General features: G+C 43.2%; 91 protein-coding genes, 1 tRNA gene, 1 pseudogene, 2 CRISPR repeat arrays and 2 riboswitches (1 of these 97 cut by a window edge). Of the genes and pseudogenes, 61 read left to right on the top strand and 32 right to left on the bottom strand.

All coding sequences use genetic code 11. The features are described 5' to 3' along the window. Together EV690_RS05920 and EV690_RS05915 are read right to left on the bottom strand one after the other, a co-directional pair. A protein-coding gene (locus EV690_RS05920; protein WP_131911985.1) for a methyl-accepting chemotaxis protein crosses the window boundary here: on the bottom strand, positions 1 to 710 show its 5' end (the start). It extends 1,279 nt beyond the left edge of the window; only the first 710 of its 1,989 coding nucleotides appear in the window; the start codon lies at positions 708 to 710; its stop codon lies off the left edge, out of view. Positions 711 to 742: 32 nt separating this feature from the next. Continuing rightward, entirely contained in the window at positions 743 to 1,693 is a 951-nt protein-coding gene (locus EV690_RS05915; RefSeq protein ID WP_131911984.1) for a substrate-binding domain-containing protein, read from the bottom strand. A gap of 533 nt (positions 1,694 to 2,226) precedes the next feature. Between EV690_RS05915 and EV690_RS05910 the strand changes: the two genes are divergently transcribed. Next, entirely contained in the window at positions 2,227 to 3,768 is a 1,542-nt protein-coding gene (locus EV690_RS05910) for a carboxylesterase/lipase family protein (protein ID WP_131911982.1), read from the top strand. 58 nt (positions 3,769 to 3,826) lie between these two features. Here the strand turns inward: EV690_RS05910 and uxuA are convergent, their stop codons facing one another. The 3 genes from uxuA to EV690_RS05895 all read right to left on the bottom strand — a co-directional run bounded on the left by uxuA (position 3,827) and on the right by EV690_RS05895 (position 6,862). Then, positions 3,827 to 5,005: a mannonate dehydratase gene (uxuA, locus tag EV690_RS05905; protein WP_131911980.1), complete on the bottom strand. Its 1,179-nt coding sequence runs from the start codon at positions 5,003 to 5,005 to the stop codon at positions 3,827 to 3,829. A gap of 26 nt (positions 5,006 to 5,031) precedes the next feature. Beyond that, entirely contained in the window at positions 5,032 to 5,799 is a 768-nt protein-coding gene (locus EV690_RS05900; RefSeq protein ID WP_131911978.1) for an FCD domain-containing protein, read from the bottom strand. Between the two features lie 79 nt (positions 5,800 to 5,878). Then, positions 5,879 to 6,862, bottom strand: coding sequence for a TRAP transporter substrate-binding protein (locus EV690_RS05895; protein WP_131911976.1), 984 nt, complete (start codon positions 6,860 to 6,862; stop codon positions 5,879 to 5,881). Between the two features lie 336 nt (positions 6,863 to 7,198). On the opposite strand from EV690_RS05895, the gene EV690_RS05890 reads away from it, so the two are divergent. From EV690_RS05890 to EV690_RS05875, 4 genes are read left to right on the top strand one after another with little or no spacing between them, the layout of a single operon-like run. After that, complete coding sequence (locus EV690_RS05890; RefSeq protein WP_131911975.1) at positions 7,199 to 7,738, top strand: TRAP transporter small permease; 540 nt, start codon at positions 7,199 to 7,201, stop codon at positions 7,736 to 7,738. An 11-nt stretch (positions 7,739 to 7,749) separates the two neighbouring features. Then, positions 7,750 to 9,051, top strand: a complete 1,302-nt coding sequence (locus tag EV690_RS05885) for a TRAP transporter large permease (RefSeq protein ID WP_131911974.1) — start codon at positions 7,750 to 7,752, stop codon at positions 9,049 to 9,051. 14 nt (positions 9,052 to 9,065) lie between these two features. Then, positions 9,066 to 11,465 (top strand): glycoside hydrolase family 31 protein, encoded by a 2,400-nt coding sequence (locus EV690_RS05880; RefSeq protein WP_131911972.1) that lies wholly within the window; start codon positions 9,066 to 9,068, stop codon positions 11,463 to 11,465. Next, complete coding sequence (locus EV690_RS05875; RefSeq protein ID WP_131911971.1) at positions 11,465 to 12,940, top strand: mannitol dehydrogenase family protein; 1,476 nt, start codon at positions 11,465 to 11,467, stop codon at positions 12,938 to 12,940. The genes EV690_RS05880 and EV690_RS05875 overlap by 1 nt, the downstream gene beginning before the upstream one ends. Before the next feature lie 76 nt (positions 12,941 to 13,016). On the opposite strand, the gene EV690_RS05870 is transcribed toward EV690_RS05875, so the two are convergent. Beyond that, on the bottom strand, positions 13,017 to 13,802 hold the full coding sequence (locus EV690_RS05870) for a MipA/OmpV family protein (RefSeq protein ID WP_165872674.1): 786 nt from the start codon (positions 13,800 to 13,802) through the stop codon (positions 13,017 to 13,019). 407 nt (positions 13,803 to 14,209) lie between these two features. On the opposite strand from EV690_RS05870, the gene EV690_RS05865 reads away from it, so the two are divergent. From EV690_RS05865 to EV690_RS05855, 3 genes are read left to right on the top strand one after another with little or no spacing between them, the layout of a single operon-like run. Continuing rightward, positions 14,210 to 15,502, top strand: a complete 1,293-nt coding sequence (locus tag EV690_RS05865) for a PqiA/YebS family transporter subunit (RefSeq protein ID WP_131911969.1) — start codon at positions 14,210 to 14,212, stop codon at positions 15,500 to 15,502. Next, the gene (pqiB, locus tag EV690_RS05860; protein WP_131911968.1) at positions 15,495 to 17,159 is read left to right on the top strand and encodes an intermembrane transport protein PqiB; all 1,665 of its coding nucleotides are present in this window, start codon (positions 15,495 to 15,497) and stop codon (positions 17,157 to 17,159) included. The genes EV690_RS05865 and pqiB overlap by 8 nt, the downstream gene beginning before the upstream one ends. Next, entirely contained in the window at positions 17,156 to 17,731 is a 576-nt protein-coding gene (locus EV690_RS05855) for a PqiC family protein (RefSeq protein ID WP_131911967.1), read from the top strand. Before pqiB ends, EV690_RS05855 begins: the two co-directional genes overlap by 4 nt. Here the strand turns inward: EV690_RS05855 and EV690_RS05850 are convergent. Next, complete coding sequence (locus EV690_RS05850; RefSeq protein ID WP_131911966.1) at positions 17,709 to 18,938, bottom strand: XylR family transcriptional regulator; 1,230 nt, start codon at positions 18,936 to 18,938, stop codon at positions 17,709 to 17,711. The two genes, EV690_RS05855 and EV690_RS05850, sit on opposite strands and share 23 nt — an antisense overlap. 188 nt (positions 18,939 to 19,126) lie before the next feature. On the opposite strand from EV690_RS05850, the gene xylB reads away from it, so the two are divergent. From xylB to EV690_RS18205, 14 genes are all read left to right on the top strand, one after another. After that, positions 19,127 to 20,578 carry a xylulokinase gene (gene xylB / locus EV690_RS05845; RefSeq protein ID WP_131911965.1) on the top strand — a complete coding sequence of 484 codons (1,452 nt, stop codon included), beginning with the start codon at positions 19,127 to 19,129 and terminating at the stop codon, positions 20,576 to 20,578. A gap of 200 nt (positions 20,579 to 20,778) precedes the next feature. After that, entirely contained in the window at positions 20,779 to 22,197 is a 1,419-nt protein-coding gene (locus EV690_RS05840; protein WP_396022803.1) for a sugar porter family MFS transporter, read from the top strand. 135 nt (positions 22,198 to 22,332) lie between these two features. Beyond that, positions 22,333 to 23,649 (top strand): xylose isomerase, encoded by a 1,317-nt coding sequence (gene xylA, locus EV690_RS05835; protein ID WP_131911963.1) that lies wholly within the window; start codon positions 22,333 to 22,335, stop codon positions 23,647 to 23,649. Between the two features lie 411 nt (positions 23,650 to 24,060). Then, positions 24,061 to 24,300, top strand: coding sequence for a hypothetical protein (locus EV690_RS05830; protein ID WP_131911962.1), 240 nt, complete (start codon positions 24,061 to 24,063; stop codon positions 24,298 to 24,300). Positions 24,301 to 24,359: 59 nt separating this feature from the next. Then, positions 24,360 to 24,998, top strand: a complete 639-nt coding sequence (locus EV690_RS05825) for a DUF968 domain-containing protein (RefSeq protein ID WP_165872673.1) — start codon at positions 24,360 to 24,362, stop codon at positions 24,996 to 24,998. A 200-nt stretch (positions 24,999 to 25,198) separates the two neighbouring features. Further along, on the top strand, positions 25,199 to 26,185 hold the full coding sequence (locus EV690_RS05820; protein WP_131911960.1) for an AAA family ATPase: 987 nt from the start codon (positions 25,199 to 25,201) through the stop codon (positions 26,183 to 26,185). Positions 26,186 to 26,206: 21 nt separating this feature from the next. Further along, complete coding sequence (locus EV690_RS05815) at positions 26,207 to 28,711, top strand: S8 family peptidase (RefSeq protein WP_224054906.1); 2,505 nt, start codon at positions 26,207 to 26,209, stop codon at positions 28,709 to 28,711. Positions 28,712 to 28,807: 96 nt separating this feature from the next. Continuing rightward, positions 28,808 to 29,083: a hypothetical protein gene (locus EV690_RS05810; protein WP_131911959.1), complete on the top strand. Its 276-nt coding sequence runs from the start codon at positions 28,808 to 28,810 to the stop codon at positions 29,081 to 29,083. Positions 29,084 to 29,104: 21 nt separating this feature from the next. After that, positions 29,105 to 29,350 (top strand): hypothetical protein, encoded by a 246-nt coding sequence (locus EV690_RS05805; protein ID WP_131911958.1) that lies wholly within the window; start codon positions 29,105 to 29,107, stop codon positions 29,348 to 29,350. 325 nt (positions 29,351 to 29,675) lie between these two features. Further along, positions 29,676 to 30,017: a hypothetical protein gene (locus EV690_RS18210; RefSeq protein ID WP_165872672.1), complete on the top strand. Its 342-nt coding sequence runs from the start codon at positions 29,676 to 29,678 to the stop codon at positions 30,015 to 30,017. Beyond that, positions 29,965 to 30,888 carry a transglycosylase SLT domain-containing protein gene (locus EV690_RS05800; RefSeq protein ID WP_224054905.1) on the top strand — a complete coding sequence of 308 codons (924 nt, stop codon included), beginning with the start codon at positions 29,965 to 29,967 and terminating at the stop codon, positions 30,886 to 30,888. The genes EV690_RS18210 and EV690_RS05800 overlap by 53 nt, the downstream gene beginning before the upstream one ends. Next, complete coding sequence (gene lysC, locus EV690_RS18790) at positions 30,785 to 31,060, top strand: Rz1-like lysis system protein LysC (RefSeq protein WP_449727714.1); 276 nt, start codon at positions 30,785 to 30,787, stop codon at positions 31,058 to 31,060. Before EV690_RS05800 ends, lysC begins: the two co-directional genes overlap by 104 nt. Next, complete coding sequence (locus EV690_RS05795) at positions 31,036 to 31,266, top strand: hypothetical protein (RefSeq protein WP_131911956.1); 231 nt, start codon at positions 31,036 to 31,038, stop codon at positions 31,264 to 31,266. Before lysC ends, EV690_RS05795 begins: the two co-directional genes overlap by 25 nt. 109 nt (positions 31,267 to 31,375) lie before the next feature. Beyond that, positions 31,376 to 31,546, top strand: coding sequence for a hypothetical protein (locus tag EV690_RS18205; RefSeq protein WP_165872671.1), 171 nt, complete (start codon positions 31,376 to 31,378; stop codon positions 31,544 to 31,546). Positions 31,547 to 31,680: 134 nt separating this feature from the next. Here the strand turns inward: EV690_RS18205 and EV690_RS05790 are convergent. The 3 genes from EV690_RS05790 to EV690_RS05780 all read right to left on the bottom strand — a co-directional run bounded on the left by EV690_RS05790 (position 31,681) and on the right by EV690_RS05780 (position 35,026). Next, positions 31,681 to 31,770 (bottom strand) — tRNA-Ser (locus tag EV690_RS05790). Between the two features lie 136 nt (positions 31,771 to 31,906). Further along, positions 31,907 to 33,298, bottom strand: a complete 1,392-nt coding sequence (locus tag EV690_RS05785; RefSeq protein WP_131911955.1) for an NAD-dependent succinate-semialdehyde dehydrogenase — start codon at positions 33,296 to 33,298, stop codon at positions 31,907 to 31,909. A gap of 411 nt (positions 33,299 to 33,709) precedes the next feature. Further along, a complete protein-coding gene (locus EV690_RS05780; protein ID WP_131912160.1) occupies positions 33,710 to 35,026 on the bottom strand; it encodes a PTS sugar transporter subunit IIC in 1,317 nt (438 codons plus the stop codon). Between the two features lie 234 nt (positions 35,027 to 35,260). Here EV690_RS05780 and EV690_RS05775 point away from each other — a divergent pair, with 234 nt between their 5' ends. The 5 genes from EV690_RS05775 to EV690_RS05755 all read left to right on the top strand — a co-directional run bounded on the left by EV690_RS05775 (position 35,261) and on the right by EV690_RS05755 (position 39,712). After that, on the top strand, positions 35,261 to 35,575 hold the full coding sequence (locus EV690_RS05775) for a PTS sugar transporter subunit IIB (protein WP_131911954.1): 315 nt from the start codon (positions 35,261 to 35,263) through the stop codon (positions 35,573 to 35,575). 16 nt (positions 35,576 to 35,591) lie between these two features. After that, positions 35,592 to 36,944, top strand: coding sequence for a PTS sugar transporter subunit IIC (locus EV690_RS05770; protein ID WP_131911953.1), 1,353 nt, complete (start codon positions 35,592 to 35,594; stop codon positions 36,942 to 36,944). A 14-nt stretch (positions 36,945 to 36,958) separates the two neighbouring features. Further along, the gene (locus EV690_RS05765) at positions 36,959 to 38,356 is read left to right on the top strand and encodes a glycoside hydrolase family 1 protein (RefSeq protein WP_131911952.1); all 1,398 of its coding nucleotides are present in this window, start codon (positions 36,959 to 36,961) and stop codon (positions 38,354 to 38,356) included. Beyond that, positions 38,356 to 38,667: a PTS lactose/cellobiose transporter subunit IIA gene (locus EV690_RS05760; protein WP_131911951.1), complete on the top strand. Its 312-nt coding sequence runs from the start codon at positions 38,356 to 38,358 to the stop codon at positions 38,665 to 38,667. Before EV690_RS05765 ends, EV690_RS05760 begins: the two co-directional genes overlap by 1 nt. Before the next feature lie 94 nt (positions 38,668 to 38,761). Further along, the gene (locus tag EV690_RS05755) at positions 38,762 to 39,712 is read left to right on the top strand and encodes a LacI family DNA-binding transcriptional regulator (RefSeq protein ID WP_165872670.1); all 951 of its coding nucleotides are present in this window, start codon (positions 38,762 to 38,764) and stop codon (positions 39,710 to 39,712) included. Here EV690_RS05755 and EV690_RS05750 read toward each other — a convergent pair. Beyond that, positions 39,705 to 40,343 carry a hypothetical protein gene (locus tag EV690_RS05750; protein ID WP_131911949.1) on the bottom strand — a complete coding sequence of 213 codons (639 nt, stop codon included), beginning with the start codon at positions 40,341 to 40,343 and terminating at the stop codon, positions 39,705 to 39,707. The two genes, EV690_RS05755 and EV690_RS05750, sit on opposite strands and share 8 nt — an antisense overlap. A 1,289-nt stretch (positions 40,344 to 41,632) precedes the next feature. Here EV690_RS05750 and tssB point away from each other — a divergent pair. The 15 genes from tssB (at position 41,633) to EV690_RS05675 (ending at position 62,273) form a co-directional block, all read left to right on the top strand. Then, entirely contained in the window at positions 41,633 to 42,142 is a 510-nt protein-coding gene (gene tssB, locus EV690_RS05745; protein ID WP_131911948.1) for a type VI secretion system contractile sheath small subunit, read from the top strand. A 38-nt stretch (positions 42,143 to 42,180) separates the two neighbouring features. After that, positions 42,181 to 43,662 (top strand): type VI secretion system contractile sheath large subunit, encoded by a 1,482-nt coding sequence (gene tssC, locus EV690_RS05740; protein WP_131911947.1) that lies wholly within the window; start codon positions 42,181 to 42,183, stop codon positions 43,660 to 43,662. Positions 43,663 to 43,665: 3 nt separating this feature from the next. Next, on the top strand, positions 43,666 to 44,103 hold the full coding sequence (tssE, locus tag EV690_RS05735) for a type VI secretion system baseplate subunit TssE (RefSeq protein ID WP_131911946.1): 438 nt from the start codon (positions 43,666 to 43,668) through the stop codon (positions 44,101 to 44,103). Further along, entirely contained in the window at positions 44,103 to 45,869 is a 1,767-nt protein-coding gene (gene tssF / locus EV690_RS05730) for a type VI secretion system baseplate subunit TssF (protein WP_131911945.1), read from the top strand. Before tssE ends, tssF begins: the two co-directional genes overlap by 1 nt. Further along, entirely contained in the window at positions 45,833 to 46,840 is a 1,008-nt protein-coding gene (gene tssG / locus EV690_RS05725) for a type VI secretion system baseplate subunit TssG (protein WP_131911944.1), read from the top strand. Before tssF ends, tssG begins: the two co-directional genes overlap by 37 nt. Positions 46,841 to 46,854: 14 nt before the next feature. After that, positions 46,855 to 48,360, top strand: a complete 1,506-nt coding sequence (gene tagH / locus EV690_RS05720) for a type VI secretion system-associated FHA domain protein TagH (RefSeq protein ID WP_131911943.1) — start codon at positions 46,855 to 46,857, stop codon at positions 48,358 to 48,360. Further along, positions 48,360 to 48,854 carry a type VI secretion system lipoprotein TssJ gene (tssJ, locus tag EV690_RS05715; RefSeq protein ID WP_224054904.1) on the top strand — a complete coding sequence of 165 codons (495 nt, stop codon included), beginning with the start codon at positions 48,360 to 48,362 and terminating at the stop codon, positions 48,852 to 48,854. The genes tagH and tssJ overlap by 1 nt, the downstream gene beginning before the upstream one ends. Before the next feature lie 5 nt (positions 48,855 to 48,859). Then, the gene (gene tssK, locus EV690_RS05710; protein WP_131911942.1) at positions 48,860 to 50,194 is read left to right on the top strand and encodes a type VI secretion system baseplate subunit TssK; all 1,335 of its coding nucleotides are present in this window, start codon (positions 48,860 to 48,862) and stop codon (positions 50,192 to 50,194) included. 2 nt (positions 50,195 to 50,196) lie between these two features. Next, entirely contained in the window at positions 50,197 to 50,988 is a 792-nt protein-coding gene (icmH, locus tag EV690_RS05705; RefSeq protein WP_131911941.1) for a type IVB secretion system protein IcmH/DotU, read from the top strand. Between the two features lie 10 nt (positions 50,989 to 50,998). Beyond that, positions 50,999 to 53,743, top strand: coding sequence for a type VI secretion system ATPase TssH (gene tssH / locus EV690_RS05700; RefSeq protein ID WP_131911940.1), 2,745 nt, complete (start codon positions 50,999 to 51,001; stop codon positions 53,741 to 53,743). A gap of 1 nt (position 53,744) precedes the next feature. Beyond that, positions 53,745 to 55,298 carry a sigma-54 interaction domain-containing protein gene (locus EV690_RS05695; protein ID WP_131911939.1) on the top strand — a complete coding sequence of 518 codons (1,554 nt, stop codon included), beginning with the start codon at positions 53,745 to 53,747 and terminating at the stop codon, positions 55,296 to 55,298. After that, entirely contained in the window at positions 55,298 to 55,978 is a 681-nt protein-coding gene (gene vasI, locus EV690_RS05690; protein WP_131911938.1) for a type VI secretion system-associated protein VasI, read from the top strand. Before EV690_RS05695 ends, vasI begins: the two co-directional genes overlap by 1 nt. Before the next feature lie 9 nt (positions 55,979 to 55,987). After that, on the top strand, positions 55,988 to 57,400 hold the full coding sequence (gene tssA, locus EV690_RS05685; protein ID WP_131911937.1) for a type VI secretion system protein TssA: 1,413 nt from the start codon (positions 55,988 to 55,990) through the stop codon (positions 57,398 to 57,400). Between the two features lie 18 nt (positions 57,401 to 57,418). After that, positions 57,419 to 60,976 carry a type VI secretion system membrane subunit TssM gene (tssM, locus tag EV690_RS05680; protein ID WP_131911936.1) on the top strand — a complete coding sequence of 1,186 codons (3,558 nt, stop codon included), beginning with the start codon at positions 57,419 to 57,421 and terminating at the stop codon, positions 60,974 to 60,976. A 64-nt stretch (positions 60,977 to 61,040) separates the two neighbouring features. Beyond that, positions 61,041 to 62,273, top strand: a complete 1,233-nt coding sequence (locus EV690_RS05675; protein WP_165872669.1) for a type VI secretion system ImpA family N-terminal domain-containing protein — start codon at positions 61,041 to 61,043, stop codon at positions 62,271 to 62,273. Between the two features lie 147 nt (positions 62,274 to 62,420). Here EV690_RS05675 and EV690_RS05670 read toward each other — a convergent pair whose 3' ends face one another. From EV690_RS05670 to EV690_RS05655, 4 genes are all read right to left on the bottom strand, one after another. Continuing rightward, the gene (locus EV690_RS05670; RefSeq protein ID WP_131912158.1) at positions 62,421 to 63,722 is read right to left on the bottom strand and encodes a sodium ion-translocating decarboxylase subunit beta; all 1,302 of its coding nucleotides are present in this window, start codon (positions 63,720 to 63,722) and stop codon (positions 62,421 to 62,423) included. Between the two features lie 14 nt (positions 63,723 to 63,736). Further along, a complete protein-coding gene (gene oadA / locus EV690_RS05665) occupies positions 63,737 to 65,557 on the bottom strand; it encodes a sodium-extruding oxaloacetate decarboxylase subunit alpha (protein ID WP_131911934.1) in 1,821 nt (606 codons plus the stop codon). Positions 65,558 to 65,562: 5 nt separating this feature from the next. After that, a complete protein-coding gene (locus EV690_RS05660; RefSeq protein ID WP_131911933.1) occupies positions 65,563 to 65,838 on the bottom strand; it encodes an OadG family protein in 276 nt (91 codons plus the stop codon). Positions 65,839 to 66,480: 642 nt separating this feature from the next. Continuing rightward, a complete protein-coding gene (locus EV690_RS05655; protein ID WP_131911932.1) occupies positions 66,481 to 67,677 on the bottom strand; it encodes a CobW family GTP-binding protein in 1,197 nt (398 codons plus the stop codon). Positions 67,678 to 67,819: 142 nt separating this feature from the next. Further along, positions 67,820 to 67,909, top strand: a riboswitch (TPP riboswitch). A gap of 69 nt (positions 67,910 to 67,978) precedes the next feature. Between EV690_RS05655 and EV690_RS05650 the strand changes: the two genes are divergently transcribed. Beyond that, complete coding sequence (locus tag EV690_RS05650; protein ID WP_165872668.1) at positions 67,979 to 69,046, top strand: DMT family transporter; 1,068 nt, start codon at positions 67,979 to 67,981, stop codon at positions 69,044 to 69,046. A 193-nt stretch (positions 69,047 to 69,239) separates the two neighbouring features. After that, positions 69,240 to 69,405, top strand: a riboswitch (yybP-ykoY riboswitch). A gap of 9 nt (positions 69,406 to 69,414) precedes the next feature. Beyond that, positions 69,415 to 70,005 carry a manganese efflux pump MntP gene (locus EV690_RS05645; RefSeq protein WP_131911930.1) on the top strand — a complete coding sequence of 197 codons (591 nt, stop codon included), beginning with the start codon at positions 69,415 to 69,417 and terminating at the stop codon, positions 70,003 to 70,005. Positions 70,006 to 70,098: 93 nt separating this feature from the next. Here EV690_RS05645 and EV690_RS05640 read toward each other — a convergent pair whose 3' ends face one another. The 3 genes from EV690_RS05640 to EV690_RS05630 form a co-directional block, all read right to left on the bottom strand. Then, positions 70,099 to 73,302: an HD domain-containing phosphohydrolase gene (locus EV690_RS05640; RefSeq protein ID WP_131911929.1), complete on the bottom strand. Its 3,204-nt coding sequence runs from the start codon at positions 73,300 to 73,302 to the stop codon at positions 70,099 to 70,101. Between the two features lie 237 nt (positions 73,303 to 73,539). Then, entirely contained in the window at positions 73,540 to 74,550 is a 1,011-nt protein-coding gene (locus EV690_RS05635; RefSeq protein WP_131911928.1) for a substrate-binding domain-containing protein, read from the bottom strand. 604 nt (positions 74,551 to 75,154) lie between these two features. After that, complete coding sequence (locus tag EV690_RS05630) at positions 75,155 to 76,045, bottom strand: oxidoreductase (RefSeq protein WP_131911927.1); 891 nt, start codon at positions 76,043 to 76,045, stop codon at positions 75,155 to 75,157. Between the two features lie 175 nt (positions 76,046 to 76,220). Between EV690_RS05630 and ppiC the strand changes: the two genes are divergently transcribed. Further along, the gene (ppiC, locus tag EV690_RS05625; protein ID WP_131911926.1) at positions 76,221 to 76,499 is read left to right on the top strand and encodes a peptidylprolyl isomerase PpiC; all 279 of its coding nucleotides are present in this window, start codon (positions 76,221 to 76,223) and stop codon (positions 76,497 to 76,499) included. An 84-nt stretch (positions 76,500 to 76,583) separates the two neighbouring features. On the opposite strand, the gene EV690_RS18200 is transcribed toward ppiC, so the two are convergent. Continuing rightward, positions 76,584 to 76,745, bottom strand: a complete 162-nt coding sequence (locus EV690_RS18200) for a hypothetical protein (RefSeq protein ID WP_165872667.1) — start codon at positions 76,743 to 76,745, stop codon at positions 76,584 to 76,586. 39 nt (positions 76,746 to 76,784) lie between these two features. Between EV690_RS18200 and EV690_RS05620 the strand changes: the two genes are divergently transcribed. Then, entirely contained in the window at positions 76,785 to 77,669 is an 885-nt protein-coding gene (locus EV690_RS05620) for a LysR family transcriptional regulator (RefSeq protein WP_131911925.1), read from the top strand. An 85-nt stretch (positions 77,670 to 77,754) separates the two neighbouring features. Here the strand turns inward: EV690_RS05620 and EV690_RS05615 are convergent, their stop codons facing one another. After that, a complete protein-coding gene (locus EV690_RS05615) occupies positions 77,755 to 78,042 on the bottom strand; it encodes a YciI family protein (RefSeq protein WP_131911924.1) in 288 nt (95 codons plus the stop codon). Positions 78,043 to 78,555: 513 nt separating this feature from the next. Here EV690_RS05615 and EV690_RS05610 point away from each other — a divergent pair. The 5 genes from EV690_RS05610 to gntR all read left to right on the top strand — a co-directional run bounded on the left by EV690_RS05610 (position 78,556) and on the right by gntR (position 86,170). Continuing rightward, on the top strand, positions 78,556 to 80,784 hold the full coding sequence (locus EV690_RS05610) for a methyl-accepting chemotaxis protein (protein ID WP_131911923.1): 2,229 nt from the start codon (positions 78,556 to 78,558) through the stop codon (positions 80,782 to 80,784). Between the two features lie 1,081 nt (positions 80,785 to 81,865). Further along, entirely contained in the window at positions 81,866 to 82,897 is a 1,032-nt protein-coding gene (idnD, locus tag EV690_RS05605; protein WP_131911922.1) for an L-idonate 5-dehydrogenase, read from the top strand. Between the two features lie 15 nt (positions 82,898 to 82,912). Further along, on the top strand, positions 82,913 to 83,677 hold the full coding sequence (gene idnO, locus EV690_RS05600; RefSeq protein ID WP_131911921.1) for a gluconate 5-dehydrogenase: 765 nt from the start codon (positions 82,913 to 82,915) through the stop codon (positions 83,675 to 83,677). An 85-nt stretch (positions 83,678 to 83,762) separates the two neighbouring features. After that, complete coding sequence (locus tag EV690_RS05595) at positions 83,763 to 85,082, top strand: gluconate:H+ symporter (RefSeq protein WP_131911920.1); 1,320 nt, start codon at positions 83,763 to 83,765, stop codon at positions 85,080 to 85,082. A 92-nt stretch (positions 85,083 to 85,174) separates the two neighbouring features. Next, positions 85,175 to 86,170, top strand: coding sequence for a gluconate operon transcriptional repressor GntR (gene gntR / locus EV690_RS05590; protein WP_131911919.1), 996 nt, complete (start codon positions 85,175 to 85,177; stop codon positions 86,168 to 86,170). A 240-nt stretch (positions 86,171 to 86,410) separates the two neighbouring features. On the opposite strand, the gene EV690_RS05585 is transcribed toward gntR, so the two are convergent. Next, on the bottom strand, positions 86,411 to 86,968 hold the full coding sequence (locus EV690_RS05585) for a gluconokinase (protein ID WP_131911918.1): 558 nt from the start codon (positions 86,966 to 86,968) through the stop codon (positions 86,411 to 86,413). 427 nt (positions 86,969 to 87,395) lie between these two features. Then, positions 87,396 to 87,663: direct repeats of the CRISPR family, unit length 28 nt; unit sequence GTTCACTGCCGCATAGGCAGCTTAGAAA. Between the two features lie 436 nt (positions 87,664 to 88,099). Here EV690_RS05585 and EV690_RS05580 point away from each other — a divergent pair. Then, positions 88,100 to 88,812: pseudogene (locus tag EV690_RS05580) on the top strand (IS256 family transposase); the annotation flags it as partial. 69 nt (positions 88,813 to 88,881) lie between these two features. Here EV690_RS05580 and EV690_RS05575 read toward each other — a convergent pair. From EV690_RS05575 to EV690_RS05540, 8 genes are all read right to left on the bottom strand, one after another. Further along, positions 88,882 to 91,005 carry a methyl-accepting chemotaxis protein gene (locus tag EV690_RS05575; protein ID WP_131911917.1) on the bottom strand — a complete coding sequence of 708 codons (2,124 nt, stop codon included), beginning with the start codon at positions 91,003 to 91,005 and terminating at the stop codon, positions 88,882 to 88,884. Positions 91,006 to 91,973: 968 nt separating this feature from the next. Next, positions 91,974 to 92,570: a KpsF/GutQ family sugar-phosphate isomerase gene (locus EV690_RS05570; RefSeq protein ID WP_131911916.1), complete on the bottom strand. Its 597-nt coding sequence runs from the start codon at positions 92,568 to 92,570 to the stop codon at positions 91,974 to 91,976. A 12-nt stretch (positions 92,571 to 92,582) separates the two neighbouring features. After that, on the bottom strand, positions 92,583 to 94,214 hold the full coding sequence (locus tag EV690_RS05565) for an FGGY-family carbohydrate kinase (protein ID WP_131911915.1): 1,632 nt from the start codon (positions 94,212 to 94,214) through the stop codon (positions 92,583 to 92,585). Between the two features lie 11 nt (positions 94,215 to 94,225). Then, positions 94,226 to 95,182, bottom strand: coding sequence for an ABC transporter permease (locus EV690_RS05560; protein WP_131911914.1), 957 nt, complete (start codon positions 95,180 to 95,182; stop codon positions 94,226 to 94,228). Next, complete coding sequence (locus EV690_RS05555) at positions 95,179 to 96,165, bottom strand: ABC transporter permease (RefSeq protein ID WP_131911913.1); 987 nt, start codon at positions 96,163 to 96,165, stop codon at positions 95,179 to 95,181. The genes EV690_RS05560 and EV690_RS05555 overlap by 4 nt, the downstream gene beginning before the upstream one ends. Continuing rightward, positions 96,158 to 97,642, bottom strand: a complete 1,485-nt coding sequence (locus EV690_RS05550; protein WP_131911912.1) for a sugar ABC transporter ATP-binding protein — start codon at positions 97,640 to 97,642, stop codon at positions 96,158 to 96,160. The genes EV690_RS05555 and EV690_RS05550 overlap by 8 nt, the downstream gene beginning before the upstream one ends. A gap of 42 nt (positions 97,643 to 97,684) precedes the next feature. Beyond that, complete coding sequence (locus tag EV690_RS05545) at positions 97,685 to 98,671, bottom strand: substrate-binding domain-containing protein (RefSeq protein WP_131911911.1); 987 nt, start codon at positions 98,669 to 98,671, stop codon at positions 97,685 to 97,687. A 643-nt stretch (positions 98,672 to 99,314) separates the two neighbouring features. Further along, the gene (locus tag EV690_RS05540; protein WP_131911910.1) at positions 99,315 to 99,713 is read right to left on the bottom strand and encodes a VOC family protein; all 399 of its coding nucleotides are present in this window, start codon (positions 99,711 to 99,713) and stop codon (positions 99,315 to 99,317) included. A gap of 317 nt (positions 99,714 to 100,030) precedes the next feature. Then, positions 100,031 to 100,358: a CRISPR direct-repeat array (repeat unit 28 nt; unit sequence GTTCACTGCCGCATAGGCAGCTTAGAAA). Between the two features lie 952 nt (positions 100,359 to 101,310). On the opposite strand from EV690_RS05540, the gene EV690_RS05535 reads away from it, so the two are divergent. From EV690_RS05535 to EV690_RS05505, 7 genes are read left to right on the top strand one after another with little or no spacing between them, the layout of a single operon-like run. Beyond that, complete coding sequence (locus tag EV690_RS05535; protein WP_131911909.1) at positions 101,311 to 102,885, top strand: PTS transporter subunit EIIC; 1,575 nt, start codon at positions 101,311 to 101,313, stop codon at positions 102,883 to 102,885. A 37-nt stretch (positions 102,886 to 102,922) separates the two neighbouring features. Continuing rightward, positions 102,923 to 104,692 (top strand): sulfatase, encoded by a 1,770-nt coding sequence (locus EV690_RS05530; protein ID WP_131911908.1) that lies wholly within the window; start codon positions 102,923 to 102,925, stop codon positions 104,690 to 104,692. After that, positions 104,692 to 105,534 carry an aldose epimerase family protein gene (locus tag EV690_RS05525; protein ID WP_131911907.1) on the top strand — a complete coding sequence of 281 codons (843 nt, stop codon included), beginning with the start codon at positions 104,692 to 104,694 and terminating at the stop codon, positions 105,532 to 105,534. The genes EV690_RS05530 and EV690_RS05525 overlap by 1 nt, the downstream gene beginning before the upstream one ends. A gap of 56 nt (positions 105,535 to 105,590) precedes the next feature. Then, a complete protein-coding gene (locus tag EV690_RS05520; RefSeq protein ID WP_131911906.1) occupies positions 105,591 to 106,439 on the top strand; it encodes a MurR/RpiR family transcriptional regulator in 849 nt (282 codons plus the stop codon). Between the two features lies 1 nt (position 106,440). Then, positions 106,441 to 106,785 (top strand): YidH family protein, encoded by a 345-nt coding sequence (locus EV690_RS05515; protein WP_131911905.1) that lies wholly within the window; start codon positions 106,441 to 106,443, stop codon positions 106,783 to 106,785. Between the two features lie 4 nt (positions 106,786 to 106,789). Continuing rightward, positions 106,790 to 107,116, top strand: a complete 327-nt coding sequence (locus EV690_RS05510; protein ID WP_131911904.1) for a DUF202 domain-containing protein — start codon at positions 106,790 to 106,792, stop codon at positions 107,114 to 107,116. A 14-nt stretch (positions 107,117 to 107,130) separates the two neighbouring features. Then, on the top strand, positions 107,131 to 108,444 hold the full coding sequence (locus tag EV690_RS05505; protein WP_131911903.1) for an anaerobic sulfatase maturase: 1,314 nt from the start codon (positions 107,131 to 107,133) through the stop codon (positions 108,442 to 108,444). 771 nt (positions 108,445 to 109,215) lie between these two features. On the opposite strand, the gene EV690_RS05500 is transcribed toward EV690_RS05505, so the two are convergent. Next, a complete protein-coding gene (locus tag EV690_RS05500; protein WP_396022832.1) occupies positions 109,216 to 109,650 on the bottom strand; it encodes a carboxymuconolactone decarboxylase family protein in 435 nt (144 codons plus the stop codon). Positions 109,651 to 109,787: 137 nt separating this feature from the next. On the opposite strand from EV690_RS05500, the gene EV690_RS05495 reads away from it, so the two are divergent. Beyond that, complete coding sequence (locus EV690_RS05495; RefSeq protein ID WP_165872665.1) at positions 109,788 to 110,618, top strand: helix-turn-helix domain-containing protein; 831 nt, start codon at positions 109,788 to 109,790, stop codon at positions 110,616 to 110,618. 485 nt (positions 110,619 to 111,103) lie between these two features. Here EV690_RS05495 and EV690_RS18600 read toward each other — a convergent pair whose 3' ends face one another. Beyond that, on the bottom strand, positions 111,104 to 111,397 hold the full coding sequence (locus EV690_RS18600; protein WP_317986175.1) for a TetR/AcrR family transcriptional regulator: 294 nt from the start codon (positions 111,395 to 111,397) through the stop codon (positions 111,104 to 111,106). Between the two features lie 988 nt (positions 111,398 to 112,385). On the opposite strand from EV690_RS18600, the gene EV690_RS05485 reads away from it, so the two are divergent. Beyond that, complete coding sequence (locus EV690_RS05485; protein WP_131911900.1) at positions 112,386 to 113,654, top strand: Nramp family divalent metal transporter; 1,269 nt, start codon at positions 112,386 to 112,388, stop codon at positions 113,652 to 113,654. A gap of 654 nt (positions 113,655 to 114,308) precedes the next feature. Here the strand turns inward: EV690_RS05485 and EV690_RS05480 are convergent. Continuing rightward, positions 114,309 to 115,337 carry a LacI family DNA-binding transcriptional regulator gene (locus tag EV690_RS05480; protein ID WP_131911899.1) on the bottom strand — a complete coding sequence of 343 codons (1,029 nt, stop codon included), beginning with the start codon at positions 115,335 to 115,337 and terminating at the stop codon, positions 114,309 to 114,311. Between the last annotated feature and the right edge of the window lie 6 nt (positions 115,338 to 115,343).

Genomic DNA, 115,343 nt, shown 5'->3' with positions numbered 1-115,343 from the left:
ACACTGAATACCTTGCCGCGGTCAACATCAAGTTCTTTAATGGATGCTAGCCGCCTAGGGATAATCGCATCCATTCCCGAGACTGCTTTTTGCAAATTGGCAAAGTTTTTATCGACTAAATAATTATTAAATGCATTCAGTATGACTTTTGTTTCTCTATCTAACCCTTTTATGATGCTTTGAAAGTTTGCCTTTGCATAACGCGGTTTACTATATTTAGCCAGATAGTAGTTTAAGCGTCGTTCTAAACGACTCATGTAATTTAACTGTACATTAATCGCTTCATTGTTTGTCAGCTTCTGTTTGCGAATAGCCATGAGTTGTATGCCAGCTGATGCATAATTTTTGCGAATGGATTTAATTGCAGCAACCTTTTCGGATAATGCCTTATTGGCATCAATAATGGGCTGAGGGATTTTACCTAATAGAGCACTTATCTCTTGATCGGATTGCTCAAAGTTTTTACGGAGTGGATCAATCGCGTTTGGCTTTTCGGCATGAAAGACCATCAGTAAATTTTGGTTTTGCTGTAATAAGGTGATCTTGGTATTGTTGGCAATATTAGATAGAGGGAGCGTTTTATTGGAAATTTCCTTGAAGTTTCCGGCGATTTGGTCCACCGATGTATAGTTAACGACAACCGATACTAAAAAAACTATCAGTAATAATATAAAGCCACCGACAATGCGCTGCACTAAGGTAAATGACATAATAAGGCTCCTTGTCCTTTAAAATCCTGATCTTATTTACTCAGTAACTGTTGATAGTTATTCGGAGTGATTAATTTAAATGGAACCCAGTGAGCTGGTGGTAGTTTTTGTCCCTGTAGTAGCTGATCAGTGACCTCAAGTGCCGCAGAGCCTTGTCCTTTCGCATCTTGTAATACGGTGACATCTAAATTGCCTTCTTGCATTTGTTGTAGTGCATCTGGCGTGGCGTCAATACCGCCTAAAAGGTAAGGTTTGGGGTCAATACCAGCATCTTGAAACGCTAAAATAGCGCCGATAATCATTTCATCGTTATTGGCTACCAGAATATTGAAATCGAGCTTTTCAGCCAGCCATTTTTTAGTGACACTGTACGCTTCGTTGCGTGACCAGTTCGCCACCTGGCTGGCAACCAGTGTCATGTTTGGATATTTCGCTAGAACATCTTTGACATCTTGAGTCCGCTTTTGTGCTGCTGGATGGGTTTGTTTTCCAATCAGCAGGGCAACTTTGCCTTTATAACCTGCTAAGCGTGCCAGCTCTTCCATTTCCATAGTGCCTGATTCGAGCTCATTTGAGCCGACATAAACGGCATTTTTGGGTAATTTGTTAAGATCAGTAAATGGCTCTACGTTGATAAAAACGACGGGGATATTACCAGCGAGTTTGAGAATTTCTCGGTTATGTTGTTCATCGGAAGAGGTGGGGAGAACAATCAATGCGTCTGGTTTTTGCGTCATATAAAGCTTTATTTGCTCGATTTGATAAATCGGGTCATTTTCGGCAAAGTCGATGTACGTCTCATCACCTTGTAAATCAGCTTTTTGTTCTATACTCGATAAAATTATATTCCGAAAGGTATCATTTTGGTTAGCTGTCACAGCGATAAATCTTGCCCAGCTGGCTGTTGAAACAGACCATAAGAGCACCAGGTATAAAGTGATAATCAGTTGCTTTTTTATTCCTGCTAGATAGGGTATTTGCATCGGTCTACTCCAGACTCAAGCGAAAGTTCTCGTTTTTCCATAACTTTGAGCAGTCTAGGGACTGTTGACCTTTTGTGATTAGTTTTGCAGAAATCTGAGAGGGATTTAGTCAAGGCAAACGTTGTGCCGTGTAGTTATTGGCCACAAAGAACGTTTAACGCTGGATAAATTCCTCTCAGATACTGCCCTTGGGGTTCATTTAAACGCATCCTGAACTTTGTTGCCCTGCTTGCTTAACTCATTAAGCGACGCAGGGTGCGCCGCGTTCAAAATGCGTTTCATTTGAACAAAATTCAACCACCAAAGGTCAACAGTCCCTAGTGATTAAGTTTTCTTATTATTTATCAATCAAGTAAAAATATAGCTGATATTTGTCAATCTGCTCAGTTTATTCCTTGCTGTTTTATCGGCTTTGTGATGGATGCTGGCGAATGGATATAAAGTGTCTAACTGAGTGAAAGTCAAATGGTTATCTGATTACGATACTTATAAAATATTGGTTTTGGGTCAATCATCTGTATACAGGAGTGTTTATGAAACCTTGTAAGTGGTTGCTTACATTTTTTTTAGTGGCTTTCAGCATAGGGGAAAGTGTCATTGCAGCGCCTATTGTTCAGCTGCATTCGGGCCGCGTTGAGGGCCGTTCAGTCAATGGTGTCGATGCTTTTTTAGGGATCCCTTATGCTAAACCTCCTGTTGGTAAGTTGCGTTGGCAGCGGCCATTATCTGCCACCTCATGGCAGGGAATAAAAAAAACGACAGCCTTTGGTCCGAGCTGTTTACAAACGCCTATGAAAGGGAGTTCGACACCGCTACCTGATCATTACAGCGAGAACTGTCTCACTTTGAATGTCTGGCGACCCAGTCGTGGGAATGGTCGATTGCCCGTGATGGTTTGGATCTATGGGGGGGGATTTGTCAATGGTGGAAGTGCTTCGCCGGTGTATTCAGGCAAAGCATTTGCGAAAAGCGGGGTCATTTTTGTGAGCTTTAATTATCGACTCGGCCGTCTTGGCTTTTTTGCTCATCCTGCATTATCTGGAAATCTATTTCGGGGGAACTATGGGTTAATGGACCAGATTAAAGCTTTGCGCTGGGTTCAGGATAACATTATCTCCTTTGGCGGGGATCCCAACAATGTCACGGTGGTAGGGGAGTCTGCTGGTGGTTATTCGATTCATGCACTATTGACGAGCCATTATAGTCGCAATCTGTTTAACAAGGCTATCATTGAATCAGGCGGTGGACGCTATCAGATCAACGGCCAATATCCGTGGAAAAAAGCACAGCAGACCGGCGTTCGATTTGCCAAACAGTTAGGAATCGAGTCAAGTGGTCAGCAAGCGTTGGCGAAACTGCGTTCTTTGCCAGGCAAAACGATTGCTGGTGATCTCAATATGTGGAATATGGAGGCGCAACGTCAGACTTATTCCGGCCCAATGATGGATGGTCATGTCATTAGTGAAAACCCAGAAAAAGCATATCGAGCGGGTGATTTTGCCCATGTGCCATTGCTTGTGGGAGCCAATGATGATGACTTAGGATTTGTCCGCCAACACTATCAAAATCGTGCGCAAGTGTTAGCGATGTTTGGCCAGCATCAATCTCAGGCGGCAAAAGCTTACCGTGATATTCAGGGAACTAAAGCCTTGTCTGAGTTAATTGCCCGCCAGAAGATGATGATTGAACCTGCTCGATTTGTCGCCCAAGAGTTCGCGGGCCAAAATGTCCCGGTTTGGGAGTATCGTTTTGGTTATGTCGCTAATGCTCGAGAAGGGCAATGGCAAGGCGCGAAACATGCCTCCGAGATTGCTTATGTCTTTAAAACATTGGCGGCAACCTATGGTCCAAACGTTACCGCACGCGATCAAAAAATGGCGGATTTGATCCATCAATACTGGGTGAATTTTGCTAAAACAGGTAATCCGAATGGAGCCTCTTTACCGCATTGGCCTGCTTATAGTTCTAAAACCGATCAGCTGATGTGGTTTTCACCTAAAGGGGCAACGCAAAGCCATGCGCTACGCGATCCACAACAGGCGCAGCTAAACATGGTTGAAACGTTAGCTAAGTAGAGACAATTCGGCCTACTCTAGGAGTAGGCCGAGCGTTTGTTTTGATAAATATAATGGCTTAAGCCATTAATTGCTTCAGGGCTTGTTCCATGCCGCTGAGTTCTGCCAAGCCTTTCATCCGGCCAATGCATGAATACCCCGGGTTGGTTTGTTTGTTGAGGTCATCCAGCATCTGATGTCCATGGTCTGGACGCATCGGAATTAGCCGCAGATCACCTGCATTCTCCCGCCGTTGTTCCTCTTTTAACAGCGCACTCATGACGCCGAGCATATTCACATCACCTTTTAGATGCGAGGCTTCATGGAAGCTTTTTGGATTCTCTTCACGTTCAGTTGAGCGCAAATGAATGAAGTAAATGCGGTTAGCAAAAGTGTTGATCATATTGACCAAGTCATTGTCAGCGCGAACTCCATAAGATCCAGTACACATCGTAAAGCCATTCATTAAACTGGGGACGGCCTCGCTCAGCCACTGCATATCTTCAATTGTCGAGACAATGCGGGGCAATCCCAAAATAGGACGAGGTGGATCGTCTGGATGTACGGCTAGTTTTAGACCATATTGTTCACACACAGGGATTAATTGCGATAAAAAGTAGCGCATGTTTTCGCGCAGAGCCTGTTTATCGATGTCTTTATAACGGTCTAGCTGTTTTTGAAACTCCGCTAACGTATAGCCTTCTTCAGCTCCAGGTAAACCCGCGATAATATTGGCAGTGAGTTTATCGATATCAGCACTGCTCATGTTTTCAAAATAGGTTTTTGCTTGGGCCTGTTCCTCGTCGCTATAGTCTGCAGCTGCACCGGGGCGTTTTAAAATATGTAGCTCAAAGGCGGCAAAAGCAATTTGATCAAAGCGCAGTGCACACGATCCATCCGGAAGACGATATGCAAGATCAGTCCGAGTCCAGTCTAGAACTGGCATAAAGTTATAACATACCGTATCGATACCACATTTAGCTAAGTTGATTAAGCTTTGTTTGTAATTATCAATCCAGGTTTGATAATTCCCCGTATGGGTTTTAATCTCTTCGTGTACCGGGACACTTTCAACCACTGACCAAGTTAAACCTGCTTGTTCAATCAAAGCCTTGCGTTTTTCAATTTCATCAACGCTCCAGATTTCACCGTTAGGGATATGGTGCAATGCATTCACGATCCCGGTTGCACCTGTCTGTTTGATATCACTTAAAGTGACCGGATCGTTGGGGCCGTACCAGCGCCATGTATGTTCCATAAAAATCTCTCTATTGTTATTTTTTCTTACTGCTGCACTTTTAAAGGGGCGGAAGCAAATAAATAACCGTCAAATTCAGGGTCGTTGACATCGGATAGTTCAAATAACCGCTGTTTAACATTTTCCAGATGCTGCCACATTGATTCTTTTGCTTCTTGTGGGTTTTTCATCTTGATAGCCGTTAAAATTTTCTGATGATCACCGAGCCACTCTTGCCGATAACTTTGGTTAATAATGTGGGTATGTAACTTTTTCCACATTGGGCTATTGGTACGGCGTTGCCATAAGGCTTCCAACATATCTTCCAAAAGGCTGTTCTGGGTCGCTTTGGCAATGGCTAGATGGAAATTTTTATCCCCATCATAGCTATTGTCGCCACTAGCAAGAGCTTGCTGCTCATTCACAAGGGCCTGATTCATCGCTTTAATATCATTTTTTGTCACTTGTAAAGCTGCCAGCTCTGCTAGCTGGCTTTCAAATAACTGGCGGGCCTGAAGATATTCAAAGGGCCCGATATCATCCGGTTTAGCGATGCTCTCTGGGGTAGCTTGTTGGCTTTGCGGCTCTGGTTGGGCAATCACATAGATGCCAGAACCTTTACGGATTTCGATTAACCCTTCCAGCTCCAGCATGATTAAGGCTTCTCGAACAACCGCCCGGTTGACGCCATATAAGAGCGCAATCTCACGTTCGGGAGGTAGGCGATCACCTACCTCATAGGTGCCTTGTGCAATTAAGCCGTGCAGTTTCAGGCCGATCGCCTGGTATTGTCGTTTTGGTTCTTTGGGTAACATATTTAACCTATCTTCTATCCTGTTGGTTTGTGCGAAACCCATACGGACAAAATGGCTGCACAACATACATGAAGGCTAATTATTGCTGCGCTTTTTCAATTTGGTCAACCAATTTATACAGTTTAGGATCATTTTGTTTGAGTTCTTGATACATCGGCTGAACTGCTTTTTTAAATGGGGCTTTATCGACTTTGATAAATTTAACCCCCATTGAGTTTTTCGCTTTGTTAATGGCTTTTTTCGCGTCTACTGCCCATAGGGTTTTCATTTTCATCATGGATTCATCGGCCGCTTTTTTCAGCGCTTTTTGATCTTTAGGAGGTAATTTGTTCCAGACTTTGGTGGAGATCACTAATACATCCGGAATCATGGCATGTTCATCCATACTATAATATTTAGCAACTTCGCCATGACGGCTGATGGTCAGCGCCGTAACATTATTTTCGGCAGCATCAACAACGCCTTGTTGCAATGCGGTGTATAGTTCACCAAAGGCGAGAGGTGTTGGGTTTCCCCCTAATAACTGGACCATTCGCACAGCCGTTGGGCTAGGCTGTACACGAATTTTCATTCCTTTTAAATCGGCTGGGCTGCGGATGGGTTTTTTCGCATAAAAGCTCCGTGATCCTGCATCGTAATAAGTCAACCCAATAAATCCTTCGGATTTGGAGGATTGTAGAATTTCCTGGCCAATTTTACTTTGTAATATTTTGTAGAATTCTTCACGATTTTTAAACAGATACGGCATGCTGAAAGCTTTGTATTCTTTATCAAATGACTCTAGCTCTGCTGCATTTGATTTAGCCATCGCTAATGCGCCATTTTGCACCAGTTCTAATGATTCTCGTTGGGTGCCCAGTTGCGCATTTGGATAAATGCGAATTTTAAGATCTCCATCTGAATATTTGGCTGCTTCTTTAGCCATATAAAGCATTGCTTTATGAACGGGATGGTTACGGCTTTGGTTATGGCTTAGCTTGAGCGTAATCGCATAACTGGAGGTTGATAATCCAACAAGCGCTGTTGCAGTGAGCAGTTTAAACATCAGTTTGTGCGTGGTCATACGGGTATCCTATCTTCTTAATTTTAAGTTTGGACATGGTCTAGGTCATGTCATCACTTGGGCTGATTAGGCGTCCTGTTTAATCAGTGAGTTGGCTATAGAGCCTCTTATGTGGACCGCAAGTTAATGCTAGGTAGGAATTGGTTAACCAGTCAACCAAATTTATTATAGAATTGGATCTTGAGCGCATTATTGATAAATCGTTAAACCAATATAAATATAATTGTGATTAGTATCACTTAAATCTGTCAAACAATTTCATACCGTCTAGCTCGAAAGAAGTCTCTGATTATTTTGATCAGGTTGGGTTAACCTTTGGGGCGAATGGGTTGAAATATGATTAAAGATAGATTGGTCAAATCTGTCGATAAGTTTTTAGCGTTTTTGACAGTACTCATTTCGTGTTTATTGGTAGTGTGTGTGTGCTGGCAGGTTTTCTCACGGTATGTTCTGGGAACGCCAAGCACGTTTACGGACGAATTAGCACGTTTTCTATTTATATGGGTGGGTTTAATTGGTGCCGCTTATACCACCGGTAAACAACGCCATCTGGCAATTGATTTGTTAACGATGAAATTGCAGGGACGGCGTAAGGCTTTTTCACAATTGGTTATCCAAATTGCCATTGCGCTTTTTTGTGGATTGGTCATGGTCTATGGGGGTGGGGGCTTAATGCTCAGAACGTTGCAGACAGGACAGGTGTCTCCAGCTCTGGGAATTCAGATGGGGTATGTGTATCTGGCTATTCCATTCAGTGGTGTCATGATGATTTTTTACAGCATCGTTTTTGGTTATGAAAAACTTCAGTTGTTATTCGCCCCGGCAAAACACCCTGAAGATGAAAAATCACACTCACAAGTTCTCAATAAAAACTAAAGGCGGCGCTCATGGACTGGCTGGTTATTTTAACGTTATTTGGTAGTTTTGCGGTGATGCTCGTGCTTGGGATCCCCGTATCTTTTGCGATTGGGTTGTCATCGCTGGCCACTATTTTATTATCACTGCCACTGGATCCGGCCATTACGGTTGTTTCCCAGAAAATGGCATCTGGATTAGATAGTTTTTCTCTGCTCGCAATTCCGTTTTTCATTCTGGCTGGCAACATTATGAACCAAGGTGGGATTGCGATACGGCTGATTAATTTTGCCAAGGTTTTAGGTGGGCGATTACCCGGCTCTTTGGCACATTGTAATGTATTAGCCAATATGATGTTTGGCTCGATTTCTGGCTCGGCGGTAGCCGCAGCTGCGGCTGTTGGTGGCACCATGGCCCCCATTCAGAAAAGAGAAGGCTACGATGAAGCATTTTCAGCGGCGGTGAACATTGCGTCGTGTCCAACTGGGCTGCTGATCCCACCGAGTAACACGTTCATTGTTTACTCATTAGTTTCGGGAGGAACTTCGATTGCAGCGCTGTTTTTAGCGGGTTACTTACCGGGGATTTTGATGGGGGGCAGCTTGATGTTAGTGGCGGGCTTTCTCGCCAAGCGCCGGGGTTATCCGGTTTCTGAACGCCCCACCATTGCAATGTTTATCCGTTGTACATTGGATGCACTGCCTTCACTGTTTTTAATCTTTATAATTATTGGTGGGATTATTGGCGGTATTTTTACCGCAACAGAAGCCTCTGCGGTGGCGGTGATATATACATTGATTTTGGCCGTAGGTTTTTACCGGGAAGTAAAAATCCGTGATTTGCCGAAAATCATTCTTGAATCGGCGATGACGACTTCCATTGTCTTACTGCTCGTTGGGACTTCCATGGGAATGTCGTGGGCGATGGCTAATGGTGACATTCCATACATGATTAGTGATGCACTCAATGCCGTTTCACAAAATCCCTTGGTGATTATGTTCATGATTAACATCATATTGTTAATTGTTGGGGTTTTTATGGACATGACTCCGGCGCTGTTAATCTTTACCCCTATATTTTTGCCTATCGCCAGTGATATCGGCATCGATCCGGTGCATTTTGGGATTATCATGACTTTTAACTTATGTATTGGGATTTGTACGCCTCCCGTGGGCAGTGCGCTGTTTATTGGGTGTTCTGTGAGTAAAGTTGCGATTGATAAAGTGATTAAACCGATGTTGCCTTTTTATGCAGTCTTGGTGGTGGCCTTGATGTTGGTGACGTTTATACCGCAAATCAGCCTGTTTTTACCGCATGAATTATTAGGCTATTAATTTCGGGGATTTTGATGAAGACAATAAAAAATTGGCAGCTGGGTCAACAACAAAATAATCATATTGAATTGGTCTGTGACGACAAACATGTGATGCACCTGTTCGTGTTAGAAGAGCATATTATTCGTGTCTGGTTGGCGAAAAATAATGAAGTTCGTATGCCTTCGACTTGGAGCATTGCCCCGAATCAAGATGTGCCATTTGCTGGGCGAGATCGCTTTGATTGTGCAGGATTCTCGTTGCCTGATTATCGCTGCCAAATGCAAGATGAGACGCTCGTCATTGAAACGAGTTGCTTGCGTTTAAGTGTCCACCAGCCACTATACCTCAGTTGGGAGGGCCAAGATGCTCATGGTCAGTGGCAACCGATATTATGCGATCGTAAAACCAGTGCTTATCAGTTGGGCGTTGACTCTCATAAAGTGGCCCATTTTGTGAGTCGTGAAAAAGATGTTCGCTATTATGGGTTAGGTGAAAAGGCCGGAGAGTTGAACCGTTGTGGTCGGCGTTTTGAAATGCGCAATCTCGATGCCATGGGCTATAGTGCTAGAAGCACGGATCCGCTCTATAAACATATCCCATTTTATCTGACTCGCACACCGGCGGGGCAGAGTTTTGGCTTGTTTTACGATAACCTCGCCAGTTGTTGGTTTGATCTAGGCAACGAAAAAGATAACTACCATGCGCAGTTTTCCGGTTATCGTGCTGAGGATGGCGAATTAGATTACTACTTTATTTATGGTCCGAGCATTGCCGAGGTGACCGAGCAATATACCCATATTACAGGGGGAACTGCATTTGGCCCTAAATGGAGTTTAGGTTATAGCGGCTCGACGATGCGTTATACCGATGCTGAGAATGCTCAGGAGCAACTCGAAGGATTTATCGACCATTGCCATGATTATCAAATTCCCTGTGACTCCTTTCAATTGTCTTCGGGTTATACCTCCATTGGTGATAAACGTTATGTCTTTCACTGGAACCATGACAAAGTGCCTGATCCAGAAGGGATGTCGGCACATTTTCACCAAGCGCATATGCAACTGGCGGCCAATATTAAACCGTGCCTGCTCCATGACCACCCGCTGTATCAGCAGGTCAAAGAGCAAGGGCTATTTATTCGTGATTCAGAAAGTGATGAGCCCGAGCAATCAGTGTTCTGGGATGCATCGGGGTCACACCTTGATTTTACCAATCCAGCGACCATTCGTTGGTGGCAGCAACAGGTGACGCAGCAACTTTTAGCCAAAGGGATTGATTCAACCTGGAATGATAATAATGAGTTTGAGATCTGGGATAGTGGTGCTCGTTGTCACGGATTCGGTAAGCCATTACCCATTGGTCTAATCCGACCTCTGCAGCCTTTATTAATGATGCGTGCTTCCTATGAAGCGCAGCAGCAGTTTCATTCTGACTTGCGTCCATATTTGATCTCGCGTTCAGGGTGCCCGGGGATGAACCGCTACGTGCAAACCTGGAGTGGTGATAACTTAACCAACTGGGAATCACTACGCTATAACATCAAAATGGGATTGGGTATGAGTTTGTCGGGGCTTTATAACATCGGCCATGATGTGGGCGGTTTTGCGGGGGATAAACCGGATCCTGAGTTATTTGCTCGGTGGGTGCAAAATGGTGTGATGCATCCTCGCTTTACCATTCACTCATGGAACGATGATGGGACGGTCAATGAGCCCTGGATGTATCCAGAGGTGACTCCAATTATTCGCCGGGCTATTGAGCTGCGTTATTGGCTCGCACCCTATTTTTACAATTTGCTTTGGCGAGCTCATCGGTTTGATGAACCTATGATCCGTCCGACCTTCTATAATTATGAGTCGGATGAACACACTTTTGCGGAAAACGACGATTTTATGCTGGGGCGCGAGCTATTAGTGGCATCTGTCGTTGAACCGAATCAGCGTCAGCGCCGTGTTTATTTGCCCGCCGAGGCACATGGTTGGTATAACTTTTATACAGGTCAATGGTACAGTGGGGGGCAAAGTATTTGTCTTGATGCTCCTCTTGAAACGTTGCCACTGTTAGTGCGAGGCGGATCAATCATCGCTCAAAGTCCACACTGCCAGCGATTTGCCAGTGTTTTGGATCGGCGGCGGGTATTGGCTATTTTTGCTCATCAAGGGTGTGGTTACAGCGAATGTGAGTTATTTGATGATGATGGGCAAAGTTTTGCTTATCAGGACGGGGATTTTCTGCAATTACAGCTCAAAATGCAAAGTAGCCTCGATAAAATTGAGTTGACGATAAAAGCCCGAGGGCAGTTCAAACCGGCTTACCAATCGATTGAACTGATGTTACCACAAAGCGAACATCGACCAATCTATGTGAACCAATCTCTTTACCATGCTGATGATGCTATTGCATTGTCAGCGATTCCACAGGAGCTCTCCTAATGCAACAAACCATTGCAAATGCGACATTACCTGATGCTGTCAAACGCCCCAGCTTCGATCGCAGTCAGTTAAAGCCAAAATGGGTTCATCTTGGCTTTGGCGCGTTTCACCGTGCTCATCAGGGGCTATTTATGAGTGATTTAGCCAATCAGCAACATACAGATTGGGGGCTATGTGAAATCAGCCTAATTGGGGGAGAAGAGCAGATTAAAAAATTGCGTGCTCAGGAACATTGCTACACAGTTGTTGAAAAAGGAGCTCATGAGACTCAAGTTCGCATTAGTGGCTCGGTGTGTGAGTCGTTGCATCCGGCCCTTGATGGGATTGAGACGATATTAAACAAACTGGCTAATCCTGAGGTGGCCATTGTATCAATGACCATCACTGAAAAAGGCTATTGTGCTGATGCCAGTGGTCATCTCGATCAGCAGAACCCTTCCATTGCCCACGATCTGGCAACTCCTGAGCAACCAAAATCGGCGATTGGTTATATTGTTCAGGCACTTAAAATGCGCAAAGATGCTGGAGTAAAACCTTTTACGGTCTTATCTTGCGATAACATTCAAGGCAACGGTGAAGTCGTCGCGCAGGTTGTATTGGACTATGCCAAAGTCCTCGATGGCGAGCTTGCTACATGGATTGAAAAAAATGTGACCTTCCCATGTACGATGGTTGATCGCATTGTACCGGCAATGACGACGGATTCTTATCAGCAAGTCACTGAGTTGTTAGGGGGAGTCACCGATCCATGTAGTATTGTTTGTGAACCATTTCGACAATGGGTCGTTGAAGATCGCTTTGTTGCTGGGCGCCCCGAGTGGGAAAAGGTTGGGGCGCAGTTAGTTGAGGATGTGGTGCCATTTGAAGAGATGAAACTACGAATGCTCAACGGGAGCCACTCATTCTTAGCTTATCTGGGCTATTTAGGGGGCTATGAAACCATTGCTCAGAGTGTTGCGAATGATGACTATCGACAGGCTGCCAAAGCCTTGATGCTTAAAGAACAGGTGCCGACGCTCAGTGTTCAAGGGGTGGATTTAAATGCTTATGCAGACTCCTTGCTAGAGCGTTTTGCCAACCCAAACCTGCATCATCGGACTTGGCAAATTGCCATGGATGGTAGTCAAAAATTACCACAACGGATGCTCAAATCGGTTCAATTCCATTTGGCTAAAGGGCAAGATTTTTCCTGTTTAGCCTTGGCTATCGCGGGGTGGATGCGTTATGTCTCTGGCGTCGACGAAAAAGATCAACCGATCGAAGTTGCCGATCCCATGGCTGCAGAATTAAGAGCAATTTGCGATAAAGCCGGATTAAATGTGGCGGTCGTGAGCCGATTGCTCGGAGTTGAGGCAATCTTTCCTAAAGAACTTGCCGCCAATAAAACATTTATTAGTGCTATTGAACTGGCGTATCAAAGTGTGCTGGAACTCGGTGCCAAAGGTGCCGTTGCACAATTAGTGAAATCGTTATAGTTTTCGAAGCGCTCAAACAAGAGAAAGGTTGATGAGTCATCATCAGCCTTTCTCTTTAAAATTTGCGCCATTACAGCTAAAACCTATAGGTCGCTAAAATCCCCGTCGTCAGATTATTGTCATCTTTAACGACGTCGCTGTCTGCCACTTTTGAGCTTAAATGGGTATAGCTTAGTAAAATATTTGCCGACAGTTGTGGGCTGAATTGTTTGGCTAATGTTAGATTAAGGGTATGGCCATAGCCGCCGCCAGCCGTATGATATCGGGCAAATCCGCTTCGCGTACTTTGGCCTGAATCTACCCCATAATAGGTTTGTGTGTAGTCATCTGTTGCCATGAGCCAGTGGGCACTGGCGTTAATGCTCCAATTATCATTGAGCGGCAAGTTACCACTGAGTGTCGGGCCATAATTAATGCCTTGATCATGATTTAAGGCGGTGGTCGCTTCAAAACTTAATGACACTCGTGGATTAAACTGCACGCCAACTTTACTGGTGGTGATCCAAGCTGAATCGATATCGCCCATCCCTTTTAGATCATCACTGCCATTGCCCCATGTTTGGTCACTGTCTTTGCGGCCACTTCGATAGCCGAGCGACTGCTCGAAATAAAACTGGTTTGGCAAATCGAGATGGATCCCAAGCCCACGGCGCATATCAAAGAAAAATTGGTTGTATTTCGCATTCACAATGGGGACAACCATAATATGGTTGTCATTTGCACCCGAATAACGGGGAGCACTCATCACGCCCAAACCGATAGCCAATCCGTTTGCAGGTGCCGCCATCACTTGCGACAGAGGAATGAAGCTGAGCACAAGAGATATCCCTAAAGATTGAAAAATTTTTCTTTTCTGTTTCATGGTCATCCTAATATTCAGTTGATTATTCACTATAGCATCGATAATTTATAATTATGTTAAGGGGCAATGAAGCACTGGCGGTTAACATCGCGCGCCAGTGCTTCATTGCCCTTGTTTAGCATATCAATAATAGTTCTATATTCTAAAGAGTTTTTATGACTAAGGACTGTTGATCTGATGAGGTTAAATTTTGTTCAAATTAAACGTATTTTGAACGAGGCGCAGTCTGTGCCACTTAATGAGTGAAGCAACAGGGTGCAATAACGTTCAGATTGCTGCGAAACTAATCACGAAAGTTCAACAGCCCTTGCATAACAATAGTGACTTGTACCTGAAGATAAAGTAAAAATGATATAACTATTTTTTACTTTGACGATAGTGATTTTTTCATTTCAAGGAAAGCCAATATGGCTGAGTCTCAGACATCGCAGCTCTGTAGTGAACACAATGGTGTTGATGAGTGTCAGCATGCAATGATCTGTCCCTGCTGTGGGTGGGTGAATCCTTTGCCCAACCTAAAATCAGAGCAATCGGCGAGTTGTGGTCAATGTGGTTATACTTTGATACAGAACCATGCGCAATGGCCACAAAGGGTATTAGCTTTATCCGTGGCTTGTCTATGCATGTTTGTCGCTTCAGTTAGTTTTTCTCTGATCGGTTTTTCTGCAAAGGGAGCGGTACAAACCATCTCTTTAACCGATCTCGTCAGCGTCTTGTTTCATCAACACTATCTAGCACTTGCTACCATTGCTCTGTTACTGCTGATTATATTGCCATTGAGTTTTTTAATCGCGTTGAGCTATTTAGCCAGTAGCTGGGTGTTGCAAAGGCGCTGGCCCTTGACGCAGTCAGCCGCTTACTGGTGCTCAGTCGTGCAGCCTTGGTTAATGGTGGATGTCTTTGTCATTGCTCTGTTGGTTTCGCTGATTAAATTGCATTCACTTGCGGCAATTGAACTTGGTTATTCATTTTGGGCTTATTGTTTTTTTGCCGTGTTGTTTGTGAAATTATTAGCGCTGTTTGATCATCACCTGCTCTGGTCATATTGTTCTGATGTGACAGGAAAATGTGTCACAGAATGTGCCAATGAACATGAGTTATCCATCAAGTCTTGTCATCTTTGCGGGCTCAGTGTTGAACAAGACTGTGGGATTTGTCCCCGTTGCCATCAACATTTTAAACCCGTTCAGCGCTCTTCTTTGAAATCCACATTGGCCTTGTTGTTGGCGGCAACATTGATGTATATCCCTGCGAACTATTTTCCAGTCATGACTACGACTTTCCTCGGTCAAGCGAAAGAATCGACGATCATGGGGGGCGTATTATTATTATGGCAAATGGGTTCGTATCCGGTGGCGTTGGTGATTCTGATCGCGAGTGTATTTGTGCCATCGGCAAAAATTTTATCACTATTATGGTTGTGTTGGCAGTGTCGCGAGAATGACTCATGTTCAGTGCAAATGCGCCAGAAACTCTATTTGTTGACTGAGTTTGTGGGGCGTTGGTCGATGATTGATGTATTTGTAGTTGCGTTGTTGTCTGCTTTGGTACAACTTGGCGCGTTGATGAATGTCACGCCGGGACCGGCGGTACTTCCATTTGCCAGTGTGGTGGTTTTAACGATGCTTGCGGCCAAAACATTTGATCCTAAATTACTATGGCGGACTGATTTAAGTAAAAAGGAGCAGGTTCTTGAGTGATTTGAAACCAAAAATTCAGACCACCAAACGGTTACACTTTAATTCGATTTGGTTGGTACCGCTGGTTGCGGTGGTTGTGGCTGGATGGATGTTGTATCAAAATTGGGCTAGTCAGGGGCCGACCATTGAAATTGTTGCACCTAATGCTGAGGGCATTACGGCTGGAAAAACGAAGGTTAAAGCACGTAATGTGGATGTCGGAGTGGTCACTGCTATCCATTTAAGTGATGACTATAATCATGCCGTGATATCAGTACTTATGAATGGTGGCACGTCTCAGATGTTGCGAGATGATACTAAATTCTGGGTGATTAAACCGCGCATTGGTCGAGAGGGGATCAGCGGTCTTGGCACTTTGTTATCAGGGGCATTCATTGAGATGGAACCGGGGCATGGTGAGCATAGTCAGGATCATTTTAAAATGCTTCCCCAGCCGCCGTTGACAACCTCAGATGATAAAGGAATTCGGTTGCGTCTGAGTAGCTCCGGACTATCGAAGATGGATGTTGGATCGCCAATACACTTCCACGGTTTTGAAGTGGGCTATATTGAAAAAGTCGGGTTTGATATTCATACCGGTGATATTACTTATCGGGTCTTTATTCGAGCACCATATGATGCATTGGTCAATAGTGCCGTTCAGTTTTGGCTAACCCCGGGGCTTACGGTTGAAAGTTCGGCTCGTGGCGTGCAAGTGAAGATGGACTCGTTAGAAACATTGATTTCCGGTGGGATCAGTTTTGGTGTGACCAAAGGCTCTGCGGGTAAACCGGTTCCCGATTTTACCCATTTTCATCTCTATGCTTCGCGGGATCAGGCCGAAAATCACCGCTATGATAAATTTATTCGTTATATCTTCTTGTTTAATTCAAATGTCAGTGGCTTAGAAAAAGGAGCTCCTGTTGAGTTTCGCGGTATTCGCATCGGTACTGTGACTCAAGTCCCTTACCATGGGAGTACAATTGGCAAGCTTGATGCGTTAAAACATCCGGCAATCCCTGTTTTGGCTCGTATTGAACCACAGCGCATTAATGCTGATTTTAATCAGGGAGATATGTCTTTAGCGAGCTGGAAAGCGTTGTTTGCCAAACACATTAAACATGGATTACGAGCATCGTTAGAGACGAGTAATTTGTTCACCGGCGCGAAAGTGATTGATCTTGATTTTGTTGCTCATCCCAACAAAGTGAAAATACAGCAGTTTGCAGGGTTTCCTTCATTTCCAACCGTGCCTGATAAATTTCAGCAGATGGAAAATAAATTAGTAACTGTGCTCAATCATTTAGCGAATGCGCCAGTAGGGGCGACATTTGTGCAGTTGCAACAAACGCTTGAACAAGCTAAGACGACGTTTGCCAGTATGAATCAAACGAGTGCCCAGTTGAAAAAACTCATTAAAAGCGCTAATTCGCAACAGCTACCGGCGAATCTTAAACAAACCCTGATGCAGATTAATAAGACATTGGCCGATTATCAGCGTCAAGGGGTCATGGGACAATCGGTTGCAAACAATTTGCAGTCGTTACAACAGACCTTAGATGAGTTACAGCCGCTGATACGTAAGCTTCGAGCTCAACCTAATTCACTGATTTTCGATCATCCTGCACCGGTTGACAAACAACCACCAGCAGGCGTCAAAACTGGAGCGTCGCAATGAATAAAAAGGTCGGATTGAGTATCATTTTTATGTTGGTCGCGCTGGTGGGCTGTAGCAGTTCAAAACAAGTCGTGATGCATCAGTACGTGTTGCCTACGCCAGCTGTGGTTGGGGCATATCCACATGTTAATAAAAAGCTGACTGTCACGCTTGAGCCTATTCGTTTACCCACTTATTTGACATCGACGCGGATGACCATGGTGGATGCTAATGGCGTTGTTTATCAGGCCAATCACCATTTGTGGGCCGAAGATCTAGGCATACAAATGCAGCGTTTAGGGCAAGCACGTCTGAAGCAGCGACTGCCGCAAATTCAGTGGGCAGAAAATGGTTATCAGCTGCTTATTCATGTGAATGCTTTTAGTGCGGATAACCAAGGGATAGCCCATATTCAAGGGGACTGGCAATTATTGAATCAACAGCAACAGCCCGTTCTAACAGGCTCATTTGCCAAACAACAGCCGCTGGCTAAATCTGGCTATTTAGCGATGACTCAGACATTAAGCGAGCTTTGGAGTAAAACTATGGATGGTATTGCTCATAAGCTTGCTAATTTCCAACCGCCATCTTAACGGGTTTAAAAGGCGGTTCTCGCTTTGAAAAAAGCGAGTGCTTATACAGGTCTCTGAACTCTTTTGGGGTCTGTTGGAAGTTCTTTTTAAACACGGCATACATATATTGCAGTGATGGATAACCGCAATATTGAGAAATTTGGGCGATGGGCAGATCTGTTGCCCGCAATAGCTCGCAAGCTTGTTCCAGTTTAAACGAGTGGATCTCTTGATGAATAGAATGGTTGCGTTCGCTCTTAAAGCGTGCCTCTAAGTTAGAGCGAGAGACCCCGACATAATCAAGCACTTGTTCGACTTTAATCCCCTGGCAAGCATGGCGACGAATAAAGTGCATGGCCTGAATCACATAAGGGTCATATAACGCGTGAAAGTCACTGCTTTGGCGCGGATGAATTTGCACCGGCGGGATCAATAGCCTAGGTGTGGCATTTGCTGGAATTTGCTCTGTAAGTAGCTGGTCGAGAATTTGAGCCGCCTTATAGCCCATTTGTTGACATCCCTGCTCAATAGAGCTGAGTGAGGTACGTGTCAGATAGCGAGCAACTTCTTCGTTATCAATCCCCACTACTGCGATGCGCTCTGGCACCATAAACTCTAACTGTTCGCAGGCTTGTAGAAGATATCTTGCCCGAGAATCAGTAACGGCAATGATTCCTACCGGTTGTGGCAAGCTTTTCAGCCATTCGCAGAGACTTTGCTGAGCCTGTTGCCAGTTTTGTGAACTCGTTAAATGGCCATGAAAAATATCGTAATCGAAACCTTCGTTATGGGTTAATTGGCGAAAGGCGATTTCACGTTGTTCTGACCAGCGATAGCGTGGGTCTCGCGGCTGTCCATAAAAGGCAAAGTGAGTTAAACCCAGTGATTTAAGATGATCGAATGCCAGTTTCATCACCTGATAATTGTCCGTTGCCACATAAGGGATCTGTGGATAGAGCGATGGGTCATTGTAAGATCCTCCTACTCCCACAACGGGAAGTTGTAATTGACTGAGTTTGTATTCAATATTGGGATCGTCTAGATCGGCGATCACTCCATCTCCATGCCACTGGCCAAGGCTGGACTGTTGGGTGCGAAAATCATCTTCGATAAAGAGGTCCCAATTACACTGTGTTGTATTTAAATAACGACCGACACCTTCAATGACTTGTCGGTCATAGGTTTTATTGGCGTTAAAAAGCAAACGAATGTAACGTCTTGGTTTCACAGTATAATCCCTTTTGCGAGCCAGTTTTTTATTGATTGTACGGAAGATTTTTCGACCGTGTTGTGAACTGTTCCACACAGAGTTCACAAAAACTAAAATTGATAATAGTGAATAAAAAAATCGTAATTGCTATCCCTCGGCTTAGTGTCCACGATCAAGTCATAACCATAGATATAAAGGAGTAACCCATGTATCTGGGGATTGATTTAGGGACGTCTGCTGTAAAAGTGATTGTTATCGATGATGAGGGGCAGTTGCTGGCACAAAAAAGTGCCTCGTTGAGTGTTCAGAATCCACATCCGTTGTTTAGTGAACAAGACCCGCATCAGTGGTGGCAAGCTACCGATCAGGCGGTTCGAGCTTTGCGTGATGACGTTGACTTAGCCGATGTGAAAGGCATTGGATTGTCAGGACAAATGCATGGTGCAACGTTATTAGATAGCGCCGGTGAAGTGTTGCGCCCAGCGATTTTATGGAATGATGGTCGCAGCGCTGAGCAATGTCGTCAGCTCGAAGCACAAGTGCCTGATAGTCGAATTCGCACTGGCAACTTAATGATGCCTGGTTTTACGGCACCGAAACTATTGTGGGTTCGCCAGCATGAACCAGAGCTTTTTAAGCAGGTGAAACATGTGTTGCTGCCTAAAGATTACCTGCGTTATAAAATGACCGGGCAATTTGCCAGCGATATGTCTGATGCTGCCGGGACGATGTGGTTAAACTTAAAAAACCGAGATTGGGATGATACCTTGTTAGCCGCAACAGGGTTAACTCGCGAGCAGATGCCTAAGCTCTATGAAGGGCCGGAAATTACAGGCACTTTGAATCCCGACATTGCTCAGGCTTGGGCCATGAAAACCGTTCCTGTGGTGGCGGGCGGCGGAGATAACGCGGCGGGGGCGTTGGGAGTTGGTATTACTAAACCGGGGCAGGCGATGTTGTCGCTTGGCACCTCGGGGGTCTATTTTGCCGTTACCGATGGCGTTTATGGTAACCCGGAAGCTGCGTTGCACAGCTTTTGTCACGCGTTACCCGATCGTTGGCATTTAATGTCGGTCATTTTAAGTGCGGCTTCATGTTTAGATTGGATTGCAAAAATTACTAACTACGCTGATGTGGCAACCATGCTCAGTGAACTTGAGCAGTCTGCGCCAGTGCAACATAACGTGATTTTTCTACCTTACTTAAGTGGTGAGCGGACCCCACATAATGATCCGAATGCAACCGGTGTCTTTTTTGGACTGACACATCAAAGCAATCGATTATCTCTGGTCCAAGCCGTACTAGAGGGAGTTTCTTTTGCGATGGCGGATGGCATTCAGGCCATGCATGAATGTGGTTATCAGAGCGATGAAATTACCTTGATCGGCGGGGGTGCCCAAAGTGCCTACTGGCGGCAGCTGCTCGCAGATGTTTTAAATCTGCCGCTGACTTATCGCTCTGGGGGCGATATCGGTCCGGCCCTTGGGGCTGCGCGTCTGGCGATGCTCGGCTGTCACCCCGATAGCTCGATTGAGTCGTGTTGTCCGAAACCTGAGTTGCTGGCAACCTATACCCCTGATCTGAGCCGTCACCAACAGCTTCATCAGCGCCGGGAAACTTTCAAAGCATTGTATCCTTGTGTGAAAGAACTATTCTAATTTGTCATTTCTATGACCCCTTTGGGCTGCTTTGCAGCCCTTTTTTTATGTTTTATTTTCAAATGGTTATATCTAAATAAGAAATAATTGGCAGTCAATGTTAGGCATTTGTCACAATTGTGAAATCTCATAATAGGCAAGTGGATTATCGTAATTTTTATTCTCTGGGGCATGACTAAGATGGAATGGATCATGATTTCATGGAGAATGAAATGAAACAAATTAACGTGCTTAGGTTGACCCTGGTTGTGGCGCTTGGCGGTTTGTTATTCGGATATGACACCGCAGTGATTTCTGGCGCAACGCAGGCATTACAAGTCTATTTTTCACTGTCTCCGGCGCAGCTTGGATTTGCTGCTGCCTCCGCTCTCATTGGTTGTGTAGTCGGGGCGGCCGTTGCCGGATTTTTAAGTAGTCGTTATGGGCGTCGAGGGGCGCTAATTATAGCGGCGGTGTTATTTTTAATTTCAGCCATTGGTTCGGCGATAGCTGGTAGTGAGGTGGTGTTTATTATCTATCGGATTATCGGCGGGGTTGGCGTTGGGATCGCTTCGATGGTCTCGCCAATGTACATTGCTGAAATATCCCCAGCTGAAAAACGTGGAGGCTTAGTTGCCTGTAACCAGTTTGCCATTATTTTTGGGATGCTGGTGGTTTATTTCGTTAACTACGGCATAGCCCTGATGGGGCCAGAAAGCTGGCTTAATCAGATCGGCTGGCGCTATATGTTTGGTTCAGAAACGATCCCGGCTGTATTGTTTTTAATCCTGTTGTTTAGTGTCCCTGAAACTCCTCGTTGGCTAGCGATGCAAGGGCGTGACGATCAGGCTCGTCAGCTCCTAAAAGGATTAAATCCAACGCTTTCAATTGAGCCTTTATGGGATGATATTAAAGCTTCTTTACACCATAAATCGGTGAGTATTAAAGAGCAGGGGCTGACTGGGTTACTCGTGATTGGGATCTTACTCAGTGTCTTTCAGCAGGTCACCGGGATTAATGTCTTTTTATATTATGCTCCGACGATTTTAAAAGGTTTTAGTAATTCATCGATTGATATTGCCTTGCTGCAGACGGTCTTAGTGGGCGTTGTTAATTTAAGTTTCACGGTACTGGCTATTCTTACGGTTGATAAATTTGGTCGTCGTCCACTAATGATGATTGGCGCGGCGATTATGTCGGTCAGTATTATCGTCATTGGTACGGCTGCCTACCTCCATGCCATTGGGGGATATTTGCTCATTTTTGTTTTAGCTTATATTGCTGCTTTTGCTTTATCACTGGGGCCAGTGACTTGGGTTTTACTTTCAGAAATATTTCCCAATAACGTGCGTTCCAAAGCCCTATCGATTGCGGTATTAGCGCAGTGGGTTGCTAACTTCTTAGTCTCTCAAACCTTCCCGATGATGAACGCTAAATCGAGTTGGATATACCAGCAGTTTAATGGGGGATTCCCATTCTGGCTCTATGGCATTTTAGGGTTTGTCACCGTGTACTTTGTTTATCGATTCGTTCCAGAAACCAAAGGCCGTTCACTTGAACAGCTTGAAGCGCTCTGGCAGCGCAAAGAGAAAAAAACCACCCCGGGGACATCCGAGCAGCACCATCCAGTTGCACATTAAGCAAACTATTTTTTACGTAAATTGTGATGGTGCGCGCGAAGACTAAATATCGCAATGGGGTTATCAAATATCGTCATTGTTGGACATAACCGTTTTTTTCACAATGGATCAATCAAGTGTTAAGAGGTAATTCAGATGAGTGATTTTTTTAAAAATATTGAAGCAATTAAATATGAAGGTGCTGACAGCCGTAATCCGTTGGCATTTCGTTACTATCAGCCAGAACGTGAAGTATTAGGCAAATCGATGCGTGACCATCTGCGCTTTGCCGTGTGTTATTGGCATACATTTGCTTGGCCAGGTACCGATATGTTTGGTGCGCCATCATTTGATCGTCCTTGGCAACAACCCGGTAATGAGCTTGAGCTAGCACAGCTTAAGGCGGATGTTGCATTTGAGTTTTTCCAAAAACTCGGTGCCCCATTCTATTGTTTCCATGATGTAGATGTTGCTCCACAAGGTGCCAATATCAAAGAATTTGATCATAATTTCCATCAGATGGTTGAAACTTTAGCGGCTAAGCAACAGCAAACCGGGGTGAAATTGTTGTGGGGGACTGCGAACGTCTTTACGAATCGGCGCTTTATGCATGGCGCTGCGTCAAACCCTGATCCACAAGTTTTTGCTTATGCTGCAATGCAGATTTTTAATGCAATGAATGCTACCCAAGAATTAGGGGGGCAAAACTATGTTTTATGGGGTGGACGAGAAGGTTATGAAACCTTACTGAATACCGACCTTAAAAAAGAACGTCAGCAGCTTGGTCGCTTGATGCAAATGGTGGTTGAACATAAACATAAAATCGGATTTAAAGGAACTATCTTAATTGAACCCAAACCTCAAGAACCCACCAAACACCAATATGATTATGATGTCGCAACTGTTTATGGCTTTTTAAAACAGTTTGGTTTGGAAAATGAAATCAAAGTGAATATTGAGGCGAACCATGCAACTTTGGCGGGTCACTCATTCCAACATGAAGTGGCCACTGCCAATGCATTGGGCATTATGGGATCGATTGATGCAAACCGGGGCGACCCACAGTCAGGCTGGGATACCGACCAGTTCCCAAATAGTGTTGAAGAAAATACCCTGATGCTTTATGAACTGCTTAAAGGTGGTGGTTTTACAACGGGTGGCTTGAACTTTGATGCAAAAGTCCGCAGACCTTCCATTGCTCCTGAAGATTTGTTCTATGGACATATTGGTGGAATGGATACCATGGCATTGGCACTTTTAAAAGCAGCTGATTTGTTAGAACAGCAAGAATTGAGTCAATGTGTTGAAAAACGCTATGTGGGGTGGAATTCTCAACTGGGCCAGAAAATTTTGGGCTCGAATAGTTCGTTAGCTGAACTGGCTGAATATGCGTTAAATAACGATATTGATCCGCAGCCAGAATCAGGACAGCAGGAATATCTAGAAAATCTGGTGAATCGTTATATTTACTAATTATTCTATCGCTCAAGCAGCAAGCCTTGTGACTTGCTGCTTTTTTAATCTACTTTCAGTTACTCGGTCGTTGTGCTGTGATTTAGTGCGGTGTGGCGAGCGTTTTGAAACTAAATTTTACAAAGACCAAAGATAGCGTTGAGTAAAACTGGCTTCTATCGGTTACGAAGCACCTTCACTTTTTTGTTAACTGTAGTGGCTGAATAAAATTGGCCACTAATTAAGACTTTCCCATATATTTTTTCATCAGAAATATGCTGAACTCAATCTAGGTCTCAGATGATTTTTGTCCATCTTTGATTTAGTCATGTTCTGGCTAAATCATTCTTGCCCAATCCTTATTTGAAGCCATGAGTTGGTTGCTCGTTCCATTTCACGCAATATTGTTTTTATTCGATTTATATCGGAGAAATGGAATTGAAATTAACAACACATGCCATTGTTAAGCCTGAACTAAAAGCCTTAATCATTCCTTTACAAGATTATTGGAGCCATATCGATCCAATCGAATTAAGTCGGGTCTGTCTGAGTCCTGCGCATAATCATCAATCTGAAGGAGTGAGCTTTGCTCAGCAGACTGCTCCCTGGTGGCATAAATATCAAAAGGAATTGACCGATTTTTTGCTAATCCTCGGGTCTTACATTTGTTAGGTGATTTTCGTAAATGGTTGTTACGCCAATTTTGTGAATTCGAGCAAGAGGGTGGCTGTGTGGGAAGTGTTGTAATACATGGCGATTATCCGTATTGCTCGCCACAATGTTGGCACCATGATTTAGATGATCGATTATCGAATGTAAATTGGTTACTTCGTTTTGGGCTACAGACCATCGCAAGCCATCGGCACAGTAAACAGATAGACATCGATCATGTTGTAAGTTGGGTTGTTATCAATCATGTTGCTGATTTGCTTTCTGAGAGGCTGGTGGCTGAGTTTAATCAAGTCCCTATGCCATCGATTCATAATCAGATGGTTCCTATGCCTGCAGATATTCTTGCTCGCCATGTAAAACCTATCAACTTAACTGTTGAGCCAGAGCCACCAGCTATGTTTATGGTGAAGCCTAAAGCACAGCGTTTTCAAAGTGAAAAGTACCTGCAGTTTGTTCGTTCGTTAGCCTGTGTGATTACAGGTAAATCTGAAGGCGTTGAAGCGCATCACCTTATTGGGCATGGTGTAAGCGCTATGGGGACAAAGACTCATGATTTATTTACATTCCCATTAAGCAATGGCGAACATATGAACTTGCATCAGATTGGGTGGCAGGCATGGGAGAAACAACATTCATCCCAGATTGAGTATGTGTTTAGAACGTTGAGTACAGCGTGTGAGTTGGGAATCTTTAATTAGCATGAATGATAAAAATGAACATAACTAGATTTATATCATAATAGGTAACAAAAAGTTACTGTGTGATACACAATAATTATGTGTGAAAAACAAATACAATCGGCCTAACATTTATCAAACATCTATTGGATGTTTTTTTGATGCTGTGTCAAACTACAAGCGATACCGTTGTACTGATATGCTACTGAAAGAAGACTCACATGGCTAGTTCTGAGCAATTAAAAGCACTTTTCCAATCGCATCTTGAGAAGGATGATGGGAGATTTATGTCTGTTGCTTTGCAAGTAGCGGCTCACGAAGCTCGTAATGGGCATGGTAAGTTAGCTCAAGAACTTCGTGATATTGTTACAATGGCGAAGAAAAATAAAATTCATTTAGAAAATACTCATCCTATTTCCATTGCTAAGGGTGTTAAGGATTCAAATGGATTACTCTTTGCTTCTCAACCTAAAAATAAACTAACTGATTTAGTCGTAAAAAATGAGTTGAAAAATCGTCTCGAACGGTTAATCAGAGAGCAGAGATTTATGACAGTGTTAAAAACTCATGGACTGTCTCCTCGGCGGAAAATTCTTCTTGTAGGTCCCCCTGGTACGGGGAAAACATTCACGGCTTCAATTTTAGCTGGAGAGTTGAATTATCCATTATTTCAAGTACGTCTTGATGCTGTGATTACTAAATTCATGGGAGAGTCATCGGCTAAATTGCGCCAAGTATTTGATGCGATTAGCGATGTGCGTGGTGTTTATTTCTTTGATGAGTTTGATGCATTGGGATCTCAGAGAGATTCAGCTAATGATGTTGGTGAGGCTCGCAGAATATTAAATAGTTTTCTACAAATGATAGAGCAAGATAATTCAAATAGCTTAATCATTTGTGCTACGAATCATATTGAAATATTAGATAGTGCTCTATTTAGAAGATTTGATGATGTAATTAGATATGAACTGCCTGAAGATGACGAAATAATTACCTTATTTAAGGACAGGCTAAAACCTTATGTTGCAAAAAGTTTCCCATGGAGAAAATTGCCAGATATTGCAAAAGAGTTAAGTAATGCAGAGATTACTCGTGCAGCGGAAGAAGCTATAAAAGAAATGATAATACATGATTCGAACCGCATCACATTAACATCAGTTAAAAATGCAATATTAGAAAGAAAAAACATGAGGAAAAGCCTATGTTAAATTTAAGTTGATGGACTCTCAATGATGGATAGAAAAAGACATTTTTTATTAGGGAAAAATGGCAGAATCGAAAAATATATATATCCTCGAAAAGTAATATCTAATGATAAAGTTAAATCAGCTGATAGAATATATCATGGAAAGATGCTTCTTAGACAGCTAGAACAAGTAAAAAGTTTTGAAAGTAAGATTGAAGATGATTTAGATGATATTGATTTAAACTGCCCTATTGGTGTCCAAGTATCATTTGAAAGTTTTCCAGGAATAGAAATTCTTTTTGAAAGATTAGCTGATGTTCGAAGTGGTATTGAACTTTTAAGTATTACTTCTGATAAAGATGTATCGATTGCAAATATATCTGTCCCAATTGGTAAATTTCCTATTTTAGAAAATAAGATAAAGCAATATTTAGATCCCAATAATGATGGGAAACTAGGACCCAAGAATGCAGCTCTTTTAAATAACATTGAGAATATTAGAAAGACTGTAATTAAGAACTTGTGGACAGATAATAGAGAGTTATATCCGAAATTAAATACAAATGTTGAATGGTTTGAAATATGGATACCAGTGTTGAATGATAGAGTTGGTAATATTGATGATTTTAAACGTTTATGCCTACTTAATCATATAGAATCATCTGATAATATATTGGAATTCCCTGAGCGAACTGTTTTATTGGTTCATACATCACTTAAAAAATTGACTAGTTCAGTTGCATTACTAAGTAAAATATCTGAAATAAGAAAGGCAAAAACGACAGCAGAATTTTTTTCATCATTAGATATCGAAGAAGAAAGAGAATGGGTAAAGGATCTACTTAATAGAGCTCAATATAATTTTAATTCACGAAAAAATACACCATATATTTCAATCCTTGATACGGGAATAAATATTGGGCATCCATTGTTAGCCAAATGTATTAGTTCGAAAGACTTATTCGTTGTTGATGATAACTGGTCTGAAGATGATGAAGAAGGGCATGGAACATCCATGGCTGGTCTTGCCATTTGGGGCGATTTAACAGATTCCCTTAGTTCTTCAACAATGATGAGTATTAATCATAAAGTTGAGTCTATAAAACTTCTTCGTCACCCTGGTGATAATCAAGGTAAACATCTTGGGAATATAACTGCTTCTGGTATTTCTTTATCTGAAATTTCTCATGCTGATAGAAAGAGAATATACACGATGGCACTATCAGCGGAAGAATCAATGGATAGAGGGACACCATCTGCTTGGTCATCCGAAATTGACTCGTTAGCTGTTGACTATATGGGGGATAATTTATATCCAAGATTGTTTTTAGTTTGTGCTGGTAATACAGGGAATGATTTAAGCAATATAGCTAATAGTTATCCACAATATAATGAACTCCAGGATATCCAAGATCCTGGTCAGTCATGGAATGCTATAACGGTAGGTGCTTTTACAGATAAAATTGAGATAACAGATTCTGGTGCCGAGAATTATTCCCCTTTAGCTCCTAATGGTGGATTAAGCCCATTTGCGACAACATCAGTTATATGGAAGCGGTCGATGCCGCTTAAACCGGAAGTCGTATTTGAAGGTGGAAATATGGGCGTTGATCAGTATTCAGCTTGTTCAATGGATAGTTTACTCCTTTTAAGTATTCACTTTAAGCCTCTAGTTAGGATGTTTTCTACATTTAATGCTACTAGTGCAGCAACGGCTCTAGCCGCTAAATTTGCATCAGAAATTTGGTCTGCTTATCCGAATTTGTGGCCTGAATCAGTTAGAGGAATTATGGTACATTCTGCAAGTTGGACAAAAGCCATGATTCGTCAATTTCGTAATCCAGGTAAGACAGAACGGCAAAATGTTCAACATCTACTCCGTTGCGTTGGATATGGTGTCCCTGATTTAACAAAAGCTCTATGGAGTGTTAATAATTCACTATCTATAATTATAGAGGACTCATTACAGCCTTTTGAAAAATTGAAGGGGAAAAGTGAACCATCTACGCGGGATATGCATATTCATGATATTCCTTGGCCTAAAGAGCAATTACTTGATCTTGGTGAAACACCGGTAACAATGACTGTTACATTGTCGTATTTTATTGAACCGAATCCATCAAGTCGGAATATTTCAAATAAATATAGATATCCTAGTCACCAATTACGATTTGATGTGAAACGTCCGACAGAGTCTCCTGAACAATTTGTTAAACGGTTGAGTCGGGCTGCTCGAGATGAAGAGGAAGGTTCGCCTAGTTCCCCGTCAGATCCAAATTGGTTAATCGGTGATTTTCGTAACAAAGGATCAATTCATAAAGATGAGTGGCATGGAACAGCAGCTGATTTGGCCGAAAGGGGATTGTTAGCTGTGTATCCTGCTATGGGATGGTGGCGGACTCGCAAAAAATTAGAAAGATATAACAAGGAAGCTCGATACTCCCTAATCATTTCTATTGAAACACCTTCATCCGATGTAGATCTCTACTCTACAATCGAGACTATTATACGAAATCAAGTTCCGATTAAAAATCAGATTAAAATATAGAATTAGTTTTAGAACGTTACTTATGGGGAATTATAGAATGGATTGAACGTTCCAACCCATTCTATATTATGCATTTATTATTCCTTGGAAAAATAAATGTTGAATAATCCTATCGATGCCTGGCATGATACTTTTTGTTCGATTCGTTCTCGCTCTGGTGATGGCAGTTCGGGTGTTACCTGGGATGTGATGCAAGGCGAGTTAGCGAAAGTTAAGCACGCTGTTTTAGCATTACCTAAAAGCCAGCTTGATATTGGCATGGTTATGTTTGCGCCCGATGATGCTCAGGGCAAATACCTGGAGCGAGCCTCTCAATTTGTTTATCGTAGTTTGTTAACACTGCATCCAGATTGGAGTAACAGTCTAAAGTAAGTTAGACGCATTTCTCTGCTGGTGGATGTTATCATTCTCAAATGTCGTCGAGAAATTAATGACACTCAGTTCATTATCTCTGACTCAGAAATTGCTCGCAGTATAGGAATAAGTGCCCCTGCATATAGTCGTGATTATCAGGACAGTGTGAGTCATGTTATTGAGGGACTCAAACAAACTGCCACGAATGCATTGCTGAATATTGAAATTGTATGTGGTGATATTCGTAAGCAATACAGGATGTCCGTCAAATCTCAGGAGTTTTAATGTCCAAAGCAAACTTGACTTTTTCTGGAGTTAAAAAAGTATCTAGATTTTTTAGATACAGTTCAGATCAAGAATGAAAAGCAGTGTATGCTAGCCTTATTGATGTTTAAATCAAATTACAGCAAGAAGTGATGGTAAAGGCCAAACGTTAAGATTCATTCTGAGGATTTTTGAAGGCAGCTATTTTTAGGCTGCTTTTTTGTTTTTAGTGTATTGCAATTTGTTAACGTTCAACGCATTGTTTCTCTAACCTGCTGATGAGTACGACCAAAAGCCTGTAGATTTCGATTTACAGGCTTTTTTATATCTGAAATTTGGTGAACCTATGAAATTGTTATCGAAGTGGGCCAAGTTCTTTGGCTCGATAGAAAAGCTGGTTTGGTTTGGAATTGGTATCGGTATTGTAGTCATTATCGTCTTTGTTTGGCTTTTTCATCAAATCCCTATCTTTACATCATTTGTAAGTTTCGTGGTGAGTCTCGTTCGTTCCTGCACTGTGGTGTTATTGGCGTGGTTTACGTTGCGATTTTTTGACCGCAGTAGCCACCTGACTTTTTACCAATGGTCGAAACGTGTTGATGATAAATACCACCAGATCGCTATGGGTCTGTATTTTGGCCTGCGCTGCCTTGCTGTGTTCATCGCCTTCGCAATCGGCATGGCGTAAAGTTTACGACTGGCGCATTAAAAAAGCCGCCCGTCATTATATTCCTTATGAGCCTTGGCTGCTCTATAAAGCACAATTAATCCAGGAATCCTCGTTGAATCCCGATGCTCAAAGCACAGTGGGGGCGAGAGGGATTGCGCAATTTATGCCGCAGACCTGGGATGAAACGGCCAAAGCGTTGGGGTTTCATGGCGAGCCTACGGATGTGCGCTTGGCTATTCCTGCCGGTGCCTATTACATGGCTAAGTTGCGTTATGTTTGGCGCTGGCCACGACCTGAAATAGACCGTTATAACCTTGCATTGGCCTGCTACAACGTGGGCTGTGGATGGATATTGAAGGCGCAAAAGGCTTGCGGTAACCCATCCTGGTATCAACCCATTATGGCGTGTCTGCCTGATGTGATGAAAGACCCCACTGAAACACTCAATTACGCGCCTAAATCCGTCAGATTTATGAGGATATATCCCGTGAGTAAACTTGCTATCTGGGCCTGCTTGGGTCTGGCGCTATTTGTTGGCTTTCAGCAATGGCGCATCGGTGGATTACATTCCGACCTGACCTCGGCCCACAAGGATATTCAAACACTCACGACGAACCACAATGAGCTGGCCGAGTCGTTATCGTCCTCAGAAGCTGATAACCACGCCCTTAAACAAGAAATTAAACGCCGCGAACAGATATTGCTCCAGAGGAACAATGAACTGGCTCTGCAGCGTACTCAATTAGCTGAGCTTTCGGACAAACTTGAAGGACTGAGAAAAACAAATGACAAAGTTAAATCGTGGTCTATTGCTCGTGTTCCCGATGCTGTTATCCGCTTGCTCGGCTCTTCCCGTTCAAAAGATAATAGTCAGAATTCAGCACGATAAAATTTTGCTGCCGCAGGAATATATCCAGCCCACCGATGAACCTAAGAAACTAACAATCCCTGCCGTGAATTATGATTTAGTGCATTACTGGATTGATTTACGTGCGGCACTTCAACGTTGTAACTCAGATAAACGGAGTTTAAGACAATGGCAAGACACACAAGCCAATTGAGCCAGACTGCTTCAAATGTATCCTCTGGGATTGCCTTATCTAAGAGTGTGCAAAACAGTGGCTTTGCAAAGTCATTGTTATCGGCCTCTTTTGATCAACTCATTCATGGCCAGTTCCATTTTCAGGCTGGCGATATTGTCACCCTGATTGTAACCTCTATTGTGATTTATAACTTTATTGTTCAAAGAATAAAAAGAAACAAGTAGTTAGTTCTTTTGTGGGAATGTTTTCCCCATTTTTTGATATTGATGCAGATAACGGATTATCGTTGTTGATTTTGCCTAGATGTAGTAAATGGGTAGAGGAGGACGATTTATGCAAAAAGAAACTACTCAAGAGAAAAAATTTGAAACAACTGCAGTTTTTAGTCGTATGAGTGAAGCTGTAGATTTGTTGTTGAAAGTGTCACCTAAATTATTTGAGCACACAGCCCCTACTCATGAAGAGTTACAAGGGCGTCGTAAAGCAAAAAATAAGGCTGCTTAAATTTTATTAATCCTCTCTATTTTGAGATTCTTAAAAGACCCGCTTTTAGCGGTTTTTTTTGTGCCTAAAAATAGTTTGGGAGTCGGCCCACTGCCGTAAGATATTGATTTTTCTATTGGTTGTAGTGTTGTGGTTGGCGGAGAGGGAGGGATTCGAACCCTCGGTGAGATTACTCCCACAACGGTTTTCGAGACCGTCCCATTCGGCCACTCTGGCACCTCTCCGTTTCGGGGGCATATTTTACGCTGATTGCTCTTTAATACAATGTGTTATCGAGGGTTTTTCAATGGGTGTCATTTAGATAAAAAAGGCGGGCATTTAGCCCGCCATAGAAAGGATAGAGATTGATGAAATGGCTCTCTAGAATGGTGCGTCAATATCAACGACATCAATTAGTTTATGGTTAACGAACTCTTTAAGCCCTAAATCAAGCAGTTCACGGCCATATCCGGAGCGACGAACGCCACCAAATGGCAGGTCGGCTTTCACCATGGTGGGATGGTTCACAAAGACCATGCCAGTTGAGATCTGTTTGGCAACTTCGAGCCCATGTGCTTCATCCTGGGTAAAGACACTACCGCCTAAACCAAATGGTGAATCGTTAGCGATAGCAATCGCTTCAGCTTCATCTTTGGCTTTGAGGATCATCGATACTGGGCCGAAAAATTCCCAATAATAAGCTGGATTGTCAGGGGTGACATTAGTCAGAATCGTTGGTTGTACAAATGCGCCTTGTTCGGGAACTTTAGGACCCACTTCAATCGCTGTAGCACCGTGGCTCACTGCTTGACGGATTTGTTCTTTCACATCATCCGCAGCACCTTGCGAGGACAGTGGGGCGAGGGTAGTTTCGCTATCCATCGGGTCGCCTGCTTTAAGTGCAGCAACCCCTTCTTGGTACTGCCGCATGAATTCATCGTAAACATCGGCTTCGATGATCATCCGTTTTGAAGAGACACAAACTTGCCCGCCGTTCCAGTGACGGCCGAAGACTGCCCACTTCACGGTTTTTTCCATATCCGCATCTTTTAGTACGACAAACGCATCGGCCCCGCCTAGTTCCATCGTTGATTTTTTAAGGGCTTTGGCTGCGGTTGCGGCAACTTGAGCACCTGCGGCTTCTGAACCGGTCAGCGCGACACCTTGGACGTGTTTGTTGTTGAGGATCATTTCAATCTGACTGCGGGTAGCATAAAGATTGGTAAAGCACCCATCAGGCAGACCTGCATCGCGCATTAGCTGCTCAAACGCGGCTGCGCATTGGGGAACATTAGAAGCGTGTTTTAGAATAACCACATTTCCGGCAGAGAGCTGTGGCGCTAAAATACGAGCGATTTGATAAAATGGGAAGTTCCAAGGTTCAATCGCCAGAATGATCCCTAAAGGATCATTGACCAATATTGCTTTGCCTTCGGCTGGATCGGTCACTTCTAAGTTGCGTGGCGCTAAGAGTCGTTCGGCATTTTGCACATAATATTCGATAATTTGAGCAGATAGTTCGACTTCACCTTTTGCTTCGCTCAATAATTTACCCATTTCTAAGGTCAGTAACTGAGCGTAGTGATCACAATTTTGGCGCAAGAGATCGGCTGCCTTTTGCAGAATTTCGCCACGCGTAGAATAAGGCGTTTCCTTCCAAGATAAAAATGCTTTGTGACCGTTTTCTAAAGTCTGTTGAACTTGCTCGTCAGTTGCATCAGCAAAAGTTTTAACGACCTCTGCTGTATATGGATTGGTTGTTGCGTAAGCCATGCTGTTCTCCTTTACTCAATAAATAGATAGATACGAGCAGTTGCTCGTTGGGCTTAACGTGTTAAAAAAACTTATTGATAACTTTTTTGTCAATATTATTCTTCAATTGCTTTGCTAACCGATCATCGAGCTTAAAGTCAAAGTAAGAAAATTCGGTAATGTAAAGCGATGAAACCTGATTACTCATGAAAAGTTAATAACATGTTGGTCAATTGTTTAAGAAAATAGATTTTTTTGAGCGTAAAGTCTTTGATCTGGCTCCCGATATTAAAATATTTAATATAAATACCCCTAAAAATATTGATGACAATGGATTTCCCTCCTTGCAGAGTATTTATCTGCTCTACCATACCTGTCTTGTGGTTTTTACAATGCGTGGAGATTTCAATATGATTTTGTGCGAGTGGGGAATTAATTGTCGCTATTATGCTGTGAGATGCTTCTTTTTTGTTCTTGTTCAAGCAATAACTTTTCGTGTGCTTTAAAGAAAGGACGATAAATGATCCAAGATAGACAAATTGCCAGAAGGCTCATACAAGCGTTGTTCAAACTGCCGTTGGCGGCCCAAGATGCTCCAATAGGGCCTGGAGTTGACCATGGCAACATGGCTACAAAACGGCTCAGCCAGTTAATTTGAGTGAGATACCATGCTATACATGCATTGATCACTGGAACTAACATAAAGGGAAGAAAAAATAGCGGGTTCATAATGATGGGAAAGCCGAACAGAATGGGTTCATTAATGTTAAATAAAGAGGGAACAACCCCTAATTTTCCTACTGAGCGGAGTTGACGAGAGCGACTGCGCATCGCCATAAATATTAGCGGTAGCGTGGAACCGACCCCGCCAATGAGTAGATAATAATCCCAGAATGCTTGTACAAATGTATGGGTTGGGACTTTCCCAGCAGCCAGTGCTAATTGGTTGGCCGTCAAATTTGTCATCCAAAATGGCGTCATAATACTACTGACCAAAATAGAGCCATGAATGCCGATAAACCACAATAAACTACAGACCAGCAGTGAGACAATAATGGCAGGGAGTGAATCAGATGCCACAACTAACGGCTGAAAAACCTGCTCAACCAGCTTCGGAAATGTTGCGCCTGTATATTGGTAAATCAATTCACTAAATATCGTCAGCGAAATCATAATCATTAATAGTGGGATGATCAGTGCAAAACCGCGTTGGGTAATTTGAGGGACTTCTTCAGGGAGCTTGATGACCCAGCCTAACCGTTGGCACAGGCGAATCATTTCAACACTATAAAAGCTGGCAAATAGCGCGGTAAACATTCCTGCTGTTCCCAGATATTGGTAGGCCTGGGATTGATCCCGCAAAAGACCAATTAGCAGTAAAAAAGCGGTGCAACTGGTGAGTCCGCACAGACGCTGAGGTAGCTGATACTGTTTGGCTAAACTCGCTGAAGCACCAAAGGCAATAGCTAAGCTAATCACCCCAAATGTGATCTGGTAAGGCGGTAACAATAATGAGTGGTAATTTTGGGAAAACTGATACCAAACATGCATCCAACCACTCGTTGAATCAGCGGTAACCGGGGGATATAAAAAAGGGATAAATAAGCTTCCCACAATAATAAATGGCATCGCTAACTGAAAGCTATCTCGCATTGCAGTGATATGTTTACTCTGAGAAAGCACTTTAGCTATAGGGGTAATATATTCTTCAACTGCGTTGGCAAACAATTGCAGCCAGGCTTCATTCATCACGTATATTTAACCACCGAAAGACTTGTCATTTTCCCGTTTTCCATAATAACGGTTGTGAGCCGGATATATTGTGGCCTTCGTGATTTATTCGCTAACCATCACATTTATTGACGTTTCTTAATTAGATCTCGTGATCCGATACACAGAACCAAAGGAAACATTTGGAAACCGGTTTCCAAATGTTTCCTTTGGTTCTATTTTGATCTGGAGATTCTATTTTGGGAGATGAAGATGTATCAAATTATGTTGTGTTGCTCTGCGGGTATGTCAACCAGTTTATTGGTGACCAAAATGCGTACAGCTGCTGAAGAGCAAGAGATTGATGTGCAAATCGATGCATATAGCGTCAGCGAGTTTGAGCAACAGGTTGGTCAGTATCAAGTGGTTTTAATTGGTCCTCAGGTGAAATATCTCAAGGATGACCTAACCCAACGAGCGCAACCTTTTGGTGTTCCAGTCGACGTGATCGGTATGAGTGATTACGGGATGCAAAATGGCAAAAATGTGCTCGCTCAGGCGATTGAATTGATTCAGAACAAAGCTTGATTGCAAGGAGACAATAATGAGCAATCTACTTGATAAAATGTCAATAGCGATTGAGCAAAAGCTCACCCCTCTTGCTGGAAAAATTGGTCAGCAAAAATATGTAACCTCCATCCGTGATGGTTTTATTGCCGCATTGCCGTTTATGATTGTCGGCTCATTTATGCTGGTATTTATTTTTCCACCATTTTCTAAAGATACAACGTGGGGATTTGCACGGGCTTGGCTTGATTTTTCAGCGGCGCATCGAGACATGTTGATGCTACCTTTTAACCTTAGTATGGGAGTGATGACACTATTTATTTCGGTGGGCGTTGCATCCAGTTTAGCGCGACATTATAAACTGGATCCAATTACGACAGGACTGCTCTCGCTCATGTCGTTTTTACTGGTTGCGGCGCCGTTCAAAGATGGGCAAATTTCAACTCAGTATTTTGCCGGTCAAGGGATCTTTACAGCACTGATTGTCGCCATCTATGCAACCGAGGTGTATGCCTTTTTAAAACGGCATAATGTGACGATTCGTCTGCCTGAACAGGTTCCAGCCGGTGTATCACGCTCGTTTGAAATTTTAATTCCAGTTTTGGCGATTATCTTTACCTTATACCCACTCAATTTACTGCTACAGCATTATACTGGCATGATTTTACCTGAGGCGATTATGTCTGCCTTAAAACCATTGGTTTCAGCATCCGATAGTTTGCCTGCGGTATTATTATCCGTATTTGTCTGTCAGATCTTATGGTTTTGTGGGGTTCACGGGTCATTAATTGTGACTGGGATTATGAACCCATTTTGGATGGCTAATTTGTCAGCCAATCAGGTTGCTTTGGCTGCTGGAGAGGCTATCCCACATATTTATACACAAGGGTTTTGGGATCACTATCTATTGATTGGTGGTGTTGGTTCGACCTTACCGCTAGCGTTCTTACTGATTCGAAGTAAAGAAGCACATTTACGAGCGATTGGTAAGTTAGGTGTGATTCCGGGGTTATTTAACATTAACGAACCGATCTTATTTGGCGCGCCAGTGATTATGAACCCCATTTTATTCCTGCCGTTTGTCTTTATTCCGATGATTAATGCCGTTATTGCTTATACCGTGACTGCTATGGGTTTTCTACCTCGAGTGGTATCGCTAACTGCATGGACCACGCCAGCTCCAATTGGTGCCTCTTGGGCTGCAAACTGGGCTATTTCTCCGGTGTTTATGTGTTTGTTCTGTATGTGCTCAGCTGCATTGATGTACTGGCCGTTTTTAAAAGCTTATGAAAAACAGCTACTCAAACAAGAACAGCAAAAAATGGCTGAACAAAAAGCACAAAAAGAAGCGGATGCTCACCATGGCCATGGCAATCCGGCAGCCGTCTAATAGAAGGAGTCAGTATGTGTTTCTATAAGTTTCCAAATGATTTTTGGTGGGGCAGTGCTTCTTCTGCTGCACAAAGTGAAGGTGCCAGCTTAGCAGATGGCAAAGCCCCAACGATTTGGGACCATTGGTTCGAGCAACAACCCGGGCGATTTTTTGATGAAGTCGGCCCCGCTCAGACATCAACTTTTTATGAAAACTATAAAAGTGATATTCAGTTGATGAAGCAACTTGGACATAACAGTTTTCGCACTTCTATTTCTTGGGCCAGATTGATTCCTGATGGCGTAGGAGCGGTCAACCCGAAAGCGGTGACGTTTTACTCAAGTATGATCCGAGAGCTCAAAGATGCTGGTATCGAACCCTTCATCTGCTTGTTTCATTTTGATATGCCATTAGTGATGCAAGAGAAAGGTGGATGGGAAAATCGGGAAGTGGTTGATGCCTATGTTGAGTATGCAAAAACTTGCTTTGAGTTGTTTGGCCAAGATGTCCGTTATTGGTTTACTTTTAATGAGCCGATTGTGCCTGTGGAACAGGGGTATTTATATGATGCGCATTATCCGAATGTGGTCGATTTTAAGCGAGCCGTTCAGGTGGCGTATAACACTATGATAGCCCACGCGAAGGCGGTCAGTGCTTATCATGACAGCGCGCAAAATGGCCAGATTGGTATTGTGTTAAATCTTACCCCTTCCTATCCGCGTTCATCTCATCCCAGTGATGAAAAAGCAGCTCGAATCGCCGATTTGCTGTTTAATCGTAGCTTTTTAGACCCAGCAGTACTTGGACAATACCCGCATGAGTTAGCTCAACTGATGGCTGATTACTCGGTAGCGCCGCAAACCCAGCCTGAGGATAAAGAGTTACTTCGCTCTGGTAAGGTAGATATGCTCGGGGTGAACTACTATCAACCACGGCGAGTTAAAGCGCGACTCAATGCCGTTAATCCTGATGGACCCATGTTACCTGAATGGTTTTTTGAACCGTATGAGATGCCAGGCAGGAAGATGAATCGGTATCGGGGCTGGGAGATCTATGCCAAGGGGGTCTATGATATTTTACTCAATCTTAAAAATAACTACGGCAATATTCCCTGTTATATCTCTGAAAATGGTATGGGAGTCGAAGATGAAGAGCGATTTTTAGTCGATGGTCAAGTACAGGATGATTATCGAATCGAATTTATCCGAGACCATTTAATCTGGATAAATAAAGCAATGTCGCAAGGAGCCAACTGTCGTGGTTATCATTTGTGGACGTTTATCGATTGTTGGTCGTGGGCGAATGCTTATAAAAATCGCTATGGCTTTGTTGCGTTAGATTTGAAAACTCAGCAGCGCACGATTAAAAAAAGTGGTCATTGGATTGCGCAAATTGTTCAGGAACATGGGTTTGAATGCGGAGAAAAGTGATGGATTTAGAACAAGTAGTCATGGGCATTATTGTCAACGCAGGCCAAGCCCGCAGCTTATATTATGAAGGTCTTAACTGTGCTAAAAGTGGTGACTTCACCAAGGCTGAGGAATGTGTCAAGCAGGCGCAGTCATTTATTAGCGAAGCGCATAAGGTTCAAACGCAACTCATCAGCGATGATCAGGGCGAGGGGAAGGTCCCGATGACACTGATTATGGTGCATGCTCAAGATCATATCATGACGGCGATGTTAGCGGGTGAATTGATCGCTGAGCTCATTGCGCTTTACCAAAAGATGGAGGAAGGTTAAAAGTAAAAACTTAGAGGGGGATTACGCTATTGATAGACCATAGTCAAAAGAACTTATGCTATTATGGCTACACCATAGAAGGAGTAAATTGACGATGGCTACAATTACCGATGTTTCTCGTTTGGCGAAAGTATCCAAAGCAACTGTCTCGCGGGTTTTAACCGGTAGTCGAGGGGTTCGAGAGGAAAGTCGAGAAGCGGTCCTAAAAGCGGTGGAATCACTCAATTATCGACCCAATATTTTTGCTCAGAGTTTGGCTCGAGAGTATTCAAATCAGGTCGCCGTACTGATTCGTGATGCCGATGCAGGGCAACTGTCTGCTTATCTGCCTCAGTTTACTCGAGCCATTCAAGCTATGGAACTAGAGCTGGTGATAGGGTTTGCCAGCCAGTCAGAGCAACTTGCAGAGCAATTGGAGCGGTTCAGTCAGCTTAATCCGGTTGCGACAATTGTTTTCGGCCCTTGCCCCGAACAGATGCTCGGGCCGCGAACCATTGTCATCGGTGCTGGTGAACAGAGTATTCGTTATGATTATACCTTTGCCTGTGAGAGTGCTCTGCGTTATTTGTTAAGTCAGGGCCATCGCCAAGTTGCTATTTGGCTAGATGATGATGAAGAGCAAGTTAGTGAAGAGCTGCTAGCCGGTTATCGTCAGGCGCTACAGAATCAATCCCTACCATTTAACCGAGAGTTGGTGATCCATGGTCAGCATGGCAGTGAACAATCTCTTTTAGAATTGTTAAATCGTTATTTGCCGTTTACTGCGTTATTAGTGCGTCGTGATGGGGATGCGGCTGTTGCCATTCGCTTGTTACGTGAGTTTAATATTGCGGTTCCCGGTGAGGTCTCATTAATGAGTTTGGAAGATTCGCCCCTAGCCGTGCAATTATCACCTCCTTTAACCTGTATCCATTATCCAATTGCTGAGTTATTTGATGCGGCATTGGATAAATTAGCTCAAGTCTTACATAAACAAGCTCATCATGACAACGCATTGTTACGGGGACGGTTAGTGATCCGGCAGTCAGTTAGTAAAGCTAATTGATATGGCGGTGAAATGTCGCCAGAGGTTGATTTTTCGCTAGAAATTCAACAAGTATATTGAATTGTGTTGTTGCGCTTTGAATTAATTGTTCTTGGCAGATCTGATGGGTATACATCCAATTCGAAAAAATTTCTCGCCAATGCCGCCATTGTCCAGTGGCGACGGTGTTTTCTACTGCATGCAAATATTCGAAGTTAAAAGCGTCACTCGTCAGTGAAGGTACTTGCTTTAATGTTGTGAGTACTTGTTTGGCATTGCTTTGCCAAAAGTGGACGACATAACTACACCCTAAATAGTCTTCAGCCGTGATAACGTTGGTTCTTTCCCGTGGCTTTTGGAACGTCAGATAGAATGATTCAAAGCGTTCGATCTCCTCCCGCAGAGCTTTCAGATGCCAGTTAATGATCGCAAAAGAAGGGATCTCGAGTTTTTTTTCGACAGCTTGATAGCGGCGACTCAAGAACTTTGAAAGATGGTAGATGTTCAGCATGAACTGCTCGTACTCGGCTCTTTGGATCCGTTCGGGACGTAAATCTTTTAGGATCGGTAAACCGTTTAGCTGTTGGTCAAGGAACCAAACCTGCTGATAGAGATGACGTTCATCTTGTGTGGTCTGAAGCGTGTTGTCCATGTCAATGTTTACTTTGTACTATAAATTTCTATGAATTTAACTTAACTTAATGATTTTTATAAATTTTATTTATAATTTTTGCAATTTAATGATGATCTTAATAGTAGTTTTGTTTTTTATTTTGTGGCTACTTTTTAATGATAGTTGCATTAGTTTTGGATAATTGTTGGTGTCTCTCATACCGTTATTACTACTCTAGAGAGTAGCTTGTCATTAGTGGTGTGGGAATGGCAAAACTGTTCCAATCATCGAAATATTGACCTATCTTACATTTTTATCTCAATGCGACCTTCGTTACGAGAGCAATGTCCTGTCATCATTCCTTTTCACTAATACTATCAGGTGATTTCATGCCTTTCTCTGGTAAACCTTCAAATGACGAAGGATAAGAAGATGAAAGTTGAAAATCTAATTAAATATATGAAAAATATAGATTATTTTTACGTGAGAGATTGTCTGGCTTATTTATAATATATTGTTATTTTTATGTTAAAAAATAATATATATTTTAATATAAAAAATATAGATATAACTATTTAAATAATTTAATTCAATCTTTTTATGAGAGCGAAAAAATATTTAATTGAAATTTAATTTATTTAGATTGATTATTAACTAGCATATTTTATTTTTTATTTTTTGTGATTTAACTATATTATTTTTTAGAATATAAACAACATCTACTATTAATATTTATATTAAAAAACAAAGTCGAGAGAATAGTTAAAAAAGTATAAAAAATAGCCATCTGTAATGCTCTATATTTATTTTTTCGAATTTTGCAATAGATGATGTCTCACAAAGTAGGTGGTTAAATTCTCCAAGAATGCCGTGATTACTGATACCTTGTCAGCATTGGATGCGTTTTAAGTTATTTTTTTAAAAAGCCTATAAAAATTAATGATTTTTTTATCATTTTTTGGTTTCTCTGATCCCTATTTCTACTTGATTATAGGTTAGTGTGACATCATATTAATGTAATCCAATATTGACATTGTTATCGTTTAGTGGATTAATTGTCCGCCTGAAATGCTAATGATATTGATGTTGAAAAGAACATAATATTTATGTCAATATCTATTTTATAAATCTTATGGGTAGTGTTTTTAGGTACAGATGGCTTGCTTAATATGGTTTTAATGGTGCTGAGGCTGAATTTTTGCATGCTTCAAAACTACTAGTACTTTTATGCTGCTCTGTTCGGAATCCAATCATAAGGTTAGATCTGATAACTATAAAACATAACATGTGGCTGGGATCCATTAGTCTATTGATATATCGGAGAAATTATGTCTAAAGAAGGAAGTGTTGCTCCCAAGGAGCGCATTAATATCAAGTACGTTCCCGCCGTTGGTGATGCACAGGCGGAAATCGAATTGCCATTTAAAACTCTGGTTGTCGGAGATTTCAAAGGGCATGCCGAAGAAACCCCGATTGAAGATCGTCAAGCAGTATCCATTGACAAAAACAATTTCGAAGCAGTGATGCGCGATAGTGAATTGGAGTTAACAACATCGGTTCCTAATCGGTTGGCGGATGAACCTGATCAGGACATGGCTGTTTCACTATCATTTAAATCTCTCGCCGATTTCTCTCCTGATTCTATTGCCAATCAAGTTCCTGAACTTAAAAAGTTAATTGAGCTACGTGAAGCACTGGTTGCTCTTAAAGGTCCGCTTGGCAATATCCCTGAGTTTCGTAAACAGTTGCAGTCGTTACTTGAGTCACAAGAATCACGCGAAAAATTATTAGCCGAATTAGAGCTAGTTTCGGGCGATGAGAACTCAGATAACGAGTGAATTAATATTTTCAAATGTTAGGGACGTAAGGACAATTTATGTCAACTCAAGAACAGACTGCCCAAGAGCAGTCGCAAAGCCAAGGCAGCGTTGGGTTACTTGATGAGGTTATGGCTCAGACCCGGATGGTTCCGAGTGATGAAGGCTATGATGTCGCTAAGAAAGGGGTTGCTGCGTTTATCAGCCAACTTTTAGAAAGTGAACAAAGCGCAGAGCCCGTCAATAAAGCGTTAGTTGATAAAATGTTGGTCGAGCTGGATAAAAAAATCAGTTCACAGATGGACGAAATTCTTCACGATGAAAAAGTTCAGCAGATGGAGTCGTCATGGCGAGGCTTAAAATTACTGGTGGATCGTACCGATTTTCGTGAAAACAACAAAATCGAAGTCTTGCATGCAACCAAAGAAGAGTTGCTCGATGATTTTGAATTTGCTCCAGAGACGGTTCAATCTGGTTTTTATAAACATGTTTACTCCTCTGGTTATGGGCAATTCGGTGGTGAACCTATCGGAGCGCTGATTGGTAATTATGCCTTTACACCATCCACCCCTGATATGAAATTACTGCAATATGTAGGGGCTATTGGGGCAATGGCGCATGCACCGTTTCTTGCCAGTGTCGGGCCAGAATTTTTTGGAATTGATTCATTCCAAGAACTGCCCAATATCAAGGATTTAAAATCAACCTTTGAAAGTCCGAAATATACGAAATGGCGTTCATTGCGAGAATCTGAAGATGCCCGCTATTTAGGATTAACAGCACCTCGCTTTTTGTTGCGTACACCGTATGACCCAGCCGAGAATCCGGTTCGTAGCTTTAACTATCAGGAAAATGTGAGTGCATCGCATGAGCATTATTTGTGGGGAAACACAGCTTTTGCTTTAGCAACCCGCATGACCGATAGTTTTGCTAAATATCGTTGGTGTCCAAATATCATCGGTCCACAAAGTGGTGGTGCCGTGGAAGATTTACCGGTTCACTTGTTTGAGTCAATGGGTGAATTACAAGCTAAGATCCCAACTGAAGTTTTAATTACTGACCGCAAAGAGTTCGAACTCGCTGAAGAAGGTTTTATTGCGCTGACCATGCGTAAAGGAAGTGATAACGCGGCATTCTTCTCGGCTAACTCGATTCAGAAACCAAAAATCTTCCCGAATACCAAAGAAGGCAAAGAAGCTGAAACGAATTATAAATTGGGAACTCAGCTGCCTTATATGATGATCATTAATCGCTTGGCTCACTACATTAAGGTGCTCCAGCGTGAACAGATCGGTTCTTGGAAAGAGCGTCAGGACCTTGAGCGTGAACTGAATACTTGGCTCAAACAGTACGTTGCCGATCAAGAAAATCCACCCGCAGATGTACGCAGTCGTCGTCCATTACGTGCAGCTAAAATCGAAGTGATGGATGTTGAAGGCGATCCAGGTTGGTATCAAGTTTCTCTGGCTGTGCGCCCCCACTTTAAATACATGGGCGCAAACTTTGAGCTGTCACTTGTTGGCCGATTAGATCAGGCGTAATTCATGGGTTATGTAGCGCTTGAAGAGAGTGCTTATGGGGTCAGCTTTTTCGAAAGATTAGAAGCTGACTCTGTGAGTCGCTCTATTACTCAAGGACCTGGTGTTCAGGATGTGCTTGAATCGATTAAACACAATGTCGCCAACATTTTAAATACGCGCATGGGTGAGTCGTTAAGCGCACCAAAGCTAGGGTTAGTTGATTTTAACGATGCGATGTTGGAAAGCACCGATTTATCGATGCACTTGCGGCTGTCGATTCGTCAGGCATTGGAGCGTTATGAGCCCCGTCTGTGTAATTTAGATGTGCAGGTTCATTCAGATCCAGATCGCCCCATTGATCTACGTTTTCATGTCACAGCCAATGTGAATCGTGGTGCTTTGCATCATAGTGTCCAGATTGAATTAGTCCTCGAAAATAGCCGAAAATATAAGGTTTTATAGTGTCTCAAGACAAATATTTCCGGGAGGAACTAGCCTTCTTAAAAGAGCAGGGCAGTGTGTTTACACAACTGCACCCGCAACTGACTAAATTTCTCAATGGTCGTAATACCGACCCAGATGTTGAGCGGTTGCTTGAAGGTTTTGCTTTTCTTACCGGTAAATTGCGTGAGAAGGTTGATGACGAGTTTCCAGAACTGACTCATTCGGTCATTAATATGCTCTGGCCGAATTATCTGCGGCCAGTTCCCAGTTTGACTATTTGTCGTTTTACACCCAATGAAAAGGCGATTAGTGCCAAACAACACATTGAGCAAGGTGTACAGATAGACTCTTTGCCAGTGCTCAATACAGTTTGTCATTTTTCGACTTGCCGGGGCGTGGATCTCTATCCGCTAGAGCGCACCGATGTCAGTGTGCATCACACTCGGGACGCCTCACAGATTGATGTCAATCTCGCTATTTTGGGCGAGCAGAGCACCTTTGATATGCATCTGGATGATCTGCGTTTTTATCTCGGGGGCGACAACTATAGTGCACAGATGCTTTATTTGTGGCTGAACCATTATCTGCAACGGATTGAAATCGTCCAAGGTGAACAGGTTTATCATATTCCATCGACGGCATTGGAAGCAGTCGGTTTCGGCAGTGATGATGGTATTTTACCCTATCCCAAAAATGTCTACGAAGGGTATCGAGTGCTACAGGAATATCTGACTTTCCCTCAGGCGTTTCTGTTTTGCGATGTCAAAGATATTAGCGACCATATTGGCGTGCCGTTAATGGGCCAATTTGTCTTGCGCTTTTGTTTTAATAAAACGATTCCAACTGATGTTCGGGTTCGCCAAGAGAGCTTTGAACTGTATTGCACGCCTGCGATTAATCTTTTTCCACATGATGCTGATCCTATTGATCTCAATGGCAAAAGAGCCGAATACCGAGTTGTTCCATCGAGTCGGTATCCTGCTCATTACGAGGTTTTTAGTATTGATCATGTTGAAGGATGGGCAGGGACAGATACCGGACGAGTACGTGGCCAGGAGCGTGTCTATACACCTTTTGAAAGCTTCCACCATGAGATTGAACGCAGTGAACATCGTCAGGCTTTGTATTATCGCCAACGGGTTAAAGAAAGTATCCGTAATGATGGTTTTGATTATTATTTATCGTTTGTCCGTGGTGATGAAACCGAATGTCGGGATTTAAGCGAAGCTATTTCATTGCAATTAACCTGTACCAATCGCCAATTACCGCTAGAGCTGGGGATTGGCGATCTATGTGTTCAGACTGATTCATCGCCATCGTTTGCAAGCTTTACCAATATTACCGAGCCTACACAACCGCTGCGTCCGGTATTAGATGGCAGTTTGTTATGGACCTTGATCTCTAATTTGTCTCTGAACTATCTGTCGCTGCTATCTAAAGATGCTCTGTGTTCTATTTTACGCGCTTATGATTTCCGCGCTTTGGTGGACCGCCAAGCAGAGCGCATTGCTCAGCAGCGGTTGCAGGGGATCGAGTCAATCGAATCTAAACCCATCGAAAAGGTGCTTCGGGGGCTCCCTATTCGCGGACTGCGTTCACAGATTGTTCTTAAGCAGGAAGCCTTTGGCAGTGAAGGCGAGCTTTATTTATTTGGCACTATTTTAAGCCAGTTTTTCTCACTTTACGCCAGCATCAACTCGTTTCATGAACTGATAGTGGTTAACGCTAATAATCGAGAAAGGTATTCATGGGGAGCTCAAACCGGTCAACAGCCGCTGATTTGAAGGTTGAAAATTCAACTGCAGAGTTAGTCAAAGATGTTGAGTCATACAATTTTTTTCAACTGGTGGAACTATTGCACCAGCTTTTTGGGGATGATCCAGAAGCACTTTGTGATGGTCAGATCAGCCCTAAGCTGTTGTTTAGTTCAAATCCAAGTTTGGGCTTTGCTGCCAGCGATATTAAGCAGTTAGTTGAGCTTGATGATGAGCACTATCAACTACAAGTTTCTTTTTTAGGATTATCCGGAGCTCAGTCTCCTTTACCGGGGTATTTTCTTGAACAGATAGCAACAGAAGGTGAGCAGGGACTACGTCAAGATTTTTTAGATTTTTTTAGCCATCGATTGATCGCTTTGGTCTATCAGATTTGGCGTAAATATCGCTATTACATTCGTTTTCGCGAAGAGGCCTCTGATGCTTTCTCCGCTCAGCTGTTTGCTTTAGTCGGGTTAGCGGATGAGAACCTGCGCAAAGAGACCCAGATCAACTGGTGCAAAATGCTCTCCTATGCGGGCACATTGGCCGGACGAAGCCGCTCACCGCAAGTCGTGTCGGGGATTATTGCGCACTATTTTGATTTACAACAGGTTGAAATTAAACAATGGCAAATTCGCCAAGTTGCGATTGCCACGGAGCAAAAATTCCGTTTAGGGCAGGCCAATATGTGTCTGGGCGAAGATACCGTGATTGGGGATTCAATTACAGACTGCATGGGGAAATTTGTCATTTGTTTTAAAAAATTAACCTTTGAGCGGTTTCAGGATTTTTTACCTACAGGCAAAGATTACGCGACATTTTGTAAGCTCATGGAGTTTATCTTGCGCGAACAGATGGCTTTCGATCTGGAACTTGAGTTGGATTGGGGGCAAGCACCTTTGCTGCAACTCAATCAAGAGCGTTGCTCTTCGCTGGGTTGGTATTCATTTATGGGCGTTAGCCAAGCGAAACGCCAAGTTTGTATTCACATACGCTAGTGAGTGATCACTTTATGATGATAAAAAGCGGGTCAAACATAACTTTAACTGTCACCAATACCGAACGCCTTGCTGCGGGGGGACGGGCGATGTATTCATTTGGCCCCCAAGGTGGATTAATTGGCAGTGCCGGTCAAAGCGACTGGGTTTTATCGGATCGCCAACGAACGGTTCAACCTGCGCATTGTCAGATCCGTTTTATTGATAACTTATTCTGTTTAACCGATCTGTGTGGTCAGACCTATGTTAATGGCGCATCGATGGCCCTAGGAAGAGGGCGTCAGGCACGTCTTAATGATAACGATCAGATTAAAATTGGTCCATTCGCCATTCGGGTTGGTATTGGTCAGAACAATGGTATGGATGTCAGTAACCGCCAACAAACGTTAGAAACCTTTTTTGAGCAGGATAATATTCTGGATTGGCCCAGTGCAGATGATGTTGAGATTGAAGACGATATTGTCACTCCCATTGTGGATGATCCCCTCAGTGCTTTAGATGATTTACAGGCTCAAGAGCAGAGTTTAGAGGATTTTTTAAAACCTCAAGATGATGAACAAGAGAAAGCCCAACAGCAATATTTGAGTGCCGAAGATCAGCTCTGGAAGGGCAAAGAGTTGACTTATCAGGCTGATAACCAGCGTAGTCAAGATGCGGCCATCGAACTTAAGTCTGCCTATACCCATTCGGTGTCAGAACCTCATCAATCCCAACCTAAACCGGCAAAACCTATTAATAGCCCACTCGAGCTATTAGCCAATAACGAAATCACAACCAAGGAGAATGTCCCCATGAACAGCAATGAGTTAGATGAGCTGGAAAAAGAAATTGAAAAAGGCATGGCTGACTTTGGAGATTCTCAATCAAGCCAAAACGATCAGTATAACCACATTTATGCGAACGCAGATGAGTCTCATGCTGATAATCGCCATGTCGTCGCCGGTCCAATGTTAAAAGGGTTAGGTGTGAGTGCCCAAGATACGGCTGATATGGGGCAGATGCACCAGCTTTCAGAAGAGATGGGCGCGGCCCTGCGCTCAGCTATTAAAGGATTATTAGACTTACATAAACAGGTTAGCGATAGCCGTTATGGGCAGTTAAATCGTAATTTACAGCCGATTGAAGATAACCCATTACGGCTGGGGTTAAGTTACGAGCAAACCGTCCAAACACTTTTTGAAAACAAACGTTCATTGGTCCATCTGTCAGCACCCAGCGCTATCGAAGAAAGTCTTAAGACCATTAAAAATCATAATGAAGCAGTGCAGCAAGCTACAACCGAAGCTCTTAATCAGATTGTCCGAGCTTTTTCTCCAGAAGTGTTATTGCGCCGTTTTCAGCATTATCGCCGTGCCAGTGAAGAGTCATTGGAGACTGATGACGCGTGGGCTTGGAAGATGTATCAGAGTTATTACCAAGAATTAACTTCGAGTCGCCAGCATGGGTTTGAAAAATTGTTCTGGGAAATTTTTGATCAGGCGTATGACCGAGTTCTACGCCAAAAACAACAGGAATTTTAATGATGAAATGGCTGATGAGTACAATTTTAGTCTTAAGTTTAAGTGCCTGCAGTGCTTTTGGCGGGAATAACGACAAAAAAGTTGATTATGCTGCCTTGCCGTCAACAATGACGCTCAGTTTAGTGGCACCTAATAATGTGAACTCTCTGGACTCGGATGGAGTTGGGGTTCCGATTAAATTTAAAGTCTTTGAGCTTGAAGATGACTCGATGCTCAAAGCGGCTGACTATGAAGAACTTTCAAAAAATTTCAAGCAAGCGTTGGGCAGTAATTATGTCAAAGATTACGACTACATCTTAACCCCTGGGCAATTCAAATTTGTTGAACCTATTCAGTTAGATGAAGACACCCGCTATATCGGGGTGGTTGCCAATTACTCCAACCCAAACAAAAGTCAGTGGAAAAAAGTCGTAAAAGTGAAGCCCATTGGGCATGAATATCATTTGATGATGCTCTTTCGTCGCAATGAAGTCATTTTGAAAGAGGTTGAATAATAGTTATGGCGTCGCGAAATCGTGTGGTCTGGAATGAAGGGTTGTTTATTAAGCCTCAGCATTTTCAGCAGCAGCAACGTTACTTTGAATATTTTGTGGATGAACGTGTTCGTTCGATCAGTCGTTCTTTATATGGCGTCAGCGAATTAAGTTTGAATCCGGAGTATCTAAGTTTTGGCTCGATAGCCATTGAACGGGCGGTTGGTATCATGCCCGATGGTTCGGTATTTAATATTCCCCAAGAAGATGTAATGCCGGAACCATTAGAAATTGCGGACGATTCATTTGCTAACCAGGTTGTCTATCTGGTGTTACCGCTTCGCTCTGATGCGATCAGTGAAGTGAGTTGGCCAGGACAGAGCAAAACCGGACGCTATCAAGCAACCAAAACACAAGTTTACGATGTCCAGTCACAAAATGGGGCTTCGGTTGGCGTCGATGTTAGCCCAGTCAAGCTTAAACTGATGTTAGAAAAAGAAGATCGCAGTGCTTATAGCTCTATCGCTATTGGTCGGATTTTAGAGAAACGTCCAGACGGCAGCTTATTACTCGATAGTAAGTTCATTCCTTGCCATCTGGATATTAATGCGGTGAGTCAAATCCACCGTTTTATCGGCGAAGTTGCCAGTTTAATGCGTGAACGAGCTAAAAATATCGCCCAGCGTCTTGGCGCCCCTAATCAGGGTGGGGTTGCCGATGTTTCTGATTTTATGTTGTTGCAGGCGTTGAACCGAATGCAGCCGCAGTTACACCATATGGCTAGCTTAGGGCGTTTGCATCCTGAGCGCGCCTACGAAGCGCTGACCATGATGTCAGCCGAGTTGGCCACTTTTACCGATGAAAGTCGGATGGCCCCAGAATTTGCCAATTATAATCATGATCTTCCCAGTGACTGTTTCCATGCCGTTATGACGCGTCTGCGTCAAGCGCTCAGCATCGTTTTGGAACCTAAAGCGGTATCACTACAGCTGCAAAAACGTAAATACGGCTTAATGGTGGCACCACTACAAGATCGCCAATTAATTGAAAATGCTGAGTTTATTGTCGCAGTCAAAGCTCGAATGCCACTTGATGAGTTGCGGCGATTATTTATTGCTCAGACCAAAGTCGCCTCCGTTGAGAGAATTCGCGATTTGATCTCATTGCAATTACCTGGTGTTCCTTTGACGGCATTGCCCGTTGCTCCTAGACAACTGCCTTATCACGCGGGTTACACCTATTACCAGCTGGATAAAACCAGTCAGGCTTGGCAAATGCTTAATAATGCCAGTGGTTTTGCGTTTCATGTTGCAGGCGATTTTCCTGATATTGAGCTGCAATTCTGGGCAATTCGGAGTTGATCATGACAGATATGATGACGACACAGCCAGGTCAGTTACAGAGTTTTGACGGGCTGTTATTTGATGAAGTAAGCAATATTGATAATGACCACGATTATTGGTTTCAACTGCGCGGGGATAATTTAAATCCGATGGTTGATGCCGCCACACCACTGCTCGGGATGGCAATTAGGATCCGGCGGTTGTCGTATTGTGATGAAGTTTCCGAGGTTTATCGTCAGGCTGTCGATGAAGTCAAAACCATTGAAGTAGAGCTGACTGAAGCAGGCTATGAACATGCCATGATCTTAGCTTATCGCTACGTCTTGTGCTCGTTTGTCGATGAAGCCGTGATGAGCACTAGCTGGGGAGCAGACAGCATCTGGGCTGAACACTCGTTGCTGACTCGCTTTCATAATGAAACGTGGGGTGGGGAGAAAGTTTTTACCATTTTATCTCGTTTGCAAAGTGAGCCGACACGTTACAAAGAGATTTTAGAATTTATCTATTTGTGCTTGTGTCTGGGGTTCGAAGGGCGTTATCGAGTGATGGAAAACGGCCACCAAGAGTACCAGAAAGTGGTCAAAAATCTCTATCAACTCCTCGCCCGGCAACAGCAGCAGCGCCCCCAAGAGTTAACCAGCGCAACCAAACATGTTGTCGCCACCAAAGAGCATTTATCCAAACAGGTGCCTGTTTGGTCGATTTTTATTGGCTTTGGTGTGGCCTGGATTGTCATTTTTCTTGGTTATTCATTGGCATTACATAGTAAGTCGATGGATGTGATCGCTCAACTGAACCAAATTCTGCACTAAGGAATCTGTTGTGATTCAAATTGAATTACCCACATTAATTAAAAAACTAAACTCGCAAACGAAGCTGGCTTTAGAACAAGCGGCTGCTCATTGCATGGCTCGGCAGAACCCAGAAGTTACCTTTGAGCATCTACTATTCACGGTGTTGGATAATCCGTTGTCAGATATTCGTGAGATCCTAAAAATCTGCGGGATTGACTGGCAAAAATTAAAAACAATTACCGGTGATGCCCAGCCACAAGAAGTCGGTCAGCAAAGCTACCCTGCGTTCTCGCCACTTTTAGTGGAACTGTTGCAAGATGCCTGGTTATTAAGTTCAGCTGAGCTGAATCAGCCACAGTTGCGCTCTGGTGCTATTTTTATTGCTGCTTTAATGCGCCCAGAACGCTATTTAAGTCGTGGGGTTAGTGAAGCGCTGGCAGGGATTAATCGTGAGACATTGCGGCGCCAATTTTCGCAACTAACGGAAAATTCAGCAGAAGCCCCCAGTAGCCCAGAGACTCAAGAGCACGTGTCAGTAAATACGACCAGCGATGCAGAAACGGCGTTAGGTAAATACTGTAGTAACTTTACCCAGATGGCCCGTGACGGCGAGCTTGACCCAGTTTTATGTCGCGATGATGAAATCAACCTGATGATCGATATTCTCTGCCGTCGTCGCAAAAACAATCCAATTGTCGTCGGGGATGCTGGAGTTGGTAAAAGTGCTGTGGTTGAAGGGTTGGCTCAGCGCATTGTGAAAGAGCAAGTTCCCACGCATCTTCAAGATATTGAATTATTATCGCTGGATTTAGGGCTTTTGCAGGCCGGCGCCTCGGTTAAAGGTGAGTTTGAGCGGCGTTTGAAAAGTATTATCGATGAGGTTAAAAATTCACCGAAGCCGATTATCTTATTCATCGATGAAGCGCATACCCTGATTGGGGCTGGTAACCAGGAAGGCGGAGGGGATGCCGCTAACCTGTTAAAACCTGCCTTGGCTCGGGGAGAATTATCGACTATCGCGGCGACTACCTGGAAAGAATATAAAAAATACTTTGAAAAAGATCCGGCCCTGACCCGTCGTTTCCAGTTGGTGAAATTAGAAGCGCCATCGGCCAAGACCAGCATTGATATTTTGCGAGGTTTACACGGTGTTTATGAAGCATCCCACCAGGTATTAATCAGTGATGATGCCCTTAAGGCGGCCGCTTTATTATCAGATCGCTATGTTTCTGGTCGCCAGTTGCCAGATAAAGCCATCGATGTATTAGATACAGCCTGTGCTCGCATTGCTATTAACCTAAGCTCGCCGCCCCGGAAACTGACGCAGATTGAAAGTCGCAGTTATCAGCGCTCTTTGGAACTGGCGATGCTGAAGCGACAAGGAAAAATTGGTGAAATCGTCGATGATGAACGTGTTGATGTGCTTGAGAAACTTGATTTAGAGGATAAACAGCTTTATCGACAGTTGGAACAATCCTGGCAGAAGCAAAAGCAACTCGTTGAAAAGATTATTGAACTTCGCGGGCAGCTATTAGCACTGGATGCTGACACCATTGAACCTGCATCTGATGACACTGTCAGTGCTCAGCATGATGACGAATCTGAATTTGAGGCCACAGTAGAAGCTGCCGAGCAAGCGGCTGAAGTCATTTTGGATCAAGAACCCGAGCATGTTCAAGATGCCGAGCCTGAACCACTTGATGAGGTGCAACTGAAAGCAAAACTTGCTGATTGCTATCAAGAGCTGGCGCAGATCCCACACAAAGAATTACTGGTTCATCCACAGGTCGACGAGGCACAAATTGCTCAGGTGATTGCCGATTGGACCGGCGTTCCTGTCGATCAAATGAATGCCGATGAGCTCTCTAAAATGACTCATTTAAGTGACATCTTAGGCCAGCAAGTGAAGGGACAGCAGTTAGCGATTGAACGAATTCACCGCCATCTATTAACGGCTCGCGCCGATCTACGTCGTCCGGGACGACCGAAAGGTGCCTTTTTGCTCGTTGGCCCCAGTGGTGTCGGTAAAACTGAGACGGTGGTCCAATTAGCTGAGCAGCTCTATGGCGGACAACAATTTTTAACCACCATTAACATGTCTGAATATCAGGAAAAACATACGGTTTCACGACTGATTGGCTCACCTCCAGGGTATGTTGGTTATGGAGAAGGCGGGGTGTTAACTGAAGCTATTCGGAAAATGCCGTATTCCATCGTACTGCTCGATGAGGTGGAAAAAGCGCATCCAGAGGTGCTGAATCTGTTTTATCAAGCGTTTGATAAAGGTGAGCTTGCCGATGGTGAAGGTCGGATCATTGACTGCCAGAATGTCGTATTTTTCCTGACCTCCAACCTGGGATATCAGACCATCGTTGACAATGCGAGTGAACCAGAGCGAATTGAAGACGCGCTCTATCAAGAACTGGCTGCCTTCTTCAAGCCCGCGTTGTTGGCTCGGATGGAAGTTATTCCCTATCTGCCGCTGGCCGATGAGGTTCTTGAAGATATCATTCGCGCCAAACTGGCGCGTCTTGAACGCTTGTTTAAAGAACGATATCAGGCACAAGTTGCGATTGATGATGAATTAGTGGCACTGATTCGACAAAGAGCAACGCGTTCTGAAAATGGTGCGCGCATGCTCGAAGCCATTATTGAAGGGCAATTATTGCCACCTGTTTCGTTGGCGTTGTTAAACAAACTTGCGGAACAATCACCTGTTCAAACTATTGAGATGGGCGTTCGCGAGGGGCAATTTTATTCTGAGGTATGCTGATATGAAGGCTTGGCTGAGCTCTGCTGCAGATTTGCTGACATTGCGGGACAGTCAGCAACTGATTGAACATTATGTGCAGTTTTTAACCGTGCAACTAGCTGTGCAAGCGGTGCATCTGATTGTGCCTGATAACGATGGGCGGACTCTGGTTTGTCTGACACATGCACAAGATTTAAGCTGGGCGGTGGATGATTTTGAACATCCGTTTTCGCATTTAATTCAAAAACAAGAAATGCGTTTGATCCGCTCAAGCGAACTGCCTTATTGGACAGATAATCAGCCATTTACCCAATTGCTTGAACAAAAATCACGCCAGAGCGGCATTCTGCTTTCGCCTTGTAATCGCGATGGACACCGTGTTCAGACGATTGTCACGTTAGTCGCCGAGGACGAACGCCTAGAAGCCTTGTTAGAGGATCAACAATGGCGTGAATACACCACTATTTTTATTCAGCAGTGGGACATGCTCTCTGAGCTTAGTCAGCGTAATAGCCAACAGTATTTACTGAAGCAGTCGATTCATCGCATGCAAAGTGAACAGCGCACGCAACATTTAGCTCAACAGCTGAAAGACCTGCTGATAGGTGATAGTCCGGCGATGGTAAAGCTACGCAAACAGACGATTCGAGCGGCGCAATCTTCGCTAACCGTTTTGGTTCAGGGGGAAACCGGTACTGGCAAAGAGCTGGTCGCTCGAGCGCTGCACCAATATTCGCCGCGCCGAACGCAACCATTTGTCACTGTGAACTGTGCGGCAATCCCTGAGCAGTTGCTTGAAAGTGAACTGTTTGGCCATGAAAAAGGGGCATTTTCCGGTGCGATCAAGGCCAAACGAGGCATTATTGCTGAAGCGCATCAAGGAACGTTGTTTCTAGATGAAATCGGGGATATGCCACTGCCTTTGCAAGCTAAATTGTTACGGGTCTTAGAGACCCATCAGTTCCGTGCTGTGGGGGCAAATGAATCCCAACATTCAGACTTTCGTTTGGTGGCTGCAACGCATGTAAATTTGCTAGAAAAAGTGAAAGCAGGTGAGTTTCGCCAAGACCTTTATTATCGGCTTTGTCAGTATCCCTTACACCTGCCGGCGCTGCGAGAGCGCAGCGATGACTTGCAGGCGCTAACGTATCATTTTGTCCGTCAGTTTAACCAGGCGCATCAGCTTAATGTGCGCAGTGTACATTTTCAGTTGTTTGACAAATTAGCGACCTACTCTTTCCCAGGGAATGTTCGAGAACTGCGTCATTTGGTGGAATTTGGCTGTACGCAAGTAGATGACAGTAATGAGCTGAACCTGAATTGCTTTGGAGATCGCTTAACTGAACTCACCGAATGGATGCCGACTAATGTTGACGAGCAATCAAGTGATAGCAACGTCGATGAGCCTTATGCACAGATCCATGATTTAAAACAGGCTCTGCGACAGTTTGAAGCGTCAATTATCCGGACGCGTTTAGAGGAATATCGTGGCGATCGGGCAAAGACTGCGCAAAGTCTGGGATTACCTAAAAGAACATTGGCGCATAAATGTCAAAAATTGGAGATTGAAAGTTAATGACAGGGAAGATGGTGTGGGTTGCAGTATTGTTGGTAATTAGCTCAGCGGCAACCGTGGCTAAACCGGTCTCGCAGTTAGAAAAAGCGCAACAATGTCGGCAAGTTCAAAATCGATTGCAGCGATTGCAATGTTTTGATGAGGTTTTTGCGACCCCTGTTGTGACCCCCAAAATATCAGCGCAACGGCAAAAACATGCGCCCATTGTTTGGCAACGAGCCGTTGAATATGAAAAACACCATAATCAGGCAGGGTTTCATTTAGGAATGGAAAACTCTGCAAAGCCCTCGGAAGGCATTTGGCTGAGTGCTACGGCCAATCATTGGCCTCATCCGCAACAGCCAATCAGCAAAGCTATGCAAAAACCGATTTTGATGCTCAGTTGCGACAACAAAATTAGTCGGGTGCGTTTACTGTTGCCAAAACCACTCAACATTGGACGGGTCGCGATTACCGTTATTGGGCATCGGGAGAATACCCAGTCATGGCTGGTGGACGAATCGGGGCTTATTCTTGAGTCGGGGCGTGGTTTGCCAGCGATCCATTTAATGCGCGCCCTGATGGCCAATCAGCCGATTTTGTTGCGCTCAAATGTAGCCAGTGTGAACGGGCTTGAGTTTTCATCCAAGGGGCTTAAGAGCTCTATCAAAGCCTTACAGAAAGCTTGCGAATGGAATTAGTGAGTGACCATGAATGTAAAAGAATTCCGAACTAAATTAGCCACCCCTATCAGCGAACAGTCGGCGGTAGGTGAGCGATTACGTGATGATCCACTTCTTGATTTTGTTGAATCACAAATGATCAAAGTGGGATCGCTTTCGCATGCCGAGGTGAAGTGGCAGGAAGTTGAACAAAGTGCTTTAAAGCTATTAGCTGAACGGAGTAAGGATCTCAAAATACTGGCAATTTTGCTGCAGTGTCTGCAGCATCAATGCACCCCAGAACGCTATATTTTATCGCTACAGCTGTTTGTCGATTTTATAGAAAAGTATTGGGTCAGTTGTTTTCCTGCACCCGGTAAACGTGGGGTATTGCCCCGGCGTAAGTTTTTTTCGCAGATCTTGCAACGCAGTTACCAAGCGGGTGAAAAACTTGAACCTGCGCGCTTTGATTTTGAGCAAAAAAGCCAGTTAGAACAGGTGATTGAACAACTCGAAACGGCAGCTAAACAGCAACAGTTACCCGTTGAAGGGGTCGACGAATTAGCGGCTTTAATCAAGCGGCAAATGGCAACAGTCAGTGAGGTGAAGCCAGCCGCTCAGCAGCACGAGGATGTGTCTGCCCCGCCAGAACCCAAAGCTTCTAGCACGATCTCAACGCAATCCTCTGCGCTGAGTATTGACACCTCGAGCGAGCGCGCCGTTAAGCAGACATTGTTAAAAGTGGCGGATTTTTTAACAGAGCTGGATGAAGGTCCGATTCTGGGGTTACGACTGCGACGTTTTGCAGTGTGGTTTTCCATTACGGCATTACCAGAGGCTAACTCACAAGGGGAAACTCAGTTAATGGCTGTTTCGGCGGACCGCATTCAAGACTATCAAGAGCAATTACAACGGGGGGCTAGCTTGGCGTTGTGGCGTAAAGTCGAACAAAGTTTAGCGCTGTCTCCATTTTGGTTTGACGGCCACTATTTAAGTGCTCAGATTGCCGAAAAGTTGTCTGAGCCAAACTGGAGTGAAGCGATCCGTCAAGAATTAGCGCTGTTTATCGAACGACTCCCCGGCTTGAGCCAATTAAGTTTCAAAGGTCAGATCCCGTTTGCCAGCGCGGCTACATTGCAGTGGCTAAATAGTACCAAGCAAGGCTCAGCTGAGCAGGGCGGTTCTGACTGGCATGCGCGGCGCACAGAAGCGATGCAATTGGCCAAAGAAGGTGGCTTGTCGGTTGCTCTAGCCATGTTAAATGATGGGCTGAAAGATGCCAGCGAGCCTCGTGAAAAAGCGTATTGGCGTTTATTAAGCGCCGACTTAATGCGTGAACATCAGTTAGGGGCTATGGCCGGACAGAATTATCAGGCGTTATATAGCCAAATTAGTCAGATGAGTGTTGGCCAGTGGGAGCCATCACTCATTCAGCATTTAGAATCTTATCGAGCAGAATAAGTCAGGAATCGATTGATTATGTTTCAGTTAGTTAGCAAATTTTTAAAAAAGCTCTGTAAACCCTTATTGGGTGCATTGCAATCGTCTTTGCCATTATTGATTATCTTGGTGTTTATTCTGGCTCAGGTCGCTATTTGGTGGGCCGGCCCATGGTTAAGCATCAAAGACTCTCATCCTTTAGCCTCAATTATGGCTCGCGGATTGGCCAGCAGTGTTTGCACCTTAATCTTCATTATTTGGTGGGCTCTGGCGCAGTGGCATAAGTTGCATAAAATACAGGCTTCACAAAGTCATCAGCTGCAACTACAAGAAGACCCGATCCAGCGCTATGAAGAACGCCAGCAGGTTGAGCTGGATAAAGTCATGAGTGGGATGCGCCAGAGTTTAAACAGGCGGAATTATCTCTATGCCTTACCTTGGTATCTGGTGTTAGGGCTGGAAAATGCAGGAAAAACGAGTTTAATTAACCGCTCGGGTCAGGATTTTGTGTTTTCAAATGTGCTTCGGGCCTCGGGTAAAAAAAGTGAAAATCCTTATTCATTTGATTGGTGGATTGGCGATGATTCGGTATTAATCGACCCGGATGGCGAGCTGTTAACGCAGCGCCATAATGACCCTGATAATGATGGTGAAATGGAGCGTCGATTGTGGCTACATTTTGTCAAATGGTTAGAAAGTACGCGCAGCCGCCGTCCCCTCAACGGTGTCGTGATTGCGCTGGATATTGCTCATCTGGCGACCACCTCGGTTTCTGAACGACGTGCTTATGCCACGTTATTGCGGGCTCGATTGCGTGAACTGATGGAAATTCTCTCCACTCGTATGCCCGTGTACATTACGCTGACGAAGCTGGATCTATTGTATGGTTTTGAACCGTTCTTTCGTGAATACACCAAAGAACAGCGTGATGATGTCATGGGCTTTACTTTCACGTTAGATTCAGTCAGTGATCTGGATAAATGGTTGAGCGAATTTGAACAGGAATATCGCGCCTTTATCGAGCGGATTAATGCGGGTCTTCCGAAAGCGTTGCAACAGGCCGCAGATGAAGAAGATCGTACGGCTATCTACAGCTTTGCTCGCCAGATTGCGGGGTTACTCGATGTTCTCAAACAGTTCTTTAACGATGCTCTGGCCAGTGACCAGTTCTCGACTTCGGCGCTGGTTCGCGGAGTTTATTTAACCTCGGTTTATCAACAAGGTGTGCCATCGGACGCTTATGTTGACGCGTCAGCGCGTCGTTATGGATTAAGTCGGGTGATTAACAGTGCTCAGGATGCAGCCAGTTCGACGACTTATTTCACCAAAAACTTGTTCCAACGGATTATTTATCCAGAAGCTGGTTTGGCCTCAGATAACTTTCGTGCCGCTCAGCGTAAACGACGAGTGCTGTTGCTCTCGACTATTGTGTGTCTCATTGCTTCGGTGATGCTGATCGGCGGCTGGCAGCGCTACTACATGATCAATAGTGCTCAGGCCCAAGAGGTGCTCAAGCGGGTTGAGCTTTATAAAAAACAATATGCAGATGTTTCCTGGCGTGGTAAAGACGAAAAAGCCCTGTTGCCACCGTTGAATATGTTGCGTGATGCCACTCTTGAATTTGGTTTCTATCGCCAACGAACACCGGGCGTGGCGGATATGGGGCTTTATCAGGGAAAATCCATCGGTCCGAAGGTTGAGACGAGCTATTTAGAAGCACTGCGTTTGCAGTATTTGCCCGTGTTGCTGCGTCAACTCGTCATGCAAATGAGTGAAGCGAAAACCGATGAACAACGTCTTACTTTGCTGCGCGTGTATCGAATGATGACGGATCAAAGTGGCCGGCGTAAAAATTATGTGGAAGATTACTTTCGTAAATATTGGCAGAAAGAATATCCCGGGCAACCACAGACGCAGCAGATGTTGATGAGCCATTTAGATTATGCAATGGATCATACGGATCTTGAAGCTTTGCAAAAAGAGGGAGATCCGCAAGCGATCGCTATACTTAAGCCATATGATCAGCTGATCGCAAATATCCAGATGCGGTTAAGTCAGATCCCGGTGGCACAACGGGTGTACCGTAATCTTCAGCAAAATGCGGCCTTGGTCTTGGGCGCTCCGTTAGAATTGCCAAAACAGGTTGGACCCGTTTATAACGTGGTGTTTGACGCCTCTAACACGCCAAAACAGACACTTGAAATTCCACAGTTATATACAGCGCATGGATTTAAAAAATATTTTCTGCCGCAGTTAGCATCGGTTTCTAATTTGGCCATGATCGACAGTTGGGTCTTAGGCGAGCGCAAGAGTGCCCAATACAGTCAAGCAGATAAAGATGTGTTACGAGCGCACATTCGAGATCTGTATGTGGCCGATTACACGCACTATTGGCGTGAAGCGATCAATCATGTGGATGTGAAGTATTTCACCAATATCAATGATGCCATTGAAGTCCTCAGCAATGTGGTTGGGGGGATGCAACCCTACAATCGACTGCTGCAGACACTATCGCAAAATACCCAACTTTTCCCAGATATGCCTAAAGATGATGCGGCGCGTATGGAATTGATGAAAACCAGTAAATATGCGACCGCTGCTCGAATCGCTGACCCATTTAGCAAACTGAATGGGTTGATTGCCAGTACCGACGGCAAGCCTGCTTATATGAATGAAGTGATGGATGCGATTAGTTCACTCAATGAATACCTTAAATCGATTCAGAGTGCTCCAAGCATGGGCAAAGCTGCGCTAGAGGCAACCAAAGCCCGCCTTAGCCTGAAAGATTCAGACCCAATTTATACGCTTGAGAGGATTGCTTCTGGTTTACCTTCACCGATGAATAAGCTCGTTAAAAAACTAGCCGATGAAAGTTGGCTGACCGTGAAACAGCAGGCTATTGGTTATTTACAGACGCGTTGGCAGAAGGATGTGTATCAGCAATTTGAACAGAAATTGGCGTCTCGTTACCCATTTAATCCACACTCGAATGTTGATGTTTCACTGAAAGACTTTAGTGACTTTTTTGCGCCGGGTGGGGTGATTGATCAGTTCTACAACCATCAACTTAAAATGTTTGAAGATGAAGGTGTGTCTTTAAGCGATGGCGGGCAAAATGGTCTGATTAGCGCGAAGGTGATGCACGAGATTGCACATGCACAGAAGATTCAGCATGCATTCTTTAACCGTAAAGGTGCCTTGGATGTTGAGTTTGCACTGGAGCCAGTTGATCTCACGGGCAATAAAATGCGCGCCATTATCAATGTCGATGGCCAGTATGTTGAATATGCCCATGGTGCAAAACAGAGTGTGAACTTGATGTGGCCGAATAGCTTACGCTCTTCAGCTTCTTCGAAGCTGACCTTAGTGCCGACATTAAATAATGTCTCACCACGGAGTATCACAATTCAGGGGCCTTGGGCATTTTTCCGCTTACTGGATCATGGACGCATTGTCAGCTCTAGTGATACGAGTGTGAAGTATCGGTTTAATATCGACGGTGGCCATGTGACGTACAAATTAACCTCTGAGGTCGATGGCAATCCATTTACGGATGCTTTGTTCAAAAGCTTTAAGATCTCGAAAAACCTCTATTAATAATCGTTCATAACCAGTCTCTGCTTGGAGACTGGTGTTTTTGTGAGTTGTTTTAATGATACAAATGAACCGCTTTAAAATTGTCGATGACGAGCGTCAGCTGCGCGACAATGAGTTATATCAGCAGATCCGTAGTGAGGTAAATCGTCGGTTTAATCCGTTAAGCGGTGGGTGTGATTGGCAAAAAATTTATAACGATTGTCAGAGTTTGATTCGCTCTTCTGGCAGCGACTTATTGTTAGCCAGCTATTACTGTGTGGCTAGTTTAAAAGTCGAGGGCATCAGTGGTTTGGCAGATGCGTTGGAGCTTGAATATGAGGTGCTCGATAAATTTGGTGAACAGTCGATATTTCCTGCCCAGCGGCGCTTAGAACTGTTCAACTGGCAGACCAGCCTTGTTATTCCTGAACTGAAGCGGTTAAATCCTAATCTAGAACAGCTGCGTGAGCTTTATCGATGTGAGCGGGCTTGCCAGGCATTAGATGAGCAGATACAGCAACTACAACAAGAACAAATTCAAGGGTGGGATGCTCTAGGACTTAGCATTTTTGAACAAATTGATAAGCTTGAGCGAGCCTTTAATGCCCCGAGTGAGCGAGTAAAAGTTGTCAACAAAGCCACTTGGGGGATGCGGCTTCGTTGGGCGATTGTTGGGGGCGTTTTGGCTATTGTGGTAGGGACGCCTATGGCGCTTAAAAATCACGCCGAACAGCTCTCGCCTTTATGGACAGCATTAAGTTCTCAACAGATAGAACCCAAAGCATTAACTCTTAAACAAGGGCAGGATATTGCTCAGCGTTTTAGCCATACCGAGTTGCATGCCAACCAAGATGAATTTAAGGCGCTTTATTATCAGCGCATTCAACAACTCAATCAGCGTCCGGTCTATTGGCGTAACCATCAGGTGAATGCCTTGATCGACACCTTAAGCCGGCTATATCCCAATGATTCACAAGTCGAAAAGTTAAAAAAACATTATACGCATTTAAATCAGCATGATCTTTCACTCTATCGCCAGCAGCTGGATAAATTCCGCCAGGCTCGGACTGATTTTGCTAACCTGGAACAGGCGTTTGCTAAACACAATTACTGGCAGGCACAACGTTTGGCTAAAACCTTAAGTGGCTATTCACAAAGTTTGTCACCTGTTTATGGGCAGATGGCTTATATTGAAAAATTGCTTGAAGGTGCGCATGTTCGTCAGGCGCGTGAGCAACTTGAACAATTGAATCAGCGCATTAAGGCCATTCATAGTCAGATGGACCAGTTAGCCAGCCACATTCCTTCTCACTCATAAAATGACCATGAGCCTACTTTCTCTGATGGGGTTTCATATAGAATATAGAAAACCAGCAGCAAAGCGGCTAATTCTCTTATCGTGAATGATGCTATTGCGGTTGAATATTATGCGAATAAAAACGGCGCTTACACGCCGTTTTTTCACTTAACCTAATACATATTTAATCATCACTCCTGCGGCGACTGCTGAGCCAATAACTCCTGCAACATTTGGTCCCATGGCATGCATCAAGAGAAAGTTTTGCGGGTCAGCATCTAAACCGATTTTATTGGATACCCTGGCTGCCATTGGTACCGCAGATACGCCAGCGCTGCCAATAAGTGGGTTCATTTTTTCCTTAAAGAACCTGTTTAATATTTTAGCCATCAGTACGCCAGCGGCCGTACCTACACAAAATGCAAGGACGCCTAATATCAAAATGCCGATAGTTTGTGGCTGCAAAAAGCGTTCGGCAATCAATTTAGAACCTACCGCTAGCCCTAAGAAAATCGTCACGATATTAATCAGGGCATTTTGGGTCGTTTGAGATAACCGCTCAACCACGCCACACTCACGCATCAGGTTCCCAAAGGCAAACATGCCTAAAAGCGGGGTAGCCGAAGGTAGCAGTAAGGCGATCAGAAGGAGCAACATGATCGGGAAAACAATTTTCTCGGTTTTGCTGACCTTCCGCAGTTGGTGCATCTTAATCTGACGTTCAGCCTGAGTGGTCAACGCGCGCATAATCGGTGGCTGGATCAGTGGAACCAGCGCCATATATGAATAAGCCGCGACGGCTATGGCTCCAAGCAACTCTGGTGATAATAAGCTTGAAACATAAATCGCCGTGGGACCGTCTGCACCCCCAATAATCCCAATCGAAGCCGCCTGCGCTAAGCTAAAGTGAATCACTCCCAAGCTATCTAAGGCAATCGCTCCCAACACGGTCGAGAAAATACCAAATTGCGCGGCTGCACCTAACAGTAAGGTCTTCGGATTGGCCAGTAAAGGGCCAAAATCAGTGAGCGCTCCAACCCCCATAAAGATAATGAGTGGGCCTGAGCCAGAGGCAATGGCTAACTCATAAAACTGATACAGCATGCCATTGGTGTATTGAAATTTCTCCGCGATCCACTGTAGTTCGGTTAACTGTTTTGGAGAGGCATGTTGCATCGCCTCTTTAATTGCTCCGACGGTACTTTGGTCAATTTGTAAAATACTGGCAAATTGATTGAGTACCTCAGGATGCGCGGCATGCAGTGCATTATCCACTGCAGACAAGGCTAAACCGATGTCGGGCAGGTTTGCCAAAATACCACCAAATCCGATGGGAATCAGCAGTAGGGGTTCAAAATGTTTAACGATGGCCAGATACAGTAGAATCAGGCCGACGATAATCATGACTACTTGTCCCCAACTTAGATGGAAGATCCCAAAGTTATTGATAAGACCCATTATGTTGTCCATCATTTTTCTCCCGCTTACGCGATCACCAGCAGTGGCTCACCTGCTTCAACTGCATCTCCTTCATGGATATCAATTCGCGCTACAGTGCCACTGCAAGCGGCTTTGATCTCGGTTTCCATCTTCATCGCTTCGAGTATCAGCAACACGTCTCCAATTTCGACATGTTGGCCTACTTTGGCGGCAATTTTCCAAATATTGCCGGATAAAGGCGCCTGCATAACGTTGCCGGCAGCGCTGTTAGCCTGAACAGGTGCCGAGGCCGTTTCAGGCGATGCGGGAGCAGGTGCGGAGGACTGCTGGTTGAGCTGTTGAATTTCACCGCCTTCATCCACTTTTACAACATATTGTTGGCCATTCACGGTAATGGTATAGACATCGCTGGGTGCCGGTTTCATCGGCGGCGCTTTTGGCTCTGGTTTGGCGACTGGAGCTTGGGCAACCTGAGGTTTCGGTTCGAAGGCTTCAGGGTTATTCCGGTTGGCCAAATATTTCCAGCCGACCTGATTAAACAAGGCAATGATCAGTACATCTTCTATGCTGTTATTGGCTAACGTGATGCCTTTTTGAGCGGCTTGTTCTTCGACCTCTTTGCTCAAATGTTGCATTTCCGGTTCTATAAAATCGGCCGGACGCTCTGTAATCGCAGGTTTTTCAGCGGTCACCTGAGCCTGAAGTTTGGGATCCACGGGGAGTGGGGTTTTACCATATTCACCTCGTAAAATAGCGGCTGTTTCTTTGGTAATCGTTTTATAGCGTTCGCCAGTGATGACATTAAATACCGCTTGCGTGCCGACAATTTGTGACGATGGTGTGACCAGTGGCGGGTATCCTAAGTCTTTGCGGACGCGCGGGATTTCTTCTAAAACGGCATCCAGTTTATCCAATGCATGTTGCTGTTTGAGCTGATTTTCCATATTGGTGAGCATGCCACCAGGAACCTGGGCAACCAGGATTCGAGAATCAGCACCACGCATTTGTCCTTCAAACTGACCATATTTTTTACGAACATCGCGAAAGTAGGCTGCAATTTTTTCGAGTTTGGCAATATCCAGCCCGGTATCGAACGGGGTGTCTTTTAGTGCCGCAACCATCGCTTCGGTGGCTGGATGGCCGTAGGTTCCACTTAATGATGAGATCGCTGTATCAATTCGATCGACTCCAGCTTCGATTGCTTTAAGCATGGTCATATCCGCCAGACCAGCGGTCGAGTGGCAGTGCAGGTGCAATGGCACATCGACCTGCTTTTTCAACACTTGAATCAGTTCACTGGCAACTGAAGGGCTTAAAATCCCCGACATATCTTTAATCGCAATGGAATCGACACCGATTTCAGCAAGTTGCTCAGCGGTATCAATCCAGGTTTGCAGAGTATGGGCTGGGCTGGTGGTATAAGAGAGTGTGCCTTGGGCATGGGCACCTTGTTTTTTGACCGCCTTAATGGCACAGCGCATATTGCGGACGTCGTTGAGTGCATCAAAGACACGAAAAATATCCATACCATTAGCGACGGCTCGTTCCACAAATGCATCGACGACATCATCGGCGTAATGGCGGTATCCCAGTAAGTTTTGTCCACGTAAGAGCATTTGGAGTGGTGTTTTAGGCATCGCTTTTTTTAGTTCGCGTAGCCGCTGCCAAGGATCTTCGCCTAAAAAGCGGATACAACTGTCAAATGTAGCGCCTCCCCAGCATTCTAAAGACCAATAACCTACATCATCTAATTGTGCCGCAACTGGCAGCATATCTTCTAAACGCATGCGCGTGGCCAACAGAGATTGGTGTGCATCCCTTAATACGACATCGGTAATTCCGACGGCTTTTTTTTGTAAATCCATAACAATTAACCTCTGGCATTTTGTTTTAATTGAATTGCCCGATGATGGTGAACGGCAGCCGTTAATACGGCAATGAGTTCATCGTGTGTTGGTGTAGTATTAGTATCGGTGGGAATTGATGTACTGACGGGAGACTCTGTCACTCGTTGGTTTTTTTCTAAGCGAGCGACTATTTTCGACATCAGTTGCGTCATGAAGACCAAAAAGAGCAAGAATAGAAAAACAAACCCCATTCCCAACATCATTAATGTAAGGCCTTCTGATAATAACTCTTCGTTCATAATCAGACCTGAATCGTTCAATGAGTAAAATTCAAACAGAAACTCATGGCGACGAATGATGGCGTTATTGGTATTCGTTAAATTGTATCAGTCGTCTTTAGTATGAGTATCAACCTGGCACGGATTTATGTACGACAAAAACATAAATTGGATGTCGGCGGCATGCTAGATGCTAAACCGTGACAACCGTATTTTGAGCCTTTACATCTTTAACGGGGGCGGGGATAACGCGATAGCCAAAAATGTGAGCAGTGATTGTTGATATAAGCGCATTGACAGTTCATAAAAAGCTCCTTTAGCAATTTGAAACGGTTTTCTTTATTAAGGATAAACCAATCAAATTAAGTTGCTTTATTGAAGTGAAAAATATTTGATCTTGTTTCGAATTTAAGTGATATAAGCCCAAATTAGTCGCTGATATTTATACAAATATTTAACAAATTACCGGAAATATGAACACCTGCGTTGGGCCGTTGGCAATGGCTGAAGATAGCCGGTCCAAATAATGTCGTCATAAAGATGAATTGCCCACTGACTGCATCAATCTATCGTTGACTGAGAACTGAAACAATGGTCTGCGTGAGCGATTATAATCCATCCCGATTTGCCACCTGAATCAGGTGGCTTTTTCATGAATGGGCGTTAGCTGAGACGAACCAAGCGTTTCGGCCACGGGTCATCAAATGCAGCGCCATTTTGCCAAGCGAGAATTTCATCTTCAGTCAGAAAACACTGTTGTAATGAGCGAGCAAATGCAGCCACTTGTTCGGCAATACCAATCACCGTTAAATGGCAGCGGCGATCCCCAAAACGTCCTGCTTGGGCGGCTATTTGCGTATTGAGCGTGGCTTTTTCCTCTGCGCTTAAGTGCTGTTGTTGATCCTGCAGAATACCAGAGCGCCAGTAACTAACCAGTTCTAAACTGATACTCCCAGCCGCCTGATTCCACAACAACGCCATATCATCGCGAGTGGGAAGCCAAAAGAAGCCCTTACTGCGGTAGACTTGACGCCCCAGATGCTGTTGGCAGGTGTCATAAAGCCGCTGTGGATGAAAAGGACGGTCATCGCTAATCACTCTGGCGACCATCTGCTCGGGACTGGCTGAATTCATACTTTGAGAAACCGTCTCTTCCAGCTCTTCAATCAGCTTTTCAACGCGATGAAAATTATAAATAGGGGCTTCTAACACAGTCGCAAGATTAAGATGTCCCCATGACAGTGCAATGATATTTACATAAGGGTTCAGCGGATGAATCGCTTGCGCGATTTGCTGAATTTGAGAAGCACTTAACCTGTCATTTTTACTGAGTAATACTTCAGTTGCGAACATCATTTGCTCGCATAATAGGTTTTCGATATGGCGAATGTTTTGTGACAAATTGCGTTCTAATGCTGGGATAAGTGCTTGAGCACTGTCATAGTCATTTTGCAGCATCAGCGCATCGACTATCGCTAATACTCCGTGTAGTTCAACTTGGCGGTGTTGCTGCAGATATTTAATAAGTGGTAATGGGTGACTACTGCCTGAGGTTTCCAGCAAAATCCAGGCAGGTTGTTGGGGAGCCTGAATGAGTGTTTCAATGGCGTCATCTAGAAGCGCTAATCCTTTATCAGAACTAATGTTTTCGCCACTGATAGAGATAAAATTATCCTGCTCCTGACTCACGACGTCTGTATTGGCAATTAATACACCATCGATATCCAGGCGACTCATATCATTTACGATCACACTGACAGCCATGTTTTGCTGATGAGCTTGTACTAGCAAGTGACGCATCAGCGTTGTTTTGCCCGCACCTAAAAAGCCATTGAGTATAGTGATAGGGATTTGCTTCATGATGTCTTATTACTTAAACGGTTTCATTGTTGAAGCGATAGTATAGCGCGTCAGTCAATAAGTCCCGATTGTAAGTGTAAAGGGCGGTTCTAAGAAAGCACTCATTTTTAGTGGCAGTAAATGCGCTGATCGTATTAAAATGATTACTGACTCGGGGTGCCTTATGGCTGAGAGAATACCCGCATCACCTGATATGGATCATGCCATCGTAGGGAAGTCGGTTTGTTTATGTGGTCAATCGCCACAATGTGTTTGTATGACAGATGGCTTCTTTGCATATTTTTTATTGGAAGGAAGGCTTATGTCTTACTCATCACTTACCCGTCGTATTGTAAATCATTCCCTGCCTCATCCCTATATTATGCTGTTTATTGCACCTGTTATTTGGTCAAGTAGTAATATCGTGGGTAAATTATCGGTTGGATTACTTAGCCCATATCAGCTGACTTTTTACCGTTGGGTGGTAGCTGTTGTGGTGCTAAGTGTCTTGTTTTGGCCTCAGATCCGTCGTGACTGGTCAACCCTTGTCGCACATAAATGGTGGTTATTCGGTTGGGGGGCGAGTGCCTTTGGTGTGTTTAATTTATTGCTCTATGGTGCTTATGCGTTGCATGCCAAAGCGGTTAATGTTGCGATTATTCATTCGGTGATCCCAACTTTAACGATTATTTTTAGTTTTTTGTATACACGTCGGTTTGGCCATTCTTTGCAGTGGATTGGCATCGGTTGTTCTTTGTTTGGCGTTTTGTGGCTGTTAACGGCAGGACAATTATCGCAGCTTTGGCATTGGCAACCCTCGTTAGCGGATGGTTTAGTTTTAGTCTCTGCCATTATTTATGCACTTTATTCATTTGCTCTGCGCTGGGCCCCCAATGTGCATTGGAGTTCACAGATGTGGGCCATGTCTTGCGCTGCTTGTTTGGTTGCAGCGCCTGCTTGGGTGATACATGGCTTCGATCATTCTCACTGGCGATGGATTGAGCCGGCTCATCCCAATGGCGCACAGTTATTTCAAGCCATCATCCTTATTCTTTATGTAGGATTATTTATCGCAATTATTTCTAAGATGTTTTATCAGCAGGGGACGATTGCGATGGGTGGGGTTCGTGCTTCGGTGGTGATGAATTTACTGCCACTATTTAGCACGTTGATGGCATTGTGCGTATTTGCTGACGAACGAGCCGTATTTGGTGCGGTACATACTGTGGCTCTGACATGTGTCGTCATGGGGATCGCTTTATCTGAATACGGCGCTTATTGTTACCGTCGACTTCAGCGAAGTAAGCCAGCTACGATCAGAGGGCAATTACTTAACTATGAGCATCTAAAGTTACAAAATAACTCAAAGCGTTATTTTTTGAAAAAATAACCCTGCAACCCGCGGTGATACTGGTTTGAAATTTAACCTCGGTTAATTTTTCTTAACTTATTGGTTTTATAAAAAGAAATAGATTTGAGACTCATTTTTCTAAATGATAATAATACTCATTATCGTACAATGTCATGATAAATAAAGTTTTTTTTGATTTTTCACATTGATGCATTCTCATCTCAATGGTATATTTCGCGGCGTTGGGGAGTAGCCTGCTTTCTTTTTTGAAAGAGTCCGTATCAACATAATTGGCCACATGCCATGGTGCGGATGCCTCTCGGTTGGCGAGACCATCGAAATTTCACGTTTTTTGTTCGGGTGCGTGGATGTTTCGTGGTTGTCATACCCGAGAGAGAATAAATACTATGAATCCAATTGCGTTTACTTTCCTCGCCCTTGCTATGTCTACAGATGCTTTTGCCGCTGCTGTTGGTAAAGGTGCTGCTATCAAAAAGCCGCGTTTTATTGATGCCCTGAAAATGGGACTCTTATTTGGTGTCATTGAGGCTATTTCTCCTATTATTGGTTGGTTTGCTGGCCACTTCGCTGCTGGTTATATTAATGCCTGGGATCATTGGATTGCCTTTTTTATGCTGGCCTTTCTAGGCATCAATATGATTCGCAATGGTTGCTCAACTGGCGAAGATGCGCAAGGTGATGATGTGGTTGAGAAGGTTGTTAAGCCCTCTCTTGTTGCTTTGGTGTTCACCGCCATTGGCACCAGTATTGATTCAGCTGCTGTTGGCGTGAGTCTGGCCTTCGTCAATATGAATATCTATGTTGCGGCATTCATGATTGGTCTATCGACAACGGTTATGGTGACGCTGGGGGTCATGGTGGGCCGCATGGTTGGACAATTTTTTGGGAATCGTGCCGAGATTATGGGGGGAATGACGTTAGTGACAGTAGGCGTTTGGATTGTACTGGAACATACCCATATGCTAACGAGCATTTAATTTAATAGTTCTGTAACGCGGGCGTCTGCCACAGTGGGTTCCAACGGTTAGCCGCAGGAGTGTTTGAAGAGCCTTGGGCATATTTTTCCTTGGCTATTTCTTGCTCTCAATATGTTCAATGAGCGACAGATATTTATGGATGTCGCACTCATCATTTTGCGATGCACTTAAGAATTTATCGGCATATTGTTTGTAAATACCACTGGTTAATAGTAGGCGAAAGACATCTGGATCAAGCTTTTGCTCTTTGACCATTTCGGCGAGAATATCGAGCGCTTCACTGAGTGTCTTCGATTTTTTGTACGGTCGGTCTGCAGCGGTTAGTGCTTCAAAGACATCAGCAATTGCGAGGATTCGCGATTCCATAGGAAGCTCTGATGCGGTTAGTGCTCTTGGATAACCGGTTCCAATGAGTGTCTCGTGATGGCTCCCTGCGATATCTGGTACTCTGGCGAGTTCTTTGGGTAGTGGTAATGATTTGAGCATACTAATGGTGGCAATGATATGTTCATTGATGCGAAATCGATCTTCATCGGTGAGGGTGCCACGAGGGATAGATAGGTTATAAACTTCACCGATATTGGCGCTTAATTCAGGGATCGGCATTTTAATTTCATCGTTCATTTTATATCTTGGATTATGCAGCCAACCGAATTTGTGTAGTGGCTTATCGGCTAATAGGTGTTCTGTTACGGGAAGATTGGGGCGCGGGGTTTTTGCAGCTCGGCTTGTTTCCAATGGCGAAAGCCCCAACCGGTCGTCAAAATAACGTGTCCAAGTGATAGCTGCAATCTGTTGGATCCGAGCCAGTTTAGCCTCATCCATATGTTCGCTATTGAGATTACATTGGGCAATGAAAGAAAAGTCATCTTGAATTTGAGCTTGTTTTGCTGCAAGCCATTTATCTAATAAGAGTTGATTTTCCCCCTTGGCTCGTCTTTTCCAATAATCGATTTGTGCATCGCGCCAGAGCACTTCAAAACGTGTTCTTATTTCATGGATGCGGTTATAAATCGTTTCGAGTTTGGTTCCTTTATCAATGATATGTTCGGGGGTGGTGATTTTTCCGCAATCGTGTAACCAGGCTGCGATTTTAAATTCATACTGTTTAGTCTTGTCATTAAAATCAAAGTCTTTAAAGCCGGAAAGTTCGCTGCGATTGGCTGCTTCGGCCAGCATAATGGCTAAATCGGGTACTCGAGCACAGTGTTTGCCGGTATAAGGGGATTTATCATCAATTGCTTGTGCGATCAGCTGAATGAATGAATCCAGTAGTTGCTGTTGTTGCCGCTGATGTTGGGTAATTGAAAACGTCATATTATAGAGTGAGTTTGATAAATCATTAATTTCAGTGATATGACTTTTAACGCGTTTGAGAACATTAAATTCTCTATGTTTAATATGATTGTTTTCGATAGACAATTGTTTAACGGGTAAAACAATCATTCTCAAAAAATAGACCAAAATTGGGCTCATCAAAATCAGTGATGCCAGGGTGATCAATAATGATACGTACACTTTGGTCATGTAAGGATGCATAATTTGAGTGGTTGGGATCATAATGCCAATATAGTTTTGCTCCCCTAGGTTGGTATCCATTCGATGCACGTAAATCGTATAATTTTTGTGATCAATCAAGACGCCATCAGCGATAATATTTGGTGATTGTGGACTGACTTGTTTGGCGAGCTTAGTAAAAATCGTATGGGGGACGACCCCAGCCAAAAGTGCGTGGTTAATTTTGGATGTGGATGATTCATTTAGCCATTTGTCTTTAAGGTAAGCCTTTTCTTGGGGGGTGATACTGGCAATTGCTTTATTTAATATTTTTTGCAGTGGCTGACGGTTTGCATGGACTAAAATCGATAAACCTTGCTGAGCATTTAAGATGTTCTTATTGTTAAGTTCATAAATACTGACGTTTTTAATCTCATGAATACCTGTCAGGTAACGTAAAACCTGAGTCCTATCAATCACAGCATCGACTCGCTTTTCTTGCAGCGCACGCAACTCATCCATGCTGTTTTTTACTTCAAGGATATGAATGTTCGGATAATTCTTTTTAATAAGCTCAACTAGTGCCCATCCTTGACCCACTGCGACTGTTTTGCCGTTTAACTGCTCCATTGACGTGAGTTGTTTTCCTTGGGTCAAAATCGCAATTGCTGTGGTAAGTTTTATGTAGGGTTGGGTAAACAATCCCCAGTTTTGTCGCTCAGGGGTTTTAATCACTGATTGCAGAATATCGATATTCTTTTTCTTGAATAAAGATGTCAGCTGATGCCAGTCATAGCCATTGGAGAAGATAAATTTTAAGCCAATTTTTTTGGCTAATAATTTAATCATGTCAATAGAGTAGCCTTGTGGAATACCGTTGCTTGAAAAATCAAATGGGGGCCAGTTTAATTCACTAGATACAATCAATTTGCCAAGGCGATGAATATAATCTTGTTCCTCCTTAGAAAGAGGGATCTTTTTGACATTGATAAATTCGGGCGGCGTGGTTAGTTCAATAGAGCTGGTAGTCGTGTTGCCAGCTTGATTAAAAATGAAGGTATCAGCATTACTACCGGCTCGATTCTCTTTTAAGTAATGATTAAAGGTATTTAAAGAGATATCCGCGACAATCACATCGCCAGTACCGGGCACCCGTTTCGCATAAGTAACACCTGGCGCTTGTGTATTATTAAATAGATAAGGGGGGGTTTTGATAACAACGGCTTTGTTCATCGCGTCGGTATACCAAGATCGGACATTGGCGTAGTAATGGCTATCATCAACTTTTCGATGCAGCAACTTGAAGTGACGATCATAATAGAGTTGCTCACGGACTCGACCTTTAGCAGTGGCATGAATATGAATAATGATCCATCGGTCTTGTGCGGTTGCATCGAACTGTTGTCTGACAATTTTGCTGCTCTCTAAATTGACCAGTTCATAAAAATCGCCATTTGCAGAGCCAATACACATCGCATATAAAAATGGCGCCTGACGCATGGCTTGTGCCATCATCTGTATCAAATGGTCTTTTGCTTGCTGGCCTGTTGCGGTGTCGTTTTCTAGATATTGCGATAAAAGCAACAAAATGGCAGTACTGCGAGTATCAAGCGTATGGAGCTCTTTACTCACTGCTTCGGAGACATGGATAAATTGCGTTTTCGCGGCATCGTAAGCCATCGACTGCGCAAAATAATACTGTAACCCTAAAGCAACTGAAATAATCAATATTGATAAAGTTATAAATAAAGAGAAAACAGTCACTCTCATACTAAACGCTATATGCTGGAGCTTGCGCATGATCGAATCTCTTATGAATGGATGAGAATGATAAAGGAGCTAAGTAATAACTATAGATGAATATCTTTAACGATTTATTTAATAAAGAGAAAAATTAGTCTATAGGGTTGGGTGCCTCACATTAACAGCGTCCAGAATTTGCCAGCTGGACAGCATTTTAGCTACTGTGGACGGTTATTTATCTGCTGTTTTAGTTCGTCACTGGCTCAATCGAAGTAAGATATCTGTGCAGACGAATCAGCGTGAATTGGCTACTGGTCCGACTGAATAACGACGTATCAGTGTCGGTTTATATAACCGACATGCAGAGGTCTTTAATTCAGAATGGACTAAGGTCAGTGCATGTTGGGCAGCTTGTTCTGCCATGATTTTAATGGGGTAGTGCATGGTTGTGAGTTTAGGGTAAAGGTACTGAGCGATGTGGCTATTATCGAACCCTATCACTGACACATGAGTGGGGATTTGAATATTATTTTCATGTAAGACTGACATACATCCGGCAGCCATATCATCGTTATAACAGGCGATAGCAGTTATCGGCAGATTTTTAGCAAGTAGTGCGGTCGTTGTTTTTTCACCCCCTTTTTCATTGGGTTCACCATAGGCAACTGCATCGTCATTGAGATCAATATGGTAGGCTTTGAGAGCTGCCAAATGACCCGCCAAACGGTCTCTTGCATCTTCAATGGGGGCACTTGAACACAGATAACCAATATGTCGATGTCCTTGCTGGATGAGAAACTCACAAGCCATATAAGCACCCTGAAAGTTATCCAGTGCGATACAACGATCCTCCGCTTTGGGCACAACCCGGTTCAAAATAACCATCGCCGGAAACTCGTTTAAATAGGCCAATAACTGACTATCACTGAGCCCCTTACTGTGAATAATCAGTGATCGACAACCACTATTAGCCAGTAATTCAATCGCATGTGCTTCTTTATCCGCTTGATGCTGTCCGCTGCCGACCAACAACTGTTTATTTTCAGCCGTCACAATCGCGTCAATGGCATCTACCATCGTACCAAAAAAAGGGGATGACATATTATTGACCAAAACTCCCACGGTATAGTTTGACTGACTCACTAAAGCGCGGGCGTTCGCATTGGGACGGTAGCCTAACTGCTTCATGGCTCGTTGCACGGCTTGTTGTGCTTTGGCACTGGTATGCGGGGCGTTATTGATAACGCGGGAAGTGGTTGCAATAGAAACCCCAGCTGCTTTGGCAACATCTTTTATCGTAATCATTGTGTTCTGTTAGTTTGCCTTGACGTGGTTGCATCCCAAGAGTGGTTTTATAGACAACTTTTAGCACTGTTATCTGCAGCCTATGGTGTTATTACTTTATCAGTAGTTGTAGGGTAAATGCGCGTGATCTATCAAATTTTTCCAGTAAGGCATTATCAAGTGATTTTGCGAGCCAACTCTTTATCACGTACTAACTTTAATAGAGCGATGTTGGGCCTTTTATGCGGTTCTCCATCGCTCATGTGTGTGGCTAGGGACTGTTGACCTTTTGTGATTAGTTTTGCAGAAATCTGAGAGGGATTTAGGCAAGGCAAACGTTGTGCTGTGTCGTTATTCTCCACAAAGAACGTTTAACGCTGGATAAATTCCTCTCAGATACTGCCCTTGGGGTTCATTTAAACGCATCCTGAACTTTGTTGCCCCCTGCTTGCTTCACTCATTAAGCGACGCAGGGTGCGCCGCGTTCAAAATGCGTTTAATTTGAACAAAATTCAACCACCAAAGGTCAACAGTCCCTAGTGGCTGGCGGACTCCGGGAAATGATTGAGCTGATATCACCCACATAAAAACCGCTGTTTTCGTCTCTTAACGGCGCGATGGATGACTAGCCGGGGCCATCACTGGCGGCGGCAAGTAACGGCACAATAATGTCACTGATAGGAGTCTCCAGATGATGGGCTTGTCCGAGGCGCTTGAAAATACCGTTGCGAATATCCCATTCCATGGGTTGGTTGGCGAGTCGGTCCACTAGGATAGAGGTGCTCATATCTGGGGCATAGCCTTGTAATACGCCGATGATCTCATCTCTGACGTCATCGCCTAATTGCGCGCCCTCAGCTCGGGCAACTTGTAAACATTCATCCAGATAAGCGTATGCTAGCTTGGTGATATCATCACGAGCAAACATCCCTGCACGGCGAGTTGTGAGTACCATCAACCCTGCCACAGCATTTCGCAGTAATTTGTGCCAAGCGGTGGAAGTGAAATCAGTCGCGATATCCACATGGCATAAACTGCCTTGCAGGGCGTTGCTGATGATCGCGGTTTGCGGTGTATCGGGGAGCGTTAAACGGGCTTTTTTGCGTAGCCAGACCGAATCGTCAGACTGGCGCTGAGCCGGAAACCAAACGACTGAAGGCAAAACAGTGGCGCCGGAGGTTAGCGGCGAGAGCGATGCTTTTTGTTCAACTCCATTTTGCAGAGCGCAGACTACCGTATTGTTATTACACAGTGCTTTTAACCAAGGGGCAGCTGCCGCAACTTGGGTGGTTTTGACAGCGACAAAAACAAGATCAACCGGGTGAGTGATGTCATTGGGATCTGTTTTAACTGGGCCGGGGACCACCATCTTTTGGGCTTCATATTTTAGTTCTAAATTCTCCCGCGGCGAGCGACCACAAATGATGGGCGTATGGCCCACTTCATGTAACGCTGCTGCAATCGTGGTGCCAATAGCACCGGGGCCAATCAGAGCAATCGTCGGTTTTTGAGCCATTCTATTCTCCTTATGTGGTGGGGCACTGTTCTTGTTCACTATAAAGCATTCTGTCCTTTATTGATGATTCCGGCAAGTTGGGCATATTACGTTGAAAAGATGCCCACGGCGTAACTCGAAGCTTGAGGTTGGTTGGGATACAATAGGTGGCTATTACCAAGTTAAGAGAATCACAATGGCTTCAACGGCAGCAGCACTACATATTTTGGTTAAACATAAGACTCAGGCTGAAGATATTATGACTCAGCTGAAAAAGGGGGCGAAGTTTCAGACGCTCGCTAAAAAATATTCAACTTGCCCATCCGGTAAACGCGGCGGGGATTTAGGCGAGTTTCGTCGAGGCCAGATGGTGCCTGCTTTTGATAAAGTCTGTTTTAATGGTGAGCTTCTCACCCCGCACCTGGTCAAAACGAAATTTGGTTGGCATGTGGTGAAGGTGTTGTATCGCACTTAAGTGAGCCAGAAAAGTCGCGGACGGTTTTTCAAACCTTGCTCACAGGTCATCGGTTTCGGTTGATTCGCTGGGTCGGTTCATTACTTATAGAATATCAAATAGAGATAATCCCGGATAAAGTGAATATTCATTTTCTCTTCTTCGCCCAATCTTAAGTGTTCGTTCAGCCATCAGAGCATGCGTGCGAGCGACTGCAACGTGAATAGCCAATGCCAGCGAAAAGATTGTACGAAGATTTAAAAGCATTTAAGATTTTATCCCCTAAACCATAAAAGATGCGGTGCTATGATCGATTCGATGAAAGTGTTTTGTATGGTGGTGAATCAAAACGGGTTTCGTGCCGCAGCTAATGAATTGGATATGTCGCCGGCGATGGTCAGTCGACATATTGCGAAACTGGAATTTGAGTTAAAAACTTCACTGTTAAAACGCAACACCCGGTCATTGACCTTAACCGATGCGGGGGAATCTTTTTATCAGCGCTGTGGTCAGATTGTGAGTTTATATGAGCAGTGTTTACATCAGAGCCGCCATGACAACAAATCCATCAGTGGTCATTTAAAAGTTGGGATCCCGCACTCTATCAGCCAATTGTATGTTATTCCGGCGCTTGAGTCGTTCTATCGTGATTATCCTGAGATCACCTTAGATATTATTGCGGGCAACCACTGCTTGGAATTATTTAGTCACGGCTACGATTTAGCCTTACATTGCGGGCCATTGCCCGATTCGGCGCTCTATTATACCCTGATAGGATACTGGCGAAAACAGACGGTGGCATCCCCGAATTATCTGCAAAAGCATGGTACACCCTCGGTCCCCGATGAGCTAAATATGCACTCATGCTTATGCCACTTTGATAATCGCTCTCGGAGTTGGCGATACGTTGTCGAACAACAGAATGTGGATGTGCCGGTATTTGGGCGGACCCGCATCAATAGTAGTTTGCAGCTGAGCCAGTTGGCCTTAGCCGGACAGGGAATTGCCTATTTGCCTGATTTTACCGTTAAACGGATGTTGGTCCGTGGTGAACTGACGAGCATTTTAGAAGACTATATGCCGTCCCCGCTGCCGATGTATGTGGTGCACATCAATCCGCAACCCTCCAAACGCGAACAGCTGTTTATCGATTTTCTTAAAACCCTCTCTCTTGCCGAAGTGAACTCGTAGCCGATGTGTATTGAGGTGTGAGAGCGGCATCAACATCCGACCCAAACATGAGCTATGCCAGGCCAGAGTTGAGTGGAGAATGCAGTTAGTTAACTAAAAATGCCATGTTTTCTGCTGTTTGCCGCGGGGTAAACTCAGTGACCTCATAGCGAGCGACTCCCTGTTGATAGAAAGGGTCCTGAGTGAGCAGCTCATTCAGCTCCTCTCGGGTGACATTATGTGCCAGAATAATTCCGCCATCACGAGGTTTTTTTCCACCCGATAACAGCAATTTCCCCTGAGCATACAGATCATCTAAATACTGGCGGTGCGCCACTAAATGTGCGTCAACTTTGGCTAAATCACATAAATAAGTCAGTGAAACGATAAACATCTCTTTTCCCTTTTTTAATAACAGTCTGTTTAGGATATGAAATCTGTGATGATCCACCACTATTGATGCTGCAACAGTCTGTTCAAGGATATGAAACAGTGTTGAGAATAGGGACTGGATTGACAAACTTTACGCTTCGTTCGATGTGATCTGTGGCTCTTAACAAAGTGTACAGATCTGCCCAACGGCTGCTGTGCTCCCTATTGGGGTAAACATTAAACCTGCTTGAAGATAGAATTGGGCCACTTAAAAAGGTGGAAAATTTCAGCGTGTTAAGTTGCCTTCGCTGCACGCATCTAAGCGGTGTGGCATCGTGTTGAGCAAGGCGTTAGCGTGTTTGCGCTGCTTGTTTAGCTAAAGTAAGACGCATTACAAGCTACCTTCTAGTCGAATATAGCATCTGCTTAAACAGAAAATTATCACTATAATTGTATTTTTAACTTCTACACTTAGATTCATAAAGGATGGGGATTCACCAATACACATAGTGTCTATCAGCTGGGGGCTAATGGAATGACGTTTAAACGACAGATGTTGTTGTTACTGACGGGAATAGGGCTGATTCCTATGATGATCGTCTCCGCTGTTTCTATATATATTGCCTCAACCAGTATCGAACAGCAGGTATTTAGCCAGCTTGATTCGATTCGCCAGATGAAATCCACATCATTGAAAGAATATCTTGGTCGACTTCGCGGTGAGGTCGACATGCTAGCAGGCGATCCTGCTCTACGAGAGTCCTTACAAGAATTTGATCATGATTTTCGCAATGCCAAGGTTTCTGCAAGTGATGCTGCGCGTTATCGTCAAGAGTTAAAAAACTTTTATATGAGCGAATTTCTGCCACGATTGCAGAAAAATCGGCCGTTGGTGAGCAGCGCTTGGGTCGATAATATGGTAGGGCAGCTGAATGACCGAGAAGTCTGGCTACAACACCGCTTCCTGGTGGCCAACCCCCATCCAGTCGGTAGTAAGGATAAACTTCATCAATCCAAGGTGAATGACGATTATGACCAGCATCATAAAAGGCTTCATGGGTTTCTTCGGGATGTACAAAAAGAGTATGGCTTCTATGATATTTTCCTTATCAATCGGGAAGGCGAGGTTCTTTATAGCGTCTATAAAGAGGTCGACTTTGCCACGTCGTTAGAACATGGTCCATACAAAGATACCAATCTTGCGGCGGCGTTTCGCAAAGCGGATAAAGCCAGCCAAGGACAGGTTGTGATCTCAGACTTTAAGATCTATCGCCCTTCTTATGATGGGCCTGCTGGATTTATTGCAGCTCCAGTATTTGATAACAATGGTAAGCATATTGGGGTAATCGCCGCGCAGTTTCCGCTTGATAAACTTAATAGCCTTATGGCAGAGCGTAACGGATTGGGTCGCTCTGGAGAAACACTGATCATTGGGGATGATCATTTATTACGTACTGACTCGTATCGTGATCCTCGTAAATATTCGGTATTGCAATCCTTTTTACACCCGCAAACCACCAAAATCACCAGTGAAGCATCAGATCGAGCTTTAGCCGGGCAGACTGGGCTGGCAATATTACCGGACTACTTGGGCCAAGACGCGTTAACAGCATATGCTCCGGTGAAATTTGATGGATTAAACTGGGCTATTTTGGTCAAAATTGATGCCGATGAGGCACTCGCAACAGAATATCATCTGATTGAGGTGGCTGTTTGTCTGATAGCTGGCGCTATTGTGATCGTAGTGTTGATTGCGATCTGGTTTACTAAAATGGCGCTCAAACCATTGGGTGGTGAACCAGTGCAGATGCAGCGGATTGTGAAGGCAATTGCTGACGGTAATCTGAACGTTGATATTCCGGTGTCTTCGCCTAATAGTGTTGCCGGGGCAATGCATACCATGACACATAATCTTAAACAGTTGGTTGGCAATATTAGTGAAGGGGCTAGTGAACAACATGCGATTGCCCAGCGCTTATCGAGTGTGGCCGTGCAGACTAATCAGGTATTACATGAACAGGTGCAACAGACTTCGCAAGTAGCCACGGCTGTCTATGAGATGACCGAAAGTTTTCGTGAAGTTGGCAATAATATTCAGACCGCAGTCGATGCTTCTGCTAATTCCCAAGGGCAAATTGAACAGAGCACGGAAGAGGTGGTCCGCTCGTCCGATGAACTGCATCATGTGGCCGATGAGTTCAAAGTCAGTGCGCAAACGGTCGATCAGTTGACCCAACGAGTGGCTGATATTTCGAGTGTACTGTCTAGTATTCAGAAGATTGCCGATCAGACTAATTTGCTTGCATTAAATGCTGCGATTGAAGCGGCCCGAGCCGGAGAACATGGGCGTGGTTTCTCAGTCGTTGCTGACGAAGTGCGTGCGTTAGCGAAAAACACCCAAAAAGAAACGGAACAGATTACTCAGATCATCCAATCATTGACCAACGAAGCGGCTAATACGCAAAAACAGATGCATACCAGCGTCGAGCGTGCCGAAACCATGTGTCACCAAGCCGCAGCAACCGCCGATAAACTCAAAGCCGCTGCTGCCTCGCTTGATGAAGTGAACCGGATGAATGACAGCATCGCAAGTGCCTCAGAAGAGCAAAATAATGTGGCGACTGAAATTAGTATGAATGTTGAAACATTAAATAGCTCTATTACACAGACCGAAGAGTCGATGTCGGAAATTGAGAAATCGGTCCATGATATCGCCCAAAGCTCAGAAAAATTACGGGCGTTGATTCAAACCTTTAAAGTGTGATAACGGTTTAAATCATCACGAAAACCCAACCGCTAAAGTGTTGGGTTTTTTTATCGCTACTTCAGAGTGATTGTCAAAGCAGTCTTATGCAACGCCGATTATCCGCATGTATCGGTTGTTCGTCTTCTTTTAAAATGGCATCCAAGGCCCAATGTGGTGGGTTCGCTATAGGTCAATGTTTTCTGGAAGCTTGCGTTGCTCACTCTAAGGTAATGTGGCCTGTACATGCATCATATGAAGTCTTATAGCTTCCTTTATCTTCCGATAGATCAATCCATTTATTTTGACCACAAAGCATGGCAGAGATGACATTCAATCACGGGGGAGATCTAAATGATATCGCATCTCTTCTGATATGAGCCACATAATAAACCTTCGCGTTTGTGTATGAGTGACGTGATAAAAATTGTGAACATCTTGCATAATTTTGCTACCTGCCGCTTACCAATGACGGTTTTTGTAAAAACGGATGAAGGTAGGCATAAAACTTTAAAACAGTATCGACAAGCCAATGAATCAGTTCAAGAAGGTCATGATAGAACAAGTATAAAAGATGCCAAATTATTTTGAATCGAGGTATGAAATTGAATTTTTAATTCAGTTGGATGAAAGAAATAGACCAATAAAAAATAGGGTTATTTGTGATTTTCCCTTCAGATTCGCTGACCAATACAGAACAGGATTTTTTATGGAATTATTTGCAAGAAAGTTAACGCAGGAGTGCGCATTCTAGCCCTTTTTATTCAAGGAAATCGATAACTTTTATTGATGCTAACCATTTTATAATGGTTAATTAGCACCAATCTATCACTGTTAAACAGCCGTTTTTATCTGGTCGATGTCATATTTAATTCAAAATAAAAGTGCTAATAATCAGTTAGTCAACTGTTTTGTTTCTATTTGTTAGGCCATATTACTGATTTTAAATAAAAATACAGCACTATTAATGAAGAACATCATTGTTGTCTAGATTTGAACTGCCTCTCATTTTTAATATTTCCTTAGAAAAGATATTTGATTAACCATAAGTTACCAATAACATGTTATCGGTAACTCTAGTGTAAAACGATGAGGATAGATCATGAAAATCGAGACTGAAGCCTGTTTAGTCAATGGCAAAAAAGATGTGGCAGTTGCCCACAAAGTGATTACTTATGAAGATCAAGGTACGCTGGTAAAAATAACGCGCGGTGGTATTTGTGGCTCCGATATTCACTATTATCTGGACGGCAAAGTAGGCAATAATCCAATTACGAATCCCATGATCCTCGGCCATGAAGTGGTTGGCGAAATTGTTAAATCGGATAACCCGGAACTTCGTCCTGGGCAAAAGATTGCGATTAATCCATCCAAACCTTGCGGAACATGTGCGTATTGTCAATCTGGAATGAGTAACCAGTGCATCGATATGAAATTCTTTGGCAGTGCCATGTATCGTCCTCACATTGATGGTGGATTTACAACGCACCGTTTGGTGGAAACATTTCAGTGTAAACCCTATGACGAAAGCGCCGACGAAAAGATGGTGGTATTTGCAGAACCTTTTGCAGTTGGGCTACATGCTGTCAATCAGGCCGGTGATGTAAGTGGTAAAACAGTCTTGGTTTCTGGGGTTGGGCCGATTGGAAGCCTGCTCGTCGCTGCTCTTAAGCTCAAAGGTGCTAAGCAGATTTATGCCTTTGATATGAGTGAGAATTGTCTGCAGATTGCGCAGTTAATGGGGGCAGATAACTTGGTTAACATCAGTAAGCAAAGTATTGATGAGTTTGCCGCGGATAAAGGTTTTTTTGATATCTCTTTTGAAGTCTCCGGCGCCCAACCATCGCTTGATACCTGTATTCAAGTGACCAAAGCGCGAGGGACGGTTGTTCAAGTCGGCATGGGGCGAGAACTCAATGGCTTTTCTATGATGGGAGCCATTGCCAAAGAGATCCATTTGGTCGGTACATTTCGTTTTGTTGAAGAGTTTGATGAGGCGGTTCAGCTCCTCAGCGACGGAGCGATTAATCCAGAGCCTTTATTGAGCCATGAATTTGATTTTCATGATTTAGAAAAAGCGATTAAAACCGCTGCAGATAAAAATATAGCTTCAAAAGTGCAACTCGTATTTTAATTAAGGATGATCGCTATGAACGATTTATTTTCGATACAAGGTAAAAATATATTAATTACAGGGTCATCGCAGGGGATTGGTTATCTTTTAGCGCAAGAGTTAGGTGCTAATGGCGCTAAAATAATTATTAATGGGAGCCGTGAAGAGAAAGTTCTAACAGCTGTCGAAAAATTGCAAAATATGGATATTGATTGTTGTGCGAGTGTATTTGATGTTACCCAAAGCGAACAGGTGGATTCGGCAATCGACCAACTGATTAATGACTTGGGTCACATAGATGTACTCATTAATAATGCAGGGATCCAACGGCGTCATCCATTTATTGAGTTCCCAGAACAAGATTGGAATGATGTAATTGCAGTTAATCAAACTGGGGTATTCCTTGTTTCTAAGAAAGTAGCGGCTCATATGATGAACCGACAATCGGGTAAAATCATTAATATCTGTTCGATGCAGAGTGAACTTGGCCGAGATACGATTACGCCATATGCAGCTTCGAAAGGGGCAGTAAAAATGATGACTCGAGGAATGTGTGTTGAGCTGGCTCGCTATAATATTCAGGTCAATGGGATTGCTCCTGGTTATTTTAAAACAGAAATGACTCAGAAATTAGTAGATGATAAAGAATTTACCACGTGGTTAGAAAATAGAACACCCGCGCATCGTTGGGGTGATCCACAAGAATTAATTGGTGCTGCTATATTTTTAGCCTCTGAAGCATCCAATTTTGTAAATGGGCATTTATTATTTGTCGATGGTGGAATGCTCGCTGCAGTTTAATTAAATAATAAAAAAAGTAATCGTTTATGGCAGCTTTAAATAGGCTGTCATCGGTACCCTACACTTAAAAAAGGATAGAAGAATCATGCCTATTATAATTATTGCTTTGGGAGTGGCAATATTGCTTGTATTAATGATCAAATTCAAAATGAATGGATTTGTTTCATTAATCTTTGTTGCTGCCGTGGTTGGGGTGATGGAGGGAATGCATCCATTGACGGTCATCCACTCGATTGAAAAAGGGATTGGCGGAACGCTAGGCGGACTAGCCTTAATTTTAGGATTTGGCGCCATGCTGGGGAAGATTATTTCTGACAGCGGCGCAGCGCAACGAATCGCCATGACGTTAATGAAGCGGTTGGGTAAAAAGCGAATCCAGTTGGCTATGCTGCTCACCGGGATTGTGGTTGGGCTGGCTATGTTCTTTGAAGTTGGGTTCGTCCTCTTACTGCCGCTAGTTTATACCATTGTCTTAGCGTCTGATTTGTCGCTGATGTATGTCGGGATTCCAATGGTTGTCGCTTTGTCTGTGACGCACTGTTTTTTACCTCCGCATCCAGCTCCGACCGCAATTGCGCAGATCTTCAGTGCTAATTTAGGGGTCGTCTTATTTTACGGGACGATTATTCTCATCCCAACCGTAATTGTTGCAGGTCCAATTTTTACGCGATTTGTCCGTCATATGGACAAAGAGCCACCGCAGGATTTATGTAACCCTCATATGTTTAAAGATTCAGAAATGCCAAAATTTTCTGAAAGTATTTTTGTGGCAACGTTGCCGGTCATTCTCATGGCAATTGGTACCATTACTAAATTTACGCTGCCGGATGGGAATATAGTTCGTGAGGTCCTGACGTTTATTGGGAACGCATCAGTGGCACTTTTTATCGCCGTTATTCTTGGCATTTTTAAACTGGGTTTAAAAAATGGTCGTGATCTGTCCACGGTGATGAAATCTCTGGAGAACTCGATCGCCTCGATCGCTATGATCGTGTTTATTATCGCCGGTGGTGGGGCCTTTAAACAGGTGCTGGTTGATTCTGGAGTTAGCAATTATATTGCCCATTTAATGCATGGCTCATCTATATCCCCGCTGTTAATGTGCTGGTTAGTTGCGGCAATGTTGCGCGTCGCTTTGGGCTCGGCAACGGTCGCTTCGCTTACCGCTGCAGGGATTGTGCTGCCATTGGCTGCCGCCAGTCATGCCGATCCGGCCTTAATGGTTTTAGCAACTGGTGCTGGGAGTGTGATCGCATCGCATGTGAATGATCCCGGCTTTTGGTTATTTAAAGGGTATTTTAATCTGACGGTGACCGAAACACTGAAAACTTGGACGGTCTTAGAAACGATTATCTCAGTCATGGGGCTGATTGGGGTTTTGTCTCTCAACGCGATAGTGCACTAAACCTATGGGCGTCCCGAGTTCGGGGCGCTTATCTTCCTCACTGCTTTTTCGCATTTGATGCTGATTGATCAATATCGTATCTGAGAATAATCATGAAAAATAAAAGACCTACGTTATTGGATGTGGCAAATCAGGTGGGTGTCACTAAAATGACTGTCAGCCGTTATCTTCGACAGCCAGAGAATGTTGCTCTAGCGACAGGGAGCAAGATACAGCATGCGATTGACGAACTCGGATTTGTGCCGAGTCGGGCTCCTGAGATTTTAGCGAACTCAAAGAGTTATGCGATAGGAGTGTTGTTACCGTCGCTGACTAACCAAGTTTTTGCCCAGGTTCTGCGTGGACTGGAGTCTCAAACAGAAGCCGCCGGTTATCAGACCATGCTGGCGCACTATGGCTATAGTGAAGAAATAGAAGAAAAACGGATAGAGTCACTCCTTTCTTATAATATCGATGGTTTGCTTTTATCCGATCGCCGTCATACACCGCGCGTTAATAAAATTTTGCAAAGTGCTGGTATTCCAGTGATCGAAATGATGGATATCGATGTTCCCGGTCAATATCCTGTCGTTGGTTTTAATAACCATATGGCAGCCTATACGATGACTCAAGCAATGATTCAACGTGGCTATCAACATGTGGTTTACTTGGGCGCTCGCATGGATGCACGTACTTCGTTAAAGCAACATGGCTATGAACAAGCGATGGTGGATGCTGGTTTAACACACTATTCTGTGACGACAGAAAAAGCATCTTCCTTTTCATTGGGGGGACAGTTACTCGATGAGTGTCTGAGGCGTTATCCTCAGTGTGATGGTATTTTTTGTACGAATGATGACCTTGCGATTGGGGCTATATTTGAGTGCCAGAAACGGGGGCTCGACATTCCCGGTCAAATTGCGGTCGCCGGTTTTCATGGCCATGATATGGGGCAGGTCATGTGTCCTCAGTTAGCCTCGGTTATCACTCCCAGAGAAGCGATCGGACGAATCGCCGCACGCCAGATGCTGGCGCGGCTTGCTGGACAGACCAGCCATGAGTCGGTAGTTGATTTAGGATATAAGTTACACTTTGGGCAAAGTATCTAAGCATGCTTTAAAGCTCGTGACAGCTTTGGTCTTGCTGGATAATGATTGCAGCGTTGATGTTCGTTAGAACCTCTGGCTGCGACTTTATACTAACAATGTTGGTAAATACTAACTTTGTTTTTATACCTTGTCCCTATTCGGTTTTATATCAGTTTCCATGGATTATGTGAGCTATGATCCGCATTGCCAGCGATGTTATAAAAATTACTGAGATCACTGCCATGGCAATGCGATTTAGGCTCACGGCTTATCGTTAAAATAAGCCATGAGGGTTGTTTGGCACTGCGTTACCACATTCTCAAAAGTATCATCAATCGTCACCGTTCGTACGTCTGGTTCAGTTTGATCGGGAACTTCGAGTGCATCAAATTGGCTCTGCAACAAACTGAGGGGCATGAAGTGATCTTGTCGAGCCTGCATCCGTTCAGCTATGACTTCGATACTGCCTTGTAAGTGAATAAACAACACATTAGGGTTGCCATCGCGAATTTTATCTCGGTAGGCTTTTTTTAACGCTGAACAGACGAGCACACCGCGTTCATGCTTATGAAATATAGAGAAGACTGCATCACGGATACGTTCTAGCCAGGGCGCCCGGTCATTGTCGTTTAACGCTTGCCCGGATGACATTTTTAGTAAATTGTGTCGAGTATGTAAGTCATCACCATCGATAAATTTAGCGTCAAGCCGATTTGCTAGCGCCTCACCTACTGATGATTTGCCACATGAAGAGACGCCAATGAGAACTACACAAAAACTTTTCAAGGTTACACCACTATTCGAAATTATTGTTGTCATTTTTTACCCTAGCAAGTTACCGGTAACTATTCGTTGGGTAAAGTCTTGTTTACGAAAATTGAAGACTGCGTCGCTATATAAAGAAAATAAGCAGTGAAAAAGAACAGGATATTTTGCGGTGACGATTTTTGAGCTGCAAGTTGAGTAAAAAGCAACCATGATAGTGACCATGTGCCGAGTTTAAATACCGCTTTGGTCGATGAGAACCACCGATAAAGGCAGTTGAGGGCTTATCATCGACAGGTTATGGGTTGAGTGATCGTGATTAAATGGCTAAGTTAGCAACCCAAGTTTAGACCCTTTATTTTTAGCTATTTAAAAAATCCAATAAAAACAATTAATTATAAAACACCCCCGTTAACAAGGGTCAAGAGGGTTTCTCTCGGTAAGTTCTTGTTAAAAAGAATTTTTATGCTATCTTTTTCTAGTTCACTGCCGCATAGGCAGCTTAGAAAATTTTGCTTTTCTTCGGCTGAATTTCAATACCGTTCACTGCCGCATAGGCAGCTTAGAAAATTTGGGAAATCCCTGAATGACAATCTAGTTCGTTCACTGCCGCATAGGCAGCTTAGAAAACTCATCAGCATGAGAAATACGGCGGTCAGCAGTTCACTGCCGCATAGGCAGCTTAGAAACGTTGCAAATCCAATGCCGTGCCAGTCGCTGAGTTCACTGCCGCATAGGCAGCTTAGGCAACGCGGGACCGAAACGTAGTTTCGCAGCCCAAGGAGGTGAGGTCATGGATGACCGATGTGAGCCCGCTCCAGGGAAGGATTGTTCGCTCGAGCGCTGAAATTAGCAGACTCCCGGCATTCGCTGCGCTACTGACCGGGCTACGGGGCTTAGGCGACATAACTTCGATATAGGACCGAAACGGAGTTTCGCAGCCTAAGGAGGTGAGGTCATAAGACCTGCGTGAGCCTGCTCCAGGGAAGGATTGTTCGCTCGTACGCTGAAATAAGCAGAACTCCCGGCATTCGCTGCGCTGCTGACCGGGCTACGGGGCTTAGGCGACATAAATTCGCTATAGCACCGAAACGGAGTTTCGCAGCCAGATGAGGTCATGAGACCTGCGTGAGCCCGCTCTAGGGAAGAATATCTTGCTTGTATGCTGAAATAGCAGATAGCAGACTTGACTGTATCGTGGTCAAAATCCGTCAGGATAAACAAGTCCTCAATAAGTCGGTTTATCTGGCCCTCGGCGTCAATATGGAAGGTCAGAAAGAGCTACTCGGCATGTGGTTATCTGAAAACGAAGGGGCTAAGTTCTGGCTAAATGTACTGACCGAGTTATAAAATCGAGGCGTCAGAGACATTCTTATCGCTTGTGTTGATGGACTGAAAGGTTTCCCTGACGCCATCAACACTGCTTTCCCTAATACCCAAATCCAGCTCTGTATCGTCCATATGGTGCGAAACTCGATGAAATACGTGCCGTGGAAAGACTACAAGGTGGTTGCTGCGGATCTGAAAGCCATCTACCAATCGAAAACCGAAGCTGAAGCCTTGCTAGCGTTGGATAAGTTTGCTGATAAATGGGACGCTAAATACCCTCAAATCAGCCGCTCCTGGACAACCCACTGGGCTAATCTCAATACGCTGTTTAACTACCCAGAGGACATCTGGAAGGCGATTTACACGACTAACGCGATCGAGTCGTTGAACAGTGTAATCAGAAAAGCCATCAAAAAACGTAAGCTGTTCCCAACAGATGAATCGGCCAAGAAAGTCATCTTCTTAGCGATCCAAGATGCTTCTAAGAAATGGACGATGTCCATAACTGGCGACAAGCCCTGAACCGTTTTATGATTATGTTCGAAGACAGACTGAGTGATTATATGTAACCCAGACAGTTACACAAAATTATTTACAGTCTCCTACCCATTCTTCGAGCAATGGTTTTATCAGTTCTCTTAACTTTTCAACCTATTTAGTTGACTGTCTAATTCATCTAGCTGAAGGGTGACCTGCTTACTACAGTCATTCGTCTGATGAGCAAACTGTGCCAATACCTCGGCGGCATCTTCAATTTTACTCAACATTCCAGCGATATCCACACTCACTTGGCTTTGCTCTTCGGCTGCTGAGGCCACTTGTTGAATATTATCATTAATAAGCTCTATTTCATTCACTATCATAGAAAGGTTGTTATTTACTTCTTCCGTAGACTGAACGGACAATGCTACTTTTTCGCCACTATTAGCTATGCTAGTGACAGCAATTTTCACTTCTTGTTGTAGATTATTGATTAAGCCATCAATCTCTTCAGTGGAGTTTTGCGTTTTAGAAGCAAGACTACGCACTTCATCAGCCACCACTGCAAAGCCACGACCTTGCTCACCAGCTCGAGCCGCTTCAATGGCCGCATTCAGTGCCAATAAGTTGGTTTGTTCTGCAACACTACGGATCACTTCAAGAATTTGGTTAATATCACCAGAACGTGCAGACACTTTGTCAATGGAGTCTTTTGCATTTTCCATACTGCTGCTAAGTTCTTGAACCGTGTTTGTTGAAGTAACGATACTACTTTGAGACTGGCGAACGGTACTATTCATTAATTTTATTTTTTCCGCCAAACCAGCTGTAATTTGAGCTACATCATGAGCGGCTTTAGACATTTCTTCAGTAGAAACAACCACATTTGCAATCTCTTCTTTTTGCTTCGCAGTCTCTTTTAATGAGCTATGGCTAGCACTCACGTTCTCACCAGATGATTCACGAACTCTGCTACCGATGGATTTTAGCGAATTCACCATATCGCGAAGCTTTTGTAAAAAGAGATTAAAACCTGCGCTTAGTTCGTTTAACTCCGCATGAGCATCAAGATTTAGTGTCTGCGTTAAATCACCATCATTACCGGATAATTGACCCACCTGTTTATTGAGTAACTGCAACGGACGAATAATAGAGCGCACAATCAATAGCATTAGCAATGTCGCAACAATGGATACAATTACAGCGAGCGTCAACTGTTCGATAAGTGCTTTTTGTTTAACGCTTTCCATTATCTCTAATTTCGCGTCCAACTTAGCCATTGCAACGGATATAGGTAGGCTAATCAAAAAATTCCACTGAGTGACGGCATTTCCCAGAGTCAAAGGCTGAGCGATGACCAATTGACCATCTTGCTCTATTACGCCACCTTTATTCGCTAGATCTAACAAGGCTTGACCATTCTCAGTATCAACCGTTTTAAATGGTTTTCCTAAGCTTTTATTGTATTGACTAGAAGCAACAATCAAACCTTTTTGACTGACGATGGTCACTGAACCTTGCCCATCATATAACCCTTTGGATAACTTGCTCGCAAACTCTTGCATGACAGGTAAATCTATATCGGCACCAACAATGCCTTTGAATACGCCCGACTCAATAATAGGTACGGTAAGGCTCGTCATCAGCATTTGACTACCATTGGGTAAATCAAACAAGTAGGGTTCAACAATACAGGTTTTTAGTGTTTCTTTAGGGCATAAATACCACTCAGCAATACGCTGTCCATAATCATCTTTATCATTAATATATTTAATTTGTGCATTTTCAGTTGGGTAGTAAGTGATCTCACCATTTTTAGTTGAAGCCACGCTCACGGCGAACGAGCCATCGTTTTTCGCGCTCACATGGGTATCTTTACCTACGTATTCACGATCCTTATGATCAAATGAATTGGGTTCAAAAAAGGTATATAAAACACTGGCGTTAGGTGCATTTTTTTTTGCGGATGTTATCAGATGTGCGATTTGCTCTCTCGACAAATGATGCGATAACTTTAAGTTATCAGACAATTGGGTGGCTACAACGTTTACTATATCTAGGTTTTTCTCAACATAAGCTTGAATTTGTTTGCCCGCAATACGAGTATTTAACTTAAGCTTTGATATTGCTGACGCTTTAAGATCCACCGTGGCATCTTGCTTTAACTTATCACTCAAAGAAGAAATCTCTGAATACGTTTGCCAAGTAAATAATAAAGAAATAAATAAAATAGGCCCTATACTAATTAGTAGTAATTTATTTCTTAGAGAGACTCTAGCCATAATATCCCTTTATATTTTGCTAAGCTAGCATTGACCCTAGTATTAGTTAAGCACAAATTTTTACATATAAGCGCATATTTTTGCTTAACGACTCATCTATAATTATGCCTAAACACGACTTAACCTCTTTCTATAGCCGCTTGTATCCAAATATCGGCGAGTGTGCCAATGATGTTAGATTTCGCGTAGGGTCTTGATTCATCCTTTTTATTATCTCGCACTCGCCATACATCACTCCCTACAACAGATAAGTACAAATATTGTGTAACCGTGACCAAAATTGATCATAAAATCAATAGTGTTAGTGCTAGAACTATTATGTTTTGGCCGCACTGCACAAGCTAAACCATTACTCAAAATTAAAGACTATTCGTGATCGGGAAAAACCAATATCCAAAAGGCCAATAATATTCTCTCTGCAAGAAAGCCAATAAAGGTCTTTTTCTATGCGAGCTAATAGTTCTCCAGTCATCTCTATCCCTATTGACCTTGCGGAAAAATCGCCATACACGTAATGACCAGAAAAAAGACATTGATCGATAAAATTTTGATCTTTAGTCAGTTAGAACTCGGTTATACAGTGGCCCCCCTTTCTATAAGACATGACAAACTACTAATGTCTTGTTCCTCTAGAACAACGCCCTAATCTTCAGAACACTCGTTTTGGATAAGCTCAGAGCTCCAACGTGAACGTTGGTAACCTAAGCTCTGAGGATTCAACGTTAATAACGTTGTTAATACGGCGGCAATTTTAAGAAAAGGAAGTGTTGCAGCCCTGCCTCGAGTGGCGCTTTCTAATCCTTCAATACCACAATCCGCATACCAATTAATCCAACGTCCAATGGATGAGCGAGCGGCAGCAAGAAGCTGATACAGCGGTAACAGAATGGCCTTGAGAAGTTACGCATCGGCAGTTTTGCTTCAAGCCGGGCTTAATCGATGCATACCCTTATAATGACGATCCTTCTTTATTTGGAGAACAATTTGATACCGACGGCACCTCCGGGATGAATTTCCAGCAAGTCCTGTTCCTGATAATTCGATCGAATCATGAGTCCGATACAGATTGAATCACATAATGACAGAGCCTGAATAATGGAAGTGGTTGCGAGGGTCGCGAGTGGGTCTGATTCTTGGGTGTTAGGAAGTACGACCGTCAGATCTGACCAAGCTGTCAGAGGAGCCTGAGCATTTTCAGTAATCAGTATAATCGGAATTTGCTGCGCCGACAGATAAGGGATCATTGCATCAAGTTCAGTTGAGTAGCCACCTCGGGTAAACATAATCACTATATCATTGCGGGTTATAATTCCGAGTTCGCCATGGACTGCATCCGTTGGATTAAAGTAAATTGCTGGCACTTTGATTGATGCCAGCATATGGGCGAACTTTCTGGCAACAATCCCAGATGTCCCGACCCCGGTGATCAAGCGATTTCCCTGACAAGATTCGATTTTTTGAAGACATTGCTGCCAGTTATCGCGGGAGAGATCCTCCGAGAGGGTTTGGATTGCATCCCGATACATTGTCCAGCAACGCGTCGCTGCTTGCCAAGCTTTGGTCATGATATATCTCGCTTATTTATCCATAATTCGTTGGTATTCCATCAGGTCGTTGTAGAGCTTGTGAAATACTTCATATTTCAGATCGTAGTAGCGGGTGATAGCGTTGGTTTGTGGTGTGACTGTTTTCCCGGTACGGCTCATTTGTTCCATCGCGTCATCAAATGACTCAAATGAGCGCGAGGCAACCGCTCCCATCATGGCACTGCCTAGTAACATTGCTTCTTTTTGTTCTGGAAGCAGCATCAAACAGCGAGTCGCATTGACATGCTCTTGAACGAAGATTGGGTTTTTTGTACCTCCGCCACTGGCGACCAGGGTGTTGATCGCATATCCCTTGTCATTGAGGGATTCGATAATGTGGCGGGTGCCAAGCGCGATGGCCTGAATTGCTGCCAGATATTGGACTGCCATATCAGCAGGTGTGCGAGAGAGTCGCTGTCCGGTAACGATTCCGGTCAGGTTAGGATCGGCCCTGGGTGAACGGTTACCGTGAAAATAAGGCAACATATGGACATCTTTGGTCAGGTAAGCCACCTGCTCGATGCTGCCCGCCATCTCGATTAAGATTTCGTTGAGAACTTCATAGATCGTTTTATTGCTATCAACCGCTTGTTGCTCGAGTTTGTCATAGCAGGGGTGAGATTGAATCACATGGTCAATTAAAGCTCCGGTTGCTGACTGTCCTCCTTCATTTAACCAAAACCCGGGTAATACCGCTGAATAATAAGGCCCCCAAACGCCGTGGATGAATCGTGCCGATTTTGAGATAGCCATATGGGCGGTGGAGGTACCGCCGATCATGACAATTCGTTTATCGAAATCCGGTCGCTCGCCAGATGCGCCGGTAGAGCCGATAATTCCTAAGGTTCCCGCATGGGCATCGATAATCGAGGTACTCACGGCAGTCCCCGGGTACAACCCGAGAGCTTTGGCTGCATCACGGCTTAGCCCCTGACCCACGGGTTTGCCCATGATCTGAATATCATTGCCGATTTTTTTGGCATTATTGTCTAACAGCTCTGTTAAGCCTACTTCTTCGAAAAAAGAGCGATCCCATCGATTCTCATGACCTAAATAGGTCCATTTGCAGACCGTTGAACACAATGACCGAGTATTACTGTTCGTTGCTTTCCATGTTAAAAAATCTGGTAAATCAAAAACATAACCTATCTTATCCCAGGTGTTTGGCATATGTTGTTTCAGCCAAAGTAGCTTGGGAATTTCCATCTCCGGAGAGATAATTCCACCAACAAATTCAAGAACCGGATGCCCCGTTTGGTTAACTCGTTGTGCTTGCGTGATGGCTCGATGATCCATCCAGACGATAATATTTTGCTCATCCTGTCCTGTCGGACTGACTGTGACCGGTTCTCCTTCTTGGTCAAGAACAACGAGTGAGCAGGTGGCATCGAAGCCAATGCCTTTAATCTGGATGGGATCTATTCTAGCAATGTTGATCGCATCCCGGACGGCCCCACAAACGGCATTCCAGATATCATCAGATGACTGCTCGACAAAATTTTGCTGAGGTTTGAATAACTGAATATCGCGTTTAGCGAAACTCACCATGATGCCCTTAACATCGAAAATACCCGCTCTGGCGCTCCCTGTTCCGACATCTACACCGAGGAAAAAGCTTGTCATAGTTTATTACCTTATGATTTAAATAAAATTCGTTTGATGAAGATAAAAGCAATCAGTGTAATGCCCCAGATCGCCATAGTGAGCTGGCTGCTGATCCCTAGTATATTGAATCCACTTTCAATCAACTGGAGTATAATAAGGGATATGAATACACCAGCTATTCGACCAAATCCGCCGTCTGGATTTAAACCACCTAATACGCAAGCTAAAATAGTTGTCAGTAAATAAGACTCTCCATACCCCGCTTTAGCAGAGTTAAATTGCGACATCATCATAATTGCAGCCAAAAAGCTGAAGAGCGCAGAAATAATATATACGATGATCGTTATCTTACTAACATTAATACCACTATAAAAACTTGATTTTTCATTTTTACCAATGAGATAAATTGATTTTCCAAGCGCTGTTTTATTTAAAATAATATAAATAAATATAAATGAAGCAAGCAGAATGAATATTGAGTAAGGAACACCTAAAAAGCTACTATTGGTGATGGCCTGTATGGAGGGTGGAAAACCTGAAATAACTTTACCTCCACTGATCTGAATGTTAAGTCCAGAAATTAAAACCATCGTCCCTAATGTGACGAGAATTGGCGAGGCTCTAAAATAAGAAATAATAATGCCATTGCCGAACCCAATAATCAGACTGACCAGTAATCCCATGAACAGGCCAATAAAAAGATAGGTCGTGCTGTCTGTATGAGCAGTAATAAAATAAGCGCAGGCAAGGGCGCTCGCATTGGCTCCCGATACAATGGATAAATTAATTCCTCCGGATAACATACTGACTGCCATTCCTAAAGAGAGCAGGGTAATAATCGGCAATTGTGAAAGGATCGAACTCAAGCTGCCTTGATTAAAGAACTGGTTGCCCATGACAAAATAAAACACGATTAAGATGGTGGCTAATAAAATCATCTGGACCAGATAAGCGGGCTCTCGTTTGATAGATGTCAGCAGATTCATACTAAGCTCCTGGATTTTTTATTGTGCATGGCTGTCACAATGATGCTGATTATTATGATCAATCCGGTGATCACTGAATGCCAATAAGAGGATACGCCGAGCAGTGTTAGACCATTGTCGATGACTGCGATTAGGATAACGCCGAGCAAGGTTCCCAGAATGGTCCCTTTTCCTCCTTGGATACTGGCACCGCCGATAACGACGGCCGCGAGTACGGTGAGCTCGTAACCAAACATCGAGTTAGGCGCAACTGATTGTGCTATCTGAGCTTGGCTCACCGCTGCAATCCCTGAAAGAGCTCCCATGTAACCGTAGACATATAAGTAGACTTTACGAATGCTGATACCCAGCCGTTGTGCTGATTCTGCATTGCTACCGACCGCAAATATTTGCCTTCCTAACCGGGTTTTATTCATAAATATGTAACTGAATAGAAACACAGCTACCACCGATAGGATCGGTAACGTAATTAGATAATCGGTATATCCCTGCACTTTAACTGGAATAAGATTAATGCCATTCATGAACCAGTCAGGAAAATTGTATAGCCAGTCGCCATCTGAAAAATAGATAAGAAATCCATAAAAGATGTTCATCGTGGCAATGGTGATAATAATAGAGGGGACTTTCGTGTAGTAAATAATGAGCCCATTGAGTATGCCAAGGGCAATTCCGACTATAATTGATACGGCAAATATACTTATGAATCCAACATTATGGTGAAGCATATAGATGCCCATCAAATATTGGCAAGTTGCTGTAGTTGCCGGAAAGGAAATATCAATTCCTCCGGAAATCAGCACGATTACAAGTCCGCAAGCGAGTATCCCTAACATCGAATAGTTAGAGATAATATCGAGAACATTATCGATAGAAAAAAAGTCTTTATTGACTGTGCTAATGATAATGCATAGAACAATCACCAGACCGGCGAGAAAAAACTCTTGTCGTTTAAAAAAATTTGAAGTGATACTGTTAGCCATAGACTGCCTCTGTAATCTCTTCCATACTCGACTGATAGGGGGAATATTCTTTAATAAATTCGCCGTTTTTCATGTGGATAATCCGGTTACTATTAAAGTAGGCTTCTTCCACTTCATCGGTAATCATCAGAACGCCAATGCCTTCTTTGGCTAGTTGTTTGACAATATTGTAAATTTCGTCTTTATTGGCAACATCAACACCAACTGTCGGAGAATCAAGTAGCAATAATTTGGGCCGAGTAACAACCCATTTGGCAATTGAAACTCGTTGTGCATTTCCTCCGGACAGAGTATTCGTGGGGTTATAAATATTGGTGGTTTTGATATTTAAATCGTCTACTAATTGATTGACTAATGTCTCTGATTTATTTCTATCAATCAGGCCGATATTGTTTTTTATCCTTTTTAATATGGTCGCCAAGATATTCTCAATAATTGGATAATCCATAATTAATCCAATATTCATCCGATCTTCTGAGACATACGCAATTCCTTTGTCGATCGCATCTCGGTTTGACTTGAGCCTAACGGGACTATTCTCTAATTGAATTTGGCCGGAGTCTGTTGCCAGCATGCCAAAAATAGTCTGGCATAACTCTGTTCGCCCAGAACCTAATGGGCCGACAATTGACACGATTTCACCTTTATAAAGGGTCAAATCAATGTGGTTGAATTTTCCTTTGACAGACAAATTGGAAATTTCTAATAGTTTTTCTTGCCGGGCTGTTGTTGGCGTTAGGGATGACTCAATACTTTTGCCAATCATGAGTTCAGTTAGACGAGTTTTATCGAGACTATCCGATGCATACGTTCCAATTAACTTGCCATCTCTGATGATACTGGTGCGATCTGAGACCTGCATAATCTCATCCAGCTTATGGCTGATAAAAACGATTGTGGTACCAGAGCTTTTCAAATCTGCGATGATTTTTAATAAGTCCCGGATCTCCTGGCTGGTTAATGACGCGGTTGGCTCATCCATAATAATCACGCGGGCTTGTTGTTCGAGCGCGCGACAGATTGCAACCAGTTGTTGTTGGGCAATCGTCAGATCCTCAACCGTTAAATTGGGATCCAGATGAATATTAATCTGCGCCATTACCGCTTTGGCTCGAGCTACCATTTTCTTCTGATTTTTAAACAGTTTTCCACCTGGTAACATCATGTGAAAAGCAATATTTTCCGCAACCGAAAGGGCTGGGAATAATGACAGATCTTGGTAAATAATCTGGATACCGTATTTTTGTGATTGCACGGGTGAAAGACGCGTATGCTGCTCACCGTCAATTTCTATGCTACCGCCATGTTCAGGGGCATAAACGCCGGATATAATTTTTACTAAGGTACTTTTCCCGCAGCCATTTTGGCCCACAAAGCTGTGCACTTCTCCCTTATGCAGCGATAAGCTGACATCGTTGAGAGCCGTTACCCCCGGAAATTTTTTGCTGATATGTTTAAGATTTATAAACTCTTCCATAATTGAATCCCTTTCATCCCCTCCGAGGAGGGGATCTGGAAATTAAAAGCCAAGGGTTTTTGCATTCTTTTTGGTAACTACGAGTGTTTTATCAAAGCGGATCACGTGATCTTTGCGGTCAATGGTGGCTTTTCCTAATCCTTTAATCGTGAGGCCATCCGTCACTTTTTTATGTTGAATCAACATGTTTGCCACAGTGACCGCGGCATAGCCGGCGTCTTTTGGATCCCATAAAAATACTTTTTTAATATCGCCTCGAGCCAGATACGGTGCCGCCTGGGCTGGAATGGCGATCCCAACCACCGATACTTTTTTAGCTGCGTGTTTGCGGGCTACGGCTTGGCCAGCACCGATGGGGCCCAATGAACCATAGCCAATCACACCTTTGAAATCAGGGTAGGTTTTCATCAAGTCCAGAGTGGCGTTATAGGATTTTTGAATACTTTCAGCCACAGGAAGGCGACTGGTGACCTCATGCATTTGGGGATATTTTTGTTTTTGATACTTAATTGAGATGTTGGCCCATGTGTTATGCAGAGGAACGGTGAGAGAACCAACATAGATAGCGTATCCCCCTTTTTTATGCATTGATTTAGCCAGGGCATCCATATTTTCCTGAGCATATTTCTGGTTGTCGATGGTTTCAATATCCCAGTTGCCTAGGCCGCTACCAGGCGCTTCGTTGGTAATTACCACAATCCCTGCATCTCTGGCTTTTTTGAGAACTGGCTGTAGCACTTTGGCGTCATTAGGGACAACGACGATACCATCTACTTTTTTAGCGATAAGATCTTCAATGATTTTCACCTGCTGCGCTGGGTCTGGGGTGGAGGCACCAACCGAGTAGGCATGAATATTTAAATCTTTAGCGGCTTGGTCGACGCCAACATCCATCCGCTTAAACCAAGGAATGCCTGTTACTTTTTCAACGACTGCAATGTTTGTTTGAGCGATAGACCCGGCCGAAAAGAGTACGGTCAGGGCTAATAGGTTAAATTTTACTAATTTATTGATACTGACAGAGTTCATATCCTTATCCTCACAAAGCTCTGCTGGATAAAAGGGGCTTTGTTTATCTGTTATGAATTAGTTGTGTTGTAGGGTACCTGACGACAGTTTAAGCAAGGTACGCATCGCTCACCTTTGTACTGAAAGCATGAGCTTGTAGGGAAGTATGCAATTTTGCAGATTGTTTACTATTCATCCGATATGGAAATGTGATATGGGTTCTTTTTATGTTAAATTTTGGTTAAAAAATATTAAAAATATAGTTATGTATATGAACGTAGTTATTTAACTACGATTTTAAAGATATATAATCAGATTTAATAGCAAATATATAACATAATTTTAACAAATAAAGGTCATTAATTCTGAGGGAAGCATTTTTTATCGCTCAATCGCTCTTAATTTCACCATAAAATGTGAAGCAGATATCATAATTTATAGTAACTTATTTGTTATTAATTATATTTTTAACAATTTTTTATCAAATGGTGTGGCTGTTATAGCATTAGTCTTCTGGGGCGTTAAAAAATGATAGGTTAGAGTCGTCAAGACGATTGTTGAGAAGTCCCATGTTATGTATGGAAGATAGCGGCAACGACACAAAGTCGCGAAGCTGTCTATCTTGATATTAAAAAATCCAAGTATGAGAGTATGAAGTGCGCTTTTATAAAGTCCATTCTCTATTTTGCAGAACAACTCGATACCCATCAATGTCCATAAATGTTTTACCTACGACATCCCAATAATCGTTATAAGCAGGCACTAGGGTAAATCCAGCGGTCTGCATTTGCTGACAACACTGTTGCCAAACATCTTGTTCAGGGATATAGAAAACTAGCAAATTATCCTGAGTCGGCGCAGACCCCACCGTGGTTCCATTATGATGAGTGAACTCTAGATGATAGTTATGTCCATCATGCCCAATAATCGAACCATCAAAGCCATTGTGATCGGTAAATGAGCCCAATAATTTAAAACCGAGCCCAGTGATATACATTTCGGTGATTTTGGCTAAGTTGTCGGTTGGGCGAGCGACTCTTAGCTTTGATGATTTAGGAACCATTTTATTATCCAAGACACTGTATAAATAGAAAACTTTACACTCGGTATGGGAAAGGCCATTGGGAGCGTTCACTACATAATTCTGCCATAATGTTTAGGATTCTTATAGTGAGTTGCTCTACTTACATCGACCGATTATTAACACAATGGTATTTATGAAATAGTTAAGCTAGCAACCCAAGTTTAACCCCTTTATTTTTGGCTATTGAAAAAATCCAATAAAAACAATTAATTATTGTATACCCTTGTTAATAAGGGTCAAGAGGGTTTCTCGGGGTAAGTTCTTGTTAAAAAGAATTTTTATGCTATCTTTTTCTAGTTCACTGCCGCATAGGCAGCTTAGAAAGCTTTAGACATGTTGACTTTTATGTCTACCACGTTCACTGCCGCATAGGCAGCTTAGAAAGTCGTATGGGTACTCGCAGCGCTGTACGCAATGTTCACTGCCGCATAGGCAGCTTAGAAAAATCATCAGAAACGACCTCGAAGTTATCAACTGTTCACTGCCGCATAGGCAGCTTAGAAAATTGCAAAGAAGTCGCTAGTTGTTTAGAAAAAGTTCACTGCCGCATAGGCAGCTTAGAAAACTACGATAAAGTGTTGCCATTATTTATATTCGTTCACTGCCGCATAGGCAGCTTAGGCGACGCAGGACCGAAACGGAGTTTCGCAGCCTAAGGAGGTGAGGTCATGAGACCTGAGTGAGCCCGCTCTAGGGAAGGATTGTTTGCTAGTATGTTGAAATAAGCAGACTCCCGGCATTCGCTGCGCTTCTGACCGGGCTACGGGGCTTAGGCGACATAACTTCGATATAGCACCGAAACGGAGTTTCGCAGCCTAAGGAGATGAGGTCATGGATGACTGATGTGAGCCCGCTCCAGGGAAGGATTGTTCGCTCGTATGCTGAAATAAGCAGAACTCCCGGCATTCGCTGCGCTGCTGACCGAGCTACGGGCTTAGGCGACATAACTTCGATATAGCACCGAAACGGAGTTTTGCAGCCAGATGAGGTCATGAGACCTGAGTGAGGCCGCTCTAGGGAAGGATTGTTCGCTCATATGCTGCAAATAAGCAGACTCCCGGCTTGTGTTGCTGACCGTTACACATAGGCAGCTTAATATCAATAATCGAGGTGAGTGACCGAATTTCTGAATTTGTTTTTATAGAGTAATCATACGCCTGTATATCACTGCCATAATGTCTGAAGGTGACCTAAGGTGGGGCGGACACGCGTACTTTATTGGTGATAATTCTTATAAGAATGGTATTGCTCTTGGGGCAAAATAGTTCCTCTCAACCAAACACATTCATCTTCGCTGTTTTTGGCCCGTATACATTTTCCGCTTTATAAGTTGATAAAACACGCGCGAAATGTACGCATGGCAACATGACCTATCGTGTTACCCGTACCTCAACGCATTTTATGCACTCTTCTACACTTATTCTTGGCTATTTGATTTGACTTAGTTAACACATCAGACGATGTGTTAGAAATTAAAATGTAGCGAAGATCACTTTTTTATAAAAATAATGTAGTGTTTGCTACATTCGTTCATATAATGCTCTCTAGAACAATATAATGGAGCAAAGGCCCTACTATGAAAAAATTCAAGCTGTTTTCTAGAGCACAGAACTTAGGAAAAGCATTTATGCTACCGATAGCAGTTCTGCCTGCTGCTGGTCTCCTTTTAGGGATTGGTGGCGTATTCTCCAACCCACACACTGTACATATGTATCCAGTACTGGATGTTCCTTTCTTGCAATCTCTGTTTATTTTAATGAGAAGTGCAGGTCAGATTGTTTTTGCTAATTTGTCTTTACTCTTTTGTGTTGGTGTGGCGGTAGGTCTGGCTAAATCAGATAAAGGTACGGCTGGTCTTGCATCGGTATTGGCATTCTTGATTATGAATGTGACTATCAACGCAATGCTTACCATCAATGGAACGTTAGCCTCTACAAACCTGAAAGAAGTAGGTCAAGCAATGGTTTTGGGGATTCAGACCTTGCAAACCGGGGTACTCGGTGGGATCTTGTGCGGCTTACTTGTGGCCGTTGTGCATGGCAGGTACTACAAAGTAGAACTGCATTCTTTGTTAGCCTTTTTTAGCGGTTCTCGCTTTGTCCCTATTGTTGCATCTTTTGCTTCTATCTTTTTGGGTGTTCTACTTTATTTTTGTTGGCCATTTATCCAATCAGGTATTTCTGGTTTAGGCGTATTAGTTGAAAAAACCGGGTATGCAGGAACGTTCGCATTTGGCGTAATATTAAAATTATTATTACCGCTAGGGCTACATCATATTTTCTATATGCCATTTTGGTATACAAGTGTTGGTGGTGAGGCGGTTGTTAATGGGCATTTAGTTCAGGGCACTCAGAATATATTCTTTGCGCAACTTGCAGATCCAAATACTGTTAAGTATTACGAGGGGGTTTCTCGGTTCATGTCTGGGCGCTTTGCTGATTTTATGTTCGGATTGCCGGGCGCCGCATTAGCGATGTATCACTGTGTGAAGCCGGAAAACCGTAAAAAAGTGGCTGGTATCTTGTTATCTGCAGCTGTAACGTCTTTTGTCACAGGTATTACAGAGCCTCTTGAGTTTCTTTTCTTGTTTACGGCTCCGATTTTGTATGTATTTCATGTGATTGGGGTCGGTCTTGCGTTCATGTTGTGCAATATATTCAATATCACCGTAGGTATGACATTCTCTGGTGGCGTCATTGACTTTACTCTCTTTGGTATTTTGCAAGGTAATGCTAAAACCAACTATTTGATGATGTTCCCGGTAGGGGCGTTTATGTTTACCTATTACTATATTGGCTTCCGAGTCTTAATTACGTGGAAAGATTTAAAAACTCCAGGCCGTGGTGATGACTATGAATCCGATGTTCAAGATGATGCGCAAGATGCAGGAAGTGACACACCTAAATTGGGTACCGATGACAAAATAAAAGGGATTATAGATGCCTTTGGTGGTCGAGATAATATTATCGATTTAGATTGTTGCGCGACTCGGTTAAGAGTGAACGTCAAAGATATGAGTAGTGTAGAAGATAAGGCGTTTAAACGATATGGAGCTATCGCGTCTGTGATTAAAAGTGATGGTATTCAGGTTATATTTGGGCCTCAAGTGACGGTGATTAAAAACCAACTTGATGAATATATGAATCGCTAATACAACAAAATAAGTTAATGATTATATAGGTTAAAAAATGAAAGCAGTAGTTCTCATGTTTGATACATTAACACGCCATCATTTATCAACGTATGGTGGAGATGCGATTACACCTAATTTTGAACGCCTTGCGCAAAAAACTGTTCAGTTTAATAAGTTTTTTGTCGGTAGTATGCCTTGCATGCCGGCAAGAAGAGATATGCATACAGGGCGTTACAATTTTCTCCATAGAAGTTGGGGGCCTATTGAACCATTTGATTTCTCAATGCCTGAATATTTATCAAAAAATAAAATTCATACGCATTTAGTAACGGATCATAAACATTATTGGCGCGATGGTGGCGCCACTTATCATACGCGTTATACCACTTTTGAATTTGTGCGTGGTCAAGAAGGTGATGCCTGGAAAGGGCATGTTGAAAAGCCAGATGTTGTTTACGATGCGGAAGGGCAGGAAGAGCAAGCCGTGGTGGAGCGACGCAAAAAGCGTATAGCTCAAGATATGATCAACCGTGATTATATGAAAACGGAAGTCGAGCATACCCTTAATCGAACGATCGAAAAGGGGCTTGAATTTATAAGGAAGAATTTAGAGCAAGACAATTGGTTTTTACAATTAGAATGTTTTGATCCCCACGAGCCGTTTTTTGTTCCAGAAAAATATTTGCAGATGTATGGATGTACGCAATCAGATTTTAATGGCTGGATGTATTATAACGCGAATACAGATTCACATGAAAAACAAGAGCTGATAAAGAAATTCTACAAGGCATTAGTCACTATGTGTGACAGCTATTTGGGTAAGGTGCTCGATCTGTTCGATGAACATCAGCTCTGGGATGACACCATGCTGATGGTCTGTACTGATCACGGGTTTTTGTTAGGTGAGCATGATTGGTGGGGTAAAAATATCATGCCTTTGTATGAAGAAGTTGCTCATACGCCATTCTTTTATTGGGATCCACGTTTGCAGATGCAAGGTGTCGAAACGGACCTGTTAGGTCAGCTTATTGACGTACCGGCAACTTTATTGGATTTCTTTGGCTATGATTTGCCCCCGCATATGCATGGCCGTCCTTTATATTCGGCATTACGAGATAAAAAGCCTATCCGCACGCATGCTTTATTTGGGTATTTTGGCGCGCATTTAAATATTACTGATGGGCAATATGTTTATATGCGAGCGCCCAAAGAAAGAACGAATTCTCAGTATGAATATACGTTAATGCCAACCGCAATTGATAGTCGGTTCAAAATGGAACAGCTGAAACAGACAACATTATGCGAAGGTTTTTCGTTTACTGATTATGCACCTCTAATGAAAATACCGACGGCGGTAAATTACACTAATTCTTATCGATTTGGTGACAAACTGTTCGATATTGAAGCCGATAAAATGCAAACTAATCCATTAGATGATAGCAAATTAGAAGTATTGCTCTTAACGAAGATTAAACAGCTATTGATTGATAATGAAGCGCCAAGCGAGTTATATCAACGCTATATGCTGGATGATATTTCAGAACAATCTCTTAGACGTGAAAAACAAGATTATTATGAATATCAATTTTCTTCTTATAAAGATTATAAGCTTAGCCATCATTGTGTTGCCGAAGGGTTAGAGGTTCTGAGTCACATTAGCGAGCATCCAGAGCAAGACCGCAAAGCTTTAATGGCGTTACTAGACAGCAGTAACGAAAGCGTCATTACTCCTGAGCAGGTGTATGGTTTTGCGAGAACACTCTACCAAGGAGAGCTTCTTAAAAAGTCTATATATCAGCTCAATCTTGCCATGAGATATAATTGATGGCAGAAAGTTACTCTATTGAAAATGATTACTTGTCTGTTGAGGTAAAGCCGTTGGGCGCAGAAATTGTGTCCATCTGGTGTAAACAGCATTGTGTAGAACAGATGTGGCAGGGAAACGAGTGGCAAGGTCGGGCGCCTATTTTATTTCCGAACGTTGGGAATATGTCTCAAGGTGCATATGAGGTCGCAGGGCAAACGTATCAATTGCCAAGGCATGGATTCGCTAGGAATAGCTATTTTGAGTTAAGAGAACATCGCTCAGATAGTATTACTCTGGGGCTTAGCGATGACAGTGTTACTTGGCAGAATTATCCGTATCATTTTAATTTGTTAGTCACTTATCGTTTAGAGCATGAGACGGTTCAGGTGACGTTTAATGTGACTAACCCCCAGGCCGAGGATTTATTATTTTCGTTGGGGTTTCATCCGGCATTTGCGATAGGCAGTCATGCGACGGTGAGGTTCGAGCGTGCACCCCATGGTTATTATTATGGCGATAGTGGGACTGTGGATTTCGAAAAACAGGCCCTTATCCCTATGAATGGTGAACTTAAATTAGAATCAATCGATTTTAATAGGGGAGCAATATACTTAAGGAATGTTCAAAAACAGAAGATTACGTTGAGAAGTCCATGCAGACAACTGGCTCTCTCGATACCTGATGTCCCTTATATAGTGATTTGGAAAAAACCAGGGGCCGATTTTATATGTATTGAGCCTTGCTTTGGGATCACGACCCCTTCTCATGAGGTTATTCTACCGTTGGAGCAGAAGCCTGGCATTATTACTCTGAGCTCAAAGAAAGCGTTTATAGCTCAGTACAATATCACCACAATGTAGCAACTGCTACATTGTGGTGATATAATTGAATTTATTTATACAAATGTTATTAGCTTATGTCTCCAGCTCCGCTACTACTCAAACTAAGAAATGCACGTTTTTCCATGACTAAAGCGGAATCTTTGATTGTGGATAAGATTATTGAGGACCCCAGTTATTTCGTTCATGCCTCTGCACGTGAGTGTTCAACAGTGATTGGGGTAAGTGATGCTTCGGTTATTCGTTTTTGTCAAAAATATTGTGGGCTTAGTTTTCAAGATTTTAAAGAAACACTACATCGAGAACTGATTGAATCTTCACAAGTAGAGCGTCGTTCTATCTCCCCGGATATCTATATTGAAGACAAACTAGATGTCATGATTGATAAAGTTGAATCGATTATTAATTATAGTGTTCGAGATACGAAAGCTTTATTAAATATAGACGTTTTACAGTTAGCAATCACTGCCTTAGAAGCAGCATCACGGTTATTTTTTATTGGTCTTGGAGGCTCTGGGTTATCGGCGATCGAGGCTGGTTATAAATTCAATCGTATTGGTTTTGATGCGAATAGCTTTAATGAGAAACATACGATGTACTATAAAGTTCAATATAGTAAGCCCGATGATCTGGTTGTCGTGATCTCACATTCAGGGGAGACTGAAGATTTGATTAAAGCGACAAAAACGGCACAACAAAATGGCTCGACTATTCTTGCAATTACACAAAATCCGCAATCTTCAATTGGTAAACTAGCGCAAATTGTACTGCAAAACAGTTCAGAAGGTGAATTGTACCAAGGAGATTCGATTGGCACTCGTATCTCACAAATGTATTTACTTGATGTTTTATATACAGAAGCATTAAAACACTGCTTTGATCAGGTGAAATCATCGAAAATTAATATTAGGAGTAAGATTAATTGATATGAGTTGGAAAAAAGATGGAATAGATCCTGATTATCGTTTTTCATTAGCGAATGAACGGACTTACCTTGCATGGATTCGCACTGCTATTGCTATTTTAGCGGGTGCTATTGCGATTGACCAATTGTCGGTCAATCTTGGAACGCCAATGTTGAGGATTATATTATCAGTTATCTTATGTGGTTTTTCTGCTATTGTTGCGGGTTGGGCTTATATTCGTTGGAGCCAGAATGAATTCGCCATGCGAGCTGAGAAACCACTGAGTTATCCTTGGATTATGAAGGTTATCAGCTTATTATTTGGCGGTATTTCCTTCATGATAATGCTGGTTATTGTTGTTGGGTGATCTTATGGAAACGCCTGGTCTTCAGTATGAACGTACACTATTATCTTGGTGGCGAACACTGTTATCCACAGTGGTGATTGTTGCGGCAATTAGTCGTGTTGGCTTAGTATCCTCAAATGTTTTTTTAGTTATATCTGCAATAGCTTTACTATTTGGTACAGTTTTTATGAGTATTATGACAACGATTGAACTCAGTCGTAATATTAAAAATTCAATGAGTTTAATTTATGGTCCTTTCGCCTTTAATAAAAAGATACTAAGTTCAATATTAATTTTATCTGCTGTATTTTATATCTTTTATTTAATCAATAAATTGTTCTTAATATACTAAGATTGGGGTTAATTATGGATGCCGTTCAACAGTGCGTTATCATGAGTAAGCCGAGTAGTTCTAAATGTAATTTAGACTGCAGTTATTGCTTTTATCTAGAAAAAGAAAAACTTTACCCTGATCAAAGTCGATGGCAAATGTCAGATGAAACTTTAGAAAGATATATATACCAATATATTGAAGCACAAAGTGGCGTCGATGTGCAATTTGCATGGCAAGGTGGCGAACCTACTTTAATGGGAGTTGACTTTTTTAGGAAAGTTGTAAAGTTATGTGAAAAATACGGTGCAGGTAAATGTATTTCTCATGCGTTTCAAACCAACGGTGTATTAATTAATGAAGAATGGTGCGAGTTTTTCATTGAAAATAAGTTTTTAATTGGTTTGTCTATTGATGGCCCTCAAAAGTTTCATGATCATTATCGAGTAAACCGTGCCCAACGTGGTAGCTTTGATAAAGTTATGGCTGCGGTTGATTTATTTAAAAAATATAATGTGGAATTTACTACATTAACGGTAATCAGTGATGTCAACGCTGAACATGGGGTGGAGGTATACCGTTTTCTGAAGGAAATAGGGTCAACATATATGCAGTTCATACCATTGGTAGAACGTGCAGCAAGAGAAGATCCCAAAGATGGTTTAATGTTAGTTACGCCGGATAGAGTCGAAGCCGATGTCACTTCTTGGTCTGTATCACCGCTTCAATATGGGCATTTTCTGACCTCTATTTTTGATGAATGGGTAACCCGAGATGTGGGGAAAGTGTTTGTCCAAACGTTTGATAATACAATTTCTTCTTGGTGTGGTGAACACCCAGGAATCTGTATATTTTCAGAAACATGTGGTCATTCTTTTGCGCTAGAAGCAAATGGTGATCTATACAACTGTGACCATTTTGTTTATCCCGAGCATAAGCTTGGGAATATCCATGATATTCCTATTAAAGAAATGAATAATAGTCAACAGGCAATAGAATTTGGACAGAATAAGAAGGACTTACTCACGTTAGATTGTAAAAATTGTGCATTTTTATTTGCTTGTAATGGCGGATGTCCTAAGCATCGTTTTAATGTTTCGCCATCGGGACATCCTCGGCACAACTATTTTTGTGAAGGTTATAAACATTATTTCAACCATGTTGCTGAAACGATGGATAAAATACGTGAGCTAGTTTTTAATCGATATCCTATTAACGATATAATGATATTAAAAGGGATGAACTTGGTGAAAAGCTCTTCGAAAAAGAACACCTTTAAACCGGTAGGTAGAAATGAGCCATGTCCATGTGGTAGTGGCAAGAAATATAAAAAATGTTGTATGGATTAATGGTAAGAAATGATTGATACCGGCATGGAACGAGAAGAATCGAATGGAAGCCGACGCTTTAAATTTGCTCAGTCAACATTGCAGTTACGGAATGGCCCATTGAGTTTAACGACCGTAAAAAGAATAGCTCTAGAGTAAAGGTCGATGTGGATATCCGATGGGGCGGGATAGAGAACGTTTTTTGACTCAAAGAGCTCTGTTTGATGCTCTCTTCTGGATAGACAGTTTGGATATCGAAACAGTTAAAAACTATTCGCGTTGACCGCATTAAAAAACTCGTCATGGTTGAGTACTTGCTTATTGAGAAAGACCATCCAATGTCACTGGAATATTGTTATTACATCAGCTCAAAATCACTAACCGTCTGGGTCATTGGGGTTTGATGTCAACATGCTTGAAGATGCCTAACCCCCCAACAGTCTTGTGGCCCCCCAAGACGTTGCCTCATGAATCCTTGCTTCTTAAAGAAGTTTTAACCGCAAATACCCGAAGTGATAAAAATGAACATTTGTGTATTCGCTTTGATGCAGGTTCTGCGATAAGCAATGTTGCCGGGATTAAAATTTCCATTTTCATGTTCTTCCCTCTTGGGGTGTATGACGTTATAAAAAATAGTTTTCAACAGCTAGATAGTCGCGTTCAATGGAAAATATTCTAAGCATCTATGACTCAATAAAGTGCCTGATATTGGCTAAAAACGGTGTTTAAAAACATATTAAAAGCACGCCGCTCAACAATACAAAGGGGCTGGTATAAGCCCCCTTGTGGCTGTTATTTAAATTGGCCGGGTGTATAGCTGCCGACATCGGCGCCTAAGCCGATAGCAAAGCGGTTCCAGCTGTTGATGGTATTGATGGCGAGAGTCAGAACAGTTATTTGTTCCTCGGAAAAGTGCGCTCGGATCTCATCGTATGTCGACGCAGCAACAGGTGCGGTAGCTACCGAGGTCAGAGCTTCAGCCCATGCCAGAGCAGCGCGTTCTGGTCGGTTAAAAAAAGGTGTTTCGCGCCAAGCGCTAAGTGTAAACAACCGCTGAGAGGATTCGTCGGCGGCCATTGCATCTTGTGTGTACATATCCAGACAATAGGCACAGCCGTTCATCTGGGAAACTCTGATTTTAACCAGCTCCAGTAATTGCTGCGATACTCCCTCTGGCTTGGTACTCTGAGTGCGAATAAACTTTTCTATATTGAGCATGGTCTGCATGGCATCGGGAGATGCTTGGTAATAGTTGAGACGAAAGGTCACGGTATACTCCTGTTGACTAGAAAACGGATTCAGGATATTCGTTGTGACTGATGGTGAATTGTAAAATTGCGACATCTGCTGGGAGTTCAGGAACAATGGAAAGATTACCGGTTATTCAGGCAGGTCGTTTTACTTGCAGCCGGTCATCACTCCGACTTCGCCCGTTTATTCAGTGTATCTGGCAGCTAGCGGGTGATTTCAGATCCAGCCATGACGCTTTCGAACTGATGCACCCAGAAGGGGGTTGGGGATTTATATTTAATCTGACAGAGGCCTCCGTCATGCTGAACGGATTACCGTATCGCTCTGCGGTGTTGGTCTCGGGTCCCGGTTTGCAGAGTGTGAAATTTGCTGTACACGGCAAGGCCGATCTTGTCGGGATACGCTTTGTCAGGGGAATGGCTGCCGGGATATCAGGGCAATCAATGAGTGCGCTGGTGGGGTTTTATGGGGCAGAAAGTGATTCCGAGCTGCGGTTAGGAACCTGTCAGATTGCACAGCAACTTGCGCTAACGACAGATAGTTGTGAACGGGTCGCGTTGCTGGAAACATGGGCTGAAGCGTTGTTCTATCGGGCATCTTGTCCGGACGCCAGATTGGTGGAGAAACTGAGAGTGCTTGAGCAGAACCAGTACTTATGCTCTGTTAATGCAGTTGCCAAATGGTCCGCCTTGGGGAGCCGGCAACTGGAACGTTATTTTCGGCAGTGGGTTGGACTGACTCCCAAACAGTTCATCCGATTGCAACGCATTCGCACGGTTCGGCGCATGCTCAATCATCGCCAGCCGACCACTGAAAGGCTGACAGATATCGCTTATGCATCAGGATATTATGATCAGGCCCATTTTAATCGTGACTTCAGGCAGATGGTTGGGATGACACCTGGGGAATATCTGTGTCGGGCTTGTGAGCGAAATGCTCGCTGAGTTTATGCCGTCCGATGGTGTTTTTACATTATGACAGCCTTCATTGTGCACGATTTCTTAGTCTCTAGAGAGTCAATTATATCGTTACTATCATGTTGTACTATAAGGAACATCGTTTGGCCCTTTGAGCGACGATTTGGAGCGAGCTTAATTGTACCTTTAGTTACTTTTTGTGAGGAATGGGCTTCGTAGTGTTTGCTTTTAGCGATAGGTGTTAATTTGTCGCGCTAAGATGTTGGACTGTGCTGTGCTATAGCAGTTGATTTGTTCCTCTGTTCTATCTCTTCAGAAAATTGTTTTCACAAAGCTAGTGACCACTGTTAATGCTAAATCTTCAACGAATTTTATGGTTTCTTGGCCGGAGTAGGGGAGTAATTCGCTGATAAAAGGTCTGATATTCATTTTGTTTTCGGCCTTGGCTGCGCTGAACTCTTGGTTATCGCGGTATAAAGCTGAGGTATCCGCCAATGCCTTATGACCCCGATTCATGACATTCTGAGTGGATAAATGAGCCAGTCGTGGCATGGAGCCTTGCCAGAGGAGGGCGTGTTTGCCACTCGTTGCAACAGAATAGAGGCCTTATTGGGAAAATATTGATAGAGGGAGCCGACACTCATTCCTGCTCTTTCGGCCACGCTTGTACTCGTAAAACGGTTGGTTCCTTCTTGCGTTAAAATATGAATCGAGGCTTCTAATATCGCAGCAACCAGCACTTTTTGGGGTTCTGCTGTTTTGGCTTTTCTTCTGAATAAATCATTAGTTATTTTTTTATGCACCACGATATATCTGCATGCAAATATGAATGCCTCTCAGAATTAGGACGTAGCGTTTAATTCAGGTATAAGAATGATAAGAGGCGTTCCAAGCGCTGAACAACGGTTGTCGTAAAGTGATAAAGGCAATGGTGATTTGTTTAACTACTTCGATTTTGACCTCTTCCGCGGGTAATTTTCATAGCTCATGAACACTTCTTTATTGACTCATTTAGGTAACTCAAAACTGTTTAGTACATCAGTGGCGATTCATAATTATTATATGAATGAGTTTGTCCAGCTATTAATTGAGCCTCATCACACCGAGAAGAGGTTGATTATAAATATTATTGAATTAGGAAACACCATAGAGTCTAATTATTCTTTAATTTTCAAGGGCATTCAATCTGCACCAATAGCATATTCATCATCATTTTCCATGCTCGAGCTCACATTAAAAAAGATACTGGAAAATAGTGTCGTTTTTGTGAGTTCAATGGCAATACTTAGCGAGTTCTCTTGAACTGGTATTGAATCGAAGTATATTCGCCATAAGTGCAAACGTTTGCGATAACGTTTTCATTTATGGTTAATGTGAATCAGTGAAAAATATTTTATGAAACATGAAATTGATCTGAAAGGCTTGGTATCAGTCTTGTGATTCCTTTCATTCTGGATGGCTACGTTGATTTTCCAGTTATCAAACGCATAAGTCTATGGTTGGTCAGTGTTGATGACGTTAAAAGGCTACTTCTTCAGATAAGCAGGTGAATACCTATTTGATGTGGAGGGGCCATGTAAAGTCTTTCGTACGCTGAAAGCAGGAACTTCAGTGGGATTGTTGTATCCATCTCATGGTTGATTAAGTTTTGGGGATCAGGAAGGAGCGCCGAAAAAACGCTACTACGACAAGTATGTTCGGCCTGCTGGATTAATTAATAATAAGGCTAGATTCGAAGTCATTCTAGCCACCCTATAGATATTTAATTCAAACGTGAAAAATTGTAGGTACGATATGGCATCTAAGATGAGAATAGAAACGGCTGAAGTCGAAGGAAGCTCGTATCAGCAAGGTGAGAGAACATCTAATTGGTATAGAGTTTTGCTCTTAATGGGACCTGCATTTGTTGCTGGTGCATGGCGATTTGGTCCTGGAGCTTTGACATCTGCTGTGCAAGCTGGGAGTCAGTATGGATATCACCTTCTCTGGGTGATAGTCGTATCCGGTGTTTTAATGTTTTTTTATAATGATATGTCTGTTCGGATCGGTCTTGCTACTGGAGAGCAATCGTTAATAGATACAATAAAGGAGCATCTTGGACAGAAAATCGGTGTATTAGCAGGAGTTGGCGTATTTTTTATCACATTATGTTTTTCTGTTGGAAACGCGGTCGGGTCAGGAATCGCTCTACAGCTACTCTTTGGAGGGTCAGTTAGTGCCTGGGTTTTAGCTTCCACTGTGACCGTCGGCATTTTAATTGCCATGAAAAATGCATATCGGGCGTTAGAGAAAATGCTTATTGCATTAATAGCAATAATGTCATTAGGGTTTTTGGGATCTGCAGTACTAAGTGACCCAAATTGGGTGCATGTTTCATTGGGATTTATTCCTTCAATACCATCTGACGCTGGATATCTACTTATTGCCTTAATTGGAACGAATTTTTCAATAAATTCTGCATTTTATAGTGGATATTCAATTCATGAAAGAGGGCTTAAGCCTGAGCAATATAAGGGGCTTACGATAGCTGATACAATCCCCGGAAATATAGCAACTGCAGTTATGACCATTTTAGTTATTATTGTGTCAGCTGCTGTCTTTAACGTAACCGGTGAAACAGTCAATAACTTTACTCAGCTTGCTAAGGTTCTAGAACCATTATCCGGGAAAATAGGGGCAATGGTTTTTAGTATTGGCTTTTTTGCTGCAGCTTTCTCTTCTATGGCGGCCAATGCTTCAGCCGGGGGGACATTATTGTGTGATTCGATCGGCTGGGGCAACAAATTATCTTGCTCTAAAGTTAAAATTTTTGTCTATGGAATTCTGATATTTGGAGCATTGGTAGCGATATTCAATAATGGCTCCCCAATTAAGTTAATAATAGTAGCACAAGCTTTGACGGTTCTTGTGGCTCCCTTTCTAGGAATTTTATTATTTATTCTTTCTTCTAAGAAAAACATAATGGGCTGTTTGGCTAACAAGATTATCCATAAAGTATTTGGTTCTATAGGAATATTGGTAATCGTGTTGTTGTCTCTTCGGTTGATCGTAAAATTACTATAGTTGCACAGCTGTGATAGTGCCAAGAGTCCTGCTTTTGGCACTATTTTTGACGAAAATTGTTTGATTCAAAAACTTTTAAGAGCATTTAAATTGCTTATCATGTCATATTTGTAAGTCCTTACTTTTATAAGGACTCAGTTATTACTTAAGTAACTCAATCATAAGGGATTAGCACATGAGCAGAACATATTACACAGAGGGTTTAAAGTCTAAACTGATTGACTAAGTCGCTGAATATTGTCATGGGCTTTGTTCGGAAGAGTGATTATAAATAAATATTAGGTTAAATGAGCAGAGCAAAGGTAGTGAAAAATGGCCTAAAAGCGGAGTTTCTGTAAGCTGAAAATAGAAATAGAGTTAAAGCGCGTGACGATGTAAAAGGAAATATTGAGTGAAGCCGCCAGAGGGGGCAAAGTATTTATTCATCACCGAGCGAGCAAGTGATGTGTCAGCTCCATAGCTGGGACATAGGGTTGTTCAGTTAATAATGCTAGGCGCAACGATGATCTTAACAGAGAGCTATCTGAGTGAGCCTGAAAGGTAGAACTTTTTTCAGCGCGACTGAGAGTATCTAGAGCCCTAGAGGCTTATTTTTATTTATAATAATTTAAAAGTGATTGTCTAAACGTAATGCTTTGTTATCTAACTAAAAGTTTACCCTTTATAAGCAATTGACGAATATCTTGGGATTAAGCTTGGCATCACTTCTACAATATTTTGGGTTCTATCCCCAAATAAAAGCTCAATCGCTTTATAAGCAATAAAATCTAAAGGTATATGGACAGACGATATAGGAGTCGGTAGCATGCTTAACACGGGCGTATCGTTATAACCAATTAGAGCAAAATCTTTACCTGGTAGTAAGTTAAACTTTTTCGCAGCGGACATAACACCCAAGGCTAGATTATCCGTAACCGCAAAAATTGCTGTTGGTCGATCCTCTAGGGCAAAAAGTACATGGCCTGCAGCTTCTCCAGATTCAAAATCGAATCGTGATTGAATACATAATTGTGGGGAAAATTTTAGACCTGCTTCGATTAATGCTTTTTCATATCCTTTTGTTCGTCCCAATGAATTAGATGAATAATTAGGTCCAGCAACAATCCCGATTCTCGTATGACCCAGATCTAGCAAATGACGAGTCGCAATATATCCACCATGAATATCATTTCCTACAACAGAAGCACTTTCATTATCTGTTCTCAAGGCTAATGTGTAAGGTATGCCTAAATCCTTTAGCTTTCCTGTCGAATTATGATCCAATCGAGATGTCGCAAGTATGAGTCCATCGACACGTCTGCCTAGAAGAGATTCAATCGCTTTTTCCTCTTCTTCCAAACTATCACCACAAGTAGCTACAACCGTAAAATAGCCATTATGCTGAGCCACTTTTGCCAATTCTTCATATAAAATTGCCATTACAGTATCAGTCAGATGAGGAACTAATACACCTATGGTCCCCGTTCCCCCTCTTCTGAGGCTAGAGGCCATGACATCTCTTGTATAGCCAAGGTTTTTTGCTACAGCTCTCACTTTTTCTGCCGATTTACTTTTGGATTTAGGTAATCGTTCATCTAGTATTCGCGATACTGTTGAGATACTGACACCAGCAACTCTTGCGACATCTTTTAAAGTCACAGGGAGGGTATTCGTTGAGCCTTTTGAATTAGTTAACTTATTCATTTAAGT

The organism is Celerinatantimonas diazotrophica (assembly GCF_004339545.1).
Classification (GTDB): domain Bacteria; phylum Pseudomonadota; class Gammaproteobacteria; order Enterobacterales; family Celerinatantimonadaceae; genus Celerinatantimonas; species Celerinatantimonas diazotrophica.
The sequence above is the reverse complement of the archived record's forward strand: the minus strand, read 5'-3'. Positions and strand labels throughout refer to the sequence as shown.

Bases quoted from the DNA above. Each gene is read 5' to 3' on its own strand.
- EV690_RS05915 (WP_131911984.1), bottom strand. From the start codon at position 1,693: ATGCAAATACCCTATCTAGCAGGAATAAAAAAGCAACTGATTATCACT.
- EV690_RS05910 (WP_131911982.1), top strand. From the start codon at position 2,227: ATGAAACCTTGTAAGTGGTTGCTTACATTTTTTTTAGTGGCTTTCAGC.
- uxuA (WP_131911980.1), bottom strand. From the start codon at position 5,005: ATGGAACATACATGGCGCTGGTACGGCCCCAACGATCCGGTCACTTTA.
- EV690_RS05900 (WP_131911978.1), bottom strand. From the start codon at position 5,799: ATGTTACCCAAAGAACCAAAACGACAATACCAGGCGATCGGCCTGAAA.
- EV690_RS05895 (WP_131911976.1), bottom strand. From the start codon at position 6,862: ATGACCACGCACAAACTGATGTTTAAACTGCTCACTGCAACAGCGCTT.
- EV690_RS05890 (WP_131911975.1), top strand. From the start codon at position 7,199: ATGATTAAAGATAGATTGGTCAAATCTGTCGATAAGTTTTTAGCGTTT.
- EV690_RS05885 (WP_131911974.1), top strand. From the start codon at position 7,750: ATGGACTGGCTGGTTATTTTAACGTTATTTGGTAGTTTTGCGGTGATG.
- EV690_RS05880 (WP_131911972.1), top strand. From the start codon at position 9,066: ATGAAGACAATAAAAAATTGGCAGCTGGGTCAACAACAAAATAATCAT.
- EV690_RS05875 (WP_131911971.1), top strand. From the start codon at position 11,465: ATGCAACAAACCATTGCAAATGCGACATTACCTGATGCTGTCAAACGC.
- EV690_RS05870 (WP_165872674.1), bottom strand. From the start codon at position 13,802: ATGAAACAGAAAAGAAAAATTTTTCAATCTTTAGGGATATCTCTTGTG.
- EV690_RS05865 (WP_131911969.1), top strand. From the start codon at position 14,210: ATGGCTGAGTCTCAGACATCGCAGCTCTGTAGTGAACACAATGGTGTT.
- EV690_RS05855 (WP_131911967.1), top strand. From the start codon at position 17,156: ATGAATAAAAAGGTCGGATTGAGTATCATTTTTATGTTGGTCGCGCTG.
- xylB (WP_131911965.1), top strand. From the start codon at position 19,127: ATGTATCTGGGGATTGATTTAGGGACGTCTGCTGTAAAAGTGATTGTT.
- EV690_RS05840 (WP_396022803.1), top strand. From the start codon at position 20,779: ATGGAGAATGAAATGAAACAAATTAACGTGCTTAGGTTGACCCTGGTT.
- xylA (WP_131911963.1), top strand. From the start codon at position 22,333: ATGAGTGATTTTTTTAAAAATATTGAAGCAATTAAATATGAAGGTGCT.
- EV690_RS05830 (WP_131911962.1), top strand. From the start codon at position 24,061: ATGGAATTGAAATTAACAACACATGCCATTGTTAAGCCTGAACTAAAA.
- EV690_RS05820 (WP_131911960.1), top strand. From the start codon at position 25,199: ATGGCTAGTTCTGAGCAATTAAAAGCACTTTTCCAATCGCATCTTGAG.
- EV690_RS05815 (WP_224054906.1), top strand. From the start codon at position 26,207: ATGATGGATAGAAAAAGACATTTTTTATTAGGGAAAAATGGCAGAATC.
- EV690_RS05810 (WP_131911959.1), top strand. From the start codon at position 28,808: ATGTTGAATAATCCTATCGATGCCTGGCATGATACTTTTTGTTCGATT.
- EV690_RS18210 (WP_165872672.1), top strand. From the start codon at position 29,676: ATGAAATTGTTATCGAAGTGGGCCAAGTTCTTTGGCTCGATAGAAAAG.
- lysC (WP_449727714.1), top strand. From the start codon at position 30,785: ATGACAAAGTTAAATCGTGGTCTATTGCTCGTGTTCCCGATGCTGTTA.
- EV690_RS05795 (WP_131911956.1), top strand. From the start codon at position 31,036: ATGGCAAGACACACAAGCCAATTGAGCCAGACTGCTTCAAATGTATCC.
- EV690_RS18205 (WP_165872671.1), top strand. From the start codon at position 31,376: ATGCAAAAAGAAACTACTCAAGAGAAAAAATTTGAAACAACTGCAGTT.
- EV690_RS05785 (WP_131911955.1), bottom strand. From the start codon at position 33,298: ATGGCTTACGCAACAACCAATCCATATACAGCAGAGGTCGTTAAAACT.
- EV690_RS05780 (WP_131912160.1), bottom strand. From the start codon at position 35,026: ATGAATGAAGCCTGGCTGCAATTGTTTGCCAACGCAGTTGAAGAATAT.
- EV690_RS05775 (WP_131911954.1), top strand. From the start codon at position 35,261: ATGTATCAAATTATGTTGTGTTGCTCTGCGGGTATGTCAACCAGTTTA.
- EV690_RS05770 (WP_131911953.1), top strand. From the start codon at position 35,592: ATGAGCAATCTACTTGATAAAATGTCAATAGCGATTGAGCAAAAGCTC.
- EV690_RS05765 (WP_131911952.1), top strand. From the start codon at position 36,959: ATGTGTTTCTATAAGTTTCCAAATGATTTTTGGTGGGGCAGTGCTTCT.
- EV690_RS05760 (WP_131911951.1), top strand. From the start codon at position 38,356: ATGGATTTAGAACAAGTAGTCATGGGCATTATTGTCAACGCAGGCCAA.
- EV690_RS05755 (WP_165872670.1), top strand. From the start codon at position 38,762: ATGGCTACAATTACCGATGTTTCTCGTTTGGCGAAAGTATCCAAAGCA.
- EV690_RS05750 (WP_131911949.1), bottom strand. From the start codon at position 40,343: ATGGACAACACGCTTCAGACCACACAAGATGAACGTCATCTCTATCAG.
- tssB (WP_131911948.1), top strand. From the start codon at position 41,633: ATGTCTAAAGAAGGAAGTGTTGCTCCCAAGGAGCGCATTAATATCAAG.
- tssC (WP_131911947.1), top strand. From the start codon at position 42,181: ATGTCAACTCAAGAACAGACTGCCCAAGAGCAGTCGCAAAGCCAAGGC.
- tssE (WP_131911946.1), top strand. From the start codon at position 43,666: ATGGGTTATGTAGCGCTTGAAGAGAGTGCTTATGGGGTCAGCTTTTTC.
- tssG (WP_131911944.1), top strand. From the start codon at position 45,833: ATGGGGAGCTCAAACCGGTCAACAGCCGCTGATTTGAAGGTTGAAAAT.
- tagH (WP_131911943.1), top strand. From the start codon at position 46,855: ATGATGATAAAAAGCGGGTCAAACATAACTTTAACTGTCACCAATACC.
- tssJ (WP_224054904.1), top strand. From the start codon at position 48,360: ATGATGAAATGGCTGATGAGTACAATTTTAGTCTTAAGTTTAAGTGCC.
- tssK (WP_131911942.1), top strand. From the start codon at position 48,860: ATGGCGTCGCGAAATCGTGTGGTCTGGAATGAAGGGTTGTTTATTAAG.
- icmH (WP_131911941.1), top strand. From the start codon at position 50,197: ATGACAGATATGATGACGACACAGCCAGGTCAGTTACAGAGTTTTGAC.
- EV690_RS05695 (WP_131911939.1), top strand. From the start codon at position 53,745: ATGAAGGCTTGGCTGAGCTCTGCTGCAGATTTGCTGACATTGCGGGAC.
- vasI (WP_131911938.1), top strand. From the start codon at position 55,298: ATGACAGGGAAGATGGTGTGGGTTGCAGTATTGTTGGTAATTAGCTCA.
- tssA (WP_131911937.1), top strand. From the start codon at position 55,988: ATGAATGTAAAAGAATTCCGAACTAAATTAGCCACCCCTATCAGCGAA.
- tssM (WP_131911936.1), top strand. From the start codon at position 57,419: ATGTTTCAGTTAGTTAGCAAATTTTTAAAAAAGCTCTGTAAACCCTTA.
- EV690_RS05675 (WP_165872669.1), top strand. From the start codon at position 61,041: ATGAACCGCTTTAAAATTGTCGATGACGAGCGTCAGCTGCGCGACAAT.
- EV690_RS05670 (WP_131912158.1), bottom strand. From the start codon at position 63,722: ATGGACAACATAATGGGTCTTATCAATAACTTTGGGATCTTCCATCTA.
- oadA (WP_131911934.1), bottom strand. From the start codon at position 65,557: ATGGATTTACAAAAAAAAGCCGTCGGAATTACCGATGTCGTATTAAGG.
- EV690_RS05660 (WP_131911933.1), bottom strand. From the start codon at position 65,838: ATGAACGAAGAGTTATTATCAGAAGGCCTTACATTAATGATGTTGGGA.
- EV690_RS05655 (WP_131911932.1), bottom strand. From the start codon at position 67,677: ATGAAGCAAATCCCTATCACTATACTCAATGGCTTTTTAGGTGCGGGC.
- EV690_RS05650 (WP_165872668.1), top strand. From the start codon at position 67,979: ATGTCTTACTCATCACTTACCCGTCGTATTGTAAATCATTCCCTGCCT.
- EV690_RS05645 (WP_131911930.1), top strand. From the start codon at position 69,415: ATGAATCCAATTGCGTTTACTTTCCTCGCCCTTGCTATGTCTACAGAT.
- EV690_RS05640 (WP_131911929.1), bottom strand. From the start codon at position 73,302: ATGCGCAAGCTCCAGCATATAGCGTTTAGTATGAGAGTGACTGTTTTC.
- EV690_RS05635 (WP_131911928.1), bottom strand. From the start codon at position 74,550: ATGATTACGATAAAAGATGTTGCCAAAGCAGCTGGGGTTTCTATTGCA.
- EV690_RS05630 (WP_131911927.1), bottom strand. From the start codon at position 76,045: ATGGCTCAAAAACCGACGATTGCTCTGATTGGCCCCGGTGCTATTGGC.
- ppiC (WP_131911926.1), top strand. From the start codon at position 76,221: ATGGCTTCAACGGCAGCAGCACTACATATTTTGGTTAAACATAAGACT.
- EV690_RS18200 (WP_165872667.1), bottom strand. From the start codon at position 76,745: ATGCTTTTAAATCTTCGTACAATCTTTTCGCTGGCATTGGCTATTCAC.
- EV690_RS05620 (WP_131911925.1), top strand. From the start codon at position 76,785: ATGATCGATTCGATGAAAGTGTTTTGTATGGTGGTGAATCAAAACGGG.
- EV690_RS05615 (WP_131911924.1), bottom strand. From the start codon at position 78,042: ATGTTTATCGTTTCACTGACTTATTTATGTGATTTAGCCAAAGTTGAC.
- EV690_RS05610 (WP_131911923.1), top strand. From the start codon at position 78,556: ATGACGTTTAAACGACAGATGTTGTTGTTACTGACGGGAATAGGGCTG.
- idnD (WP_131911922.1), top strand. From the start codon at position 81,866: ATGAAAATCGAGACTGAAGCCTGTTTAGTCAATGGCAAAAAAGATGTG.
- idnO (WP_131911921.1), top strand. From the start codon at position 82,913: ATGAACGATTTATTTTCGATACAAGGTAAAAATATATTAATTACAGGG.
- EV690_RS05595 (WP_131911920.1), top strand. From the start codon at position 83,763: ATGCCTATTATAATTATTGCTTTGGGAGTGGCAATATTGCTTGTATTA.
- gntR (WP_131911919.1), top strand. From the start codon at position 85,175: ATGAAAAATAAAAGACCTACGTTATTGGATGTGGCAAATCAGGTGGGT.
- EV690_RS05585 (WP_131911918.1), bottom strand. From the start codon at position 86,968: ATGACAACAATAATTTCGAATAGTGGTGTAACCTTGAAAAGTTTTTGT.
- EV690_RS05575 (WP_131911917.1), bottom strand. From the start codon at position 91,005: ATGGCTAGAGTCTCTCTAAGAAATAAATTACTACTAATTAGTATAGGG.
- EV690_RS05570 (WP_131911916.1), bottom strand. From the start codon at position 92,570: ATGACCAAAGCTTGGCAAGCAGCGACGCGTTGCTGGACAATGTATCGG.
- EV690_RS05565 (WP_131911915.1), bottom strand. From the start codon at position 94,214: ATGACAAGCTTTTTCCTCGGTGTAGATGTCGGAACAGGGAGCGCCAGA.
- EV690_RS05560 (WP_131911914.1), bottom strand. From the start codon at position 95,182: ATGAATCTGCTGACATCTATCAAACGAGAGCCCGCTTATCTGGTCCAG.
- EV690_RS05555 (WP_131911913.1), bottom strand. From the start codon at position 96,165: ATGGCTAACAGTATCACTTCAAATTTTTTTAAACGACAAGAGTTTTTT.
- EV690_RS05550 (WP_131911912.1), bottom strand. From the start codon at position 97,642: ATGGAAGAGTTTATAAATCTTAAACATATCAGCAAAAAATTTCCGGGG.
- EV690_RS05545 (WP_131911911.1), bottom strand. From the start codon at position 98,671: ATGAACTCTGTCAGTATCAATAAATTAGTAAAATTTAACCTATTAGCC.
- EV690_RS05540 (WP_131911910.1), bottom strand. From the start codon at position 99,713: ATGGTTCCTAAATCATCAAAGCTAAGAGTCGCTCGCCCAACCGACAAC.
- EV690_RS05535 (WP_131911909.1), top strand. From the start codon at position 101,311: ATGAAAAAATTCAAGCTGTTTTCTAGAGCACAGAACTTAGGAAAAGCA.
- EV690_RS05530 (WP_131911908.1), top strand. From the start codon at position 102,923: ATGAAAGCAGTAGTTCTCATGTTTGATACATTAACACGCCATCATTTA.
- EV690_RS05525 (WP_131911907.1), top strand. From the start codon at position 104,692: ATGGCAGAAAGTTACTCTATTGAAAATGATTACTTGTCTGTTGAGGTA.
- EV690_RS05520 (WP_131911906.1), top strand. From the start codon at position 105,591: ATGTCTCCAGCTCCGCTACTACTCAAACTAAGAAATGCACGTTTTTCC.
- EV690_RS05515 (WP_131911905.1), top strand. From the start codon at position 106,441: ATGAGTTGGAAAAAAGATGGAATAGATCCTGATTATCGTTTTTCATTA.
- EV690_RS05510 (WP_131911904.1), top strand. From the start codon at position 106,790: ATGGAAACGCCTGGTCTTCAGTATGAACGTACACTATTATCTTGGTGG.
- EV690_RS05505 (WP_131911903.1), top strand. From the start codon at position 107,131: ATGGATGCCGTTCAACAGTGCGTTATCATGAGTAAGCCGAGTAGTTCT.
- EV690_RS05500 (WP_396022832.1), bottom strand. From the start codon at position 109,650: ATGCAGACCATGCTCAATATAGAAAAGTTTATTCGCACTCAGAGTACC.
- EV690_RS05495 (WP_165872665.1), top strand. From the start codon at position 109,788: ATGGAAAGATTACCGGTTATTCAGGCAGGTCGTTTTACTTGCAGCCGG.
- EV690_RS05485 (WP_131911900.1), top strand. From the start codon at position 112,386: ATGGCATCTAAGATGAGAATAGAAACGGCTGAAGTCGAAGGAAGCTCG.
- EV690_RS05480 (WP_131911899.1), bottom strand. From the start codon at position 115,337: ATGAATAAGTTAACTAATTCAAAAGGCTCAACGAATACCCTCCCTGTG.